Below are 113,255 nucleotides of genomic sequence, written 5' to 3'. Positions count from 1 at the left end.
AGCCATCGATTTTCTGCGCCACTTGAACGACGTGGTGGCGCTGGAGGCGCCGGGTGCCCTGGTGATCGCCGAGGAGTCCACCGCGTGGCCGGGGGTGAGCCAAAGCACCCAGCAAGGTGGCCTGGGCTTCAACTACAAATGGAACATGGGCTGGATGCACGACTCGCTGCATTACATCCAGCAAGACCCGGTGTACCGCGCCCATCACCACAACGAGCTGAGTTTCGGCCTGGTGTATGCCTGGTCCGAGCGGTTTATCCTGCCGATTTCCCACGACGAAGTGGTGCACGGCAAGCACTCGCTGATCGACAAGATGCCCGGCGACCGCTGGCAGAAATTCGCCAACCTGCGTGCCTACCTGAGTTTCATGTGGATGCACCCCGGCAAGAAGCTGCTGTTCATGGGCTGCGAGTTCGGCCAGTGGCGCGAGTGGAACCACGACCAGCAACTGGACTGGTACCTGTTGCAATACCCCGAGCACCGTGGGGTGCAAAAGCTGGTGGGCGACTTGAACCGCCTGTACCGCGAGGAACCGGCGCTGCACGAGCAGGATGACGCGCCCCAGGGCTTCCAGTGGCTGATTGGCGACGATGCGATCAACAGCGTCTATGCCTGGCTGCGCTGGAGCAAGGACAGCAAGCCAGTGCTGGTCGTCGCCAACTTCACCCCGGTGCCGCGTGAGGCCTATGCGGTCGGCGTACCCGTTGCCGGGCGCTGGAGCGAAGTGATCAACAGTGACGCCGACATGTATGCCGGGTCCAACTTCGGTAATGGCGGTGCGGTACAGACCGTGGATGAGCCCCGCCACGGGCAGCCGGTGTCGCTGTCGCTGAACCTGCCACCCTTGGGTGTGTTGATTCTGCGACCACAGGAGAGTTAAACGCGCCTGGCGCGACGGATGCGGTTGTCCGGGCTACTGGCAGGGTGCCACAATGGCACCTTTGTCGTAGCACTCAGACAGGCGAATCGCATGAATAGCCATGGGCTTGGGCAAGACCCGGACCGTGTTATCGAACAGCAGGTGCGCACCGACCGTTTGCACCAGCTGTTTCGCCAGTCCTTCCCGGCGCTGTTTGGCAGCTACCTGGCCGCTCTCATGCTGTGCTGGCTGTGCTGGGAGCGCTTCGACCAGCAGCTGATCCTGATATGGCTGGTGCTGCTGGCCGGTTCCTCACTGCTGCGCCTGCAATTATTCCTTGAATGGTTCCGCTGCCCCGACAGTGAGCGAACGCCGGCGCGGTGGGAGCGGCGTTACTGGGTGACACTGATGCTGTCGGCGGGCATCTGGGGGGGCGGGGCGCTGGCGGTGATGCCGGTGGATGACCGTGTGGCCCAGGTGCTGGTCATGCTGTTCGCCGTGGGCATGTCGGTCGGCGCGGTGTCCTGCTATTCGGCCTATCGCTACATGTCGCTGGGGTCCATGGGCCTGGTGCTGTTGCCTTGTACCCTGTGGTTGCTGTTTCAGCCATCGCCGATGCAGGTCGGCGTGGCGCTGGCGGTATTGGTGTTCTCGTCCTTTGTGGTGGCCGCCACGCACAAACTCTCCGACGCCCTGGAAAAAGCTTTTCGCCTGACCCGGCAAATGGAGCGCGCCCACACCATTTCAACCCACGCCTCCCAGACCGATGAGCTGACCGGGTTGATGAACCGTCGGGCCTTTTTCGAACAGGCCCAGGCGCTCTATGCCCAGTGCCGTCGTGAGCAGCAGCCGCTGTGTGTGCTGATGCTGGACATGGATCACTTCAAAACCATCAATGACACCTACGGTCACCAGGCCGGTGATCAGGTGTTGCGCCAGATTGGCAGTGTGATCAGTACCTCGTTTCGCCAGGTCGATGTGTACGGCCGCCTGGGGGGTGAAGAGTTCGCGATATTGCTGCCCAATACCTCCCTTGAGACCGCGCGCAGCATCGCCGAGCAACTGGTCCAGGCCATTGGCGATTTGCGGGCCGACCCGGTGCAGGGGTTGAGTGCCAGCCTGGGCTTGGCTTCGACCCATACCCAGGCGCTGGACTTGTATGGCTTGATGGACAGCGCCGACAAGGCGCTGTACCGGGCCAAGGCGCTGGGCCGTAATCAGGTGGCCGTGGCGGGTTGATCCTTGGCCATGGCTTTGGCCAACGCGCGCGCAACCTGTTCGGCGGAGTAGGGTTTGGCGAGGAATTCAAAGCCTTCATAGCCACTGTCCGCCAGTTCTTCGCTGTATCCGGAGACCAGCACCACCGGCAGGTCCGCCCGGCGCTGGCGCATCAGTTTGGCCATGGCGACGCCAGTCATCCCAGGCATCACCACATCCGAGAACACCGCGTCGAAGGCCCCGGCATCGTTGCCGGCCAGCGTCAGCGCCTGTTCGGCGTTGGTGGCCCAGGTGGTCTGGTAACCCAGATCCTTGAGGATCTGGCTGGCGAAGCGTCCCACCTCCAGGTTGTCCTCCACGATCAGTACATGCCGTTGGGCCAGGTCCAGCGGCGGTGGAAGGTCTTGCTCTGCGTCCTGCCGGGGCGCGGCTTCGCCTTCCACCTCGGGCAGGTACAGGGTGAACACCGTGCCTTGCCCCAGGGTGCTGGCCACATCGATATTGCCGCCCGATTGCTTGGCAAAGCCGAACACCTGCGACAAGCCCAGGCCGGTGCCCTTGCCGACGGCCTTGGTGGTGAAGAACGGCTCGAAAATGCGTTCGACGGTATCGCCGGCAATGCCCACGCCCGTGTCGGCCAGGGAAATAGCGATGTAGGGCAGGCGCGACTCGGCATCCCCGCGGATGCGCGGTAGCGGCTGCTGGGCGGCGACCTTGATGATCAGGCTGCCCTGGCCGTCCATGGCGTCGCGGGCATTGAGGGCGATGTTGATCAGGGCGGTTTCGAACTGGCTGGAATCGATGCGCGCATAGCAGGGCTGCTCGGGCAATTGCACCTGCACATGAATGCGTGCGCCGGTGACGCTCTCAAGCATGTCGCCAATGTTGCGCACCCGTTGGCTGACATCGAACACCTGCGGGTTCAACGGCTGGCGGCGGGCGAAGGCGAGCAGTTGGCTGGTGAGCTTGCTGGCCCGCTCGACGGTATCGGACACCGCGCCCATATAGCGTTGCCGGCGTTCTTCCGAGAGCCCCGGTTGGCGCAGGAAATCCACGGATGAACGAATGATCGTCAGCAGGTTATTGAAATCATGGGCGACGCCGCCAGTGAGTTGGCCGATGGCCTCGAGCTTTTGCGACTGGCGCAACGCGGCTTCGGCCTGGGCGAGGGCGCGGGTGCGTTCTTCGACGCGCTGTTCCAGGGTTGCATTGAGTTCGGTATAGGCCGCCAGGCCCTCACGCACCACAGCATCGGCGCGTACGCGCTCGATATGCGCCCAGGAACGTTCGGTGACTTCGCCCAACAGCGCCAGGTCATAGGAGGACCAGTGGCGGGGCTGTTTGTCGTGCACGGCCATCAGCGCGGTGAGGCGGCCGTCTTTGATCAACGGCATACAAATGGTCGCCGTTACACCGAGTGCCTGGAAGTTCGCGGCTTCATGGGCCGGCAACTCGAGCAGGTTATTGCCGATCACCAGGGGATCGCCGGCGCGCAGGCAGGTCACTGCGCGCTCGCCGAACGCGGCCAGGCTGTAATGGCCGATGATGCTCGGCGAGCCTTGGGCCGACCAGTCGCCGCGAATGGTAAAGCCGTCTTGGTCGTCTTCCATGTCGGCGTAGGCGCAAATCGACACTTGCAGGTGTTCGGCCAGCAGGCGGGTGGTCGACATCATGATCGCTTCGGGGTCGGTGGCCGTGGCAACGCTGTTGCCGATGGCGTCCAGCACGGCCAGGCGCCGGGTGAGGAAGACCGTGGCGGTGGTTTCGGTCACGGTATCGAGCAACCCCACTACCGCGCCTTTTGCATCACGGATCGGGCTGTAGCAAAAGGTGAAGTACGCTTGTTCAGGCGTGTCGTCACGCAGGATCAACAGCGGAAAGCTTTCGATATAGGTGGCCTGCCCGGCGAACGCGGTGTCGGCGATAGGGCGGATGTCATCCCATGCCTCGTGCCACACCTCGTTGAACGGACGGCCCAGGGCGTCGGGCTTGTTGCCCAGGATCGGCACGAATGCATCGTTGTGGAGCGTGATCAACTCAGGCCCCCAGACGATGGCTTGGGGAAAGCTGGAGGCGAAGCACAGCGCAACGGTTGTCTTCAACACGTCCGGCCAGTGTTCAACCGGCCCCAGGGGCGTACTGGCCCAATCATGCCGACGAACCCGCTCTGCCATTACGCTGCTGCCTTGCAGCCAATTCATCATTGGGTTCACACCTTGCTCGCTACGCGTTGTTAGGCTTTGAAGAGGTCAGACCACTTGCAACAGACCGGAATGACCTGGATCAGTTCAGCGCTATTATCTCCTAGGTGGCCCTTTGATTTCATTGCCCATTTGGCGGAACGAGTGGTCGCAGGGCTGGGCCGCCGCCCACCGTTATTGGGCGCCGAACAGCCCCGTCCAATAGATGCCCGCATCGCTTTTTGGGTCCATTGCATAGGCCGCGCCCAATTCACGAAATTGCGGGTTCATCAGGTTGGCGCAATGGCCGGGGCTGGCGAGCCAACCGTCGAGCACCTTGCGTGGGGTATCGAGGCCGGCGGCGATGTTTTCGCCGATGTTTTTTGCGATATACCCGGCCAGCTCGGCGCGATCGCCGGGGGTACGGCCGTCGTGGTCGAGATGATCGAAAAAGTTGCCGTTGGCCATGTTGCGGGTATGGCTGTTGGCGGCACCGGCCAGATCGTCGTTCCACGACAGCGGCGTGGTCGCGGTGAACGCCTGGGTGCCACACTGGCGCGGCTGGGCGCGGGCGGCGTTGATCAGGTCGAGCAGTTTGCGGCCTTCGGTCTGCCAGTCGCCCAGGCCGCTGGTCAGCAGCGGGCGGGCGAGCACGATGCGCCAGTCCTGGCCGCTGTTGCTCACGCCGATGTCGACGAATTGCGGGTCGAGTACCACGCGACAGAAGCTTTCACGCACCGCTTTCATGGCGGCCTCGGCATCCCTGGGCCCGGACAGGCTGATGGCCTGCACGTTGACCATGGGGTACGCGGCCCGCGCCAGCGACTGCTGCAAATCACCGACATTGGTGGCCGGCAGCACCAGCCGTGTATCGCTGTTGAGCGGCGGCAATTCCTGGGAACCCTGGTCGCCGCAGCGCTGCACCTGGCTGCGGTACTGGTTGATCTGTTGCACCAACTGACTTTCTTCATTCGCCATCGCGCTGGCGCAGAACACCGTACTGGCGGCCAGCGTCGTAAGACCCATCATCAATGACAGAACGCGCATGGACGTTACCCTTGAGCTTGAAAGTGCCCATGATGCGCGATCCAGGTGCGTGCATGCACCCGTTGGTCCGAACTTTTTTTGTTCAATGCTTGAGTGCCGGCTGTTGAGGGCCGAGGCTTCACGGCGTGCAACAGGTACAATCGCCACTGCCTTGACGTGAAACCCCAGGAATTTGCATGTTCAGCCTTACCCGCTACACCACGCCGTGCCCCGAATCGGTCAACAGCCAGATCCTGCAGCTGGTGGTCGACAACCTCACCGACATCAGCAGCGTGGCACTGGCGCCCAGCAACCTGCTCTACAACATTTACCAGTACGCCATCGGGTTTGAGGTGCACCTGTACCTGGAGGCGCTGGATGGATCGAAGGGCATCAGCGTTGAGCTGGTCGTGGCGCTGCAGGAGCAGACCGTCGTTGGTTTTTGCCTGTACCTCCCGGTGAAGGACGACCCTCAAGCCTGTGGCGTGGCCTTTATGGCCGTGCACTCGGCTTTCAGGCGCCAAGGCGTGGCCCGGGCCATGCTGGGTGACGTGTTGGCGCGCTATCCCCATGGGGAGCTGGCGTGCTCGGTGGAGAAGGTCCCGGCATTCGAAGCCCTGGGCTTCAAGGTGCGCGGCGCGCGTGGCACCCAAGTGCTGATGAATACGCGGGACTACGGCACCGATGGGTTGATGGGCGTGCTCGACGTGGCGGCTATCTACAGCTCATTGGAGGTGCGGCAAATCCATACCTACCTGCTGCAAAAGCATGGGAAGCGCGCGATGGTGGACGCGGAAAAGCAGCGCGACCGGCACCTGGATCAATTGACGCGCAAGGTGCAGCGGTTTGTAAACGAACGCTTGGGTTGAGAACCGGTGACACTGTGGGAGGGGGCTTGCTCCCGATGGCGGTGTGTCAGTCACCTATCAATCGACTGAACCACCGCTATCGGGAGCAAGCCCCCTCCCACATTGATCTGCTTTTAGCCGATGACCTTTCCAGCCTCAGGCGGCGCCGCGCTTGACCATTGCCAGGATGGTCGCCAGCAGTTCCTGCTGCGCTTCTTCGCGGCTGATTTCCGCGCTGGCCGCAGCATCGGACAAGGCTTCGGCCGCGCCCAGCATGGCGCGCAGGCCTGCTTGGGAAAGCGTGCCACCCGGCGCGAAGGGCGCCAGGGCATCGCGGCATTTATCGAGAAAGATGGCCTCGTACTTGCGCTTGAGCGCCTCCAGCTCCGGCGAGCCACTGAGCGCCGCCGTCACCCCTGGAATCTCGCGACCCTGCAGCAACACGCAATCCACATAGGACGAGGCAATCACCCACGCACGCGCTTCAAGTGTCGCGCTGCTGGCCTCGATGGCGTCGACAAACACCTGGTTCTGGCGCCCATCGAAATCCTCATACAGCGCGGCCAACAGGCCAGAGCGCGTGACGAAATGGTCGTACACCACCGGTTTGGTCACCCCGGCCAACTCGGCCAGGCGGCCCAGGGTCAGGGCGTCGGTGCCGTCCTCGCGCACCAGTTGCCAGGCGGTTTCCAATAACTGTTGCAGGCGTTCTTCGCGGGAAAGACGCCGACGCGGGGCAGGGGATTGTTCGCTTGACATGCTTATATACCAAAAGTAACTTAAATAAGGTAACTTACTAAAAGTAGCTTAAGCCTAAAAGGAGTCAATGTCATGCATGCACTCATCGTTGTGGCTCATCACGACAGCCAATCCCTTACCCATAGCGTGGCCGCGCAGGTGGGTGGCGGTTTGAGCGCCTCCGGGCACACCTTTGAAATCGCCGACATCGCGGCCGAAGGTTTCGACCCGCGCTACACCGCCGCCGACCACCGGGTACACCGCAGCCGGGCCACGCCGCCGGCGGATGTCCTCGCCGAACAGGCCCGCATCGAGCGCGCCGACGCGTTGGTCGTGGTGTTCCCGATTTACTGGTGGTCCATGCCGGCGTTGCTCAAGGGCTGGATCGACCGTGTCTTCGTCAACGGCTGGGCGATCGATTACGGCCCCGATACACCGGTGACCAAGAAGTTGCGGCACTTGCAGGTGCACCTGCTGGCCCTGGGGGCTGCCGATGCCGATGCCTTCGACCGGCACGGTTATGCCCAGGCCATGCGCACGCAGATCGACTACGGGATCTTCGACTACTGCGGAGCGCAGGTGCTGACCTCGCAGTTGCTGCTGGAGTCGGAAAGCGACAGTGCCCAGGCGCATCTGCGCAAGGCCAGGGAGACAGGGCAGACGCTGTTTGTGCGCGAGACGGTAGCGGGGTGATTCAAGCGTCGCGAAACAGGTCGTGGGCGTCCAGCAAGCGGTAGGCAATCTCCGGCTGCTTCTCCAGGCCACGACGGATCGCCGCTGGAATCGACTGGCGAGTCTTGCGACACAGGCCGGGCAGCTCGTCGATGACGATCTGGATGCCGCGCATGCTCTTGACCTCGGTGTGGCCCGGCGCGATATGCAGGCGGATGCCCAACTGTTCGAACATCCGCTGCTGCAGATGCTCGAGGTCCTGCAGGCTCTTGAGGTTCTCCAGGCGCTCGAGCAGGCGTTTTTCTTCCTGGCGTGTCAGGTTGAGAATGCGCAGGTCGGGCTCGGGCGCCTCCAGCAAACATTCGCGCTCGCAGTCACAGACGCCGGGCGGGCAGGGTTGGCGAATGGTCATGTGCGTGCCCTCCCTGAACCTGCGCTGTTGTCTTAGTAGCTTAGCGTTACGCCAAGGCTGCCCAGGGCTTTCCAGTACCCAGGGTAGGTCTTGGCCACGCAGTCCGGGTCCTGGATGCGAATGCCCGCGACTTTCAGCCCGGCCAGGGCAAAGCACATGGCGATGCGATGGTCGGCGTGGGTATCGATCAAGGCGTTGCAGGACGTGCCGGCCAGGGCTGGGTCAGCCGCAACCAGCAGATCGTCGCCCTCGATGGTCGCCAGGCCCGGCCGGATTGCGTTGAGGCCGTCGTGCAGCGCCTGCACGCGGTCACATTCCTTGACGCGCAGGTTGGCCAGTTCCGTGAAACGCACCGGGGTCTTGTTGAACGCGGCGAGCACCGCCAGGGTCGGGATGGCGTCCTGCATTTGCGAGCCCACCACCGTCGCCTGCATGTTCGGGAACTGGGCTATCACCGCCTGGGCCTTGGCGTCCGGCTGGGTGAACGCCTCGGCGGCGACACCGATGTCGATACGGCCGCCGGTCAATACCTCTGCGGCCCACAGGTAGGTGGCTGCGGAGGCGTCGGGTTCGATCAGGTAATCATGGGCGGTGTAGCCGGTCGGGGCCACGCGCCAGGTGGTGTCGTCGACGGCTTCCACCTGGGCGCCGAAGGCACGCATGCAATCCAGCGTCAGGTCCACATAGCCACGGGCGCCGATGTCCTTGCCGGTCAGGGCGACTTCAATCGGCGCTTCGCCGCATGCCGCGAGCATCAGCAGCGCCGAGACATACTGGCTGGACAGGCCGCCATCGATCTCGAAACGCTTGGCCTGGACTTTGCCCACGCCGTGCACGGTCACCGGTGGGCAGCCGGTCGGGCTGTCGACCTGGATGCCGTTCTGGCCGAGGGTGGCGAGCAGCGGCCCGATCGGGCGCTTTTGCATGTACTCGTCGCCGTCCAGCACCACGGTGCCGTGCACGGTTGCCACGGCAGCGGTGAGAAAGCGCATGGCGGTGCCGGCATTGCCGAGGAACAGCGGTTGTGGCGGCAATTGCAGTTTGCCCTGGCCGGTGACCACGAACGTAGTGTCGTCCGGCTCGTCGATGCTCACGCCCATCTGCCGCAGGGCCACCGACATGTGACGGGTGTCGTCGCTCTTCAGGGCGCCGCTCAAGCGGCTGGTGCCCTTGGCCAGGGCCGCCAGCAGCAGGGCGCGGTTGGTAATGGATTTGGAGCCGGGGGGCGCGACCTTGCCATTGAGAGGAAAGTTGGGCGGGGTAACGGTCACGGTTTTCTGCGAACTCAAGGGACAAGGCTCCTGATCAAGGCGAGGTGGCATGGAGTGGCCGACGGGGCGGACCCGAATAATCGGCCAAAGGTGCGGTGCTTGTCGAGATTTAGCGCTTGCTCAGCCAGTAATCGTGCAGCGCCCGCGCCGCCGGTTCGATTTCGCTGACCCGCTGCTGATGGGCCTGCACATCCAGGTCCGCCGGTAATTCGAAATTATCCTGCTCGGCGCACCAGGAGATTTTCTCGAACTGAGTGGCCAGTTCGGCGGGCAGCGGCGGCCAGTTGCCGATGGCCGCGCCACGGATATAGCCGAAGCACCATTCTTCGGCGAGGGTCACGGACTGGCCGTGGTGCTCTTTTTCATCGAACAGCGCCTTGAACGCCTTGGAGTTGCCGGCCAGCTGCGCCGCCAGCGTATTGAAGTGACGTACACACAGGTCCAGGACCTGCCCGGCCTCTTCGGGGCTTTCCCAGTCCGGGTTCTGCCCGCCCCAGATGGCCGGAAACCACTCGGCGATATCCACCTGTGCCGGGCTCGATACCAGCGCGGTGAAGTAGCCGTCGAGTTCGGCGACGTTGAGCACCGAATGGTCGTCGCCGTACTTGAGCAGGGTTTCTTCGATCTGGTCGAACTCGGCGGGGATGAGCGGCTGGGCGTGCATGGGGCATATCCTTCAAACGTCGAACGCCGCAGGGGCGGCTTAAAGCGCCAAGGATGGCGCCTGGCAAGGTTTTTTGCCAGTCCCGCTTTTGGCCGATGCGCCGTTGCCTGCCCTTGTTATAGTTCGGGCCTTATCACTCGCCAGTCAGGGATCACGGCCATGTCCGAATACCAAGCGTTCGTAGTGGAACTCAGCGGCAACGTTGCCCATGTGCAGATCAATCGCCCGGAAAAGATCAACGCGATGAACGCGGCGTTCTGGCGCGAAATCATCGAGATCTTCCAATGGGTCGACGACACCGATGCCGTGCGCGCCGTGGTGCTCAGTGGTGCCGGCAAGCACTTTTCTTCCGGCATCGACTTGATGCTGCTGGCCTCGGTGGCCAATGAGTTGGGCAAGGATGTGGGCCGCAATGCGCGTCTGCTGCGGCGCAAGATCCTCGGGCTGCAAGCCTCGTTCAATGCGGTCGACAACTGCCGCAAGCCGGTACTGGCCGCGATCCACGGCTACTGCATCGGCGGTGCCATTGACCTGATCAGCGCCTGCGACATGCGCTACGCCGCCGAGGACGCGCAGTTCTCGATCAAGGAAATCGACATGGGCATGGCCGCCGACGTCGGCACCTTGCAACGCCTGCCCCGCATCGTCGGCGACGGTATGTTGCGCGAACTGGCCTACACCGGTCGTCAGTTCGGAGCCGAGGAGGCGCGCAGCATCGGCCTGGTCAACCGCGTGTTTGCCGACCAGCAAAGCCTGTTGGCCGGCGTCATGGCCATTGCCCATGAAATCGCCGCCAAGTCGCCGATTGCCGTGGCCGGTACCAAGGCGATGATCAGCTATATGCGCGACCACACTGTCAATGACGGCCTGGAATACGTTGCCACCTGGAACTCGGCTATGTTGCAATCCAACGACCTGCGCGTGGCCATCGCCGCCCATATGAGCAAGCAGGCACCCGAATTCTTGGATTGATCGATATGACCCCAGGCTGGATTACCACAACGCTGCTGGACAATGACGCTGCCGGCGGCTGGGCCGTCGCCCGCAGCCGCGACGGCTTTTTGCAGGATGCCAACGGGCCTCTGTTCCCTCGGGAGTGGCTCAAGCGCCAGGACCTGTCGGTGTTTGCCGAACACGGCATCGGCCACCTCGATGGCGAGCCGGTGTACCTGCTGGAACTCGACAGCGCTGGCGAAGTACCGGGTTGCAGCTGGCAAGGCCTGCGCGGCTTTATGCTGCAAGGCGATCACACCCTGTACAAAGTGCTGGGCTATGCCGCGCAGATTGGCACCTGGGCGCGCGAGCATCGGTTCTGCGGCAGTTGCGGCCAGGCCATGGTGCAAGTGCCACGGGAGCGGGCGATGTACTGCCAACCCTGTGACCTGCGCAGCTATCCGCGGATTTCGCCGAGCATGATCGTGCTGGTGACCCGTGGCGATGAGGTTCTGCTGGCGCGTTCGCCACGCTTTGTCACCGGGGTCTACAGCACCCTGGCCGGCTTTGCCGAGCCGGGTGAGTCGGCCGAAGACTGCCTGATCCGCGAAGTGCGCGAGGAAGTGCAGCTCGAGGTGAAGAACCTGCAGTACATGGGCAGCCAGTGCTGGCCGTTCCCGCATTCGATGATGCTGGGTTTCCATGCCGAGTATGCCGGTGGCGACATCGTGCCCCAGGCCGACGAAATCGAAGACGCGCAGTGGTTCAACATCCACGACCTGCCGCCGCTGCCGGCGTCACGCTCGATTGCGCGTTACCTGATCGACCTGTATGTGGCCCGTCGCTTAGGCCACGCTGAACCAGTGCTGCCAGGCTAGGCGCACCGTCAGGCCGAGCACCACGGTGATAAATACCGGGCGAATGAACTTGGCGCCGCCGCTGATTGCGCTGCGCGCGCCAAAGAACGCGCCGCCCATTACCGAGACGCCCATCGCCAGGCCGACCACCCAGTCCACCGAGCCGTTGATGATAAACACCGTCAGCGCCGCCGCATTGCTAACGAAGTTCATGCTGCGCGCCACGCCGCTGGCCTTCACCAGGTCGATCGGGTGCAGCAGCATGGTGCTCACGGTCCAGAATGCACCGGTCCCGGGCCCGGCCACGCCGTCGTAGAAGCCCAGGCCGAAGCCCTGGGTCGCCTGCCATTTCTTCTTGATCGGCGCCTCGGCGTCCAGCGGTGCCTTGGGCGTGCCGCCGAACAGCAGGTACACCCCGCAGGCGAACACAATCACCGGCAGCATCTTGTTCAGGGTCTCGGCGGGCAAATAGTGCGCGACCACAGCGCCGGTCAGCGCGCCGATCAAGGTGCCGACGATGGCATGCACCCACTGGCGCGGGTGGAACAGCTTGCGGCGGTAGAAGGTGAAGCTGGCGGTGGCCGAGCCAAAGGTGGAACTGAGTTTATTGGTGCCCAGCACCAGATGCGGCGGCATGCCAGCGGTCAACAGGGCAGGGGTGGTAAGCAAGCCACCTCCGCCAGCGATGGCGTCGATGAAGCCGGCGATAAAAGCCACGACGGCGAGAATGGCGAGGGTAGTCAGGTCAACGCTGAGTTCGAAGGGCATGGGCAGGGCTTATTGTTGGGTGGGCACGCAGGCCCGCCATCTTACCTGCCGGATGTGCGCAGATCCAAATGAGTGAGCAGAACCCAATGTGGGAGGGGGCTTGCTCCCGATAGCGGTGGGTCAGCGAGCTTGAGTGCTACTGACACACCGTCATCGGGGGCAAGCCCCCTCCCACATTTTTAACAGTGTTCGCTTGGGTTATTTGTGGGTGCCCATCCACTCCAGCGCGGTGCGCCAGATGCAAATGCCCAGGAAGTACGCCGACATCAGCGACCATAACCCGAACGTCCACGGGTTGGTGTTCGGATAATCCACCACCATCAGGAAGCTGCACAGCAGCCAGATTGTGGTTACCGCGATATTGATCGGCATGAACCGCTTGACCCGGAACGGGTGCAGGAACTTCATCGGCGTCACGGTCAGCAGCGCCAGGCCGATTACAGTGAGCAAGGTGATCCAGGCGTCGGGCTGGATGATGTACACACACAAGGCCACCACGTTCCATGCCGCCGGGAAGCCGACGAAATAGTTGTCCTTGCTCTTCATGTTGACATTGCAGAAGCAAAACAGCGACGACACCAGGATCACCGACACCGCAAACAGGTGGGTGAAGTCCGGCAGGTCGATATAGCGGTAGATAAACAGCGCGGGGATGAATACGTAGGTGAGGTAATCGATCACCAGGTCCAATACCGAGCCGTCAAAGCTGGGCAATACCGTGCTGACATTGACCCGCCGCGCCAGGGAGCCGTCGACGCCGTCCACCACCAGTGCCAGGCCCAGCCACAGCAGGCAGGCCTTGGGGGAGTTTTCCAGCAGCGCCAGGGTGGCCAGGAATGCCAGTACCACACCGGTGGCGGTAAAGCCGTGGGCGCCCCAGGCTTTGATTCTGGCTACATGCAGGGTCGATATCACGGGCGGTTCTCCAAAGGGTCAAACGGGGCAGCCGACAGCGTAACGCTGTCGAGTCTGGCCGGGGAATGCAGGTATCGACCGGGAAGGCAGGGATAAGGTTCACCGCCCGGCGTATGGCTTAGCGTAGCAAGCGTAGGACTTTTCGGCATCAGCCTTGGCGAAACACCAGGGCCTTCAACCCGCTTTGCGGGTCGATATCCGGGAATTCCGGTGGGTTTGCCAGGCGTTCTACAAAGCGCAGGCCCGGTGCCTCGCGGGTGACGCCGTCGATCAGGAAGTCTTCGCCAAACGCCGGATCGTTCATGCACGCCAGCACCGTGCCCTGGGCCGTGAGCAAATCCGGCAGGCGGCGCAGTACGCGTTGGTAATCCTTGGTCAGCAGAAAGCTGCCCTTCTGGAAGGACGGCGGATCGATGATCACCAAGTCATAGGGGCCACTGTTGGTGACTTTGGCCCAAGACTTGAACAGGTCGTGGCCCAGGAAGCTTACCTTGCTCAAGTCGTGACCATTCAGGCGATGGTTGTCACGGCCACGGCTCAGGGCGCCACGGGCCATGTCCAGGTTCACCACGTGCTCGGCGCCGCCTTCGATCGCGGCCACGGAGAATCCGCAGGTGTAGGCAAACAGATTAAGCACGCGCTGGCCCCTGGCCTGCTCGCGCACCCAGTTGCGCCCGTAACGCATGTCGAGGAACAGGCCGCTGTTCTGCTTTTTACCCAGGTCGATCAGGTAACGCAGGCCGCCTTCGGTGATGGTCAGCTCATCGATTGCCTCGCCCACCAGCCACTCGGTGGTGCTTTGCGGCAGGTAGCGGTGTTGCAGCGCTACGGTATGGGCGCCGAAGCCGGCCCAGTCGACCTGCAACAACTGCTGCTTCAAGGCCTGCAGATGCTCGGTTTCCTTGAACAGCGCTACCAGCACCACACCTTGCAGCCAGTCCACCGTCACCTGCTCAAGGCCCGGCCAGCAGCGGCCACGGCCGTGAAACAGGCGCCGGGTTTCAGCCGGAGCGCTGGCCAGGGCGGTGAGCAGATGGGCGTGCAGGGTAGCGAGTGCGTCTGGGGTCATCGTTGAGCGTCAGTCGTTGAGCGGGCGGCATTTTAAACACAATTGCGCGTCAGAGCGTGGCGATCAGGGCTGGACCAAAGGAATCGCGCAGAAAAACCGGCGCGATATAGCGCTCGTAATGCGCCTCGGACAGCAGGAAAAACTCCCGGTCAATCGCATCGCGCAGGTCCGTGAGGCTACGTTCACGAAACTCCGGCAGCAACGCCAACCCATAGGCGTCCAGCTTCGACATCACCCGCGCACCCCGCGCAATCAGCTGGTATGCCCAGCAATACGGCGACTGTTGCGGCATGAAGCGAATCTTGCGGTCTTCCAGTTGTTGGCGCAGACGCTGCGGGTCGACCACTTCCAGCTTGCTGGCCATGACCTGCACCAGCAACTGCTCGAGGCGCAGCCACACCGCGTGTTTTTCCTCGGCGTTATAGCCGTTCCACTGGATCACTTCGTGGTGGTAACGCTTGCAGCCCCGGCAGACCAGGTCACCGTAGACGGTGGAACACAGGCCTACACAGGGCGTCTTGATGGTTTGGTTGGGCATAAAGGGCAATTTCGTTTCCAAGGTGGGAGGGGGCTTGCTCCCGATAGCAGTGGTTCAGTTAAAGCAGCTGTGACTGATACACCGCTATCGGGAGCAAGCCCCCTCCCACATGTTGGATCTGTGCTGTTAAATCAATCCCAGCTCAACGCGCCGCCGGTCTGATACTCGATCACACGGGTCTCAAAGAAATTCTTCTCTTTCTTCAAGTCCATGATCTCGCTCATCCACGGGAACGGGTTAGTCGTGCCTGGATACTCTTCCTTCAACCCAATCTGCGACAACCGACGATTCGCGATGAACTTCAGATAGTCCTCCATCATCGCCGCATTCATCCCCAGCACCCCACGTGGCATGGTATCGCGCGCATATTCGATCTCCAGCTGGGTCCCTTGCAGGATCATCTGGGTCGCTTCTTCCTTCATCTCGGCATCCCACAGGTGCGGGTTTTCGATTTTGATCTGGTTGATCACATCGATACCGAAGTTCAGGTGCATCGACTCATCGCGCAGGATGTACTGGAACTGCTCGGCCACGCCGGTCATTTTGTTGCGGCGGCCCATGGAGAGGATCTGGGTGAAGCCGCAATAGAAGAAGATGCCTTCCAGCACGCAGTAGTAGGCGACCAGGTTGCGCAGCAGTTCCTTGTCGGTGTCGACGGTGCCGGTTTCGAACTTCGGATCGGAGATCGAGCGGGTGTACTTCAGGCCCCAAGCGGCCTTTTTGGCGACCGATGGAATCTCGTGGTACATGTTGAAGATCTCGCCTTCATCCATGGCCAGCGATTCGATGCAGTACTGGTAAGCGTGAGTGTGGATCGCTTCTTCGAAGGCCTGGCGCAGGATGTACTGGCGGCACTCCGGGTTGGTGATCAGGCGGTACACGGCCAGCACCAGGTTGTTGGCGACCAACGAATCCGCCGTGGAGAAGAAGCCCAGGTTGCGCATGACGATGCGGCGTTCGTCGTCGGTCAGGCCTTCGGGGTCTTTCCACAGGGCGATGTCGGCGGTCATGTTGACCTCTTGCGGCATCCAGTGGTTGGCGCAGCCGTCGAGGTATTTCTGCCAGGCCCAGTCGTACTTGAAGGGCACGAGTTGGTTGAGGTCGGCGCGGCAGTTGATCATGCGCTTTTCGTCAACGGCGACGCGGGCGGAGGCGCCTTCGAGTTCGGCGAGGCCTTCGGCGACGTCGAGTTTGTCCAGGGCTGCCTTGGCGCGCACGATGGCCGCGGAGTCATTGGCGGTGACGGCGCGGGCTTCGATGGCGGCGGCAGCGCCGGCACCGTCAAGGCGGTCCATGTTGGCTTCGGTGGCGTGGCCGGCGTTGGCGCCTTTGATCACGGGGGCAACGCTGTCTTCGCTGTCGACTTCATCCCAACTCAGCATCGAAATACTCCTTCCTGATCTGTTTTGACGGTGCGTGGAACCGTCCAAAAAATATGCGGTTTGCAGGCTTCAAGGCATTGAAATACGGCGCATAGTGTGGTCGGAAATTACCGAGGCTGCACACTATATAGTGGTCCGTTCTGTTTGTGGGCACACTATATGGTGTGTGGCGGCGATGGTCAACGCGCAAGTCGGAGCCTGGGCGTTGACCGCTGGAAGGGAAAACTCAGATGACGTGGGCGTGTTGCAGCTCGGTCAGGCACAGCGCCTTGAGCCGAGCCAGCGACGGATCGCGCCGGTCTCGCGGGTGCGGCAAATCCACCGTCAGCACCTGGCGAATGCTGCTGGGCCGATTGCCCATCACCAATACCCGGTCGCTGAGGTACAGCGCCTCGTCCACATCATGGGTCACCAGCAGCAAGGCGATGGCATGGTGTTCGGCCAGTTGCAGCAGCAGGTCCTGCAGCTTCATGCGCGTGAACGCATCCACGGCGCTGAACGGTTCATCCAGCAGCAACACCTGCGGCCGTGAATACAGGCCCCGTGCGATCGCGACCCGTTGCGCCATGCCGCCGGACAACGCCTTAGGCAGCGCCTGGGCAAAACCCGTGAGGCCGACTTCTTCGATCAACTGCGTGACCCAGGCCTTGTCGTAGTGATTGTCCGCGCTGAATCCGATGTTTTGCTCCACCGTAAGCCAGGGCATCAATCGTGGTTCCTGGAACACGAAGGCCACCTCGCCGTTGGGGCTGCGCAGTTCGCCCTGGTAGTCGTTGTCCAGTCCCGCGACAATGCGCAACAAGGTGCTTTTGCCGCACCCGCTGGGCCCCAGCAGGCTCACGGCTTCGCGCGGTTGCAGGGCCAGGCGCACATTGTTCAAGACGGCGGCGCTGTCGAAGCTTTTGCGCACAACGTGAATGTCCAGCAGCGGTTGCACACTCATTGTCCGGCTCCCTGGAAGGTGTCGCGCCAGGCCAGGCAGCGCTTTTCCAGGGCCGCGAGCAGGCCATCGCTGACCTTGCCGAGCAGCGCCAGCACGATGATCGCCGCCAGCACGATATCCGGCCGCGAGGTTTCCCGCCCATCGCTGAGCAGGTAACCCAGCCCTTTGGTGGCCGCGATCAACTCGGCCGCCACCAGAAACATCCAGGCCAGGCTCAGGCCGCTGCGCAAGCCGGTAAACAGGCCGGGCAGGGCCGCCGGTAAGAGGATGCGACGTACCAGGCGGCGCCGATTGAACCCATACATTTGCCCGACTTCCACCAGCTTGCGATCGATATCGCGGATGGCCGCAACGCCATTGAGGTACACCGGGAAGAACGCGCCAATCGCGATCAGCACGATCTTGGAGGTCTCGTCGATGCCCAGCCACAGCAGCAGCAATGGCACCCAGGCCAGGCTCGGGATCGAGCGCAACCCGGCGAAGGTCGGCTCCAGATAGGCCTCGGCTTCGCGGCTCAAGCCCACCCAGGCGGCGAATACCAAGGCCAGGCTCGCACCAATGGCAAAACCCAGCAGTACCCGCACCAGGCTGGCGCTGATGTGTTTCCACAGGGAGCCTTCGGCGAGGTCCGCCAGGGTCATGGCGATCTCGCTGGGCGCCGGCATCTGGTACGACGGCAGCCAGCCCACGCGCACCACCGCCTCCAGCACCAGCAGAATCAGTACTGGCAACACCAGGCCCTTGAGCCGTTGCGGCCAGGCGCTACGCTTGATCTGCCGTGGCGGGGCGAGTGGCAGGGCTTGGGTTTTGCTGGTCATCACGCGCTCCTTAGCGGCCGAACGAGGTGTCGAGCAACTGGTCGATCACCTGGTCCACGTTCACCCCTTTGCGCACCAGCTCTTCGGACACCAGGATCGGCGCGGCGGCCTTGGAGGCGAGCACATCCTTGCTGCTCAAGAACGGCGTGCTCAGGTCGGTACGCGACAGCTGCAGCTTGGCCACTTCCAACGGCAGGCCGGATTCATCGGCGAGCAGCTTGGCGAACTCATCCGGGTACTTTATCGCCCAGTCCCGGGCTTTTTCATAGGCGCCCAGTACCGTGATGATGGTCTGCGGATGCGCCTTGGCGAACTGCTCGGTGACGCTGACCACGCCGTAGCTGTTGAAGTCCTTGTTGCGATACAGCAGGCGCGAACCGGCCTGGATCTGGCTGGCGGCCATATGCGGGTCGAGGCCGGCCCAGGCGTCAACGTCACCTTTTTCCAGGGCGGTGCGGCCGTCCGGATGCTGCAGGTGCACCAGTTCCACATCGTCCTTGTTCAGCCCGGCCTGTTGCAGGCTGCGCAGGGTGAACAGGTAGGGGTCGGTGCCTTTGGTAGCGGCGATTTTCTTGCCCTTGAGGTCGGTGACGCTGTTGAAGGGCGAATCTTTGCGCACCACCAGGGCCGTCCACTCGGCGCGGCTGTACACATACACCGATTTGATCGGGCTGCCGTTGGCCCGGCTCAGCACCGCGGACAAACTGGCGGAAGAGGCGAAATCCACGCCGCCGCTGTTGAGGTATTCCAGCGAACGGTTACTGCCCTGGCTCAATACCCAGCCTACCTTGGAATTCGGCAAGGCTTGTTCAAGCCAACCAAAATGCTTGAGCACCAGGCTGACGGGCGAGTAGTAGGCGTAGTCGAGATTGACTTTTGCGGGATCGGTGTCGGCGGCCTGGGCCAGCGGTTGCAGGCACAAGGCGAGGGCGCATGCGCCAAGTAAGCGTTGGGCGAAGGGTTTCATGGAACGGCTCCGGGCACGTGGGCGTTTAGAGAGGTTTTCTTATATTCAGAAAATTAGTTCGCATGTTCCATCATGCTTTTCAGGAATATGCAGTCTCTGTGCCATCTGTGTTGTCCCGTGTTTGCGCGTGTGTGCCGAGTGGAGGCTGTGGCGGATGCAGGCAGATTGTTGAAGTGCTGTTGGCTGGGCAACAGTTTGTATATATCCATTTCGAATAAATAAAGAGTTATATATTCCTTTTATTGTTCTTTCTGAAAGCGCATTTTGAGTGCCTGCGCATTCGTGCGGATTGACTCAACAGCCAAAAGGAAAGCCGACATGACCATTAAAGCGATCAATGTGCGCAACCAGTTTAAGGGCGTGATCAAGGAAATTCTGCTGGGTGAAGTGGTGTCGGAGATCGACGTGCAAACCGCGTCCGGCATCGTCACTTCGGTGATCACCACCCGCTCGGTGCGTGACCTGGAGTTGAAGGTGGGCAGTGAAGTGATTGCCTTTGTGAAATCCACCGAAGTGTCCATCGCCAAGCTTTAAAAAGCCTCAGGCGGGCGCTTTCAGTCGACGCGATCAAACACGCTGGCGACGTCTTCGTGACTGAGTACCCCTTTACCGGGTCCGTCGAGCAATTTGAAGGTGCCATCGGCATTGATTGTGATGCCGGCGGAACTGGCCAGAGTCACTGCCGCGCCTGAGCGGCCGCTGAGCAGGTCCCGTAGCGGCTGCTCGCCGTGCAGGGTTTGCCCGATGGTCGTTGCCATGCCTTGCAGGGAACTTGAATTCACCCCGGCTACCAGGATCACATGACTGTTCTTGTCCAGCGATGCCTGCAATCTGTGCATCAATGCTCGAGTATCGCTATTTCCCGGATTCAGGCCCAGTTCCAGATTGCTGCCGGTAAGATGCATCAAGGTGCGATTCTGGTAGGTGGATCCGTTCCAGCCGGTGAGCACTGCCAGCGCCGAGCAGTCCGACAACCCGCGGGTAGCGAGCGGGTCGTGGCCTCCATTCAAAGAGACTGACCGGCCCATTTCAACCTCCACAGTCTTGATGTCTGAACGCGTGCTGGGCGGGTTAGCCAGAGGATGTTTCAGCCCCACAAAGCGCATCAATTGATGCGATGCGGTGGAGGCAGCGGCCTTTAGAGCCGAGCCCGTTGGTGCAGGTTCGCGTGGTGACGGGTTCGGCTTGAATGATTCTGTGAATTGCACAGGGCCGTTGGTTGCAGGGCGTGTCGACAGCATAGGGCGCAAAGCTCCGGGAAAGGTTCAGCCGCACAAGGGGATTCCCTTGAGTGCTGAAAAAGCCTTTCGCGGTTCCAGCCCATTCAGCGGTTTTTCAGGCTGCGTTCCATGCGCTGCAGGCCTTCTTCCAGCATCGACCGTGGGCAGCCGAAGTTCAGGCGCACGAACTGCTGGCTGTCATCGCCGAACTCAATGCCGGCGCTCAACCCGACCTTGGCCTGTTCCAGGAAGAACTGCTGCGGGTCTCCCAGGCCCAGGGCGCTGCAATCGAGCCAGGCCAGGAATGTGCCTTGTGGCGCATGCATTACCACGCCGGGCAGGCGGGTGTGCACGGCATCGAGCAGGTAGTCACGGTTGGCTTGCAGGTAGTGCTTCAGCGCGTCGAGCCAGGCGCCGCATTGGCTGTAGGCGGCGCGGGTAGCTTCCAGGCCCAGGGGGCTGACGCTGTCGACCATGCCGCAACGGGCCTGGTTGAAACGCTCGCGGATCTCGGCATTCTGCACCACGGCGAAACAGGTCTTCAGGCCGGCCACGTTATAGGCCTTGCTCGCCGACATCAGGGTGATGGTGCGCTGGGCAATCTCTTCGCTGAGGCTGGCAATCGGGATATGCCGACGGCCGTCAAAGCACAGTTCGGCATGGATTTCATCGGAGATGATCAGCGCACCGCTTTCCAGGCAGGCGTTGGCCACGGCCAGCAGTTCTGCATGGGGAAAGACTTTGCCGATGGGGTTGTGCGGGTTGCTCAACAGCAGCGCACCGGCGCCGCTCAGTGCCTGGCGCAGCGCCGGCAGGGGCGTGCGGTATTCGCCCTCGATCCACTCGAACGGGAGTTCAATGCGCGGCAAATTCCAGTGAGCGGGCGCCAGGCGAATCGGCCGGTAGTTGGGGGTTTGCAGCACCACCGGCTGGCCTGGCTGGACAAACGCGTGCAAGGCCATATTGAAACCCGGCTCGACGCCCGGCAGGAACAGCAGTTCATCCGGTTGCACGCGCCAGGCGTACTTGGCCCACAGGTCGGCGATGATCGCCTCGCGCACATCCGGGCCGGCGACGCTGTAGCCGAGCACCTGCTGGTCGAGGCGCGCATGCAATGCCTGAAGGATGGCAGGTGGGGCGGCGATGTCCATGTCGGCGATCCACATCGGCAAGACGTCTTGCGGGTAGCGGTTCCACTTGGTGCTGCCGGTGCCGAGACGTGGGTGGATCGTGTCGAAATCAAAGCTCATGGAGGGGCTCGTATGAGGCGGCGAATAAAGAGTGGCGCTGATTCTAGCGCCATTAGATTTATAGGCCAGTGCTGATTGTTTCAGGTAGCCGTTCCATGACCGACAGCTTCTGTAACAAAAACGCCATCGCGCTGGGGATTGAATAAGGGAAGGGCTATTTTGGTGCATCTCAATAAATAGAGTAGCCATGGATGAAATACCAACCCTTCAGCCGCACCTTGATTGCCACTGCCCTGGTGTTGACGGTCAGTGGCGTGCACGCCGCTTCCCAGGCCCCGGTGGCCGGTGAAAATGGCATGGTGGTCACCGCCCAGCATCTGGCCACTCAGGTCGGCGTGGAGGTGCTCAAAGCCGGCGGAAATGCGGTGGATGCGGCGGTGGCCGTGGGCTACGCGCTGGCGGTGGTGTACCCGGCGGCGGGCAACCTGGGCGGCGGCGGTTTCATGACCGTGCAGCTGGCGGACGGGCGCAAGACCTTCCTCGACTTTCGCGAAAAAGCCCCGCTGGCGGCCACGGCCGATATGTACCTGGACAAAGACGGCAATGTCGTCGAAGGCCTGAGCGCCAAGGGCCACCTGGCCGTCGGTGTACCTGGCACTGTCTCGGGCATGGAGTTGGCGCTGAGCAAGTACGGCACCCTCAAGCGCGCCCAGGTGATCGCGCCGGCGATCAAACTGGCGGAGAACGGCTTTACCCTGGAGCAGGGCGATGTCGACCTGCTGCACACCGCCACTGGCGAATTCGAGAAAGACCAGGACCTGCGCGGGATCTTCCTGCATAACGGCCAACCGATGCAGGTCGGTCAAAAACTGGTGCAGAAGGACCTGGCCAGGACCCTCAGGGAAATTTCCGCCAAGGGCAACGATGGCTTCTACAAAGGCTGGGTCGCCAAGGCAGTGGTGGATTCCAGCCAGGCCGGCAAGGGCCTGATCACCCAGGCTGACCTGGACACCTACAAGACCCGCGAACTGGCGCCTATCGAGTGCGATTATCGTGGCTACCATGTGGTCTCGGCGCCGCCGCCAAGCTCCGGCGGCGTGGTGATCTGCCAGATCATGAACATCCTCGAAGGCTACCCGATGGCAGACCTGGGGTACCACTCGGCCCAGGGCTTGCACTACCAGATCGAAGCGATGCGCCACGCCTATGTAGACCGCAACAGCTACCTCGGCGACCCGGATTTCGTGAAGAACCCGATCGCCCATCTGCTGGATAAAAATTACGCGGCCAAATTGCGCGACGCGATCGAGCCACACAAGGCCGGGGATTCCCAGGCGATCAAGCCGGGCGTGTCGCCCCATGAAGGCAACAACACCACCCACTATTCCATCGTCGACACTTGGGGCAACGCCGTTTCCGTCACCTACACCCTCAATGACTGGTTTGGCGCGGGCGTGATGGCGAGCAAGACCGGGGTGATCCTCAACGATGAAATGGACGACTTCACCGTCAAGGTCGGCGTGCCGAACATGTACGGCCTGGTCCAGGGTGAAGCCAACGCCATTGCGCCGGGCAAGGCGCCGCTGTCGTCGATGAGCCCGACTATCGTGACCAAGGATGGCAAGACGGTGATGGTGGTGGGCACGCCAGGCGGCAGCCGCATTATTACCGCGACCTTGCTGACCATCCTCAATGTCATCGACTACAAGATGAACATTCAGGAGGCCGTGGACGCGCCGCGCTTCCACCAGCAGTGGATGCCGCAGACCACCAACCTTGAAACCTTCGCGGTGAGCCCGGACACCCAGAAGATCCTCGAGAGCTGGGGGCATACGTTCGCCGGTCCCCAGGACGCCAACCACCTGGCCGCGATCCTGGTGGGCGCGCCGGCGCTGGGTGGCAAGCCGGTGGGCAACAACCGCTTCTATGGTGCGAATGACCCGCGTCGCAACACCGGCCTGTCGTTGGGTTACTGAGGCCGACTCGCTCGCGCATGGAACATCTGCGGCATTTCGGGGCTCTATCCCAAGAGCCCCGAAAGGACCCCACCCCATGAAAGCGCTGAAAATCGCCACCTTCAACATCAACGGCATTCGTGCCCGTCTGCCCAACCTGCTGCAATGGCTGGCTCGCGAGCAGCCGGACATCGTCTGCCTGCAAGAACTCAAGGCGCCGGAAAGCCTGTTTCCCTATGCTGATTTCGAAGCGGCCGGCTACGGCGCGATCTGCCTGGGCCAGGCCTCATGGAACGGTGTGGCGATTCTGGCCAAGGACGCGCAACCGCTGGAAAGCCGGCGGGGCCTGCCCGGTGACGAGAGCGACCAGCAAAGCCGCTATATCGAGGCGGCTGTGCACGGCGTGCTGGTCGGCTGCCTGTACCTGCCCAACGGCAACCCGCAACCCGGGCCTAAATTCGACTACAAGCTGGCCTGGTTCGAACGCCTGATCGACTATGCCCAGGCGTTGCAAACCAGTGATCACCCGGTGGTGCTGGCCGGGGATTTCAATGTGGTGCCCACCGACCTGGACATCTACAACCCACGCTCCTGGCTCAAGGATGCGCTGTTGCAACCCGAGAGCCGCGCCTGCTATCAGCGCCTGCTTGACCAGGGCTGGACCGACTCAGTGCGTCATTTGTACCCCGAAGAGCGGGTGTATACGTTCTGGGACTATTTCCGCCAGCACTGGCAGAAAAATTCCGGCCTGCGCATCGACCACCTATTGCTCAACCCGGCGCTCAAGCCCTACCTCAAGGACGCGGGCGTCGATGCATGGGTGCGTAACGAGGCGCATGCCAGCGACCACGCGCCGACCTGGATTCAGCTCGGCACGCGCAAAAAGCGTTAACCGATCGTCGTCGCCCCGAGCAAGCGCTCGACCGCGGCAAACGCGGCGTCCCGGCGCGCTTGCCAGTCTCCCCGGATCACCACCACAGGCTGTTGGTGCGCATGCAGCCAGTCCAGGCTGGCCTGGAAGAACGCTCGGCGGTCGGCCAAGTCGGGTTGGCAGCGCTGGCCGTCGGCGCTCCATTCCACATCTTCGGGCGACAACAGCAGATGCAGGTCGTAGTGACGGGCCAGCAGTTCGCTGTCGAGCCAGCTGGGGCAGTCGCCGAATAGGGTCTGGCTCCAGAGTGTGTTGGTCAGCAGGTGGGTGTCGAGGATCAGCAAATCAGGCTGTGCTGCGCGGGCGGCGTCTTCCCAGGCCAACTGGCCCTGGGCAATCGCCGGGATATCCGCCAGGCAGGTATCGCGCTGGTGGTGGTCGATGAAATAGCGCACGTATTCACCCACCATCAGCCCGCCGAAGTGCGCGTGCAGCTCAGCCGCCAGCCAACTTTTGCCGCTGGATTCAGGGCCCGCCAGTACCACCACTTTCATGCGTGCAACGCCGGGTCGGCGCGCCATTCACGCCAGCCTTGCACAGCAATCACGGTGAAGAGCGCGTAGAGCGCGGCGGTGAGGTAGAGGCCTTTGTAGAGGAATAGCCCGACGAAAATCACATCCACCACGATCCACAGCGGCCAGCACTGCACGCGTTTTTGCGCCATCCACAACTGCGCTACCAGGCTGAAACCCGTCAGGGCCGCGTCGAGCCAGGGTTGGGCGGCGTCGGTCCAGTGGGCCATGGCGGCGCCGAGCAACAGGCTGAACACCGCGCCGACGACCAGGGCGGTCAAGATCGCCGGCCAGCTCAGGCTGCTGACCTGACGGCCTTGCTTGACCGCGCCGGCACGGGTCCATTGCCACCAGCCGTAGACTTGCAGCACGGCGTAGACCCCCTGCAGCAACATGTCGGAATACAGCTTCACGTCAAAGAACACCCAGGTATAGAGCAACACCATCACCAGGCCGATAGGCCAGCACCAGGGGTTCTGCTTGACCGTCAGCCACACAGCGATCACCCCCAGGGCGGCGGCGAACAGTTCAAGCCCGGACATGGCGGTTCCTTGGGAGAGTGGAAGAGGGCGCTGATTGTACCTACAGGTCATCCATCCTCAAACAGCGGAGGGCAAATGTGGCAATGGAGGGCACCCCCCCCCCCTCCCACAATTGATCTTCATTGTCTGTGAAAATCTTCATTCGCCACTTTCGCTTCCAGCTTCTACCCTGAGTGCAAGCCCTCAGGAGTAGGAGCGCCCATGTACAAAGACCTGAAGTTTCCCGTCCTTATCGTGCACCGCGACATCAAGGCCGACACCGTTGCCGGTGATCGGGTTCGAGGCATCGCCAGGGAGTTGGAGCAGGAGGGCTTCAGTATCTTTTCCGCCGTGGACTACGCCGAAGGGCGACTGGTGGCGGCCACCCACCACGGCCTTGCCTGCATGCTGATCGCCGCCGAGGGCGCCGGGGAAAATACTCATTTGCTGCAAAACATGGTCGAGCTGATCCGCCTGGCGCGGGTGAGGGCGCCCAACCTGCCGATCTTCGCGCTGGGCGAGCAAGTCACCCTGGAAAACGCCCCGGCGGATGCCATGAGCGAACTCAACCAGTTGCGCGGCATCCTGTATCTGTTCGAAGACACCGTACCGTTTCTCGCGCGCCAGGTCGCGCGTGCGGCGCGCGCCTACCTCGATGGTTTGTTGCCGCCGTTCTTCAAGGCCCTGGTGCAACACACCGCCGACTCCAATTACTCCTGGCACACCCCGGGCCACGGCGGTGGCGTGGCGTATCGCAAAAGCCCGGTGGGGCAGGCGTTTCACCAGTTCTTCGGGGAAAATACGTTGCGTTCGGACTTGTCTGTCTCGGTCCCCGAGCTGGGTTCGCTGCTCGATCACACCGGGCCGCTTGCGGAAGCCGAAGCCCGCGCGGCACGCAATTTTGGCGCTGACCACACGTTTTTCGTGATCAACGGCACCTCCACCGCCAACAAGATCGTCTGGCACTCCATGGTCGGTCGCGATGACCTGGTCCTGGTCGACCGCAATTGCCACAAGTCGGTACTGCATTCGATCATCATGACCGGCGCGATCCCCTTGTACCTGTGCCCGGAGCGCAATGAGCTGGGGATCATCGGCCCCATCCCCTTGAGCGAATTCAGTGCCGACTCGATCCGCGCCAAGATCGACGCCAGCCCGCTGACCCATGGCCGTCCGGCGAAGGTAAAGCTGGCGGTGGTCACCAACTCCACCTACGACGGCCTGTGCTACAACGCCGAGCTGATCAAGCAGCAACTGGGTAGCAGCGTCGAGGTGCTGCACTTCGATGAGGCCTGGTATGCCTACGCGGCGTTCCACGAGTTTTTCGCCGGGCGCTACGGCATGGGTACCTCGCGCACGCCGGACAGCCCGCTGGTGTTTACCACGCACTCCACCCACAAACTGCTGGCGGCCTTCAGCCAGGCGTCGATGATTCATGTGCAGGACGGCGGAGCGCGGCAACTGGACCGTGACCGCTTCAACGAAGCGTTCATGATGCATATTTCCACCTCGCCGCAATACAGCATCATCGCCTCTCTGGACGTGGCGTCAGCGATGATGGAAGGCCCGGCGGGTCGCTCGCTGTTGCAGGAAATGTTCGATGAGGCCCTGAGTTTCCGTCGTGCGCTGGCCAACCTGCGTCAGCATATCGCTGCTGATGACTGGTGGTTTTCGATCTGGCAGCCGCCGTCGGTGGCCGGTATCGACCGGGTCGTCACCGCGGACTGGCTGCTGCACCCTCAGGATGACTGGCATGGTTTTGGCGACGTGGCTGAAGATTATGTGCTGCTGGACCCGATCAAAGTCACCCTGGTAATGCCCGGCCTCACCGCCGGCGGCGCCTTGAGCGATCGCGGGATTCCCGCCGCCGTGGTCAGCAAGTTTCTCTGGGAGCGCGGCCTGGTGGTGGAAAAAACCGGGCTGTATTCTTTCCTCGTGCTGTTTTCCATGGGCATCACCAAAGGCAAATGGAGTACCTTGCTCACCGAGTTGCTGGAATTCAAACGCAGCTATGATGCCAATACCAGCCTGGCCAGTTGCCTGCCCTCGGTATATGCCCAGGGGCCGATACGTTATCAGGGCTTGGGGTTGCGCGACCTGTGCGACCAGTTGCACAGTTGTTATCGCAGTAACGCGACGGCCAGGCATCTGAAGCGCATGTATACGGTGTTGCCGGAGATTGCGATGAAGCCGGCCGATGCCTACGACCAGTTGGTCAGGGGCGAAGTGGAAGCGGTATCCATCGATGCCTTGCCAGGACGCATCGCAGCCGTGATGCTGGTGCCGTATCCGCCGGGTATTCCGCTGATCATGCCGGGGGAGCGCTTTACCGAGTCAACCCGTTCGATCATCGACTATCTGGCGTTTGCCCGGACGTTCGATAGCAGTTTTCCCGGTTTTGTCGCCGATGTGCATGGGTTGCAACACGAAGATGACGGCAGTGGTCGTTGTTACACCGTCGATTGCATCAAAGGTTAAGGAACGTTATGCAAGCTGTCATGAACCCGAAGTATCCAGGGCTCAGTGTGCGAGTCGCCGACGAAGGCTTCGACGCTTATGTATGGGGCAATGACTTCAGTTTTGAGGTCAGCGCCTATGGTGTGCCGCAGATGGGCAAGCGGGTCGATCAATGGCCGGTGGAGCGCATCCTGCCGTACCGCAAGTGTTACGGCATCGACCCTGAAGAATTCGCCAGCTTTCGCAATGCGGCCGACAGCGCGGTCTTCATGGCGTATCTGGATGATCGCGCGGTGGGCCACGTTGTGATCAGTACCAACTGGAACGGCTTTGCCCATGTCGACGAGTTGGCGGTGGCGCTGCCTGCGCGGCGTCACGGTGTCGCCAAGGCGCTGTTGGACGTGGCGCAGTTCTGGGCACGCAAGAAGAACCTGCCGGGCATGATGCTGGAAACCCAGAACAACAACCTCGGTGCCTGTCGCCTGTATGAACGTAGCGGGTACGTGATGGGGGGTATCGATCAACTGCGCTATCGCGGCATCGACCCGCAAACCCGCGAAGTGGCGATTTTCTGGTATCGGCTGTTCAAGAGCGAAGTCGAATCGATCTGAGACGGTGTAGCACGTCAGCTCGCGTCTACAGGGGCTTGGTATCGTTGGACAGCAGGTTTTCGGCCTTTTGCGTGACGATCTCCAGCAGTGCATTCAGGGCCGGTGAAGCGGCCCCGTCCTGCAGAGCCAATGCATACAGGTTGACGCTGATCGGGGGGGATATCGGGCACACATCCAGCCCCGCGTCCCGCGCACCGAAGGCGGTGAACGGGTCGACCACCGCCAGGCCTTCTCCCGCCTCGACCATGCTGCGCATCATCTGGTACGTCTGTACCCGCGTCTGCACCACCGGCAGCGGGCGCAGGGCCTGCAGCTTGGCGTCCAGCAGACGACTCAGCGGGTCGTGGCCTTCCAGGCCAATCATCGACTGTCCCGCCAGATCCTGCAGCGCAATGTACTTCTGCTTGGGTTTCAGCCAGCCATGGGGGGCGAGCAATTGGAGTTTGCCTTGGGCCAGCACGCGACTCTGAATGTGCGGGTGTTGCGGGTCATGCAGGCTCAGGCCCACATCGGTCTCATGCAGCAACAGGCGCCTGACGATCTCCCGGGTCGGCTGGCTCGACAGGTTGCACGGCGTATCCTGGAACCGTCGGCGCAGCAGGGCGATGCTCTGGGGCAGTAATTGGTTGGCCAGCGGCGGGGTGCACAGCACACGCAAGGTCGGCGCGTGATGGTGTTTCAAGCGGCTGGCCAGGCGCTGTATCGGCTCAAGCGCGTCGTACAGGGGGGCGATTTGCGCTTGCAGCTCCAGGGTTTCACGGGTGGCTTGCAGGCGCCCGCGGACACTGGCAAACAGCATGAAGCCCAATTGCAGTTCGGCATCCTTGAGCGTGGCGTCTACCTCGCCCACGGGGAGTTGCAACCACTCGGCGGCCGTGCCGAGGTGTCCGGTCTGCAAGATGGCCTGAATCACTTCGATATGACGTAAACGCATGGCCGGAGTCTATGTGCAGTGGGTTGGGGATTCAATGGCGCAGGTCCCCGTGCGCAAAAAAGACTGCACGGGTCGCCCCTGCCTATGGCGTTAAGCCAGGACCTCACTAGAATGAGGCGTCTGATCAGCAACGACCAATGCCGGGTACCCGGTACTTACAACAAAAACAGGTCTGGTCTCAAATGCCTCTACCCTCGACGCTTTTCGGGGTAACGGCCAAGCAACTCCTGGTCCTGGTGACCGTGGGGTGCCTGGCGGCTTACTTCTTCAATAATCACGATGAATACGCGCCGGAAAACCTCGCACTCGAAGCGTTTATCCGTTCCCAGGAACAGGTCGCCGAGCAGGTGGGCGCGGTGCTCGGTATGACGTTGATCAGGCAGGTGGAGGCGTATCCCGCTTACGATCGGTCGGGCTACAAGCGTTCGATGTATGCGGTGGAGGGAGAGAGGGGGCAGTTGCTGGTGACGCTCAAGCAAGGCGAGCAGGGCATTGAAGTAACGGAAATCCGCAGTCCGTAAGCATCCCCAGCCCAGTCGCCGGGACTGGGCAGGTGGACAGGGCGAAATCTTATGACACGCTGGTGGTTTTGGATTCGCGCACGATAATCGTGCCCGACTGGATCAATTTGAACTCATCACCTTCCAGTTTTTCTACACGGTCGCCAATGGCCAGCTTGTAGGAGGTGGTAGACGCCGAGCCAGCCAGGTCGCCGTGCGCCGGGTTGGATTCCTGGAACTCATGCACTGAATAGACGCGGCCTTCCGCGTCTCTGGCATGAAACTGTCCGACTAATACTGCTGCCATCTGTTTAGAACCTCTGGAGATAAACACTCGATTTGCGGTTCTGTAGACCGTCAGTGAGCGGGGTAGTTTACCTATAAGAAAAAAATACTATTCGTTTAAAGTTTCAGATGTTTCCTACGCGGGCGCGTGCGTGGCGACTTCTTGGGCATTCGCAAAAACACTCTGGTGCACGCGCCGCGAAGCCTTTATAACTATTCGCTCCTTTAGTCACACGTCGGGAAACCTCAATGAGCAAGGTCTACACGATTGCCGTCCTGGTTGGCAGCCTGAGAAAAGAGTCGATCAACCGCAAGGTCGCCCTGGCATTGGCCGAACTGGCACCCGCCAACCTCAAGTTGAATATTGTCGAGATCGGCGATCTGCCGCTCTACAACGAGGACATTGAAGGTGCAGCAGCGCCGGAAGCCTACAGTACTTTCCGCAAACAGGTGAGTTCATCCGACGCAGTGCTGTTCGTGACCCCGGAATACAACCGTTCCGTGCCCGCGCCGTTGAAGAATGCCATCGACGTAGGCTCTCGCCCTTATGGGCAGAGTGTCTGGGGCGCGAAGCCAGGGGCGATCATCAGCGTGTCGCCGGGCGCCATGGGTGGCTTTGGGGCCAACCATCACCTGCGCCAGTCTTTGGTGTTTCTGGATGTTTGGTGCATGCAAACGCCGGAAGCCTACCTGGGCGGCGCGGGCAGTGTGTTCGACGAGGCGGGCAAGCTGTCGGAGAAGACCAGGCCGTTCCTGCAAGCGTTTATCGATGCGTTCGGCCAGTGGGTCGAAAAACAAAAGGGCTGAATTGACAAGGCGTGCTGATGTGGGAGGGAGCAGGCTCCCTCCCACAGGGCATCACCGCAGCCAGTTGGTGCGTGCCAGTTCGATCACTTCATCGCCACGCCCGCTCATCACGGCCTTGAGCATATACAGGCTGAAGCCCTTGGCCTGTTCCAGCTTGATGCTCGGCGGCATCACCAGCTCTTGAGTCGCGGTAACCACATCCACCAGCACCGGGCCGTCGTGGGCCAGGGCGCGGCGCAGGGCCGGCTCCAGGTCTTCGGATTGCTCCACACGGATCCCCAGGATGCCCATGGCGTTGGACATGGCCGCGAAGTCCGGGTTTTTCAGCTCGGTTCCGGTGTCCAGGTAGCCTGCGGCCTTCATCTCCATCGCGACGAACCCGAGTGACGCGTTATTGAACACGACCAGTTTCACTGGCAGGTTCAATTGCGCCAGAGAAATGAAATCCCCCATCAACATGGTGAAACCGCCGTCGCCAGACATCGAGATCACCTGGCGCCCAGGGAATGCCGCCTGTGCGCCGATGGCCTGGGGCATGGCGTTGGCCATCGAACCGTGGTTGAACGAGCCGATCAGCCGGCGCTTGCCGTTCATTTTCAAATAGCGCGCGGCCCATACGGTCGGTGAGCCGACATCGGCGGTGAAGATCGCGTCGTCATCGGCCAGCTCGCTGAGCAGGCGTGCCACGTATTGGGGGTGGATCGGCCGATCCGCCTTGGACGGTTGCGCCAGGTCATCCAGACCCTGACGGGCTTTTTCGTAATGCTTCAACGAGGTTTCGAGAAAGCTGCGATCCGTCTTGCGGGTCAGGCGTGGCAGCAACGCATCGAGGGTTTCACTGACATCGGCGGCGATGCCCAGGTCCAGGGTCGTGCGTCGTCCCAGGGCCTGGGGGTCGCGGTCGACCTGAACGATCGTCGCGTCGGTCGGGTAGAACTGGCGGTAGGGGAAGTCGGTGCCGAGCATGATCAGGGTGTCGCAATCGAGCATGGCGTGGTAACCGGAGCTGAACCCGATCAGGCCGGTCATGCCGACGTCGAACGGGTTATCCCACTCCACATGCTCCTTGCCGCGCAGCGCGTGCACCACCGGCGCGCCGAGGGCATCGGCCAGCGCGACCACTTGGTCATGGGCGCCGGCGCAACCGCTGCCGCACAGCATGGTGACTTTTTCACTGCGTTGGAGGATCTCGCTCAGCCGCTGCAGATCGGCCTCTGCCGGCAAGGTGCGCGGTGCATGCAGTGCCGGCCAGGGCTTGAGCTTGTCCTCCACTTCCAGCAGCGAGACATCCCCTGGGATCACCACCACCGCCACGCCCCGATTGAGGATCGCTGAACGCATGGCACGATGCAGCACCTGGGGCATCTGCTCGGGGTTGCTCACCAGCTCGATAAAGTGGCTGCACTCCTTGAACAACTCCTGGGGATGGGTTTCCTGGAAGTAGTTCAGGCCGATCTCCGAGGACGGAATTTGCGCGGCAATCGCCAGTACCGGCACATGGTTGCGATGGCAATCGAACAGCCCATTGATCAAGTGCAGGTTACCCGGCCCGCAACTGCCGGCGCACACCGTCAGCTCACCGGTGGCAGCGGCTTCGGCACCGGCGGCGAACGCGGCCACTTCTTCGTGGCGCACATGCATCCACTCGATGCTGTCCATGCTGCGCAGGGCGTCGGTGAGGCCATTGAGGCTGTCGCCGGTCAGGCCCCAGATGCGCTTGATACCTGCCTGTTCAAGGGTGGTTGCCAACTGCTGGGCCAGGTTGATTTTCGCCATGAAGAACTCCAATCGTCAGTGAGATGAATAACTGCTGATCAGTAGAGGACAGTTCGATCACGGCGAATGCTCCGCCTCTAATGTGAAGATTGCGTCATGGCCGCGCGGTATTGGCGCGTGCGTCGAGCGAGGAACCATTGGTCACGCACCAGCGCCCACCAGGGAATGACGTTGAGGCTGGGCAGGCGGCCGCGGCTCAGGCGGCGCATCTGGTGGCGCACCACAGCTACCAGCGCAAGGGCCGCCAGTGTCTTGCGCTGCCAAGTGATCGGTTTGAGCTGCGGATTGAGCTCGCGACCGTCGCGCCAGTGTTTGATCAGTTGCGGTTCCAGGGTCAGGGCGGTGGCGATGCCGGCCATGGCGATGCCGCTGTCCAGTACGTGCTGCACGATGGCCAGGCGACGGATGCCGCCGGTGACCATTACCGGCATCCGGGCGATGGTTGCCAGGTCTTTGGCGAATTCCAGGAAGTAGGCTTCGCGGGCCAGTGTGCGGCCATCGCGAGCGTCGCCTTGCATCGCGGGTGCCTCGTAGCTGCCGCCGGATAATTCGAGCAAGTCGATCGGCAATGCGTTGAGCATCTCGACCACCGCACGCGCATCGGCTTCATCGAAGCCGCCGCGCTGGAAGTCGGCCGAATTGAGTTTGACCGCCACGCAAAATGCCGGGCTGACGCTGGCGCGCACGGCGCGGATCACTTCCAGCAGCAGGCGCGCGCGGTTTTCTAGTGGGCCGCCCCAGCGGTCGGTGCGTTGGTTAGTCAAGGGCGACAGAAATTGGCTGAGCAAGTAACCATGGGCGCCATGGACCTGCACACCGGTAAATCCTGCTTTCTCGGCCAGGCGGGCACTGGTGGCGAAGCGTTTGATTACGTCTTGAATGTCGTCTTCGGTCATGGCCCTGGGTTGGGCGAACAGCTTCGAAAAGCCGCCGAGGTCCAAGGCGATGGCCGAGGGTGCCAGCGCTTGCTGGCCCAGGTTGGCCATGGTCTGGCGTCCTGGGTGGCTGAGCTGCATCCAGAAGTGCACAGCCTTGCTCCGTGCCACATCGGCCCACTCGCGAAAGCTGTCCAGGTGCTGCTCGTCCTCCAGGGCAACACCGCCTGGGCCGGTCAGGGCACGGCGGTCGATCATGACGTTACCGGTGAGCAGCAAGCCGGGTTCACCCTCGGCCCAGGTCGTGTACAGCTGCTTCAGTTCACGGGAGGGGGCCTGATTGAAATCGGCCATGTTTTCTTCCATCGCTGCCTTGGCAATGCGGTTGGAAATAACCTGGCCGTTGGGCAGTTGCAAGGCTTCAAAGGATGACATGGATTGACTCCTGAGCGGGGGAGGCCTCAGGCTAAGCTTAAAGTTAACTTTAATGTCAAGCGGGCGTTTCGATGAATATTGGTGAGCTGGCAAAACAGAGCGGGTTGGCGGCGTCGCGTATCCGCTTTTACGAGGCCGAGGGCTTGATCAGCCAGGTGGGACGCCAAGCCAATGGGTATCGGCGTTATGCACCCGAGGCGCTGCAGACGCTGCAATTGATCCAGAGCGCGCAACAGGCCGGGTTTACCCTGCAGGAACTCAAGGCGTTGATGCCGGCGCCGGGGGAGCACAGGCGCGATGAGTTGATCGAGGCGTTGGAGCGCAAAGTGGCCCAGATCGAGGTGATGCAGGCGCAGTTGGCCCACAGCAAGGCGCAATTATCAGGCGTGATCGATGCGGTGCGGGCGCAGCCAGACGATGTACCGTGCTCCATGGGGCAGAAGCAAGTGCTGGCGTCGATTAAACTGCAATCTTGAAGTCGCTGAATAGCCAAGGTGGGAGGGGGCTTGCCTCCGATGACGGTGTGTCAGTCCCGCCTAAGCTGGCTGACCCACCGCAATCGGGGGCAAGCCCCCTCCCACATGTTTAACCGTGTTTCGGCTGGCTATTTGTAGGGTTCCCATCTACTTCAACGCTGTGCGCAGATGCAAAATCTGCCGGATGTACGCAGATCCAAATGTGGGAGGGGGCTTGCTCCCGATGACGGTGTGTCAGTCCCGCCTAAGCTGGCTGATCCACCGCCATCGGGGGCAAGCCCCCTCCCACATTTTTTACTCAGCGGCGTCGGAATAGCGGTAGCGGCTCATCCGTTGCAGCCTGGTACGTCACCGAAAAGTCTTTAAGGCTTTCCAGCGCTTCGTACGGGTCTTTGTCGGGGCGCAAGGCGAAGGCATCGAAGCCGCAGCGGCGCAGGTAGAACAGTTGGTCGCGCAGCACGTCGCCAATCGCCCGCAGTTCGCCCTTGTAGCCATAGCGCTCACGCAGCAGGCGGGCGTTGGAGTAGTTGCGTCCGTCGGTGAAGGCCGGGAAGTTCAGGGCGATGACTTGGAAATGTTCCACGTCATCACCGATCTCCTCGGCTTCTTCATCGGCGTCCAGCCACACGCCCAGGCCGCCGTCGCGGGCCTTGAGGGCGTGGCCGTGTTCGCGCCACAGGGCCAATGGGACGATCAGGTCGTCGCAGTTGGAAATGCCGTCGAAGCTCGCATCCTTGGGCAGCAGGTGCCAGGTTTCGTCGACGACTTCGTTGTGCTTAATGATTCGCTGCATAGACGCGCTCCTTGAACAGGTCAATGCCGATGCGCTGGTAGGTGTCGATGAAACGCTCATCTTCGGTGCGCTGTTCGATGTACACGTCGATCAGCTTGCCGATCACCTCGGGCATGGCTTCCTGGGCGAAGGACGGGCCGAGGATCTTGCCCAGGCTCGCCTCGCGGCTGGCGCTGCCACCCAGGGACACTTGATAGAATTCTTCTCCTTTCTTGTCCACGCCCAGGATGCCGATGTGGCCGACGTGGTGGTGGCCGCAGGCGTTCATGCACCCGGAGATGTTCAGGTCCAGCTCGCCGATGTCGAACAGGTAGTCCAGGTCGTCGAAACGGCGCTGGATCGATTCGGCGATCGGGATCGACTTGGCGTTGGCCAGGGAGCAGAAGTCGCCGCCCGGGCAGCAGATAATGTCGGTCAACAGGCCGATGTTCGGCGTGGCAAAACCGCCTTCGCGCAGTTCGCCCCACAGGGTGAACAGTTGGCTCTGCTCGACGTCCGCGAGAATGATGTTCTGCTCGTGGGAGGTGCGCAGCTGGCCGAAGCTGTAGCGGTCGGCCAGGTCGGCGACGGCGTCCAGCTGCTTGTCGGTGATGTCGCCCGGTGCCACGCCGGTGGGTTTGAGCGACAGGGTCACCGCCACATAGCCCGGTTGTTTATGCGCCAGGGTATTACGCGTGCGCCAGCGGGCGAAGCCCGGATGCTGCTGGTCGAGTGCCGCGAGCTCGGCGTCCTGATTTGTCAGGGCCTTGTACTCGGGATCAACGAAGTGCTTGGCCACGCGCTGCACTTCGGCTTCGGTCAAGGTCGTCTGGCCGCCGCGCAGGTGTTCCATCTCTGCGTCGACTTTCTGCGCGAACACCTCAGGGGTCAGCGCCTTGACCAGGATCTTGATCCGGGCCTTGTACTTGTTGTCGCGGCGACCATAACGGTTGTAAACCCGCAGGATCGCGTCGAGGTAGCTCAGCAGGTCCTGCCACGGCAGGAACTCGTTGATAAAGGCGCCGACCACCGGGGTACGCCCCAGGCCGCCACCCACCAATACCCGGAAACCCAGCTCGCCGGCGGCGTTGTGCACCGGCTCCAGGCCGATGTCGTGGACTTCGATGGCGGCGCGGTCCGACGTCGAGCCATTGATGGCGATCTTGAACTTGCGCGGCAGGTAGGCAAATTCGGGATGGAAGGTGGTCCATTGACGCACGATTTCACACCAGGGACGCGGATCGATCACTTCATCGAAGGCGACGCCGGCGAATTGGTCGGTGGTCACGTTGCGCAGGCAGTTACCGCTGGTCTGAATGGCGTGCATCTGCACGGTCGCCAGTTCAGCGAGGATGTCCGGCACGTCCTCCAGGGCCGGCCAGTTGAACTGCACGTTCTGGCGGGTACTGATGTGGGCGTAGCCTTTGTCGAAGTCGCGGGCGATCTTGGCCATCATGCGCGTCTGCCGCGAGGTCAGCTGGCCATAGGGCACAGCCACCCGCAGCATCGGCGCAAAGCGCTGAACATAAAGGCCATTTTGCAGGCGCAGAGGGCGGAACTCTTCTTCGCTCAGTTCACCTGCTAAGTAGCGTCGGGTCTGATCACGGAACTGCTTGACGCGGTCCTCGATGATGCGCTGATCGTATTCGTCGTATACGTACATATAGGTCCTGTTCTCGGCAAATCTGCGCGCACGGCCGCGCACTCCCAACGGAGCCGGCGCACGATACCAGTTTGCGTTTATGCGCAAAAGTGATGTTTGAGTATATGCAAATAACCAAAATGACTAATGGGAAGGGTTATTGCGATATCCACATTTGTCATAGGGGCAAGTCTGGTCTTTACTGGTGTCGAGTCTTAGGGCAATCACCTATAAAACCGACAAGAGGCGATGCGATGAGCAATTCGACAAAAATACGTAAACCCGACAGCACCGTGGATGCCTGGGCGATTCTGTTCCTGATCATCCTTGTAGTGGGCACCGCTGTGTTCTGGGTCAGCCACCAGTAAGTCATCCCTTCAGCTTGCAGTCCTTGCCGCCTCGGCCGGCTTCATACCCCGGCCAGGTGCAGCACCAGCTTGACAATGCCAAACAGCGTCAGCGCAAACACTGCCGTGAATACAATACCCATTATCACGAAGTGGCTCGGCTTGCCGTGAGTGAAGTCGCGGGCGCGGTTCTTGCCGCTTTGCACGCCAAAGGCGGCGGCCAAGACGCTGTGGAGCATCTGCCAGAACGTGGGCGGTTTGTGCTGTGGGTCGTCCATGGATTCCTCGCAATGAGGTGCGACTGAGTGAGGTACGACAAAGCATAGCCGAGCCCCCGCGCCATGGCGGCCCATATAGCTAACCACCACCCATACGATTACCGGTGCTTACCCGTTTGGGTTGTAGACCGCAACGCCCGTGCAGGGGCTCGGCAAGCCCCTGCACGGGCGCAAGAGCCTATCAGTTGTCGTAGCCCAGGTTCGGCGCCAGCCAGCGCTCGGTCACGCTCAGGTCCTGGCCCTTGCGCGCGGTGTAGCTCAGCACCTGGTCCTTGTCGACCTTACCCACGGCAAAGTACTGCGCCTGCGGGTGGGCGAAGTACCAGCCGCTGACGGCTGCCGCTGGGAACATCGCATAGTGCTCCGTAAGGAACACACCGCTGCGGCCGGCCTGCATTTCCCGGGCCTCGGGGTCGAGCAGTTGGAACAACTGGGCTTTCTCGGTGTGGTCCGGGCACGCCGGGTAACCTGGGGCAGGGCGGATGCCGCTGTATTGCTCCTTGATCAGCGCATCGTTGTCCAGCTGTTCGTCCTTGGCGTAGCCCCAGTGTTCTTTACGCACTTGCTGGTGCAACCACTCGGCGCAGGCTTCGGCCAGGCGGTCGGCGAGGGCCTTGACCATGATCGAGTTGTAGTCGTCGCCGGCGTCCTGATAGGCCTTGGCGACCTCTTCGGCGCCGATGCCGGCGGTGGTGATGAAGCCACCGATGTAGTCGGTCACGCCGCTGTCCTTGGGCGCGACAAAGTCGGCCAGGGAGAAATTCGGCTTGCCGTCGGTCTTGATGATCTGCTGGCGCAGGTGGTGCAGCCGGGCGATCGGCTGGCCGTCTTCGCCATAGACTTCCAGGTCATCGTCCTGCACCTGGTTGGTCGGCCAGAAGCCGAACACCGCACGGGCGCTGATGAGTTTTTCGTCGATCAACTTCCTGAGCATTTCCCGGGCGTCGGCATACAGCGCGGTGGCCGCTTCACCCACCACTTCATCGGTGAGGATGCGTGGGAATTTGCCGGCCAGGTCCCAGGAAATGAAGAACGGCGTCCAGTCGATGTACTCGGCCAGCACGTTGAGGTCGATATTCTCCAGCACCCTGGTGCCGGTAAAGGTCGGCTTGACCGGGGCGTACGTGCTCCAGTCGAACTGCGGCTTCTTGGCAATCGCCGCCGGGTAGCTCAGGCGTTCGGTGCGGGCGCTGCGGTTGGCGGTGCGCTCGCGTACGTCGATGTATTCCAGGCGGGTTTTCTCGACGAAACCGGCTTTCAATTCCTTGGACAGCAACTGCGTGGCCACGCCCACGGCACGCGAGGCGTCGGTCACGTAGATCACCGCGTCATTGCTGTACTTGGGCTCGATCTTCACCGCCGTGTGCGCCTTGGAGGTGGTTGCGCCACCGATCATCAGCGGCAGGTGGAAATCCTGGCGCTGCATCTCGCGGGCCACGTGCACCATCTCGTCCAGGGACGGGGTGATCAAGCCGGACAGGCCGATGATGTCGCACTTCTGTTCCTTGGCCACCTGCAGGATCTTTTCCGCCGGGACCATCACGCCCAGGTCGACGATGTCATAGCCGTTGCACCCCAGCACCACGCCGACGATGTTCTTGCCGATGTCGTGCACGTCGCCCTTGACCGTGGCCATCAGGATCTTGCCCTTGGCCTCCGGCTTGTCGCCCTTTTCCAACTCGATAAAGGGAATCAGATGGGCCACGGCCTGCTTCATCACACGGGCGGACTTGACCACCTGGGGCAGGAACATTTTGCCGGCGCCGAACAGGTCACCGACGATGTTCATCCCGGACATCAGCGGGCCTTCGATCACCTCGATCGGGCGCGCGAACGACATTCGCGATTCTTCAGTGTCCTCGACGATATGGGTAGTAATGCCCTTGACCAGCGCGTGTTCCAGGCGCTTGTTCACCGGCCAGCCACGCCACTCTTCGGTCTCGGCTTCCTTGACGCTGCCGTCGCCCTTGTACTTGTCGGCGATGGCGAGCAGGGCGTCGGTGCCGTCCGGGGTGCGGTTGAGCACCACGTCTTCCACCGCATCGCGCAGCTCGGCTGGGATCTGGTCGTAGATCTCCAGCTGGCCGGCGTTGACGATACCCATGGTCAGCCCGTTGCGGATCGCATACAGCAGGAACACCGAGTGGATCGCCTCGCGCACCGGGTTGTTGCCACGAAACGAAAACGACACGTTGGAAACGCCACCGGAGGTCAGCGCGTAGGGCAACTCGTCGCGGATGTAGGCGCAGGCATTGATGAAGTCGACGGCGTAGTTGTTGTGCTCTTCGATGCCGGTGGCGACCGCGAAGATGTTCGGGTCGAAGATGATGTCTTCCGGCGGGAAGCCCACTTCATTGACCAGGATGTCATAGGAGCGTTTGCAGATTTCCTTCTTGCGCGCTTCGGTGTCGGCCTGGCCGGCTTCGTCGAACGCCATCACCACCACGGCTGCGCCATAGCGCTTGCACAGCTTGGCGTGGTGAATGAACTGCTCCACGCCTTCCTTCATGCTGATGGAGTTGACGATGCCCTTGCCCTGGATGCACTTGAGGCCGGCTTCGATCACTTCCCACTTGGAGGAGTCGATCATGATCGGCACGCGGGAGATGTCCGGTTCGCCGGCGATCAGATTGAGGAAGGTCACCATGGCCTTCTTCGAATCGAGCATGCCCTCGTCCATGTTGATGTCGATCACCTGGGCGCCGGCTTCCACCTGCTGCAGGGCGACTTCCAGGGCTTCGGTGTAGTTGTCTTCACGGATCAGCCGGGCGAACTTGGCGGAACCGGTGATGTTGGTGCGCTCGCCGACGTTGACGAACAACGAGCTGCGATCGATGGTGAACGGCTCCAGGCCGGACAGGCGGCAGGCCTTGGGAATGTCCGGGATCGAGCGCGGCGCATAACCGGCCACGGCCTTGGCGATGGCTTCGATATGCCCCGGCGTGGTACCGCAGCAGCCACCGACGATATTGAGGAAGCCGCTCTGGGCGAAGTCTTCGATGACCTTGGCCGTTTCCGAGGGCAGTTCGTCGTACTCGCCGAACTCGTTGGGCAGGCCGGCGTTAGGGTGCGCGGAAACGTGGGTATTGGCCTTGTTCGACAACTCTTCCAGGTACGGGCGCAGTTCGCTGGCGCCGAGCGCGCAGTTCAAGCCGACCGAAATCGGCTTGGCGTGGGCTACGGAGTTCCAGAACGCTTCGGTGGTCTGGCCGGACAACGTGCGCCCGGAGGCATCGGTGATGGTGCCGGAAATCATGATCGGCAGCTCTACGCCCAGTTCCTCGAACACGCCTTGCACCGCGAAGATCGCGGCTTTGGCGTTAAGGGTGTCGAAGATCGTTTCGATCAGGATCAGGTCGGCGCCGCCTTCGATCAGGCCGTTGGTGGCCTCGGTGTAGTTTTCCACCAATTGATCGAAGGTCACGTTGCGGTAGCCGGGGTTGTTCACGTCCGGCGACAGCGAGCAGGTGCGGCTGGTGGGGCCGAGAACGCCGGCGACGAAGCGCGGCTTGGCCGGGTTCTCGAGGGTCTTGGCGTCGGCCACTTTACGGGCCAGGCGCGCGCCTTCCACGTTTAACTCGTAAGCCAGCTCTTCCATGCCGTAGTCGGCCATGGAAATGCGCGTGGCGTTGAAGGTGTTGGTTTCAAGGATGTCGGCACCGGCATCCAGGTAGGCCTTTTCAATTCCACCAATCACGTCAGGGCGGGTGAGCACCAGCAAGTCATTATTGCCCTTGACGTCGCTTGGCCAGTCGGCGAAGCGTTTGCCACGGTAGTCCTGCTCCTCAAGCTTATAGCTCTGGATCATCGTGCCCATGCCACCGTCAAGGATCAGGATGCGTTCCTTGAGGGCGTGGTGAAGGGCTTGCAGACGAGCGCTACGATCGGACATGGGACTACTCTAAGTCAGGCATTACGAAGGGTATCGATCATACCAAACCTGTGCGAATTTTAAGCGTGTCGGGATTAACATGAATGTCACTCATGTTGGCGAAGGCGCTGGCCGTTGGGATCGCCGCCACTTAATAGAGCGCATACATTGAACCCGGACCGGGTACCTATACGCTTGGTGTAATCGTCAGCGCCGTCCTGGTGCTGGAGAAGGAAAGGAAACCTATCGCTCGCTCAAGCGTTGGCTAGGCGTGGAGGATCGGGTAATTATTTCCCGACAAAAATACTAGGACTTTGTACCTCTGTAATGATTTGGCGTAAACTGCCGGCAAGCCTGTGAGGAGTTTCCATGACTGCCATAACCATTACCGACGCCGCCCACGATTACCTGGCTGACCTGCTGTCCAAGCAGAACACCCCAGGCATCGGCATCCGCGTCTTTATCACCCAGCCCGGCACCCAGTACGCCGAGACGTGCATTGCCTACTGCAAGCCTGGGGAAGAGAAACCTGAAGACACCGCTCTGGGGCTGAAAAGCTTCACCGCGTATATCGACAACTTCAGCGAAGCCTTCCTCGACGACGCCGTAGTCGACTACGCCACCGACCGTATGGGCGGCCAGTTGACCATCAAGGCGCCGAACGCCAAGGTGCCGAACGTCAACGCCGACAGCCCGGTCAACGAGCGCATCAACTATTACCTGCAGACCGAGATCAACCCGGGGCTGGCCAGCCACGGCGGTCAGGTCAGCTTGATCGATGTGGTTGAGGACGGCATCGCCGTATTGAAATTCGGCGGCGGCTGCCAGGGCTGTGGCCAAGCGGATGTGACCCTGCGCGAAGGCATCGAGCGCACCCTGCTGGAGCGTATTCCAGAGCTCAAGGGCGTACGCGACGTGACTGACCACACGCAGAAAGAAAACGCCTACTACTGAGTAAGGTGTTCACTGCGAGCATAAAAACGGCGCCCCGTGAGCGCCGTTTTTTTATTGTTTTTTTTCAAGTAGTTGCGCGACATTGATGACGCAGAACATTAACTGTGGGAGCAAGCCCCCCTCCCACAGTTCTGGCGGTGTTTATCCGGGGCGATAGAGATGGGCATGGCCGGCACGGTAAAGCGATGACTCGCTGAAGCTGTCATTGGTTAGCACGCGGCCCACCAGGATCAGCGCGGTACGCCGGAAACCTTTTGCCTCAACCTTGGCCACAATATCCTCAAGCGTGCCAACTGCCCAATCTTGATCTGGCCACGTCGCCCGATGCACCACGGCAATCGGGCAGTCCGCGCCGTAATGCGGCAACAGTTCCGCGACGATCTTTTCCAGGTGGTTGACCCCCAGGTGAATCGCCATGGTCGTGCCGTGTCGCGCCATGCTGTCGAAGTCTTCGCCCGCCGGCATGTTGGTTTTATCGGCGTAGCGCGTCAGGATTACGCTTTGGGCGATGTCCGGCAGGGTCAGCTCGGCCTCAAGCAGCGCTGCACACGCCGCTACTGCGGTGACGCCAGGAATGATCTGGAACGGTATGCCCAGCTCGCGCAAGTAACGAATCTGCTCGCCAATCGCGCCGTACAGGCTCGGATCGCCGGAGTGCACGCGTGCCACATCCTGGCCATTGGCATGGGCGACCTTGATCAAATCAATGATCTGCTCCAAGTGCAGTTCAGCGCTGTTGACCACGTGTTCAGCGTTATGACCTTCCAGCACCGCCGTTGGCACCAGCGAGCCCGCGTAAATGATCACCGGGCAACTGCGAATCAGTCGCTGGCCTTTGACGGTAATCAGTTCCGGATCGCCGGGGCCGGCGCCGATGAAGTAGACGGTCATGGGGGATTCCTGTGGAAAAACGGGCGAGCATGAAGACTGCTCATGATCGGAAGGGACGATTATCGAGGTTTTAACCGGCGCAGGCCAATGCAAAGGTGGCCTGGGCGGTTTTTTTGCGAGTGATCAGCAGGCGTGCGGGGGCGTTGGCAAGATGTTCGGCGAGGGCCAGGGCAGCGCTTTCGGCGACCCCATGGCAGCCGGTATGCGTAAAGGCAACGGCCGATTTATGGCTCAGCCGATCTTCATAGACGGCCAGTTGTTCAGCGCTGAAACACTGCAACGGCAAGCCCAGCAATCGAGACAGGGCGAGCAGCCCCGGTTCCTCGCGCTTGAGGTCGATACTTGCCAGTGCGGTAATGCTGTGGCGTTCAATCCCGCCCTCGGCGAGGGCGGTGTCAAAGAGGCTCAGCAGGGTGGGAAGATCACAACCGCGCTGGCAGCCCAGGCCGACCACCAGGGTCATGCCGAGTATTGATCGTCGCGGTTGCGGCGGAACAGCCAGGCGCTGATCAGGCCCAGTGCCAGCCAGAACGCCACGTTGGTCAGCTGCGACGCGATCTTGAACTGGGCCTCCAGGGCTTCTGGCGCGAGCATCGAATGCACCTCCGGTTGCGGCGCACCCACCACATGCGGCACGGCCAGGATCGCCACGCCCAGCACTTTGAGCAGCCAGTTGCGGCCGAATACGATCAGCGCAATACCGGCGGCGGTAGAGGCGGCAGTACCGATCCACCAGATCTGGCGTTGGGCCAGGTCAGCGGCAGCGGTGCCCGGCAGCTCTGGCGGCAGGCCCAGGGTCGGCGCCAGCACGAAGGTCGCGTAACCGGCCAGACCCCACAGCAGGCCTTGGGCCGTGCGGGTCGGTGCGCGTAGCGTGTAGAGGCCGGCCAGCATCAGGGCGAACCCGACGGCAACTACCAGATTGCCACCGGTGGTGGACAGCACGCGCTGCCAGCCGTCTTCCGGTTGCCAGGCTTCGGCATCGTGGGTGTGGGCGGCGGCGCCTGCGGCATGTTCATGCGCTGGTTCGGTGGCTGCCGGGGCGTTTTCAAAGGTTTCCGCCTGCAGAATCAGCGGGGCGACCCAGAAGCTTTGCAGCAGGGTCAGCAGCAGGGCGGCCAGCAGGCCTGTGAAACCTGCGGTTTGGGCAATACGCTTGATCATGTCGGCAGGTCTCAGTGGCACGGGAACGCGGCGCTGTGGCGGGTATCGTGAGCAGCGTTGTGCACGGCTTCGATGTGTGAGAAACCCGCGAAATACACCAGGCACGCGCCGAGGATCGACGCCCCGATAGCGGCGGTCAGGCGTTGGCCCAGGGTGGCGGAGTTGCTGGCGGTGTGCGAGGTGCTGCTGATGATCGACATGGCGCGTCCCTTCTGGGTGTCAGGGTGAAACGAGCGCATGAAAACCCCGCGAGCCGGGCACGCAGGGTTCTGAACAGCGCCCGCCCACCGCGGGTTTGTTATCTGAATTTTTCGGGCCGGTCTCCGGGCTTGCGAGGGGCGCTTGGCCTATCAAGCATCTCCTTCCCATGCACAGCACAGTGGATTTGACGCTTCGCTCGCTTACCGTTGCGGGGGCAGCACCGGACTTGCCATAGCTCTATGGCGCACCGGTTTCCCGTTTCACCCTGTGAAGGGCACCCGAAACAAGTTGCATAGGAAAACACGGGCGAGACCTGGGCGTCAATTGAGGTGGGGGCGGGCGCTGGATGGGGAGGGCGTGAGCAGCTGATGAGTAATATCTTTAATTGGTTTGTGTGGGTGTCGCGCTTTATTTTGAATGTTTCTTGTTGGAAGCTGGGCGCCTTGAATGTTGATGTGTCATTTATGAGGCTTAGTTCACGATGAGTGTATCTCGCGCCAAGTTTAATCCGGGTAATGTTTGCGCACATACGGATCAACCGCACAAGTTGCCCGAGTCCCAGCAAGCATTCTCAAGCGTTAACGCCCCTGCGCATGGAGATCGCTCCCAGCGCACCGATGATCCGTATTCCCGCGCAAGCTTCAATAAACCTGTGTGGTCGTTGAGCGATATGGCGCACCAGATCGATCGTAAGGGGCGTAGATTGAATGACAGTAATGGCGACCACACAGTGCAACTCTCTTATACGTTTAATGAAGTTGCAAAAAATGAAAGTAAGTTTAATGAAACACAAAAAAATCAGGCCCGACGCTCAATGCAGTCCTGGGCGGATGTTGCGAAGGTTACTTTTAAAGAAGATGCCATTGAATCCGAAGGCCGGTTACGGTTTGTCAACGACAAGGCGCCCACAGTCGCCGACGCTTTGTTCTCACATTATCAGGGCCGGGTGCGTGTGAACCCCGGCTATGCGGATAACCGTGCACCGCAGGTCAACGGCTTCGGGCGCCAAACGCTCACGCACGAGATCGGCCACATCCTGGGCGCCGCACATACAGGCGATTATGACGCTACTCGTGGCCCCGCCACCTACCACGCGCAGGCCGCCTATGCACAAGACAGTCGGGCCTACTCAGTCATGAGCTATTTTGACGTGAGCCATACTCATCAGGATTTCAAGGGGCAACACGCCTCCTCGCCATTGATGGCCGACATCGCCTGGGCTCAGAGGGTGTTTGGTGCCAACCATCAGACGCGCAATACAGATACTACCTACGGGTTCAACTCCAATACCCAGCGAGACGATCTGTCCTTGAATTCGTCTCGCGACGGTGCTGTGTTTTGCGTCTGGGACGGCGGCGGCAACGATACGTTGGACTTCTCTGGATATCATCAGGACCAGGTGATCAACCTGCGCGCCCAGTCTTTTTCCGATGTAGGAGGAATGAAGGGCAATGTCTCCATCGCCAAGGGCGTTACCCTGGAAAACGCCATCGGTGGTTCAGGTAAAGACGTGCTGATCGGAAATGACGCTGACAACCGCCTCACCGGCGGCGCCGGCGCGGACCACATGCGAGGAGGCGCGGGCAGCGATACGTTCATCTACCAGTATGCCAGTGATTCGACGTTATACGCCCCGGACCAGTTGATGGACTTTGTCAGTGGGCAGGACAGCATCGATATTTCCCCGCTGTTGCGCAGGCATGGCCTTGGCTCGCTGATTTTTGTCAGCCAGTTCACTGGGCGGGCAGGCGAGGTGGGCGTGGGTTACGATCCGCAGACGGACGAGTCATGGGTTGTACTCGACCTGACCGGCAACGGCGAAATTGATTTCTATCTCCAAAGCCACGGGCAGATACGGCATACCGACATTGTTGGCGATGTGCCTGTCAGCTTTCATCACGCGTGAACCCTGCCTCCCGGGTAGGGGACATTGACCGCCGACCCTGCACTGCGTAGCCTTGCTCGCTCGAGGTTCTTCGGCCCAGGCCGAAGCTAAGAAGGGAACGCGGTTCAAGCCGCGGCTGCCCCCGCAACTGTGAAGGGTTCTACTGACTGCCACGCCACTGCCGATCCGGCGGGAAGGCGCAGTCAGCGCCGGTCGCAAGACCCGCAAGCCCCAAGCCAGGAGACCTGCCTCGCAATCGATTTTTCAATTCAACCGGGCGGGGTGATCCGGTGACGAAATCCGCTGCTGCGCGCCGTCGCAGGGCCTATCGTCCCGTATGCCCGCCCCAAAGGGCATCCGATGAAAACACTGGCCAAACTCCCCGTCACCATCGTTACCGGTTTCCTCGGCTCGGGAAAGACCACCTTGCTGCGCCATATGCTCGACAACGCCCAGGGCCGTCGCATTGCGGTGATCGTCAATGAATTCGGCGAGCTGGGCATTGACGGGGACATCCTCAAGCAGTGCTCCATCGGTTGCACCGAAGAAGAAGCCAACGGCCGCGTGTACGAGCTGGCCAATGGCTGCCTGTGCTGCACCGTGCAGGAAGAGTTCTTCCCGGTGATGCGCGAACTGGTGGCCCGGCGTGGCGACCTCGACCATATCCTCATTGAAACCTCGGGCCTGGCCCTGCCCAAGCCGCTGGTCCAGGCCTTCCAATGGCCGGAAATCCGCAATGCCTGCACCGTGGACGCGGTGATCACCGTGGTCGACAGCCCGGCCGTGGCCGCTGGCACCTTCGCCGCGTTCCCGGACCAGGTCGACGCCCAGCGCAAGCTCGACCCGAACCTGGACCACGAATCGCCCCTGCACGAACTGTTCGCCGACCAACTGGCCAGTGCCGACCTGGTGATCCTCAACAAGGCCGACCTGATCAGCGCCGAAGACCTGGCCCGCGTGCGCCTGGAAGTGGCCGAGGAGTTGCCGCCGGCGGTGAAAGTCATCGAAGCCAGCAGCGGTCGCGTACCACTGGACGTGTTGATCGGTCTGGGTGCCGGCTCCGAGGAACATATCGACGCGCGCCATAGCCATCACGACCATCACCATGACGGTGAAGACGATCACGACCACGACGCGTTCGACTCCATCTCCATCGACCTGCCGCCAGCCGACGAAGCCCTGCTGCTTGACGCCCTGACGCAATTGGTGGTGCAGCACGGCATCCTGCGCGTCAAGGGCTTCGCCGCCATTCCGAACAAACCGATGCGCCTGTTGATCCAGGGCGTGGGCACACGTTTCGACAAGCATTTCGACCGTGCCTGGGGCGCCGATGAGGCACGTACCACGCGCCTGGTGCTGATCGGCCAGGCGCTTGACGCGGCAGGCCTTGAAGCGCAACTGCGCGCCGCCATCAGCGCCTGACCCATGCACCTGCTCAGGACCCAGCCCGGTGGCTTCGTCGCGGACGACAACATCGCCGACCTTGGGCAAACCCCCGCCGAGCTGGTGATCCTGTGCAGCGGCGATTCCAGCCTGGCGCTGCTTGCCGAGGCGGCCCGGCAGTTGCCCGAGGATTACCCCAGCCTGCGCCTGGCCAACCCGATGCAGGTGCAAAACCATGCCTCGGTCGACCTGTACGTCGATGAAGTGCTGCGCCACGCCAAGGTCATCCTGATTTCGCTGCATGGCGGCATCGGCTACTGGCGTTATGGCGTCGAGCGCCTGGTGGCGTTGGCGGAGCGCGGCGTCACGCTGATCCTGGTACCGGGGGATGATCGGCCAGACCCGGAGCTCAGCGGCTTGAGCACCGTGGAGGCGCCCGAGCGTGACCGGTTGTGGCAGTTCCTGCGCCAGGGTGGCCTGGGTAACGCGCTGGATTTCTATCGCTGCCTGGCCGCCGGCTATCTGGGGCGCGACTATGCCTGGGCAGAGCCGCAAAGCTTGCCGCGCACCTCGATCTACCACCCGCATACCGCCAACGCCCACCTGGCTGATTGGCAGGCGCAGTGGCAGGCTGATTTTCCGGTGGCGGCGGTGCTGTTCTACCGCTCGCATTTGCAGGCCGCCAATACCGGGTTTATCGATGTGTTCTGCCAGCGCCTGCAGGCGGCGGGCCTTAACCCCTTACCGATCGCAGTCGCCAGTTTGAAAGAGCCCGGTTGCCTGGCGGTGGTCGAAGACCTGTTGGATGAGGTGCAGGCGGCGGTGATCCTCAACACCACCGGCTTTGCTCAATCGAGCCCCGAAGCGCCGCATCTGCGCCCGTTTCGCCGCAATATCCCGGTGATCCAGGCGATCTGCGCCCAGGACAATCAGCCCGGCTGGCAGGCCAGCGAACAAGGCCTGGGCCCTCGCGACCTGGCGATGCACATCGCCTTGCCGGAGTTGGACGGGCGCATCATCAGCCGGCCGATCAGCTTCAAAGACCTGGCCTGGCGCAGTGAGCGCAGCCAGTCGGACGTGGTGTGCTACCGCGCCGCGCCCGAACGCATGGACTTTGTCGCCGAACTGGCGCGCCGCTGGGTCGAGCTGGCGCGGGTGCCGAATGAGCACAAGCGCGTGGCCTTGATCCTGGCCAATTATCCAACCCGCGACGGCCGTATCGGCAATGGCGTGGGCCTGGATACGCCGGCGGCGGCGCTGAATATCCTGCGCGCGCTGCACGCCGAAGGGTATCCGGTGCCTGCCACCTTGCCGGACAGCGGCACGGCCTTGATCCATGCGTTGCTGGGCGGCGTCACCAACGACCTCGACAGCCTCGACCTGCGCCCGTGTCATCAGAGCCTTGCGCTGGACGACTACGCGGCGATGTTTCAACGCCTGCCCGAAGCCAATCGCCAGGCCGTGCTGGAGCGCTGGGGCGCGCCCCATCAGGACCCGATGTGCCGCGACGGTCGCCTGATGATCGCCGGCCTGCGCCTGGATCAAACCTTTGTGGGCATCCAGCCGGCGCGCGGTTACCAGGTCGACCCGAGTGCGGTGTATCACGACCCCGACCTGGTGCCGCCCCACGGCTATCTGGCGTTCTATTTCTGGCTGCGCCATACCTACGGCGCCCATGCGCTGATTCACGTTGGCAAGCACGGCAACCTCGAATGGCTGCCGGGCAAGGGCGTGGGCCTGTCGGAGAACTGCTGGCCGGACGTGCTGCTCGGCCCGCTGCCGAATATCTACCCCTTTATCGTCAACGATCCCGGCGAAGGCGCCCAGGCCAAGCGGCGCACCCAGGCGGTGATCATCGACCATTTGATGCCGCCCCTGACCCGCGCCGAAACCTACGGCCCGCTGCGCAACCTGGAGCTGCTGGCCGACGAATATTATGAAGCGCAGTTGCTCGACCCACGACGCGCGCTGGAACTGCAGAAAGACATTCTCAAGCTGGTGCGCGAAACCCATATCGACCAGGAGCTTGAGCTGGACGGCAATGCCGATGCCGACAGTTGGTTACCGCGCCTGGATACCTACCTGTGTGACTTGAAGGAATCCCAGATCCGCGACGGCCTGCATATCTTTGGCGAGTCGCCGGCGGGGCGCTTGCGCATCGATACCTTGCTGGCCTTGTTGCGCATCCCTCGGGGCGATGGCCGTGGCGCGCAATCGAGCCTGTTGCGGGTGCTGGCCAAGGCGTTCGACCTGGGCTTCGACCCCCTGGACTGCGCGCTCGCCGAGCCGTGGACCGGGCGTCGGCCCGAGGTGTTGCGCGACCTTGACGCGCAGCTGTGGCGCACCGCCGGCGACACCCGCGAGCGTCTGGAGCTGTACGCGGCGCGCTTGATCGAGCAGGCGCTGGAAGGGCCGCTGGAAGAGTTGGAGGAACCTGGCTGGGAGGACGTGAAGGCCGTTGTCGAAAGCCTGCGCGTGGTCGTGGCGCCGCGTCTGGATGCCTGCGGCCCGGCAGAAATGCGCGGCCTGCTGGACGCCTTGAGCGGTCGCTTCGTGCCGGCCGGCCCCAGCGGCGCGCCGAGCCGCGGCCGCCTGGATGTGCTGCCCACCGGGCGCAATTTCTTCACGGTGGATGTGCGCAACCTGCCGACCACCACGGCCTGGCGCATTGGGTTCCAGTCGGCCAACCTGCTGCTCGAACGGCATCTGCAGGACCACGGCGATCATCTGCGCCAGATGGGCCTGTCGGTGTGGGGCACGGCCACCATGCGCACCGGCGGCGACGATATCGCCCAGGCCATGGCGCTGATGGGCGTGCGGCCGGTCTGGGCCACCGGCAGCCAGCGCGTGGATGACTTCGAGATCCTGCCGATCAGCCTGTTGGATCGTCCCCGCGTCGACGTGACGTTGCGCGTGTCCGGCTTCTTCCGCGACGCGTTCGCCAACCTGATCCGCCTGTTCGATGCGGCGGTACAAGCGGTCGCTGCCCTGGACGAGCCGGACGACATGAACCCGCTGGCCGCCAAGGTGCGCAGTGAGCGCCAGGCCTTGCGCGAATCGGGCCTGGATGAAGAGGCTGCGGCGAAACAGGCCGGTTGGCGCATTTTCGGCGCCAAGCCGGGGGCCTATGGCGCGGGCGTGCAGGGCGCGATTGACGGCCGCCTGTGGCAAAGCCGCGAAGACTTGGCCGAGGTCTACCTGAACTGGGGCGGCTACGCCTATGGCGGCGCTGACGAAGGCACCGCCGCCCGCGAGCAGTTCGCCCAGCGCTTGGGCCAGGTGCAGGCGGTGTTGCAGAACCAGGACAACCGCGAACACGATGTGCTCGACTCCAACGATTACTATCAATTCCAGGGCGGCATGCTCGCCGCTGTGGAAACCCTGAGCGGCGCCAAGGCCGCCAGCTACCATGGCGACCACAGCCAGCCGGACCTGCCGAAGATCCGCACCTTGAAGGAAGAGCTCAACCGAGTCATTCGCTCCCGCGCGGCCAACCCCAAGTGGATCGACGGCGTGAAGCGTCACGGCTACAAAGGTGCGTTTGAAATGGCCGCGACCGTGGACAACCTGTTCGCCTTCGACGCCACCACGGCACTGATCGACGACCACCAATACGCGTTGCTCGCCGACGCCTATCTGCTCGACCCAGACACCCGCGCCTTTGTGCAACAACACAACCCCGACGCCCTGCGCGACATGGCCGAGCGCCTGCTCGAAGCCCAGCAGCGCGGCCTGTGGCAAGCGCCGGGCGCCTACCGCGAAGCGTTGGAAAACCTGTTGCTGGATATAGAAGAAGACCGCTGATGACCGATATTCCGCATTTTCCGCTGGCCGCCGTGGTCGGTGCCGACGCGCTGAAACTGGCGCTGTGCCTGACCGCGATCGATCCTCAAATCGGCGGTGTGCTGATCGAAGGCCCGCGCGGCATGGCCAAGTCCACCCTGGCCCGTGGCCTGGCGGACCTGCTCGCCAGCGGGCAGTTTGTCACCTTGCCCCTGGGCGCTACCGAGGAGCGGCTGGTGGGTACCCTGGATTTGGACGCCGCGCTCGGCGAGGGCCGCGCACAGTTTTCCCCCGGCGTGCTGGCCAAGGCCGATGGCGGCGTGTTGTACGTGGATGAAGTCAACCTGTTGCCCGATCACTTGGTCGATCTGTTGTTGGACGTGGCCGCCAGCGGCACCAACCTGATCGAGCGTGACGGCATCTCCCATCGGCATTCGGCGCGGTTTGTGCTGATCGGCACGATGAACCCGGAGGAGGGGGAGTTGCGTCCACAGCTCCTCGACCGCTTTGGTTTCAACGTGGCGTTGAGCGGGCAAACGCTGCCCGCCGAGCGTGGGCAGATTATTCGTCGTCGCCTGGATTTCGACCGTGATCCCGCTGCGTTCTGTCAGCAGTGGCATGAGCCGCAGGCGGCGCTGCGCGAGCGTTGCACCCAGGCGCGGGCGCGGCTGGACGGTATTGAGCTGGATGATCACGCCTTGGCGCAGATTACCGAACGCTGCTTTGCCGCAGGCGTCGACGGTTTGCGCGCCGACCTGGTCTGGCTGCGGGGCGCCCGCGCCCATGCCGCGTGGCGGGGCGCTGACAGGATTGCCGAAGAAGACATTGAAGCGGTTGCGGAATTTGCCTTGCGTCACCGGCGCCAGGAACAGTCGCCACCGGCCAGCCCGCCGAATCCAGGGCAGTCGCCGCAACCCTCGGATACCTCGCCGGGCCAAGGCCAATGGGGCGACATGCCTGCGCCGGCCCTGGCCACCGGTTCCCGTCGCGATGTGCCCACCTGGCCAAAAAAGCCCTAGGCATTCGCCCCCGACCTGACGCGGGGGCGGATGCCCGGCCCAAGGCGGGGCGACTGGACAATGGCAAGCAGGGCAAGGCGCGCAGCGCAGGGCAGGGCCAGATCGATTGGCCGGGCACCTTGCTCGGCGGCAGGCCGCAGCGTCGTGAAGATTTGCGCTGGCAGGTGCGCAACCGTTCGGCCCATGAGCTGTGGCTGGTGATTGTCGACGCCTCGGCCTCCACCCGACGGCACCGGGCATTGAGCGATGCCAAGGGCCTGTTGGCGCAGCTGTTTGATGACGCCTACCGGCAACGGGCGCGCCTGGCGTTGTTGACCGCCAGCGGGCAGTCGCCGCAGTGGCAGGTGCAGGGTTTGAAGGCCTCGAAAGGCTTGGCGGATTGGCTGGAACAGCTAGGCGCCGGTGGCGGTACGCCGTTGCTGGCAGCCTTGAGCGAGGCGGCCCATTGGTTGGTGGCGCGGCGTAAGCGTTACCCGGCGGAGCAGCAACGGGTGCTGGTGATGACCGATGGGCGGCTCAAGACGATCGATGGGTTGGCGCAGTTGGCGTGTCCGGGGTTACTGGTGGACATCGAGCGCGGGCCGATCAGGCTGGGGCGGGCGCAGGAGTTGGCTGCCGGGTTGCAGCTGGAGTATCGGCATATCGACCAGTTATAGCGCCTGAGCCAATGCAATCGGGAGCAAGCCCCCTCCCACATTTGGAATGCATTCCCCTGTGGGAGGGGGCTTGCTCTCGATAGAGGTCTCCAATTCAGCACAGATTTATCAGAATGCCCCCGGCACATTCGGCCAAAGATCCGCCACTAGAAACAGCCGCTCGGCTTCCTCCCAATCCTCATCCTTCTGCACCAGCCGCACCAGTAACTGCGCGGGCGCCATCGGGTCCAGGTCTGCCAGCCAGCCCTGCATCTGTTCTTCGCTCCACACCTCGCTTGCCGGGTAATGCGCCGGCGCCAACCAGGCATGCCGGGGCAAGGGTTGCCAGCGGCCTGCGGCGCTCGCGCTGACAAAGTCCGGCCAATCCCGCTGATGCAACCAACGCCCACGCAAATGCTGCGGATGGGCGCCATGGGGTGATTCGGCCTGGCCCGGCCACGGATACAGCAGATACCCACCCAGCCACAGGTGTGCATCGAACTGCTGGATATCCAGCGCCGCCAACGCTTCACGGCTTTCCGCGCGCGCCGAAATCGGCAGTTGATGCTGGGCCAGGTGCGCGAGTTTGCGGTCGAGCCGGTCATGGCAGCCCGGGCCCAGCCACTGCGCCGTGTCGCGGCCGTTGCCAGCCTGCGGGCCCAGATACAGCTTGATCGCCAGTTCCAAGTGATGCACGCCATCGCAGTCGCGCAGCAGCATGTCCAGCTCACCCAGGGTGTGCCCGGCGCGGCGGATCGGCAGGTTGGCCGCCAGCAGCTCCACGCCCGGCGCATGTTGCACGGCAAACTGCCACAGGCGCTCATAATAAAGGCCCAGGCGCCGGGTGCGCGCCAGGCTCAGCCAATGCTGCAGCGCGCTGCTGTCCTGATCGAGCGCACGCAGCCAGGCTTCGAGCAACTGCGGCGCCTGTACCCAGTCGCTGCCCGCCAGCGGATGGCGTTGCGGCCATGGCGTGTGTGCGAGCATCGGTGGCGCCAGCATCACCCACGCCAGGTCGCGCACTTCGGGGTGTCGCAGTTGGCGGGGCAGGGCGTGCAAGTCGGGGAACAGAGTCATGGTGCGAGCATAGCCTCTTACGTTGCGTGCAGGTGCTGAGAGCCGCCTGAGAACCATTGTCATCAAGGCTGGGCGGCGACAAAGGATTTTGCCTGAGCCGGCCTTTCGCCCATAATCCTTTCTTTTTGCCACACCCCTATGCCCGCAGGAGCCCCATGGAGCAATTTCGCAATATCGGCATTATCGGTCGCCTGGGCAGTACCCAGGTGCTGGACACCGTCCGCCGGCTGAAAAAATTCCTGCTGGAACGCCACCTGCATGTGATCCTCGAAGACACCATCGGCGAAATCCTGCCGGGCCACGGCCTGCAGACTTCTTCACGCAAGATGCTCGGCGAAGTGTGCGACATGGTCATCGTGGTCGGCGGCGACGGCAGCCTGCTCGGCGCAGCACGGGCGCTGGCGCGGCATAACGTGCCGGTGCTGGGGATCAACCGTGGCAGCCTGGGGTTTCTTACCGATATCCGTCCGGATGAGCTGGAAGTCGAAGTGGCCAAGGTGCTCGACGGCCATTACCTGGTGGAAAACCGCTTCCTGCTGCAGGCCGAAGTGCGCCGCCACGGCGAAGCCATCGGCCAGGGCGATGCCCTCAATGACGTGGTGCTGCATCCGGGCAAATCCACGCGGATGATCGAGTTCGAGCTGTATATCGACGGCCAGTTCGTGTGCAGCCAGAAGGCCGACGGCCTGATCGTCGCCACGCCGACCGGCTCGACCGCGTACGCGCTGTCAGCCGGTGGCCCGATCATGCACCCCAAGCTCGATGCCATTGTGATCGTGCCGATGTACCCCCATATGTTGTCGAGTCGGCCGATTGTGGTCGATGGCAACAGTGAGCTGAAGATCGTGGTGTCCAAAGATATGCAAATCTACCCACAAGTGTCCTGCGACGGGCAGAACCATTTCACCTGCGCTCCCGGCGACACCATCACCGTGAGCAAGAAGGCACAGAAGTTGCGCTTGATCCACCCGCTGGACCACAACTACTACGAAGTGTGCCGCACCAAGCTGGGCTGGGGCAGCCGCTTGGGGGGCGGAGGCGACTGATGCTCGATCCCGCGCGTAGCTACGACCTGATTGGTGACGTGCACGGTTGCGCCCACACGCTGGAGCACTTGCTCGACCAGATGGGTTACCACAAGCAGGGCGGCACCTGGCGGCACCCGTCGCGCATGGCGGTGTTTCTCGGCGATATCATCGACCGTGGCCCGCGCATCCGCGAAGCGCTGCATATCGTCCACGACATGACCGAGGCCGGTCAGGCGCTGTGCATCATGGGCAACCATGAGTTCAATGCGCTGGGTTGGACCACGCCGGCACCGCCGGGCAGTGGCAAGCAGTTCGTGCGCGAGCACACCCCACGCCATGGGCGGCTGATCCAGGAAACCCTGACTCAGTTCGAGCAGCACCCGGCCGACTGGCACGACTTCCTCGGCTGGTTCTACGACATGCCGCTGTTTGTCGACGCCGGGCGTTTCCGGGTGGTGCATGCGTGTTGGGATGAAGGTTTCATCCAGCCGCTGCGCGCCACGTTCCCGGACGGCTGCATCGATCAGCATTTCCTGCAGGCCGCCGCCGTACCGGGCAGTTTCGCCTGTAACGCGTTCGATCGCCTGTTGCGCGGCACCGACATGCGCTTGCCCCACGGGCTCACCCTGACCGGTGGTGATGGCCTGACGCGCTCGTTCTTTCGTACCAAATTCTGGGAAGACGACCCGAAAACCTACGGCGACATCGTGTTCCAGCCCGATGCCCTGCCCGAGCCGGTGGCGCGCACGCCATTGTCCTCCACTGAAAAAAATTCCCTGCTGCGCTATGGCGTCGACGAGCCGCTGTTGTTCGTCGGCCATTACTGGCGCAGCGGCAAACCGGCACCGATCCGCCCGAACCTGGCCTGCCTGGACTACAGCGCGGTGCTGTACGGCAAGCTGGTGGCGTATCGCCTGGACCAGGAAACCCAACTGGATCCGCATAAATTCGTCTGGGTCGACGTTGAGCGACCTGAGGTTAGTCAATGAGTACCGTGGCTGTATTGCGCCTGCCCCTGAGCGTCGACCTGGGCGGTTTCGTCAAGTTGCTGCAACGCATGCAGGTGCCTCATCGCGTCAGCGAGGAAGCCGGCGAACAAGTGCTGTGGGTGCCCGAGAGCATCAGCGACGATGTGCGCGTGTTGTACCAACGCTTTCCCGCCGGTGATCCGGACCAGCAACTGGACATTCCCGAACAGGCGCCCGTGGCGCGGCCAGGGTTTGTCCAGCAGGTCCGCCATAGCCCGGTCACGGCGCTGGTGCTGCTGGCCAGCCTCATCGTCGGCGCGGTGACGCTGCTCGGCGAAAACCTGCAGACCATGGCCTGGCTGACCTTCCTGCCGTTCCGGGTGCTGGGCGAATACATCCAGTTCACGCCGCTGGCCGATAGCCTGGCGTCCGGGCAGTGGTGGCGGTTGGTCACGCCAATGCTGATTCACTTCGGCATCCTGCACCTGGCCATGAATGGCATGTGGTACTGGGAGCTGGGCCGGCGCATCGAAGCGCGCCAGGGCAGCATCAACCTGCTGGGCCTGACCCTGTTGTTCAGCCTGGTCTCCAATTACGCGCAGTATGCGTACGGCGGCCCGGGCCTGTTTGGCGGTTTGTCCGGCGTGTTGTATGGCCTGCTGGGGCATTGCTGGATCTTTCAACTACTCTCGCCCAACCCGGCGTATCGCTTGCCCCGTGGGGTGCTGGCGATGATGCTGGTGTGGCTGGTGCTCTGCCTGTCGGGGCTGGTCTCGATGATCGGCTTCGGCGAAATCGCCAACGCGGCCCATGTGGGCGGCTTGGTTATCGGTTGCCTGACCGGTTTGCTGGGCGGGCTGTACAACCGTCGCAAATCGTCTATTTGATAAGGAAGAGCCTTATGTCCTCTTTTGCTGAAATGATCGAAAACATCACCCCGGACATCTACGAGAGCCTCAAGCTCGCCGTGGAAATCGGCAAGTGGTCCGACGGCCGCAAGCTCACCGCCGAACAGCGCGAGCTGTCGCTGCAAGCGGTGATTGCCTGGGAACTGCAGAACCTGCCCGAAGACCAGCGCACCGGCTATATGGGCCCGCAGGAATGCGCGTCGAAATCGGCACCGGTGCCGAACATCCTGTTCAAGTCGGATGCGATCCATTGATTGAAATCGGTCGCGGTGCAGTCAGCAAAATGTCGGCGAAACTCGGTGAGCCGACCGTTCAATACGCGTTTCGTCTTGGCGACACCGAGGTTGCGGTCAACCCGTTGATCGGCACCCATATTCGCCTGGAATACCTGGGTGCCATTCATTGCAGCCATTGCGGGCGCAAGACCAAAAACAGCTTCAGCCAGGGTTATTGCTACCCATGCATGACCAAGCTGGCCCAGTGTGACCTGTGCATCATGAGTCCCGAGCGCTGCCATTACGACGCTGGCACCTGCCGCGATCCGGGCTGGGGTGAAACCTTCTGCATGACCGACCACGTGGTGTACCTGGCCAACTCGTCGGGGATCAAGGTCGGCATCACTCGCGCCACGCAGTTGCCGACCCGCTGGCTCGACCAGGGCGCCAGCCAGGCGCTGCCGATCATGCGCGTGGCCACCCGCCAGCAATCGGGCTTTGTCGAGGATCTGTTTCGTAGCCAGGTGGCCGACAAAACCAACTGGCGCGCGCTGCTCAAAGGCGATGCGCAATCGGTGGACCTCAAGCAGGTACGCGACGAGTTGTTCGCCTCCTGCGCCGAAGGCTTGCTGGGGTTGCAGGAACGCTTTGGCCTACAGGCCATCCAAACCATTGCCGACATCGAACCGATCGAGATCCGTTACCCGGTGCAGCAGTACCCGGCCAAGATCGTCAGCTTCAACCTGGACAAGAATCCGATTGCCGAAGGCACGCTGCTGGGGATCAAGGGCCAATACCTGATCTTCGACACCGGCGTGATCAATATTCGTAAATACACGGCCTACCAGCTCGCCGTGCATCAGTAGAAGGATGCCTCCCATGCGCACCGAACAACCGAAGATGATTTACCTGAAGGACTATCAGGCGCCGGACTACCTGATCGACGAGACGCACCTGACCTTCGAGTTGTTCGAGGACCACAGCCTGGTCCACGCGCAGCTGGTGATGCGCCGCAACCCCGAGCGCGGCGCCGGGCTGCCGCCGTTGGTGCTGGACGGCCAGCAACTGGAGCTGCTGAGCGTGAACCTCGCCGATCAGGCGCTGACGGCTGCTGACTACCAGTTGACCGACAGCCACCTGACGCTGCAGCCACAGAGCGAAACCTTCACCCTCGACACCACGGTCAAGATTCACCCAGAAACCAACACCGCCCTCGAAGGCCTGTACAAATCCGGTGGCATGTTCTGCACCCAGTGCGAGGCCGAAGGCTTCCGCAAGATCACTTATTACCTCGACCGTCCAGACGTGATGAGCGTGTTCACCACCACGGTGATCGCCGAGCAGCATCGCTACCCGGTGCTGCTGTCCAACGGTAACCCGATTGCCAGCGGCCCCGGCGAAGACGGTCGGCACTGGGCGACCTGGGAAGACCCGTTCAAGAAACCGGCCTACCTGTTTGCCCTGGTGGCCGGTGACCTGTGGTGTGTCGAAGACAGCTTCACCACCATGACCCAGCGCGAAGTCGCGCTGCGCATCTACGTCGAGCCGGAAAACATCGACAAGTGCCAGCACGCCATGACAAGCCTGAAAAAATCCATGCGCTGGGATGAACAGACCTATGGCCGCGAGTACGACCTCGACATCTTCATGATCGTGGCGGTCAACGACTTCAACATGGGCGCCATGGAGAACAAGGGCCTCAATATCTTCAACTCCAGCGCCGTGCTGGCCCGCGCCGAAACCGCCACCGATGCCGCCCACCAGCGTGTCGAAGCCATCGTCGCCCACGAATACTTCCACAACTGGTCGGGCAACCGCGTGACCTGCCGCGACTGGTTCCAGCTGTCGCTCAAGGAAGGCTTCACCGTGTTCCGTGACTCGGGCTTTTCCGCCGACATGAACTCGGCCACGGTCAAGCGCATCCAGGATGTGGCGTACCTGCGTACCCACCAGTTCGCCGAAGACGCCGGCCCCATGGCCCACGCGGTACGCCCGGACAGCTTTATCGAAATCTCCAATTTCTACACCCTGACCGTGTACGAAAAGGGTTCGGAAGTCGTCGGTATGCTCCACACCTTGCTTGGCGCCGAAGGCTTTCGCAAAGGCAGCGACCTGTATTTCGATCGCCACGACGGCCAGGCCGTGACCTGCGATGACTTCATCAAGGCCATGGAAGACGCCAACGGCGTCGACCTCAGCCAATTCAAGCGCTGGTACAGCCAGGCCGGCACGCCGCGTCTGGCGGTGAGCGAGTCCTTTGATGCGGCGGCCAAGACCTACAGCCTGACCTTCCGCCAGAGCTGCCCGCCAACCCCGGACAAGGTGGAAAAACTGCCGTTCGTGATCCCGGTTGAGCTGGGTCTGCTGGACGGCAACGGCGCCGCTATCGCCTTGCGTCTGGACGGTGAAGCCACGGCCGGCGCTACCTCCCGCGTGATCTCGGTCACCGAAGCCGAGCAGACCTTCACCTTTGTTGACGTCGCGCAAAAACCCTTGCCTTCACTGCTGCGTGGCTTCTCGGCACCGGTGAAACTGAGCTTCCCGTATGACCGCGACCAATTGATGTTCCTGATGCAGCACGACAGCGACGGCTTCAACCGCTGGGACGCCGGCCAGCAGTTGTCGGTGCAGGTGTTGCAGGAACTGATCGGCCAGCATCAGGCGGGGCAGCCGCTGAAGCTCGATCAACGCCTGATCGACGCGTTGCGCACGGTATTGAGCGACGAACGCCTGGACCAGGCCATGGTCGCCGAGATGCTCTCGTTGCCGAGCGAAGCCTACCTGGCCGAAATCAGTGAAGTGGCGGATGTCGATGCGATCCACGCCGCCCGCGAATTTGCCCGCAAGCAGTTGGCCGACAACCTGTTTGAAGGGCTGTGGCTGCGCTATCAGGCCAACCGTGACCTGTCCCGGAAAACGCCCTACGTGGCAGAGGCCGAGCACTTTGCCCGGCGTGCCCTGCAAAACATCGCGCTGTCCTACCTGATGCTCAGCGGCAAGCCAGAAGTGCTGGCGGCGACCCTGGACCAATTCGACACCAGCGACAACATGACCGAGCGCCTGACGGCCCTGGCCGTGTTGGTGAACTCGCCGTTCGAAGCGGAAAAAGCCCAGGCGCTGGCGGTGTTTGCCGAGAACTTCAAGGACAACCCGCTGGTCATGGACCAATGGTTCAGCGTACAGGCCGGCAGCACCCTGCCGGGCGGGCTGGCGCGGGTCAAGGCGTTGATGGAACACCCGGCGTTCACCATCAAGAACCCGAACAAAGTGCGCGCCCTGATTGGCGCATTTGCCGGGCAGAACCTGATCAACTTCCACGCGGCGGATGGTTCGGGCTACCGTTTCCTGGCGGACCTGGTGATCCAGCTCAACACGCTGAACCCACAGATTGCGTCGCGCCAGTTGGCACCGCTGACGCGCTGGCGTAAATACGACGCCGCACGGCAGGCGCTGATGAAGGCGGAACTGGAACGCATTCTGGGCTCGGGCGAGCTGTCCAGCGATGTGTTCGAGGTGGTCAGCAAGAGCCTTGCCTGACACGCGAAGGCTGAATCTCACCATTCGAAATGTGGGAGGGGCTTGCTCCCCGATAACGGTGCATCAGTTGGCTTATTCAGCAACTGACACGCAGCCATCGGTAACCACGATGCGAAGCGAGCCGCTCTTGATTTTGCTTTTGATCTAGGCGCCCCGTTAAACCACGCTGGCCGGAATTCGATATTGATTTGGGGGGTAAACCGGCAGGGATGCCGGTTTAGCCGCCCCGCGCCATGGATGGCGCGTGGCGGCGGCCCCCCAAATCAATGTCGGATTACGGGCACACCGAGCCTAGGCGAGGTGCCGAGTGGTGGGGCAAGAGCCCTTTGGTTACTTTGGGGCTCTTTTCCAAAGTGACCCGCCGTCAGGGCGAACCCTAAGTCGCCGTTACCGCAGCAACGGATATGTACTCGCCCTGATCCGACATCCTGGTCGGCTGTCAGGCCGCCATCGGGGGCAAGCCCTAATGCCAGTCAGTTAAGGCTTTTTGTAGGAGCGAGCTTGCTCGCGAAGAACTCAGGGCCTCCGCGTTTATTCAGAATGAACGCGTTGCCTAGGCGTTTTTCGCGAGCAAGCTCACTCCTACAGTGGACCACTTTCGCTTAACTGACTGGCATTAGGGCAAGCCCCCTCCCACATTTGGATCGCGCGGCATCAGTCAGTTAGCTATAGGCCTCCAGGTCGCCACGGGAGCAAGCTCCCTCGCCACAGGTTCAGGGCTACGCCAAAGGTGTGTAGATACCTATGGCCATCGGGGGCAAGCCCCCTACCACATTTTTTATTCCGAGGCGGCTTGGTGGGCAAGCGGCGCCAGCACCTCGGCCTTGTCGTCCAGCACCATCACCACCAGCAGCCTGGCAGGCTGGGTCTGGCTGGCGTTGCTCGATTCGAAGTGCCGCGAACCGGCGGGCTCGTAGAACGACTCGCCGGCCTTGTAGGTCACGGCTTTCTCATCGTTGACCCGTGAAGTGACTGCACCTTCCAGCACATAAGCCACGGCAGTGCCGGTATGGCTGTGGGGCACGGTGGCCTGGCCGGGGGCGTAGTCCACGGTGAGCATGATGGTTTTCTTGCCGGGCACGTTGGTCAAGGCGTGCTCCTGTAGCACCTTGAGGGTTTCCTGGTTGTACACCGGCTCGTGGCCGTAGGCCGTGAGCGAGGTGAGTATCGCAGCGGTGGCGAGCAGTCGTTTCATGATGGGGTTCCACGGGGTTGGAGACCTGTTCACCCTACGCCCGGGGGCAGGATCGACCAATGACCAATCCGCCGGAAAACCCCCTAGCCAATCCGCAACAGGATGTCGCGCACCCTATCCAGCGCCGGGTCGATATCGAGGGTTTCGATGGCACCGAAGCCGAGAATCAGCCCCGGCCGTGGCGCAACGTCGTGGAAAAAACCATCCAGGGGGTACAAACCCACCTCCACCTCGCGCGCCAGCTGCATCAACAGCGGGATGTCCACCGGCACTTTGCACAGTGCCGCCAGGTGGAACCCGGCCACCGTCGGCACCGCCTCGAACCAGGGCGACAGGTCGCCCGCCAGGCGCTGCAGGATCCGTTCGCGCCGCCCCGCATACACGTTGTGGCAGCGGCGAATATGTTTGAGCAGGTAGCCTTCGCTGATGAACTTGGCCAGCGCCCATTGCGGCAGGGTAGAGCTGTGCTGGTCGGTCAATTGCTTGGCCTTGAGCACCGCGCCATGGATCGCCGGCGGCAGCACCGCGTAGCCCAGGCGCAACTCGGGTAGCAGGGTTTTCGAAAAGGTCCCGACGTAGGTCACCACGCCTCGCGTGTCCAGGCTTTGCAGGGAGTCGGTGGGGCGGCCCTGGTAGCGGAACTCACTGTCGTAGTCGTCTTCGATGATGATCGCGCCGAGTTCGATCGCGCGGTCCAGCAAGGCTTTGCGCCGCGCCAGGCTCATGGGCATGCCGAGGGGAAACTGGTGGGACGGCGTCACGTAGACGAGCCGCGTGCCCTCGGGGATCTGGTCGACCTGAATGCCCTGTGCATCGACCGGAACGCTGGCGACCTTCGCCCCCATCGCCAAGAACAACTGGCGCGCCGGGCTGTAGCCAGGGTCTTCCATGGCGACGATGCTGCCTGGCTCGAGGACCACGCGGGCGATCAGGTCCAGCGCCTGCTGCGCGCCATTGGTCACCACGATGTCACTGGCGCGGCATTTCACCCCGCGTGAAAACGCGATATGCCCGGCGATGGCCTCGCGCAGTGCCGGCAAGCCCTCCGGTTGGCTATAGAAACCGCTGTTCTTGGCGATACGGCGTAACGCATCCTGGGTGCAGCGCCGCCATTCTTCCTGGGGGAACTGACTGCGCGTGGTTGCCCCGCCGATGAATTCGTAGCGCAGGATGTCGCCGCTGGCGGGGTGGTGCATAGGCGAGGGCAGTGCCGCCCATTTGCTCAGGTTGGCGGCGCAAGCCAGGTCGGTGGCGGTCTGTACACGGTCGGGCTGCGGTGCCCACGCATTGACGAAAGTGCCTCGGCCAATCCTGCCGACCAGCAGGCCTTCATACGTCAAGGTGGCGTAGGTATCCGAGACCGTTTTGCGCGATACGCCCAATTGCTCGGCGAGCAGCCGGCTGGGCGGCAATTGCGCGCCGGCTGCCAGCCGCCCGGTGGCGATGGCTTCGCGCAGTTGCTGGTAAAGCTGGGCCGCCAGGTCCTTGCGGCCATTGATGACGAGGTGCAGTTCCATGTTTCATCCTGGGGCAGATCGATCTGCGCCAAGGTTACGCGCAAATCGATCGGAAGAAACCCGGCGGCCTCAGGACAGGAAACCACCGTCCACATTCAACGACACACCGGTGGTGTAGCTCGACGCATCGCTGGCCAGGAACAGCACCGCGCCGGCCATTTCGCTGGGGTCGGCCACGCGCTTGAGCGGTATCTGCGCCAGGGCCATCTTCAGGATCGCGTCGTTCTTGACCAGCGCCGAGGCGAACTTGGTGTCGGTCAGGCCTGGCAGCAGCGCGTTGCAACGAATGCCGAATTCGGCGCATTCCTTGGCGAACACTTTGGTCATGTTGATCACGGCGGCCTTGGTCACCGAATAGATGCCCTGGAACACGCCAGGGGAAATGCCGTTGATCGAGGCGACGTTGATGATGCTGCCACCGCCGTTGTCACGCATCAGCTTGCCGGCTTCCACCGACATGAAGAAGTAGCCGCGGATGTTCACGTCGACGGTTTTCTGGAACGCGCCGAGGTCAGTGTCCAGCACGTTGCAGAACTGTGGGTTGGTCGCGGCGTTGTTGACCAGGATGTCCAGGCGGCCGAACTGTTCACGGATACCGGCGAACACCTGGGTGATCTGCTCCATTTCACCGATATGGCAGGCCACTGCAGTGGCCTTGCCGCCGTCGGCGATGATCGCGTCGGCAACGTGCTGGCAGCCTTCGAGTTTGCGGCTGGAGACAATCACATGGGCGCCTTGCTGGGCCAGCAGCTTGGCGATGGCCTCGCCGATGCCACGGCTGGCGCCGGAAACGAAAGCGATCTTGCCGTCGAGGTCGAACAGGTGGGTCTTGGACATGAAGGGTTCCTTGTGATTGTTATCAGAGGGCGGATTTGCCGATGACCGCCAGGCTCATCTGTTCCAGCAGCTTGTTCATGTGGATGAACTGGGCAAAACGTTTGTCCTGGGTCTGGCCATGGAAGAAGCGGTAATAGATCTGCTGCACGATGCCGGCCAGGCGGAACAGGCCGTAGGTGTAGTAGAAGTCGAAATTGTCGATCTGGATGCCCGAGCGTTCGGCGTAGTAGTCGACGAACTGGCGGCGGGTGAGCATGCCGGGCGCATTGCTTGGCTGGCGACGCATCGACTGCACGGGCGCGGGGTCAGCGGCTTCGATCCAGTAGGCGAGGGTGTTGCCCAGGTCCATCAACGGGTCGCCGAGGGTGGTCAGCTCCCAGTCGAGCACGCCGATGATCTGCATCGGGTTGCGCGGGTCGAGAATCACATTGTCGAAGCGATAGTCGTTGTGCACGATGCTGGAGGTCGGGTGGTCGGCCGGCATTTTATCGTTGAGCCAGGCGCGCACGGTTTCCCAGCGCGGTGCATCGGGGGTCAGGGCTTTTTCGTAGCGCTCGCTCCAGCCGCGGATCTGGCGTTCCACGTAGCCTTGGGGCTTGCCCAGGTCGGCCAGGCCGCAGGCGGTGTAGTCGACCTGATGCAGTTCGACGAATTTGTCGATAAAGCTTTTGCACAACGCTTCGGTTCGGCTCGCGTCCAGGCCCAGTTCGGCCGGCAGGTCGGAGCGCAAAATAATCCCATTGACCCGTTCCATGACATAGAACTCGGCGCCGATCACCGTTTCATCGGTGCAGTGCACGTAGGCCTTGGGGCAATACGGAAAGCCATCCTTGAGCTGGTTGAGAATGCGGTATTCACGCCCCATGTCGTGGGCAGACTTGGCCTTGTGGCCGAATGGCGGGCGACGCAACACGAATTCCTGGTCCGGGTATTCCAGCAGATAGGTCAGGTTGGAGGCACCGCCGGGAAACTGGCTGATCTTGAGCGTGCCGTGCAGGCCGGGAATATGGGCCTTGAGGTAGGGATCGATCAGGCCGGCATCAAGTTCTTCGCCGGGGCGAATCTGGGTCGATTGGTCGTTAAGCGCCATGCTTATCCCTTCTGCTTATTTTAAAGGCCTTGGACTATTGGCTAATCTAATGCGCGTCACCGCCCAGCGACAAGGTCGGGGCGGCTTAATAGGTTAGCGTGTTGGGGAATGATCAGCGGGCCTGATCCACGCAAATCACCAGGGCGGCACGGCCCCGGCGCGGGTATTCGCTACGGGTTGCGCGACGGGAGTGTCACGGGGGTCAGTACAGGGCGACCGGCAAAGTATTCCACCAGATTGTCGGCGACCCGCTGCACGGTGTCGTGGGTGGCTTCGGGCGACAGGCCGGCTACATGGGAAGTCAGCACGGTATTGTTCAGGCGCTTGAGCGCATCGGGCACCTTGGGTTCGTCGTCGAAGACGTCCAGCGCGGCGCCGCCGATACGTCGCTGTTCCAGCGCAGCCACCAGGTCGGCGGTGACCACCACGCTGCCACGACCGATATTGACCAGATAACCGTTCGGCCCCAGGGCGTCGAGGGCGTGGCGATCGATCAGGTGGCGAGTGCCGGCGCCACCGGGCGTGGCCAGGATCAGGAAATCCGAGGTGCGCGCCAGCTCCACGGCGGTTGAGCAGTAGGTGTAATCCACGTCATCGCGTGGTTGGCGGTTGTGGTAGCTGACCTCCATGCCAAACCCCAGGGACGCGCGCTTGGCGATCTCCAGGCCCACGGCGCCCAGCCCGAGAATCCCCAATTGCTTGCCGCCCAGGGAAGGGCGCATCACCTTCGGCCATTCACTGCGGCGCACGGCGGCGTCAGTCTGGGGGATACCGCGCACCAGCGACAGCAGCAAGGCCATGGCATGGTCAGCCACCGACGGCGCATTCACCCCGGCGCCGTTAGTCACCACAATCCCACGGTTGGCGGCGGCCTGCAGGTCTACATGTTCGTAGCCGGCACCAATCACGCAGATGATCTCCAGCAACGGCAGCGCGGCGATTTCCTCGGCATACAGCCCCAGCGGGCCACGGGTGAGCACAGCCTTGATCTGCCCGCCATGGGCCTTGATCGCCTGGGCACGTTCGACAGGCGTCGGTGCCAGGATCACATGGAAATCATTGCTCTCGATGATTTGCAGGTATTCGTTGATGGTCTCAACCAGGACCAGAACAGTGGTAGTCATGCAAGGTTCTTCCTGAAGTGCTTGAGCGCATGAGTATGCGGGATTTGTAAGACGGAACGTAGGTTGCTGTAGGAGCGAGCTTGCTCTCGAACGAAGTTGAGTGCGCTACGCATTACCGTGCAGCCGGCTCCACCACCGAACCATTCCTCAGCTAACTCTTTGCTTATGCACGAGAATCCCGGACAATCGCGTCCCTGTTGAGGTCGGGGCGCTGCCTGTCAGGTTTTTCTGACTCGTCCCGGCCGTGTGAATGCGGAGATCCGACCGGATGAATGATCAGGCCAATAGCGTCGATGAACGCTATGCAACGACACCTGCAATGCTCACAAGCTGGAGCCGCCAGGACACCACCTGGATGCTTGGGCTGTTCGGCACCGCCATCGGCGCCGGTACTTTGTTCTTGCCGATCAACGCGGGCCTGGGGGGCTTCTGGCCGCTGGTGATCCTGGCGCTGCTGGCCTTCCCAATGACGTTCTTTGCCCACCGTGGGCTGACGCGTTTCGTACTCTCCGGCCGGGAAGGCTCCGACATCACCGATGTGGTCGAAGAGCATTTCGGCATTAAAGCCGGCGCATTGATCACCTTGCTGTACTTCTTTGCGATCTTCCCGATCCTGCTGATCTACAGCGTGGCCCTGACCAACACCGTCAGCAGCTTCATGGAACACCAACTGCACATCATGCCGCCGCCTCGGGCAGTCCTGGCGTTTGTGCTGATCCTGGGCTTGCTGGCGGTGGTGCGTTGCGGCGAAAAGGTGATCGTCAAGGCCATGAGCCTGATGGTGTATCCGTTTATCGTTGCCTTGCTGTTCCTCGCCGTGTACCTGGTGCCGCATTGGACGGGCGGCATCCTGAGTACCGCCCGTGAGATTCCGGCGCCGTCGGCCTTGCTTAACACCTTGTGGCTGGCGATTCCGGTGATGGTGTTCTCGTTCAACCACTCGCCGATCATCTCGGCCTTCGCGGTGGACCAGAAACGTCAGTATGGCGCACACGCCGACGAGCGCAGCTCGCAGATCCTGTCCCGCGCGCACCTGTTGATGGTGGTGATGGTGCTGTTCTTCGTGTTCAGCTGCGTGCTGACCCTGTCACCGGCGCAGTTGGCCGAGGCGAAAGCGCAGAACCTGTCGATCCTGTCGTACCTGGCCAACCACTTTGACAACCCGACCATCGAGTTCGCCGCGCCGTTGATTGCATTCGTGGCAATTGCCAAGTCGTTCCTGGGCCACTACATCGGTGCCAGCGAGGGCCTCAAGGGCCTGGTGCTGAAGACCGGCCGCCGTCCGGCAGCCAAGTCCCTGGACCGCATGACGGCTGCCTTCATGCTGGTGGTGTGCTGGATTGTCGCCACGCTTAACCCGAGCATCCTCCGCATGATCGAGACCCTGGGCGGGCCGGTGATTGCATCGATCCTGTTCCTGATGCCGATGTACGCCATCCGCAAAGTGCCGGCCATGGCCAAGTATCGGGGGCAGGCGTCGAATGTGTTTGTCACGGCGGTGGGGTTGGTGGCGATTACTGCATTGGTGTATTCGCTGATGGCTTAAAGTCTGAAGCAGCCTCCAAAGCTGTCCGAGATCCAAATGTGGGAGGGGGCTTGCTCCCGATGACGGTGTATCAGTCAACGATGAATTGACTGAACCACTGCTATCGGGAGCAAGCCCCCTCCCACATGTGTTTGGTGGTGTTGCTGAAATTGTATTCCAGGCATAAAAATGCTGTGTATCTCCAGGTGTCGATCACTGCTCTGGTTGACTCGCTGATTGCTTAAGGTCTGAAGCAGCCTGCAAGGACTCCAAAGATCCAAATGTGGGAGGGGGCCTGCCCCCGATGGCGGTGTATCAGTCACCTATGAATTGACTGAACCACTGCTATCGGGAGCAAGCCCCCTCCCACATTTGTTTGTATTCCAGGCATAAAAAACGCCGCGTACCTTGCGATACGCGGCGCCTGTCACATCAACACACCGTTAAGCTTGAATCACCGGGATGTTGGCGCTTGCCGCGATCTTGCGGAACTCGGCGATCTGGTCGAAGTTCAGGTAGCGGTAGACGTCACTGGCCATGGTGTCCAGTTTCGCCGCGTAGCCCATGTACTCTTCGACGGTCGGCAGGCGACCCAGGGTAGAGGCAACTGCCGCCAGCTCGGCCGAGGCCAGGTAGACGTTGGCGCCATCGCCCAGACGGTTCGGGAAGTTACGGGTCGAGGTCGACACCACGGTCGAATTCGGCTCTACACGCGCCTGGTTACCCATGCACAGCGAGCAGCCCGGCATTTCCATGCGCGCGCCAGCCTTGCCGTAGATGCCGTAGTAGCCTTCTTCGGTCAGCTGGTGGGCGTCCATCTTGGTCGGCGGCGACAGCCACAGACGGGTTGGCAACTGGCCCTTGACCTGCTCCAGCAGCTTACCGGCAGCGCGGAAGTGACCGATGTTGGTCATGCACGAACCGATGAACACTTCGTCGATCTTCTCACCGGCAACGCTCGACAGCAGACGGGCATCGTCCGGGTCGTTCGGTGCGCAGAGGATCGGCTCGTTGATTTCCGACAGGTCGATCTCGATGATTTCGGCGTATTCGGCGTCGGCATCGGCTTCCATCAGCTCCGGGTTGGCAACCCAGGCTTCCATCGCTTGGGCGCGACGTTCCAGGGTGCGTGGATCGCCGTAGCCTTCGCCGATCATCCAGCGCAGCAAGGTGATGTTGGAGTTCAGGTACTCGGTGACGGAGTCCTTGGACAGCTTGATGGTGCAACCGGCAGCCGAACGTTCAGCCGAGGCGTCGGACAGCTCGAAAGCCTGTTCCAGCGTCAGATCGTTCAGGCCTTCGATTTCCAAGATGCGGCCGGAGAAGGCGTTTTTCTTGCCTTTCTTCTCTACGGTCAGCAGGCCAGCCTGGATCGCGTAGTAAGGAATGGCATGCACCAGGTCACGCAGGGTGATGCCAGGCTTCATCTTGCCTTTGAAGCGCACCAGGATCGATTCCGGCATATCCAGCGGCATCACGCCGGTGGCAGCGGCGAACGCGACCAGACCGGAGCCGGCCGGGAACGAGATGCCCATCGGGAAGCGGGTGTGAGAGTCACCACCGGTACCGACGGTGTCCGGCAGCAGCATGCGGTTCAGCCAGCTGTGGATAATGCCGTCGCCTGGACGCAGCGATACACCGCCACGGGTCATGATGAAGTCAGGCAGGGTGTGGTGGGTGGTCACGTCGATCGGCTTTGGATAAGCCGCGGTGTGGCAGAACGACTGCATCACCAGGTCGGTCGAGAAGCCCAGGCACGCCAGGTCTTTGAGTTCATCACGGGTCATCGGACCGGTGGTGTCCTGGGAACCGACGGTGGTCATCTTCGGTTCGCAGTAGGTGCCAGGGCGCACGCCTTTGCCTTCCGGCAGGCCGCACGCCTTGCCGACCATTTTCTGCGCCAGGGTGAAGCCCTTGCCGGTGTCGACAGGCGCTTCAGGCAGCTTGAACAGGTCGGTAGGGCCCAGGCCCAGTTCGGCACGGGCCTTGTCAGTCAGGCCACGACCGATGATCAGCGGAATACGGCCGCCGGCGCGTACTTCGTCCAACAGCACCGGGGTCTTCATTTCGAAGGTGGTGATGACTTCATCGGTGCCGTGTTTGCAGACTTTGCCAGCATGCGGGTACAGGTCGATCACGTCGCCCATGTGCATGTTGGTGACGTCGAACTCGATCGGCAGTGCGCCCGCATCTTCCATGGTGTTGTAGAAGATCGGAGCGATTTTGCTGCCGAAGCAGAAACCGCCGGCGCGCTTGTTCGGAACAAAGGGAACGTCATCGCCGAAGAACCACAGCACGGAGTTGGTTGCCGATTTACGCGACGAACCGGTACCGACCACGTCGCCGACGTAAGCGATCGGGAAGCCTTGGCCGCGCATTTCTTCGATCTGCTTCATCGGGCCGGTCTTGCCTTGCTCGTCCGGTACGATGCCTTCACGGGCCATTTTCAGCATGGCCAGGGCGTGCAGCGGGATGTCAGGGCGCGACCAGGCGTCCGGGGCAGGGGACAGGTCGTCGGTGTTGGTTTCGCCGGTGACCTTGAATACGCGCAGGCTGATCTTGTCAGCCAGGGTCGGACGGTTGCGGAACCATTCGCCGTCGGCCCAGGACTGGATCACGCCTTTGGCGTGTTCGTTGCCATTGCGGGCTTTTTCCGCCACGTCGTGGAACGCATCGAACATCAGCAGGGTGTGCTTGAGTTGGGCGGCCGCGACAGGCGCAAGGGTGGCGTCGTCCAGCAGCTCGACCAACGTCACGATGTTGTAGCCGCCTTGCATGGTGCCAAGCAGTTCAACAGCGCGCTTTTTGTCGATCAGGGGGGAGGTGGCTTCGCCCTTGGCCAGGGCGGACAGGAAACCGGCCTTGACGTAGGCAGCTTCGTCAACGCCCGGTGGAATGCGGTTGGTGATCAGGTCAACGAGGAATTCTTCTTCGCCAGCCGGAGGATTTTTCAGCAGCTCGACCAGGCCTGCGGTTTGTTCGGCGTTAAGCGGCTGGGGCACGATACCCAGGGCGGCACGCTCTTCGATATGTTTGCGGTAGGCTTCAAGCACAGTTATTACCCTCATCAGTGGTCCCACGGGACGCTCATCCAGGAATGACCGGCACGCGTGCGCTCGGGGGCTTTTTGGGCCGCAAAGCCAGCGCTGCCGACCGTCCTTACAGAAGCTGCTTTCAAAGTTTTACGCCTGCAGAACGGAGCTGATGAGGGTTGGCGCAAGTGTTGACCTACCGGGGTCAAACCTGCGCCAACACCGTTCTGAAGGAACGACTGTGCTCGTGACGCTTTGAAAACAGCTTCCAGCGGATTATTGGCGCCTTACAAGGCCGGGTGATTCTACGGCAAAAAAAATCTAAAGGTAAGTTGCGTCACCAAGTTTGCAGGGTGATCAACCTTAGACAAAGGGCTAACATGGCGCACTGTTTCGCTGATCTGCGTGTTTTCGCCCATGTCCAACCAAACCATCAAGACCCCCTGCGTCGGCCTGTGCTCCACGGTCTACGGCGATCTCGTGTGTCGCGGCTGCAAGCGCTTTCACCACGAAGTGATCCAGTGGAATGGCTATAACGAAGAAGAAAAGCGTGCGGTCTGGCTCAGGCTCGAGCAATTGCTGGTGCAGGTGATGGCCGGCAAAGTCGAGGTTTTCGACCCCAAGACCCTGCGCGGGCAACTGGAACAGCGCAAGATTCGCTTCGTGCCGCACCAGTCCGAGTATTGCTGGGCCTATCAGTTGATTGCGCGTGGGGCGCGGGTGATCAATAACCTGGAGGCCTACGGCATGGTGCTGCTGCCGGAGTTTCGCGAGTGGCCCTTGCCAGACCTGCGCGATGCGATTGATCGGGAATTCTTTATCTTGTCCGAGGCGCATTACCAGCGTTATATCGCACCGGGATTCCTTAAAGATGCGCTATCTACCTGACGGTAAAGATCAAAATGTGGGAGGGGGCTTGCTCCCGATGGCGGTGTGTCAGTCACTTTTGAATCGACTGACCCACCGCCATCGGGAGCAAGCCCCCTCCCACATTTGATCCTCATTGCTTCAGGCTTGGGTGGCCAGTTCTTCAAGATGGTCCATCAGCGTCTGCGGCTTGAGCACCAACACATCGCCTTCCACCGCATCCAGCACCACCTCCGCTGTATTGCCGATCAACGCCCCGGAAATTCCGGTGCGCGCCACGGTGCCGATAATCGTCAGTGCCGCCTGCAACTGGTGGGCGAGATGCGGAATCAGCACATCCGCCGGGCCCTCCTTGATATGCAGGTGCGCGTCATCCACATCGAATTCGGCCTGGAAGGCCTGGCACTGCTCGCGATAACGCGCCTCGATAGTTTCCCGCAGTTGAAACGTCGGGTCCGCCGCGGAGAGCATCGGCGAGGGATGCGCGCTGATCACATGCAACTGCGCCTTGGCCAGGCTGGCGATATCAAAGCCGTGGTCGATGATGGAGTTATGCAGCGAGCGGTGTTCGCTGTCGGTATTGCCTACGTCGACGGCCGCCAGAATCACGCCGCCGGCCCAGGGCGTGGCGGTCTTGACCAGCAGCACGGGCGTCGGGCAATAGCGCAGCAGTTTCCAGTCTGCTGGGGTCAGCAGGGCTTTTTTCAGTGGGCTGTCGGCAAAGTGCTGCTTGATCACCAGGCCGCAGCCCTCGGCCTGCTGCACGTCGATGATGGTTTCATGCAGGCTGTCGTTCCACGCCTGTTCGGTCGTGACGCTGTACCCGTCCTCCTGCAGGCCGGATTTGAGCAGGCTCAGCAGCGCCGAATGCTCATGCTTTCTGTCACAGACCAGCAAATGCAGGTGCGCGTCGGTGACCCCGGCGATCAGCTTCGCGCGCTTGAGGGCCAGGCTTTCGGGATGCTCGGGCTCGATGACCACCAGGATGCTGCGGATGGCTTGCATGGTCGGTTCTCCAGGAGTGGGCCTGCAACAACTATAGTTGCTGCACGCGTGCCGTCATCTTGATGTACATCAAGGCCCATGGCTGGTGGTCTGCGGCGTGGTCGGTATAATCGGCGCCCTTTTGTGATCCTTTGCCCGTGAGCCCGATGATCCTGCCCGAAATCCACGAATTCCTCGGTTGCCGCACCCCCGACGCCTGGGTCCAGGCCGCGCTGGCCGACCAGGACACCCTGCTGATCGACCACAAGAACTGCGAATTCAAAGCCGCCAGCACCGCCCTGAGCCTGATCGCCAAGTATCACGGCCACCTCGACCTGATCAATATGATGTCGCGCCTGGCCCGTGAAGAGCTGGTGCACCACGAGCAGGTCATGCGCCTGATGAAAAAACGCAAGATTGAACTGCGCCAATTGTCCGCCGGCCGCTACGCCTCGGGTTTGCGCAAGGTGGTGCGTAACCATGAGCCGGTCAAACTGGTGGATACCCTGGTGGTGGGGGCCTTTATCGAAGCGCGCAGTTGCGAGCGTTTCGAGGCGCTGGTGCCACATTTGGACGAAGAACTCGGCAAGTTCTACTTCGGCTTGCTCAAAAGCGAGGCGCGGCACTTCCAGGGTTACTTGAAACTGGCCTACCAGTACGGTGACGCCAAGGACATCGCCCAGGTGATCGAGCGGGTGAGGGCGGCCGAGCAGGCGTTGATCGAGTCAGCCGACGTCGAGTTCCGCTTTCACAGTGGCGTGCCAGCCTGAGGCCACGGCTACGCCGATCAAGGCGCTGATCCCGGTCAGCAGCAGGATCACCATTTGCGTGCCAAGCGGCGCTGCCAGCACCGCAATCAGCAAGCCCGCCAAGGGCTGGGCGAGGTTGTTGAGCAGGGTGATCACTCCCACCGTTTTGCCGAAATCCTGCACCGGAATCACCCGCTGACGAGTGCTGCGCATGTACACGTTGAACATCTTGTCGAAACCGCTCACCAGCAGGAAGCCCACGGCGTACACCCACACGCCGGGGCTGAGGGCGGTGATCAGCGCGCCCACGGCGATCATCGAATACGACAGCCCGCCGAGCACCTTCAGCGCCAGGCTCGAACGCGCGAGGTAAAACAGAATTACCAGGGTGACCACCGCGCCAGCGCCTTGCAGCAGGGCGTAGGCGTCCTTGTCCGCCGCGTATTGCCCGGTGACCAGGGCCGCCGACGTGGCCAGCGTCACGCCGACGATCAGGTTCACACCAATGGCCAGGGTAATGATGCGCTTCAACTCCACCCGGTTGCGGATGTGACCCAAAGCGGTGCGCAGCGGCTGCAGCCAGAGACCCGGGTGCTGCGGCTCATGGGGCTGCAGGTGCACGCGGGTGTTGCGCTGCCAGGCCAGCATCGCCAGGTCCGCCAGCACAAACAGTGCGGCGATGCCCAGAACTACCCAAGGCCACGCCCAGACTTCCAGCATCAGCGCCGCCACCAACGGGCCGAGTACCAGGCCGCTCTGGTCGGCGATCTGCGAATAAGACAAGGTCTTGGTATAGGTGTAATGCTGGAAAATATGCGGCATCAGCACTTCCCGCGCCATGATGCCCTGGGTGGTCAATACCCCGCACAACGCCGACAGGATCACCAGCCATTGGATACCATCAAACAGCCCGTACAGCGCCACCGCTACCACGCAGGCCAAGGCCCGATACACTTGGCTGACATGCAGGATGCGTACGGGTGAAAACCTGTCGCACAACGCCCCGCACACCGGAAAGGCCAGGTAGCGCGGCAGTGACTCGACAAAGAACGCCAGGCCCGCCCACGACACGCTCTGGGTGGTTTGGAACACAATCAGCGGCACGATGAACAGCAGAATCTGGTCCGCCAGTCGCGACAGGAACAGTGAAACGAAGAACGCCAGGTAATCCTTGCGCATATAACTCCCTGTGAATGGCGTAAAAGAGTGCAGGCTATTTGTTAAAAACTCTTAAAAGCATGAAGCTTGCTGGCACCCTGCATGCGGCGGCTCCCGTTGGGCAGCTTGCCACCTATACTGCCAGCCTTTCAATCGGCGTTCCTACACTGAGAACTTATGGAAAACCTGGGTCTGGGCAAAGTCCTGCTCGTCGAGGACGATGAGAAGCTGGCAGGGCTGATCGCGCATTTTCTGTCGCAACATGGTTTCGAGGTGCAGGCGGTGCACCGGGGCGATTTGGCCTTGGCGGCATTCCTGGCGTTCAAACCGAAAATGGTCGTGCTCGACTTGATGTTGCCGGGCCAGAGCGGCCTGCATGTGTGTCGCGAGATCCGCGCGGTGTCCGACACACCGATTGTGATCCTCACCGCCAAGGAAGATGACCTGGACCATATCCTGGGCCTGGAGTCCGGTGCCGATGACTATGTGATCAAACCCATCAAGCCGCCGGTATTGCTGGCGCGTCTGCGGGCGCTGCAACGTCGGCAAGTGCCCGAGACGACGGTACGCGATTACCTGGAATTCGGCCGGTTGTCGATCAACCGCAGTTGCCGGGTGGTCAGCCTGGGCGATGAAAAAATCGACCTCACCACCATGGAGTTCGAATTGCTCTGGCTACTGGCGAGCAGCTCGGGAACCATCCTTTCGCGCGACGACATCCTCAACCGCATGCGCGGCATTGCGTTCGATGGCCTGAACCGCAGCGTCGATGTGTACATCAGCAAACTGCGCGGCAAGCTCAATGACAACCCGCGCGAGCCGGTGTGCATCAAGACCATCTGGGGCAAGGGCTACCTGTTCAATCCTTTCGCCTGGGAGCTGTAGATGCTGCGCCTGTATCTGCGCTTGTACCTGATCCTCGCGCTTGGCTTGGCCGGTGCGATCTGGTTGGTCAACTATGGCCTGGACGCGTACATGCCAGAGTCCAATGAAACCTATAATCGCGAGGCCCTGCGCGGCCCAGCGTGGGCCCTGGTGGAACAACTGCGGCCGGTGCAGGGCGAGGCGCGCCAGGCGCGTCTGGATCAGTTGCAACCGCATTACGGCCTGCGCCTGCAACTGGTGCAGCGCGACAGCCAGCACCTGAGCGCGCGCGAACAGGCACTGCTGGCGGCCGGCCAAGTAGTGGTGCGCGAGGACTTCATGAAGTTCCTCGCGCCCATCGATGACGGCCCGCAATTGCTCGAAATCCAACTGCCGGAAGAACCGAAATGGTTGTACCTGTGGGCCTATGGCCTCCTGGGCGGGAGCCTGGCCGTTGTGTTGTACTTCTGGGTGCGCCCGCACTGGCGCGATCTTGAGCACATCCGCCTGGCGGCGCAGCGCTTTGGCGACAACGACCTCGGTTCGCGCATCCTGTTGCCGCGTCGCTCCACCGTGCGTGCGCTGGCCGGGCACTTCAACCAGATGGCCGAGCGCATCGAAAGCCTGATCGCCAACCAGCGCGAACTGACCAACGCAGTGTCCCACGAGCTGCGCACGCCGATTGCGCGCTTGTCCTTCGAGCTTGACCAACTCAAGCAACAGGCCGATCCGCGCCAAAGCCGCGAACTGATCGCCGATATGTACGCCGACCTTGGCGAGCTGGAAGAAATGGTCTCCGAGCTGTTGACCTACGCCAGCCTGGAGCGCGGCGCGACCCAGGTTACCCGCGAAAGCATCGAGGCCCACAGTTGGCTGGACAGCGTGATCGGCAGCGTGGCGCTGGAGGCCGAGGCCGCAGGTGTGCAGTTGTCGCTGCGTACCTGTGAGGTCGATGTGATTCGCATCGAGCCACGATTCATGGCGCGCGCTGTGATCAACCTGCTGCGCAACGCCATTCGCTATGCCGATCGGCGGGTTGAAGTGTCGTTGATCAAGTTCGGCAGCGGTTACGAACTGCAGGTCAGCGACGATGGTCCCGGTATTCCGGTCGAGGGCCGCGCCAAGATCTTTGAACCCTTCATGCGCCTGGATTCAAGCCGCGACCGCCGTACCGGCGGCTTCGGCCTGGGCCTGGCGCTGGTCCAGCGGGTCAGCCAATGGCATGGCGGACAGGTGCAGGTGCTGGACTCAGAGTGGGGTGGCGCGTCGTTTCGGATGACCTGGGCGTATGCCGAGTAAGTATCCGTAAACAACGACAAGCCAATGTGGGAGAGGGCTTGCCCTCATGCCAGTCAGTTAGGGCTTTTTGTAGGAGCGAGCTTGCTCGCGAAGCATTCAGGCCCCCCGCGTTTATCCAGAATGAACGCGTTGCCTGGGCGTTTTTCGCGAGCAAGCTCGCTCCTACAGTGAGCCCAGATTGCTCGCCCAGGTTAAAAATTCAACGTGTCGAGGGGCGAGTGCAGACGTTTGAAGGCGTAGCCCGAAGCGCTCAGGCCATTGACCTGGCGGCTGACGGTATCGCCCAGGCCATAGCCGCTGCCGGCTACGACCGCGTGGGCGTTATCGACGGGCAGCAGGATGTAGTCGGTCAGGGGCTCATCATGCAGTTGGCCGCGAATCACCAGGAAGCCTTCCTCCAGGCGCACGCTGACGCCGCTCAGCGGCGCATCGGGTTCGTGGGTATTGAGCACCTGGTAAGTGCCGACGGTGTCCGCCCACGCCAGGGGCAGCGGCGGCGGCTCGATGCGTTCGCCCACGGCAACGCGTTGGCCGTGGCTGCGGGCGGTGAGGATCTGCCGGCCCTGTACCCTCACCACGTCCAATTGCACGCGGCCCAGTTCGCCAAGGTCCTTGAGCCAGAAGCCGAGGATTCTTTTCTGCGCGCGCAGCCAGCCTTGATCGTCGCGCATCAGCTCGAAATCGCACCCGCCCAGTTCGCCGGATAAGCGCCCGTGATCATCCTTGAGACGCAACACGCCCCATGATGTCGCGTAGAACCCGGCCAGGCGCTTGCGGTCGATTGCGGCCGGCACTTGGCGCAGCTTGAGGCCGTGGTTTGGGGCCTGGCAGTCGTCGGCACAGACCGCCTTGCCGGTCTGCGCCTGGAGCATCAGGCGCAGGGTGTCGGTGGACAGCGACACCACCAACTGTTCGGCATTGCTGTCATTGGCCATGATGATCACGGCCAGTTGCTGATCCGGGAGGATGCTCAACTGCGCGGCGAAATCATCGCCGCCGCCACTGTGCTGATAGGCCCGTATGCCAGGGCCGACCGGTTCATCCCCGCACGGCGCCAGAAACCAGCCGAGGCCCATTTGGCAATCGAAATCCAAGGCATTGCCGGTGTTCTGCTGGGTGAACATCTCATCGATCGAAGCGCTGCCCAGTACCCGGTTGCCCTTGTAGACCCCTTTGGCGAACAGCATGCGTACGTAATGGCTGAGGTCTTTGGGGCTGGCCCACAGGCTGGCGGCGGCGAGGTCGCGGACCTGCGCGTCGTTGCTGGCCTTGCCCTCTTCGTAGCCCAAAGCGCGGTAGCTCAATTGGGTGCCGATGCCGACGAAACTTGACTGGTTCATTTCCAGAGGCCTGAGCAGGCTGCCTTGCAGTTGCGCCTCGAAGCTTTTACCGGTGCTGCGCTCAATGGCCGCCCCCACCAGGGCGTAGCCCAGATTGGAATACGCCACCTGGGAGCCCGGCGGGCTGCTCAGCCACACGCCCGAAACGCGTTGCGGCATCTGGCCCATGGCGTAGTTACTGCGCAGGTCGCGCAAATGCTCGCTGGGCAAGCCGGATTGATGGCTGAGCAAGCGGCGCAAGGTAATCGCTTGATCCGCCTCGGCCTGGTCGCTGTGAAACCGCGAGCGTACGTGGAACTCGCGCAAGGTTTGCTGAAGCGGCGCATCCAGCCCTAGGCGCTGTTGTTCCACCAGTTGCAAGGCCGCCGTGGCGGTGAGCAACGTGGAGATGCCCCCGGCGCGAAATGCCGTGTTAGGGGTGACCGGCACCCCTCGGGCCTTGTCTGCCAGGCCGAAGCCACGGGCCCAGATCAGTTCCTGGCCACTGACCAGGGCAATCGACAAGCCCGCCACATTGTCCCGCGCCATCTCACGGGGAATGCGATTTTGCAGGTAGCGGATGATCGCGCCGTAATCGCCTTTTTGAATCGACGGCGGGGCGGGCGGTTGCCCCTGGCAACCGAGCGTGCCCAACAGGCAACCGAGCAGCGGGATACCGCGTAACGTGCGAAACATGAAGAGCACCCGGATGGTGGTTTGGATGCTCGAATGCTAGGGCCGTGGCGGCACGCAATCTTTGAGTGCTTTGTCGGGAAACTGTCAAAGACTGTTAACGCCGGCCTCGACCATAGGGTTATGTGTCAAGTCAGTTATCCAGGGCAGTCAAGATCCCATGCGCCACTTTCACCCGTTCGGCATTCGGGTAGTTCCTGTTGGCCAGGATCACCACGCCTATATCCCTGCTCGGTACATACGCCACGTAGGCGCCGAAACCATTGGTTGAGCCGGTTTTGTTGTAGAGCACATTGGCCGGTTGGGCCTGCGCCGGTTGCAGCCACTTGACGGTGTGCGACTCCAGCGCCATCGGTGTGGAGTTGCCCTCTATCAAGGCCTGCTGGGTGATCGGGTAGGGGTAGTATTCCCAACCCAGGCCCTGGGTCATGCCGTCGACGCTGTAGTAACCGCTGTGTGTGGTGGCGATCGCCTGTTGCAGCGGCGCGCTCAAGGTCTCGGGGTGCAGGTTGAGCATCACGTAGCGCGCCAGGTCCTGGGTGCTGGTCTTGATGCCGTAGGCTTCGCTGTCGAGTGCGCCTGGGCCCACGCGCACGGGTTTGTCCTGCTTATCGTAGCCTTGGGCGTAGCGGCCCAGCTTGTCGGCGGGCACGTTGAGGTAGGTGCTCTTCAAGCCCAGCGCCGGCAGCAAGGTCTGTTCCATGGCGACATTGAACGGCTGGCCCAGGCTTTTCGCCGCGAGGTAGCCGAACAGTCCGATGCTCGGGTTGGAGTAGAGGCGTCGCGTACCGGGGGTGTCGGTGGGTTGCCAGTGCCTGTAGTAATCGAGCATGGTCGCGGCGCTGTCGGCCGCACCTGGGAACTGCAACGGCAGGCCGCCTGCGGTGTAGGTCGCCAGTTGCAACAGGCTGATGTGATCGAACGCACTGCCGGCCAGTTCGGCCCAGTGCTGGCTGGCGCGGTCCGACAGTTTCAACTTGCCGCTGGCCTGGGCATAGCCACCGAGGGTTGAAGTGAAGGTCTTGGACACTGAGCCGACTTCGAACAGGGTGTCTTGCGTGACGGGCTGCTTGCCTTCCCTGGACGCCACGCCGTAGTTAAAGTATTGCGCGTGGCCATCCTTCACCACGGCCACCGACAGCCCGACGATGCCCTGTTGCTGCATCAGCGGTTTGACGCGACTGTCCACCACTTCGCGCAGGTCGGTCGCAGCCATGCACGGAGCAGCAACCAGCAGAGACGCTGAAATCAGCAGGCTTCGTAGACTAAAACGGGATTTTTCTTGCATGTTATTTTCGCTTCCCTGTAACGGATTGACTAAGGCTGAGGGCCTGCGCGGGCGCCGCCAATCTAGGCGTTAACAGTCGACGATACAAACGATGATATCTTGCACGAGCCATTAGTAAATCTAGGGTCAAGCATGCTGCGTTCCCATCTGCCCCTCAATGCCCTGCGCGCTTTCGAGGCTTCCGCCCGGCACCTGAGCTTCACCCGCGCGGCCATCGAGTTATGCGTGACCCAGGCGGCCGTCAGCCATCAGGTAAAAAGCCTGGAGGCGCAACTCAATGTCACACTGTTCAAACGCCTGCCACGCGGGTTGATGCTCACCCGAGAGGGCGAAACGCTGTTGCCAGTGCTGCGCGATTCGTTCGACCGGATTGCCCAGACCCTCGGCCAGTTCGAGGCCGGGCATTACCGCGAAGTGTTGACGGTAGGCGCGGTGGGTACCTTTGCCGTGGGCTGGCTGCTGCCGCGCTTGGCGGACTTCCAGAGCCGCTACCCGTTTATCGACCTGCGCCTGTCCACTCACAACAACCGCGTCGATGTAGCCGCCGAAGGCCTGGATTACGCGATCCGTTTTGGTGCCGGCGCCTGGCACGGCACCGAGGCCTGCCAACTGCTGGAAGCCCCGCTCAGCGTGCTCTGCGTGCCGCACCTGGCCGAACAGCTGCACACGCCGGCCGACCTGTTGAAACACACCTTGCTGCGCTCTTACCGCGCCGATGAATGGAGCCTGTGGTTCCAGGCCGCCGGGCTGCCGGCCGACACCCTGGTACCGCGCAGCATCGTGTTCGATTCGTCGCTGGCGATGATGGAAGCGGCGCTGCAGGGCGTTGGCGTGGCACTGGCGCCGGCGATGATGTTTTCGCGGCAATTGGAGAGTGATGTGATTCGCCAGCCGTTCGCGGTGGGGATAACCACCGGCAGTTACTGGCTGACGCGCTTGCAGTCGCGGGCCGAGACGCCAGCGATGCTGGCGTTCAAGGGGTGGTTGCAAGCCAGTGCTGGCTAATGTGGGAGGGGGCTTGCTCCCGATTGCGGTGTGTCAGTTATAGATGATGTGACTGAGCCACCGCCATCGGGGGCAAGCCCCCTCCCACAGTTGGACTGAGTCTAGGCGAGGTATTTGCGGAACCATCCCAGGGTGCGCTCCCAGGCCAGGTTTGCCGCTGACTCGTCATAACGCGGCGTCGAATCGTTGTGAAAGCCGTGGTTGGCTCCCGGGTAGATAAATGCCTCATACGTTGTACCGGCGGCTTTCAGCGCATTCTCGTAGGCCGGCCAACCTTCGTTGATGCGCGCATCCAGCTCCCCGTAATGCAGCATGATCGGCGCCTTGATGCGGGGTACGTCCTTGGCCTCGGGTTGACGCCCGTAGAACGATACTGCCGCCGCCAGTTCCGGGTAGGCCACCGCCGCCGCATTGGTCACGCCACCGCCATAGCAGAAACCGGTGATGCCGACTTTGCCGGTGCTGCTGTCGTGGTGCATCAGCCATTCAATGGCAGCGAAAAAGTCGTTCATCAGTTTGGTGGGGTCGACGGTCTGCTGCAGGGCCACGCCTTTTTCATCGTTGCCGGGGTAGCCGCCCACCGAGGTCAGGCCATCGGGCGCCAGGGCGATAAAGCCGGCTTTGGCCAGGCGCCGCGCCACGTCTTCGATATACGGGTTCAGGCCACGGTTCTCATGCACGACCGCCACCGCAGGCAGTTTGCCCACGGCCTTCGCCGGGCGCACCAGGTAGCCGCGCACCGTGCCGTTACCCTTGGGTGACGGGTAGGTGATGTAGTCGGCAACGATAGCGGGGTCGGTGAATTTCACCTGTTCGGCGAGTGCGTAGTTGGGGCTCAGGGCGGCGAGCAGGGCCGAGGCGGTCAGGCCGCCGAAGGTAAACAGCGCGGCGCGGTCGAGAAATTCGCGGCGGTTCAGCGTGCCGTGGGCGTAGCCATCGTAGAGTTCCAGCAGTTCGGGAGCGAAGTCTTTGGCGGTGAGACGAGTCATCGGTGCAGTCCTCGATTAGCGGTTGCCGTCAAATGTAGACCAGGATCAACCCGTGCGGCCACGGGCGCGGACGCCATTTCTGTTTAGCAGCCCCTGGCCCCTAGCGCGAAGCGCTTCGCGCCGGCCACGCAGCCGATCACCGCCACCGTGACCAGCAGCATGCCCTGGCTGACCTGTTCATGCAGCAGGCCCGCCGCCAGCGCCAGGCCAAAGAACGGTTGCAGCAACTGCAACTGGCCGACCGCCGCGATGCCACCCTGGGCCAGGCCGCGATACCAGAACACAAAGCCGATCAACATGCTGAACACTGCGACGTAACCCAGGCTCAGCCAGGCCGGCAGGCTGATGCCGGTGAACGACGCGGGCGCCAGCAGCCAGCTCAAAGGCGCGACGACGGGCAGCGACATTACCAGGGCCCAGCAAATCACCTGCCAGCCACCCAGGCTGCGCGACAGCTTGGCGCCTTCGGCATAGCCCAGGCCGCAGACCAGCACCGCCAATAGCATCAGCAAGTCCCCGGCGGGCGCGGCGCTCAGGCCCTGGGCGAAGGCGTAAGCCATCACCAGCGCACTGCCCAGCCCCGAAAACAACCAGAATACCGGCCGTGGTCGCTCGCCGCCGCGCAGCACGCCGAAGATCGCCGTCGCCAGCGGCAGCAGGCCGATAAACACAATGGAGTGCGCGGAGGTCACGTATTGCAGCGCCAGCGCCGTCAGCAGCGGGAAACCGATCACCACGCCGAACGCGACGATAGCCAAGGGCGCCCATTGCGGGCGGGTGGGGCGTTTTTCGCGGAACAACCGCAAAAGGCACAGCCCCAGGATGGCCGCAAGCGTCGCGCGGATCATGGTCAGGAACACCGGCTCGAATTCCATCACCGCCAGGCGCGTGGCCGGCAACGAACCGCTGAAGATCACCACGCCAATAAAACCGTTGATCCAGCCTTGGGTGCTGCTGTCCAGGGTGCCGAAAGGCAAGGTGCGTTCCATAGGGGTATGTCCGAAAAGGGAAGTTGCGTACTCGGCATCCTAGGGCTGAAGATTAAGGCAATCAAAAAATTGTCATGGATACATCGCCAATGCCGCGCGCCCGCTACAAGTCGCTGGTCGATACCTTCGCCGAGGCCATTCGTGCGGGCAAAATGCCGCCCGGCACGCGCCTTCCCACCCACCGCCAACTCGCCGCCGAGCATGGCCTGGCGCTGGTTACCGCGAGCCGCGTGTACGCCGAGCTGGAGGCGATGGGGCTGGTCAGTGGTGAAACCGGGCGTGGCACTTTTGTACGCGAACTGGCGTTACCGCCGGGCCAGGGCAGTGGGCAGATGCCCGTCGCGGCGGGCATGCTCGACTTGAATTTCAACTACCCGTCATTGCCCGGCCAGGCCGACCTTTTGCGTGGCGCACTGCGCCAGTTGGCGTTATCCGGCGACCTGGAAGCGCTGTTGCGTTACCAACCCCATGCCGGCCGCCTGCATGAACGCGCGGCGGTCGCGCAGCACCTGTTGCAGCGCGGGCTGGCGGTGCAGGCCGAACAGATATTGCTGGTCAGCGGTGCACAGCACGGCTTGGCGGTAACCCTGATGGCGCTGCTCAAACCTGGCGATGTGATCGCCGTCGATGCATTGACCTATTCGGGCTTCAAAGTATTGGCCGAGACCCTGCACCTGGAGATCGTCGCGATCCCGTCCACTGCCACCGGCCCGGACCTCGATCACCTGCAGGCCCTGTGCCGCAAGCGGCCGGTGCGCGCGGTCTACAGCATGCCTACTCTGCATAACCCGCTGGGCTGGGTGATGAGCCTGGCGCAGCGCGAGCGCCTGGTGGCGATTGCGCGCGAGCACGACTTGATGATCATCGAGGACGCCGCCTACGCCTTCCTGGCCGAACACGCACCGCCGCCGCTGGCGGCGTTGGCGCCTGAATGCACAATTTACGTCGGTGGGTTTTCCAAGAGTGTCGCCACCGGCTTGCGCGTCGGTTTTATCGCCGCGCCCCTGGCTTGGGTCAAGGTATTGGAACGCACCGTCATGGCCACCACCTGGAACGTGCCGGGGGTGATGAGTGCGATCGCCGTGGCCTGGATCGAAGATGGCACCGTCGCGCAGTTGGAGGCGCAAAAACGCGCAGATGCCCAGGCACGGCAAGCTTTGGCCGCGCAAGTGCTGGCGGGGCTGAGCTATATCAGCCATCCATCATCGTATTTTTTGTGGCTGCCGCTGGCCGAAGATGCCCGCGCCGATCAGGTGGCCATGACCTTACAGCGCGAGGGTATTGGCGTTTCCACCGCCGAGCCGTTTGCCGTCTCGGCCCATGTGCCCCACGCGCTGCGCCTGGCGTTGGGGTCGGTGTCGATGACGGCGCTGCGTGAGGCGTTGCTCAAGGTGCGCAAAGTAGTGCAATGGTGAGCCGTGGCTGAGCGGCTCACCGGCAAGGGTCAGTATTTGTAGGCCTGGCGACCGATCAACAGCCATTGGCCTTTCTGCTTCTGCCAGACCTGGAAGTTATCGATATCGGTCGGCACTTCGACGCCACTGTTCACCGCCAGGGCATGAAAGTGGTTGCGCACCAGAGCGGTATCGCCATTGAGGGTGATGCTCTGGTTTTGCATTTCCAGGGTCTTGAACGCGCTCTTGTGAGTTTCCAGGTCTTCGATGAACTGCGCTTTGTTCTGCACCTTGCCGCTGGAATGGCCGTAGGTGAGGGTGTCTGCGGTCAGCGCATGCAGTTGCTTGAGGTCCAGGTGCAACATAGCCTGGGTCAGTTGGTCGACCGCCTGGGCTACTTCCTTCTCGGCGGGCGCCGGTGCGGCCGCGACGTAGCCGGAGAACAGGCACAGGAAAGCGATCAGCATTTTGAGATTTTGCATGGGGAGTCCTTATTGTTGTGGGGGAGCGACATGATGAGGTCTGTCGTCGTACAACCATGCAATAAATTGGCAGGGGAAGGAAAGGGGGGGCTTGAAATATTCTGAAATTACTTATCTACCGACGTGGAACTCGGCTGAACCTGTGGGAGGGGGCAAGCCCTAATGCCAGTGAGTTAAGGCGACACCGAACCTGTGGCGAGGGAGCTTGCTCCCGCTGGACTGCGCAGCAGTCCCATTGTTTGGGGCCGCTTCGCGCCCCAGCGGGAGCAAGCTCCCTCGCCACAAGTTAGTTCTCGCTCCTGCTACTTCTTAACTGCCCGGCATTAGGGCAAGCTCGCTCCTACAGGGGGCCGTAATCAGCGTGCTGACAACGGCGGTGTACGCGGTGGAATCATGCGTTTGCTGCCGGTGGCTTCGTACGCCGACGCAAAGCGCAGCAGCGCCGAATCGTCATACGCCCGCCCGGCAAATGTCAGCCCGACCGGCATGCCGATGTCCGCCATCACGCCCATCGGCACGGTGACCGTAGGCACGCCAAGGTGGCGAATGGCGAGGTTGCCGTTGGCCACCCACACGCCATTGCTCCAGGCGATATCCGCGGAGGCTTCGTTGACATCGGCATCGGCCGGGCCAACGTCGGCCACGGTGGGGAACAGCACCGCGTCGAGCCCCAGGCGGTCCATCCAGTCTTCCAGGTCCAGCCGGCGGGTTTGCTCGAGGCCGCGCAAGCCGTCGGGCAAGCTGCTGATCTCGTTCCACGGCGTGATGCCGCGCTGGGCCATGCGCACGTATTCGTCCATGCCGGCGGCCAGGTCGTCTTCGCGGTTGGGCAGGGTGCCGGGGTCGTGGGGGAAGATCTTCGGTCCATCGACATCTGCCAGGCGGTTCAACGCCGGGTCGCCGTTGGCACGCAAAAAGTCATCGAACGCCCAGGCCGACAATTCCCACAGTTCATCGTGGAGGAATTGCCGGGACACCAGGCCACGGTTGAACACTGTGGGCGCGCCGGGGCGGTCGCCTTCGCAATTGGACACCAGTGGGAAATCCACTTCGATGACCTCGGCGCCTGCGGCTTCCAGGGCGTGGCGTGCGGCTTGCCACAGCTCGATCACTGAGGCGCGGGTGTGGATTTTCTGCCCGGTCGGTCCGCCAATCCCGGGTTTCTCACTGGTGCCGGCCTCAGGGTCGGCGTTGATGTACATGCGCGGCACGCCGAAGCGTTTGCCGGCCAGGGCCGCGCTGCCCACCGCCAGTTCGGCGTAGGACGCCGGGCGCACCGAACTGACGCTGGGGATCGGCACCCAGGGTTGCAGGCGCCACAGGTCGCCACGGGTGTGCGGGTCTTCGGCGACCACCACGTCGAGTACTTCCAGCAGGTCAGCCATGGTGCGCGCATAGGGCACCACCACGTCCATGGTCGGGGTCAGCGGCCAGTTGCCGCGTACTGAAATCACCCCACGAGAAGGCGTGTACGCACACAAGCCGTTATTGGAGGCCGGGCCGCGACCGCTCGACCAGGTTTCTTCGGCCAGGCCAAACGCGGCGAAACTTGCCGCCGTGGCCGTGCCGGCGCCGTTGGACGAACCCGAGGCGAACGGTGCGGTGAGGTAATCGGCGTTGTACGGGCTTTCAGCGCGGCCATAGACGCCGCGTTGCATGCCGCCGTTAGCCATGGGCGGCATATTGGTCTTGCCCAGGCAGATGGCCCCGCCAGCACGCAAACGCTCGATGGTAAAGGCATCACGCTGGGCGACCAGCTTGGCGAACGCCGGGCTGCCGGACGCGGCGGTGAGGCCCTTGACCAGGTAACTGTCCTTGGCCGTATAGGGAATGCCATCCAGCGGCCCCAGCGTCTGGCCTTTTGCCCGGCGTGCATCGGACGCCTCGGCTTCCTGCAAGGCCTCGGGGTTGCGCACCACCACGGCGTTCAGTGCGGTGGCGGTCTGCGGGCCGTCATAGGCGTCGATCCGCGCCAGGTAGGCCTGCACCAGTTCAACGGCGCTGGTCTGGCCGGATTCAAGCGCAGCGCGCAATTGGGCAATGGAGACTTCGGTAACTTGCATCAGGTTTTTTTCGCCGCCTTCAAGTGGAGGTATGGCGGCAGTCTACGTACAGATATTTCCCAGTGCCAGCTTGCTGCTAAGGTAAGCGGCTTGATGATCCATATTGCACTCCAAGGAGGAGAACATGCCAAGACCCTATATCGCCCTGGCCGGTTTGCTCGGGTTTTCGCTGTATACCGTGGCGACCATGATGTCGGCCGAGCAATCGCTCATTGCGTTTGGGCAGGAGTTGATGTCGCGGCCAGATACGGCGCAGGTGGTGATTGACCTGTACCTGATGGCAATACTGGCGTGTGTGTGGATGTACCGGGATGCGCGGGGGCGGGGGCGCTCCGTGGCGTCGTTGATCCCCTATTTCCTGCTGACGGCGGTGTTCGTGTCGGTAGGGCCGCTGCTGTATATCGTCGTCAATGGTTTCACGCGACGCACGGAACGCTAGAAATCCAATGTGGGAGGGGGCTTGCTCCCGATGGCGGTGGTTCAGTCACATCCTCTATAACTGACATACCGCCATCGGGAGCAAGCCCCCTCCCACATTGTTTAAGCGTCTCCCGCCTGGATAGCGGCAGGCCTACACGCCTTTTGTCGACGGCAACAATATCGTCAGGATGCCCGCCAACGGCAGGAACGAGCAGAGCTTGTAGACGTATTCGATACCGTGGCTATCGGCGAGCAAACCCAACAGTGCCGCGCCGATCCCGCTGAAGCCGAACATCAGGCCGAAAAAGATCCCGGCGATCATGCCGACATTGCCCGGCACCAGTTCCTGGGCGAACACCACGATGGCGGAGAACGCCGAGGCGATGATAAAGCCGATGATCACGCTGAGTACGGCAGTCCAGAACAGGTCGACATAGGGCAGGGCGAGGGTGAACGGTGCGGCGCCAAGAATCGAAAACCAGATGACTGTCTTGCGCCCGATCTTGTCGCCGATCGGCCCGCCGGCGAAGGTGCCCACGGCCACCGCGCCGAGGAACAGGAACAGGTACATCTGGGAGTTGGCGACCGACAGCTGGAATTTTTCGATCAGGTAGAACGTGAAGTAGCTGGTCAGGCTGGTCATGTACCAATATTTGGAGAACACCAGCAGCGCCAGCACCACCAGGGCAAAGGTCACCCGGCCTTTGGACAGGCCATGGGTCGGCTTGCCGCCTTGCTTGAGCTTGAACAGGTTGAGGTGGTGGCGGTACCAGCGGCTCAAGCCGTACAGCACCAGGATCGCGAACACCGCGAACAGGCCGAACCAGGCGATATGGCTCTGGCCGTAGGGAATAATGATGGCCGCTGCCAGCAGTGGGCCGAAGGCGCTGCCGGTGTTGCCGCCGACCTGGAACGTCGATTGCGCCAGGCCATAGCGGCCGCCGGAGGCCAGGCGTGCCACGCGGGACGTTTCCGGGTGGAACGTTGACGAGCCGACACCCACCAGCGCCGCCGCCAGCAAAATCAGCGGGAAGCTGCCGACAAACGCCAGCATCAGAATACCGATCAAGGTGCAGACCATGCCCGCCGGCAGCAGCCAGGGCTTGGGATGACGGTCGGTGTGGTAGCCGATCCAGGGCTGCAGCAGCGATGCGGTGAGTTGGAAGGTCAGGGTGATCAGGCCGACCTGGGTAAACGTCAGGCCGTAGTTGGCCTTGAGCATTGGGTAGATCGACGGCAGCACGGCCTGGATCAGGTCGTTGATCAGATGCGCCAGGGCGCAGGCGCCGAGCACGCGCATGACCAAAGGGCTGACCTGAGGCGTCGCGGTGGCAGCGGCGGGTGTCGCGGTGAGGGTCGACATGCAGGCATTCCATACAAGGCAGCGAACAGGGGCCGACACTACTTGAGCGGGCGGCCCATTTCTAATTATTTCGGGAGCCATGCTAGAGTCGACGCAAATGCCTGTCTCGCGCAATTCGGGCGTAATTCATCGCAAAAAGGGCGAAATCATCAAATCCCTCGACAAATTCCTCCAGGAGATCGATGAAGGCGATTGGGCCGTCATCAGCTCGGCCACTGACTACCCGGAAAACTGGGTGATTCCCGAGCACAGCCACAACAAGCATCAACTGCTCTACGCCATTGGCGGCGTGATGGTGGTGTATTCGGCGTTGAACCAGTGGACGGTGCCGCCCAATCGCGGGTTCTGGATGCCCTGTGGCCAGGTGCATGCGCTGCGTTGCGTAGGCACCTTGAAAATGCGCAGCGTATTCGTGCGCCCGGACAGCTTTCCGGACCTGCCGACCGAGCCGAAGACGGTGACGGTGTCGCCGCTGCTGAGTGAATTGATCAAAGTCTCGGTCAGCTTGAAACCGCCCTTTGCCGAGGATTCGCGCGACGCCAGGATCATGCGCCTGATCCTCGATGAGCTGGCTATCCTGCCCGCGTTGCCGTTGTCACTTCCTCAGCCCGCCGACCCGCGCATCAATCACATCTGCCTGACGCTGCAGCAAGACCCGGGCGATGCGTCCACCGTCGCCGATTGGAGCCAGCGCCTGGACCTGGATCAAAAAACCATTCAACGCCTGTTCCGCCGCGAAACCGGGATGACCTTCGGCCAGTGGCGCCAACAGGCCCGTTTGCTGTTGGCGCTGGAGCGCATCGCGGTGGGCGAGAAAATTATCGATGTGGCCCTTGAGTTGGGTTACGAAAGCCCCAGCGCCTTTACCAGCATGTTCAAAAAACAGTTCGGCAAGACGCCGAGTCAGTTTTTCAGCTAGCGCTGCTGATGACGCGGGCAGGCCGCGGGCGGCGTGACGCCAGGTAGGCCAGCACGGTGGCGACCACCAGCAAGGCCGCGCTCAGTTCGAAGGTCGCCTGGTAACCGCTCAGGTCAAACGCCACGCCGCCGACCGTGGCGCCTGCGGCAATCGCCAATTGAATGATGGCGACCATCAAGCCACCGCCGGCCTCGGCGTTGTCAGGCGTGGTTCTCGACAACCACGTCCACCAGCCCACCGGCGCGGCGGTCGCCACCAGGCCCCAGCTGCCCAGCAACACGCTGGTCATGAGGGTGGAACTGCCGAACGCCACCAGTGCAAGGGCGATGCCTGCCATTATCAGCGGGATGGCAATCAGCGTCGGGTACAGGTGGTGCTTCAGGAAGCGTTCAATCAGGAACGTCCCGGCCAGGCCCGCCAGGCCGAGCACCAGCAGCATCAACGACAGCGTGGAGACGTCAACTCGGGTCACGCTTTCCAGGAACGGCCGCAGGTAGGTGAACAGCATGAACTGGCCCATGAAGAACACGCTGACGGCCACCATCCCCAGGGCTACGGTGGGGTTTTTCATCAGGCTCAGGACATTGCCGGCTTTCGCCTCGGCCTTGTTCTTCAGCGCAGGCAGGCTCACCAGCAGCCACACCAGTGCAATCACGGCCACCGGCACCACACAGAAAAACGCGCCACGCCAGCCGATGATGCCGCCCAGAAAGCTGCCCAGTGGCGCCGCGATCACCGTCGCCAGTGCATTGCCACCGTTGACGATGGCCAGGGCACGCGGCACCTGGGCTTGCGGCACCAGGCGCATCGCCGTGGCCGCCGACAGTGACCAGAAGCCGCCAATCGCCACGCCGATCAATGCACGACCGAGCATGAACACCAGGTAGTTCGGGGCGAACGCCACCACGCTGCCGGAGACGATCATCAGCAGTGTCAGCGCCATCAGCAGGCGCTTGCGATCCACCCGCGCGGCGATCGAGGCGATCACCAGGCTGGTGAGCAGGGCAAACACCCCGGACACCGAAATGCCCTGGCCGGCCTGGCCTTCGGTGATGTGCAGGTCGGCGGCCAGGGGTGTCAGCAGGCTCACCGGCATGAATTCGGAAGCAACCAGCGCGAACGCCGCCAGCGACATGGCCAGCACAGCGCCCCAGCGTTGGGTTTGGGATGTAGCAGACATCACTTCAAATAGCTCTGGAAGAAGGTGGTGAGTTTGGCGAACGGGATCAGGTTGACCCGGTCGTAGAGATCGACGTGCCCCGCGTTCGGGATGATCAGCAATTGCTTGGGCTCGGCGGCGCGCTGGAAGGCGTCTTCGCTGAATTCACGGGAGTGCGCGTCGGCCCCGGCAATCAGCAGCAGCGGGCGTGGGGAGATCGTCTCGATGTCGTTGAACGGGTAGAAGTTCATGAACTTCACGTTGCTGGTCAACGTCGGCCGGGTGGTGGTCAGCTTGGAGGCGCCTGGCGGCGTGACTTCGCCGCGCGGGGTGCGGTAGAAATCGTAGAACTCATCGCCCACCGCGTCGCCGGTGAGGGTCTGCGGCGTGCCGCCGGTGTAGACGGTCTCGCCGCCCTGGAACTCGACGTAGCGCTGGTTGGCCGCCTGGCGCAACACCTGCTGGCGCTGTTGCAGCGTCACGCCGTGCTTGAGGCCGTTGCGGTTGGCGGCGCCCATGTCGTACATGCTGACGGTCGCTATCGCCTTGATGCGCGGATCGATCTTCGCCGCGCTGATCACGAAGCTGCCGCTGCCACACACGCCGATGGCACCGATGCGTTCACGATCGACCTGGGGGCGGGTGCCGAGGAAGTCCACGGCGGCGCTGAAGTCTTCGGTGTAGAGGTCGGGCAGCACCGCGTTGCGCGGCGTGCCGGCGCTTTCGCCCCAGAACGACAGGTCCAGGGAAAGGGTAACGAAACCCTGTTCGGCCATTTTGGTGGCATAGAGGTTGGCGCTTTGTTGCCTGACGGCGCCCATGGGATGGCCGACGACAATGGCGGCGCTTTTGGATCCGGCGGCGAGGTTTTTAGGCGTGAACAACGTGCCCGCAACCTGCATGCCGTATTGATTGTTGAAGGTGACGTTCTCGGCCGTCACCGTGTCGCTGGTGTAGAAGTTATCAGCACCGTTGGACATATCGGCTCCTAATGAGGAAAGGGAGGTCACCAGCAAACCCAGCGCGAGCAAGAGGCGTTTCATAGGGATGTTCCTTGCGAAGTGTCCGAGCATTTTCCCGATGGCGGCCCGGCTTCTGTAGTGCATTTGAGTGGATTACTTGCCTGATCCTCTGAGTTTCACGGTTTGGCGGCGACGCCTGGGGCTGGCGCGGGTAAAGTCCTGCCAAGACAGTCAGTGAAGCAGTGGAAGGGCCCTATGACGATCCATCAATCGCCGCTGGACGCGCTGATCCAGGCCATCGGCTCGCGCATTCCGGCGCCCGGCGACTACCCGATGCCGATCCCGGGCCTGGGGTTCTATCGGCGTGAACAGCCGGCCGCGCCGGTGGTGTGCATGGTCGAACCGAGCATCGTGCTGGTGGTACAGGGCGAGAAGCGGTTGTGGGTCGGCGGTGAGGGCTATCCCTATGACACCTCGCGATTTCTGGTGACCTCGCTGGATATTCCGGCCAACTCCGAAGTGCTGGTCGCCAGCCCCGAGCAACCGTGCCTGGGGCTGATGTTCAAGCTGGACCTGCGCATGCTGGCCGAGCTGATCGCCCAGGGCGGCCTGCCGCCAACCCGTGAGCGCGCGATGATGAAGGGGGTTGGCATCGGCCGGGTGACGGACGGCATGCTGGCAGCATTCGCGCGCCTGGTGGCATTGCTGGATGAACCTGACGCCATCCCGGTACTGGCACCGTTGATCCAACGCGAGATTCACTACCGGTTATTGAAGAGCGACCAGGCCGGCCGACTGCGCCAGATCTGTTCAGTGGACGGGCAGGGGTATCGGATCGCCAAGGCCATCGATTGGCTGAAATTGAATTTCGACAGCGCGCTACGCGTGGAAGAGCTGGCCGCGCGCGTGCAAATGAGCGCGGCAACCTTTCACCATCACTTCCGCCAACTGACCTCGATGAGTCCGCTGCAGTATCAGAAATGGCTGCGCTTGAACGAGGCCAGGCGCTTGATGTTGAACGAGCACCAGGATGTGTCCAGTGCCGCGTTCAAAGTCGGTTATGAGAGCCCATCGCAGTTCAGCCGTGAGTACAGCCGTCTGTTCGGCGTACCGCCCAAGCGCGACATGGCCGCGCTGCGGGGCAGGGCAGGTGTTACTGATCTGACGGAGTCAAGTTAGCGTAAAAGATGCACCCGATCAGTCGTGCGAACAGGCTCAGGGTTTCCGGCAGGTTGGGGTCGTCGAACAGCATGGCGCGCGAATCCAGCGCGCACAGTGCACCGAACAGGCGCCCGTCGGGCAGGAAGATCGGCGCGCCGGCATAGCTTTCGATGGCGTATTGCTTGACCACCGGGCGTGCGGCAAAGCGGCCGTCGAGGCTGATCTGCGGGACGAACAAGGCTTGGGGATCGACGCAGAACTCACTGCACAGGGTGGTTTCCAGGTCGAGCACGTCATCGACATGGATGCCCATCTGCATGGGGTCGTAGGCCGAGCAGACTATCCATTCCAGGTCAGTGAATTTGGCGATGCCGGCGAAGCGCATGCCGGTCAGGCGGGTGACCAGTTTAAGGATGTTGGTGGTCGCTTCGATTTCTGCGATGGCAGCGCGTTCGTCGGCGCTCAGCAGCGATTGGGCAGAGGTGACGCTTGGAATCATGTGAACGCTCCAAAGGCGTGGCCGCAGACAGCGACCACGCACAGCCAGGTCTTAATTGATCCTTGGGTGCTGCTGCACCAAGTTTTCGCGCTTGGCCTGGAGCGCCGCAATCTCAGCATCGATGTCCTCGATCTTCTGCTCGATATTGTCATGGTGCTCCTGCAACAATTCCTTGGCTTCTTCCATGTCGGAGGCCGCCGGGGCCGCCCCTCGCAATGGTTTATTGGCAGTTTCCTTCATGGTCAGGCCCGTGACCAGACCGACCACGGCGAACACCATCAGGTAGTAGGCCGGCATGTACAGGTCGTTGGTGCTTTCTACCAGCCAGGCCACTGCAGTGGGCGTGATACCGGCGATCAATACCGAGACGTTGAAGGCACTCGCCAGCGCGCTGTAGCGCAGGTGAGTGGGGAACATCGCCGGCAGCGTCGATGCCATCACGCCGATAAAGAAGTTAAGCACAATTGCCAGAATCAGCAGGCCGCTGAAGATCAGCCCGGTCTTGCCGCTGGTAATCAGCATGAACGCCGGGATCGACAGGAACAGCAGGCCGATGCTGCCGGCGATGATGAAGGGCTTGCGGCCGATCTTGTCGCTGACAAAGCCAATGAACGGCTGCACGAACAACATGCCGACCATGATCGCGATGATGATCAGCACACCGCTGTTTTCGGCGTAATGCAGGTTGTGCGACAGGTAGCTGGGCATGTAGGTGAGCAGCATGTAGTAGGTCACGTTGGTGGCCGCGACGATACCAATGCAGGTCAGCAGGCTGCGCCAATGCTTGGTGGCGATCTCCTTGAAGGACACCTTGGGGCCATGGCTGAGGCCTTCGCGGTCACCCTGCTCGAGTTTTTCGACGTGTTGCTGGAACGCCGGAGTCTCTTCCAGCGCGTGGCGCAGGTACAGGCCGATGATGCCCAAAGGCAGGGCCAGGAAGAACGGCAGGCGCCAGCCCCAGGCCTCGAAATCCGCCTCGCCGAGCACAGTGGAAATCAACACCACCAGGCCGGCGCCCAGCACGAAGCCGGCAATCGAGCCGAAGTCCAACCAACTGCCGAGGAACCCGCGCTTGCGGTCCGGGGCGTATTCGGCGACGAAAATCGACGCGCCGGTGTATTCGCCGCCCACCGAGAAACCCTGGGCCATTTTGCACAACAGCAACAGGATCGGTGCCCAGATGCCAATGGACGCGTACCCCGGAATCAAGCCGATGGCGAAGGTGCTCAGGGACATGATCACGATGGTGGCGGCGAGGACTTTCTGTCGTCCGTACTTGTCACCCAGAGCGCCGAAGAACAGACCGCCCAGTGGGCGGATCAGGAAGGGCACCGAGAAGGTGGCCAGCGCCGCGATCATTTGTACGCTGGGGGACGCGTCTGGGAAGAACACCTTGCCCAGCACATAAGCGACAAACCCATAGACGCCAAAGTCGAACCATTCCATGGCGTTGCCCAGTGCGGCGGCGGTGATTGCCTTGCGCATCTTGTTGTCGTCGACAATGGTGATGTCGTTCAAACCGATGGGTTTGACGCGTTTCTTACGTAATATCATGCGGGCCACTCTAGAAGCTGAACGGGAGGCGCCATCGCCGCGATGGCACCGCTCTGTCACTTCAGATACAAGCGGACACTAAATAATTCACCCATTGGGCTACTTTTTCTCGAATTAGCCAAAATGTCGTGATCCATGCCACCCGGCAGTGCGCGTATCCAAGCGTCAGCGAAACTCTAATGTGGGAGGGGGCTTGCCCCCGATGAGGGGCTGTCAATGAATGCATCTGCTGCTGACCCACCGCCATCGGGGGCAAGCCCCCTCCCACATTGTCCAGCTGTGTGCCTACCGAGGCGTGTACCTGCTGGTTAAACTGGGCTCGCAGCGTTATGCCGCCAATAGGGACGTCATTTGTATGCCAAACAACCATTCACGCCTCATCTACCGCCAACCACGGCCAACGGATGTTCAGCGACTATTCGCCATCTACAGCGACCCCCAGACCAACCTGTTCAACCCTGCCGGCCCCATGGCCAGTGTCGATGATGCGCAGCGCCTGCTGCAGCGCTGGCTCGACCAATGGTCTGCCCTGGGCTACGGCTGGTGGGCGGTTGCACGGCGTGAGGCCCCCGAACACATCATCGGCTTCGGCGGCATTGCGCCGCTCAACTACCTGACAGTGCCGCGCATCAACCTCGGCTATCGCTTCGCCGTCGAAGCCTGGGGGCAGGGCTATGCCACCGAGGTGGGGCGCGATGCCTTAGTGCTGGCATTCGAAACGCTGGGCTTGCCGGAGGTTTTCGGGTTGGTGCGACCGGAGCACGCCGCGTCGATCCGGGTGTTGGAGAAGATCGGCATGCAGCCATTCGGCCTGCTCGATGATGTGCCCGGCCAAGCACCCAGCCGAGTGATGCGCGTTTGTCATCCTACAACTGCTTCAGCCTGACAGTTTTCACACCCCTGTAAATCCTCGTTCACAGCAATCTTTCAGATTGACACTGCCCAGACAGCCCGATATAAAAGCCACAGTTGTACGACGACATATGACGTTGCATATGTCCTACCTAACAAAAATAAAAAGTGATGCCATGAATCTGAACGAGCCCATCAGTGCCCATCGTGTCGGCCAGGCGGTCGGCAGCTATCGCTGGACGATCTGCGCGATGCTGTTTTTCGCCACTACCGTCAACTACCTCGACCGCCAGGTGCTCAGCCTGCTGGCGCCGCAGTTGTCCACGCAATTTGGCTGGAGCAACACCGATTACGCCAACATCGCGGCGGTGTTCCAATTCGTCTATGCGATTTCCATGCTGTTTGCCGGGCGGTTTGTCGACAAGATCGGCACCAAGGCCGCCTACGTCGTGGCGATTGGCATCTGGTCCACCGGCGCGATCATGCATGCCTTCTCGGTGCAAATGGGCGAGGGCCTTGCGGCGGTCAGCACTGCCGTCGGCCTGGCGGTGATCCCGGTGTCGATTGCCGGTTTCATGCTGTCACGCGCGGTGCTGGCGATTGGCGAGGCGGGCAACTTTCCCATCGCGATCAAGGCCACGGCCGAGTACTTCCCCAAGAAAGAGCGTTCGTTCGCCACCGGGATCTTCAATTCGGGCGCCAACGTAGGCGCGATTTTGGCGCCCATCTGTGTGCCATTGATCGCCGGGATGTGGGGCTGGGAAGCGGCTTTCATGGTCATCGGCATGCTGGGCTTCGTGTGGGTGGCCGTGTGGGCCGCCGTGTACGAAAAACCTGAGCAGCAAAAACGCCTGTCGGCCGAAGAACTGGCCTACATTCGCAGCGACCAGACCGTACAACCCTTCACGCCATTGGCTGCGGGCGCAACACCGAAAAAAGTCTCGTGGTTCAAATTGCTGACCTATCGCCAGACCTGGGCCTTTGCCTTCGGCAAGTTCATGACGGACGGCGTCTGGTGGTTTTTCCTGTTCTGGCTGCCGACTTACCTGTCGGCGCAATACGGCATGAAGGGCGCCGATATCGTGATGCCGCTGGCCGTGCTGTACAGCATGACCATGGTTGGCAGTATCGGGGGTGGCTGGTTTCCCAGTTACTTCATGGCACGGGGCGACGCGCCCTATGATGGCCGCATGAAAGCCATGCTGGTGATCGCGCTGTTCCCGCTGGTGGTGCTGCTGGCCCAGCCGTTGGGCTACATCAGCTTCTGGGTCCCGGTATTGCTGATCGGCGTGGGCGCCTCGGCACACCAGGCGTGGTCGTGCAATATCTTCACCACAGTATCGGACATGTTCCCGCAGAAAACCGTCGCTTCGGTGGTCGGTATCGGCGGCATGGCGGGAGGCTTGGGCGGAGTGGTGATGACCAAGATCGGCGGCTGGGTGTTTGACTACTACAAATCCATCAACGACATCCACACCGGCTACATGATCATGTTCGCGATCTGTGCCCTGGCGTACCTGGTGGCGTGGAGCGTGATGAAGACGCTGGTGCCGCGCCATAAGGAAATCACCGACCTCTGAGTGAGAGTGCCGGAGCGGGCAAGCCGCTCCGGCAGTGTCGGTTCATCGATTACGCGTTACCCGCCATACCGTGTTGGCCAAGTCATCGGCAATGATCAGCGCACCTTTCGGGTCCACCGTCACACCGACCGGGCGACCACGGGTCTTGCCATCCTCCCCGCGAAAACCGGTGGCGAAGTCCACAGGCTCGCCAGCCGGTTTGCCGTTGCTGAACGGTACGAAGATCACCTTGTAACCCACCGGATTATCGCGGTTCCAACTGCCGTGTTCGCCAACGAACACGCCGTCGGCGAATTTTTCGCCCATGGCCGGGATGGAGAAATCCACACCGAGTGCCGCAACGTGCGAGCCCAGGCTGTAATCGGGCTTGATCGCCGCAGCCACTTTGGCCGGGTTCTGCGGTTGCGCACGCGGGTCGACGTTCTGGCCCCAGTAACTATAAGGCCAGCCGTAGAAGGCGCCTTCACGCACCGAGCTGAGGTAATCCGGCACCAGGTCCGGGCCCAGTTCATCGCGCTCGTTGACCACCGTCCACAGCTGCCCCGAACCCGGTTGGATAGTCAGCGCCGTCGGGTTGCGCAGGCCGGTTGCGTAGGGCTTGTGCGCACCGGTCGCGGCATCGATCTGCCAGACCATCGCCCGGTCGATTTCCACTTCCATGCCGCGCTCGGTGATGTTGCTGTTGGAGCCGATCCCGACATAGAGCTGGCGCCCGTCCTCGCTCACCGCCAGGGATTTGGTCCAGTGGTGATTGATCTGCGCCGGCAGGTCGGTGACCTTGGTCGGGGCGCCGCTGGCCTTGGTCTGGCCGTCGGCATAGTCGAAGCGCACCAGCGCGTCCTGGTTGGCCACGTAGATTTTCCCATCGGCGTACGCCAGGCCATAGGGCGCGTTGAGGTTGTCGGCGAACACGGTCTTGAGTTCATAAGTGCCGTCACCATCGGCATCGCGCAACAGCGTGATGCGGTTGCCGCTCTTGACCTTGGTATTACCTTCGGCCTTGATCAGGCTGGCGATCACATCCTTGGGCTTGAGCTTGGCCGCACTGCCGCCACGGCCTTCGGCGACGAGGATATCGCCGTTGGGCAGTACCAGGGTCTGACGCGGGATGGCGAGGTCGGTGGCGATCGCCGTGATGCTGTAGCCCTCGGGTACCTTGGGTTTCTGGTCACCCCAGGCGACGGGCTCGGCGATCTTCATGCTCGGCAGCAGGCTGCTTTGTTGGGCCGGTAACTTGGGGTCGGGGCCGTGGACCTGAGTCTTGTCGCCTTCGCCGCCGCACGCGGCCAGCAGCAACGCTGCGCTTAACAGGGTCAAGGTGTGGGTGGTTTTCATTGGTCAGCTCCCGAACGCAGGTTAGTCAGGCCGATCCACGTCGCCACCATCGCCAGCAGTGTGACGATCACTGACAGCACCAGGCCGGTCGGCATCATGGCGTAGGCATCCTTGGCGTGCTGGAAGGCGTTGATCAGCCCCAACACCCAAGCGGCCAGCAACAGCAGAAAGTAGGCGGCAGGGCGCCCGGCCTTGCGTTCGGCGCGCAGCAGGTTGACCAGGGCGAATAACAGGGCGAACCCACTGAACACCAACGCACCGGCAATCAGCCAGGAGGCGAAATTGGCCCACTGAATCTGGTAGGTCTGGCCGTAGGCAATGTCACTGAGCGTAGCGCCGAGGAACAGCGGCACACTGCCGGCGAGCAAGGTCGCATGCAGCGGGCCTGGCGTGCAGCGGTAGGCGGGAAGGGTAGTCATGGGGGATGCAGCTCCTTATCGTTCGGCACACCTGGCTAGGCGTGCGATGACTTTGCATAGGCTTTGCACATAGGCTTTGCATAGGAAAGGAGCGCGCTGTTTGTGAGAAAGTTCACCGAAGGTTCGTGTCCGGATGTTTTTCGAACCCTTGGCCGCCGGATTCACCTAAGCCTCTAACCTTCATTGCTTATTACAGGCGTTCCCATGACCCACCCGCGCATCGGCTTTGCATGCCAGTACAAGCATTCCGAACGACTGCCTTCGGCCAGTGCCTTGAAGCTGATCGAAGGCCCGTTCAACCCGCGTACCACCACATTGCGCTGGATGAACAGCGTCGAGCCCAAGGTGGCGCGGGATAAACTGGTCGAAGTGGTCACCCATAACCTCGCCGCTCAATTGCGCCTGCTGGCCTACGTTGCCGAGCTGCCGCCGACCTTGCGCATGCTGCGCCTGAGCAGTGACCTGTTGCCGTTCTACAGCCACCCCGACGTTGCCGCTGTGTATCAGGACCCGGCGATCCAGCGCCAATTGCAGGAAGGGTTTGCCACCATCGGCGAGCTGGCGCGGGCGTCGGATATCCGCCTGTCGTTTCATCCCGGCCAGTACTGTGTGCTGGCCTCGGAAAACCCCGGCGTGGTGGAGAACAGCCTGGCCGAATTCGAATACCACGCCGACATGATCCGCATGATGGGTTACGGCCGCCGCTTCCAGGACCTCAAGTGCAACGTGCACATCGCCGGGCGCCTGGGTGTGGAGGGCACGCGGGCGGTGTGGCCGCGCCTGTCCGAAGTGGCGCGCAATTGCATCACCTTTGAGAATGACGAGAAAACCTACGGCCTGGACCATTGCCTGCAAGTCGCCGACCTGGCGCCGGTGGTACTGGACATTCACCATTGCTGGATCAACGAAGACCACTACATCGACCCCGACTCCCCACGCGTCGCCCAAGTCATCGACAGCTGGCGTGGCGTGCGGCCCACGATGCATTACTCCCAGCCCCCGGAAAGCCTGCAGGCACTGGGCTTTGATGCCGAGCACAAACTGGATATGGCGGCCTTGCTGAAGGTGGTGTCCAAGCGCGACCTCTACGCCCACAGCGCGCAGATGTGGAACCGCTGGACCAACGACTATGCCCTGCAGTTTCTGGATCGCTTCGACATCATGCTCGAAGCCAAGGACAAGAACATCGCCGCCCTGGCGTTCTATACGTATTGGCAGCACCGATCCGCCTGAAACATGGCATGCTTTGCGGCCCCACAAAGGAACCGTCCCATGGCTACCCTGCATCTGCTTTGCGGCAAGATTGCGTCCGGCAAGTCTACGCTCGCCAGCAGTCTTGCCACCGATCACGCTGCCATCTTGCTCAGCGAAGACCATTGGCTCGCCACGCTGTACCCCGGTCAGATCAAGACGATTGCCGATTACCTGGCCTGTGCCCGGCAGATCCGCGGTGTCGTGGAGCCGCTGGTGATCGATCTGCTGAAGTCGGGCGTCAATGTGGTGCTGGATTTTCCGGCCAACACCCTGGCCAATCGCGAATGGCTGCTCACCCTGGCGCAGGCCGCCCGGGCACCGCATTGCCTGCATTACCTGGAGCTGGATGACGCCACCTGCCGGACTCGACTGCACGCACGCAACGCCAGCGGCGAGCATGATTTCGCCGCCACCGATGCCGAATTCGACCTGATTACCCGCCACTTTCGTGTGCCGAGCGAAGAGGAAGGCCTGGTGATCGAGGTGCATAGCTTATGAGTGCTGAACCACCTGTCGGTGTTGACGCCAACGGCTATGTTGTCACCGTGGGCGCCGCGCCTGTGCAGTCTGAGTTCGAACCTTTGCTGGCGGATGCGGTGGCGACGCTTTCACAGCCAGCATTCGGGCTGGATGGCATCTACCTTTACGGCAGTGTCGCCCGAGGCGATGCCAGTGTCGAAGCGTCTGACCTGGACCTCACCCTGATCCTGCGCGATGCCCCCGACGAGTGCCTGCTCAAGCAGCTTGAGCTGGCACGGCTGGCGCTGGAGCCGCGGCATCCCTGTGTCACGAAGGTCGATTTCGACATCGGCCACCGCGCACAGGTATTGGCACCGCAGAACCATAATCGCTGGGGGTTCTGGCTCAAGCACCATTGCCGGTGCCTGTGGGGCGATGACCTTGGGTTGCGGTTCGAGCCATTCCGGCCAAGCCGCGATATCGCCCTGGCACTCAACGATGATTTTGTGGAAGTGCTGAGCCGCTATCGCGCAGACATCGTGCAGGCCGCGAACACACCGCAACGCCTGCGTTTGCAGCGCGAAGCCGCGCGCAAGTTGATCCGTTCCACGCATACGCTGCGGTCAGCAGAAGCTGCGATGTGGCCGCAGACGCTGGAGGAGCATGTGGCGCTGTTCCGGCAGCGTTACCCGACCATGATCACCCAAATCGCCTACTTCCTGTTTGAGGCCAGAAATCCAAGCGCCGAGGGTGAAGCGTTCCTGCTGCGTCTTGATGCATTCCTTGACTGGATGGCCTCGCAGCGGCAATAAACCCATAACCTGTGGCGAGGGAGCTTGCTCCCGCTGGGGCGCGAAGCGGCCCCGCTCTTCGCTTTAAAAGAATGGGCCTGCTGCGCAGTCCAGCGGGAGCAAGCTCCCTCGCCACAGTGACCGTTGTGATCGGAAAGGAATCAATCAAATGCGCGTCCGAACAAGCGCTCAGCCCAGCAGCGCTTGGGTCTCAACTACCCTCGCATAGTCCATCGCCAGGTTACTCAACGACAACGCATGCACGTCTTCCGCAGGCCATAGCCGGCCCGACAGATCAGTCTGGTCGAAGGTGAAGCAGGCGTCCGCAACCACGATCACGTCAAAGCCCAGATTGCCAGCCGAGCGGGCCGTGGACTCCACCGAGTTGTTGGTGATGACCCCGGCGATCACCACTTGCCTGATCGAGCGCGTGTGCAGCCAGCGCTCAAGCCCCGTAGCGGTGAACGCATCCGGAACGTTTTTTTCCATCACTTGTTCATGGGCGAGGGGCTGCAGCGCGACCTGGAATTCGCAGCCGGGTTGACCAGGCCAGAACACCGAGCCAGGGGAACGAGAGATATGTCGCACATGAATAATTGGACGTTGCGCCTGTCGCCACGCGGTAAGAAGCTGCTGCATGCGTAGTTCGGCGTCTGGGTTGTTGCGTCGACCAAGGGTGGGGTCGCCCATACCTTTTTGCATGTCGATGATCACCAGCGCCGCATTTATCGCTAACGGTTCCATGAGCTGTCCTTTTGCGTGTGAGGCGTGAAACATAGCAGCCACGGCAGGGCGGCGAACAGTGAGCTGAGCGCAATGTGCGTGACCCTCAACCCGTCACACCGGCAGCAACCCGGCCTCCTGATAACTCGCCACCAGTTCATCATACAAACCGATATCCGCACGCGTGCGAGCAATCAATTGCGCGCCGGCGACAGCGGTGTAAATCGCACGGGCGCGGCGCTGGCAGCTGTCTGCATCGCCCAGCTTGAGCTCCGTGAGCCGTGCGGCCAGCCAAGCGACGTTGATATCAGCGAACGCAATCACCTCTTTTTTGACCGGTTCGGGCAAGTCCTGGTATTCCGCCGCCATGAAGCTGGACAGGCACAGGCGATTGCCGTTTTCAAGTGATGTTCGAAAAATGCTCGGGTAGCGCCGCAGGCAGTCGCGCGGGTCAGGCGTTTCGCGGTGGAGGGCGTCGAGCACGTTGGCGGTGTCTTCCCAATAGCGTTTTGCGACCGCCGCGCCGAGGTCGGCCTTGCTGGGGAAGTGGTAGTAGATACTGGCGTTCTTGATCCCCACCGTTTCGCCGATGCTGCGAAAGTTGATGCCGCTGTAGCCGAAATGCTGCGCCGCGATCCGGGCGGCTTCCAGAATGGCTTCTCGGGCGTTTTCGCTCACGTATAGAGTCCTCGGTGGTTGGGTGAAAGTGCGAAGTCTACACCTGAGAAAATCTACCTGCCAACTGACAGGTAGTGGTTGACAGTCCCAAATGAAGGCCTCAATCTCTACCTACCACTTGACAGGTAGTCGGACAGAATCATGACTTTTCAGCAAACCCATTCCAATGCTTCCACTCACCCAATGATGAAAATCTACGACTGGTATAACGGGCCTTACCCGGCACGTGTTCGAATCGCCCTGGCAGAAAAGGAGCTGCTCCCTCGCACTGAATTCGTGTCGATCAACCTCTGGGAGGGCAAGCACAAGCAACCTGCTTTCCTGGCCCTGAATTACTCCGGAACACTGCCCGTGCTGGAGTTGCAGGACGGCACCCTGATCGCCGAATGCACGGCTATCACCCAGTACCTGGATGTGCTGGATGGCAACCCGCTGCTCACCGGCAAAACGCCGACCGAGCAAGGCCTGATTCATATGATGACGCGGCGCGCGGAAATCGAATTGATGGATGCGGTCAGCGTTTACTTTCACCACGCCACTCCTGGGCTGGGGCCTGAAGTCGAGCTCTATCAGAATGCTGAATGGGGTCAGCGCATGGGCGACAAAGCCGTAAGAGGTATGCGCCACTTCGACGCCATCCTCAAAACCCGGCCCTATGTGGCGGGCGAGGCGTTTTCGATGGCCGACATCGCCTTGCTGGGCGGGCTGATTTTCGCGTCGTTGGTCAAGCTGCCCGTGCCCGAGGAATGCCAGGCGCTGCTGGCTTGGCATGCCAGGATGAACGAGCGCGCCAGCGTCAAGATCTGGCAGGCGATGGTGCAAGAGGGCGATCAAGCCAACTGAAAGCCCGTATGTGCACGTGATCGGCAGCTCGGGCAACGCCATGGGTCCAGCTAAAATACCCAGGTGATTGCCCACCTGCTGCCTGAACCGTTACCCTCGGTCCACATCCCCACCCACCGACCGTAACAGTGAGTCACGGTCTGCATTGAATCAGGACGATGAACGATTATTCTCTGAAACTCGCCAACTACTGGCGCACCTCGCTGGCCGACGCGGAAAACGGCAATGGTGCGTTATCCCCGAACCACGTCAAAACCTACGCTGCCGTGCCCCTGGCTGCATTAGCCGCCGGTTGTTTGCCGGTTGAGCAAGTGGAGAGCCTATTCGCCGGCGAGCCGGCCCAACTGCTCCAGGTGGAGGTCACGCTACGCCCGTTCGTGTACGCCTCACGCCAGGAGCACCGCCAGGCGCGCAACGGGCTGCCGGCGTTCATCACGCCGATCATTTGCCGTGTGTCGGTCACCCGCGACGGGCTGATCTATCCGACCGGGCCCACGCTGGTGCCGCGCGATATTCTGGAGCCGTTGGATCGCGACAACTTCACCATCGGCGCCCAGCATGACCTGGATACGTTTCTAACCGCACAAGATGCGCCGCAGTTCGAGCCGCCACCCGCCGGCACAGAGGTGCAGCCGGAGCACTACCGCGAGCAGTGGATCACCTACCTGCGCTATTGCAAGACGATGTTCCAGACGGTCTGCAACGCCTGGAACGGCGTGGACGACGGTTTTGATCCGGTCAACTATTGCTATGTGTTCAAGGAACAGAAGGCCGAAGGTTTCAGCCGCAATATCGTGGCGCTGTACGATCATTTGCGCCTTGGCAAACCGGATGCGCCGTTGTTCGAGCGGTTCGCACAACGCGAGCGTATGCCCGATGAGCCGTGCCTGGCCGCCAACAGCCTGTTCGCCGGGCGAGGAGGGCATGCCGGCGACGAATACGCGCTGGCGCCTGCCCAACGCGACAGCCTCGCGCACCTGCTGGCGGGTAACGCCGGGGATATCCTGGCGGTCAACGGGCCGCCGGGTACCGGTAAGACCACGTTGCTCTTGTCGGTCGTCGCCTCGCTCTGGGCCAAGGCCGCTGCCGAGGGCGGCGAACCGCCGGTGATTGTCGCCAGTTCTACGAACAATCAGGCGGTCACCAACATCATCAAGGCATTTGGCAAGGACTTCTCGGCAGGCACCGGCCCCTTTGCTGGGCGCTGGCTTCCGGATATCAACAGCTTTGGCGCTTACTTTCCAAAGGCTGCTGCGGAAGCGGAGATGGCCCGCACCTACCAGACCAAAAGCTTTTACCTGGAGCTGGAGACACAGGCCTATCTGGATAAAGCGCAGCAGGCGTATCTGGAGCATGCCGCCATCGCCTTTCCCGGGCCGTCGCAGCCCACGCTCAAGGGCACCGTCGACAAGCTGCAGGCCCTGATTCAACTGCGCCAGCAGCAACTGGGCGATATCGAGAAGGGCTGGGCAAGATTGAACGCGGCGCGCGACGCCATGAAGGCCTTGCTCGGCGATAATCCATACACGGCAATTGCGGCGCTTGAAGGGCAATGTCGGGCGCAGTCCGATCAGTTGGCAAGCGCCAAGGCACGCCTGAAAGATTTCAAGCATTACCTGGCCCATGAGTCATTGATTTACACGCTGTTCGGCTGGTTCGGCCCGATTGCCGCCAAGCGCCTGCGCTTGGCCAAACTGCACATCGATGAAACTGATGCACAGCTGCAGAGCGCCAACGATGTGCATGAGATAGAGCGCCTGCTGACGGCCGCCGTGGCGCACACCGCTCAAAGCCTGAAAATCCTTGAAACCCAGCGTGAGCGTGTGGAGCACTTGCGGCGCGATGAGCAGCGTGAGCTGTTGAACTGGCAGGCGGTGATTGGTCGGTTACCCAATGCCGTCGGCAAGCCCGCCGCCGAGGTGACGCTGGAGGACTGCGACCGTTGGGCGGACACCTCGCTGCGCTTCGAGACGTTCCTGCTGACCACGCATTATTGGGAGGGCCGCTGGCTGTTGGAAGTCGCCGATGAGCTGCCACTGATTCTTAAAAGCCGCAAAAAAAACGGCCGCAAGACCCTGGAAAAAAACTGGCGGCGCTGGATGAAGCTCACGCCTTGCGTGGTGGCGACGTTCTACCGCTTGCCGGCCGAGCTGTCGTGCAGCCGCCGTGACGGCAATGGTTATGTCGCCGATTACGCGCTGAACTTCATCGACCTGCTGATTGTAGACGAGGCGGGCCAGGTGCTGCCCGAGGTGGCGGCGCCGTCTTTCGCCCTGGCGCGGCAGGCGTTGGTGATTGGCGACACGCAACAAATCGAACCCATTTGGTCGGTGCCGCCGTCGGTGGATATCGGCAACCTGCTCGCTGCCGGCCTGCTGTCGCGCAGCCGCGTGGACGATGAGTACGAGGCCTTCTGTGACAGCGGGCGCAGTGCCGCCAGTGGCAGCGTCATGGCGATTGCGCAGTCCACCAGCCGCTATCACTACGACCGCGACCTGGCCCGCGGCCTTTACCTGTATGAACACCGCCGTTGCTATGACTCGATCATCGATTACTGCAATGCGCTCTGCTACAAAGGCAAGCTGCAACCGCGACGCGGCGCCAAACCGCAGGGTGGCTTGCCGGGCCTGGGTTACCTGCATATCGACGGGCTGTGCCAGCAGAAGCAGGGCGGCAGCCGCCATAACCTGCTGGAAGCACAGACCATCGCTGCCTGGATCAAGGCCAATGAACAGCAGCTGACCCAGCGCTATAACAAGGAACTCTGGGAAATTCTCGGGGTGATCACCCCCTTTGGCGCGCAGACCCAGGCCATTACCGAGGCGTGCGCCGCCCTGGGCATTCGTACCGGCAAAGGCGACGGTGAAATGACCGTTGGCACCGTGCACTCCTTCCAGGGCGCCGAACGCCCGGTGGTGATTTTTTCTGCGGTGTATTCCAAGCATGCCGACGGTGCGTTTATCGACCGTAGGGACAGCATGTTGAACGTGGCGGTTTCCCGCGCCAAAGACAGTTTTCTGGTGTTCGGCGATATGGACCTGTTTAGCCAGATCCCCGCCAGCAAGCCGCGTGGCCGGTTGGCGCAGTACTTGTTGAACAGCGCGGACAATGCGCTCACGTTTGATTTCCAGCCTCGGGCGGATTTGCTGACGGCGCGCACCGGGTTGAGCCACCTGCATGAGTTTGCCGAACATGATCAGTTCCTGTTGCAGACCCTGGAGACGGCGCAGCAGCAGGTACAGATCGTGACGCCCTGGGTGCGCCTGAGGGGGATGCGTGAAAGCGGCGCCCTTGAAGCCATGTGCGGCACCGTGCAGCGCGGGGTGCCGGTCACGGTGTATACCGATTTGCACTTCAACACTGGCATCGGCCGCAGCAAGTCCGACGGTGACCCCGGCAAAGTCGCCGAATTCAAGGATGCGCTGGCCACTTTGAAGCACCACGCGGTGCAGGTGCGTGTGGTCAACAAGGTGCACAGCAAGCTGGTGATGGCCGATGAAGCACTGTTGTGCGTGGGCTCGTTCAATTGGCTGAGCGCGGCGCGTTCGGGCGATTACGTGCACCATGAGACGTCCATGGTCTATCGCGGGCCGGACGTCAGCAGCGAGTTGGCGATCAATCGAACCAGCCTGGCGCAACGCCTGATTTCGCGCGAACTCTGACCGGCCATCACGTTATGCCAGCGGCTCAAGCGCTGCTGGCATAGCGATACCGATCAGCAGCCCACACGCAAAACCCTGAGACTTCCCGGCGAAAATCTTCATAATGGCGGCCATTTTGTTTAGCCCGTTATTCTGGTGTGCCCGCATGGAAATTAAGGTCAACTTTCTCGACAACCTTCGGCTTGAAGCCAAGTTCGATGATTTCACGGTGATTGCCGACCAGCCGATTCGCTACAAAGGCGACGGTTCGGCGCCGGGGCCATTCGATTACTTCCTGGCTTCATCGGCGTTGTGTGCGGCGTACTTTGTGAAGTTGTACTGCGCCACGCGCAATATTCCCACGGAGAATATTCGCCTGTCGCAGAACAACATCGTCGACCCGGAAAACCGCTACAACCAGATCTTCAAGATCCAGGTCGAGCTGCCGGCGGACATCTCGGACAAAGACCGCCAAGGCATCCTGCGCTCCATCGACCGTTGCACCGTAAAAAAAGTCGTGCAGGCCGGGCCGGAGTTCGTGATCGAGGAAGTCGACAACCTCGACGCCGACGCCCAGGCGCTGTTGATGCCCAGATCGACGTCGGAAGCAGGCACCTACATCGCCGGCAAGGACCTGCCGCTGGAGCAGACCATCGCCAACATGTCCGCGATCCTGGCGGGCCTGGGCATGAAGATCGAGATCGCCTCGTGGCGCAATATCGTGCCCAACGTCTGGTCGCTGCATATCCGCGATGCTCACTCGCCGATGTGTTTTACCAACGGCAAGGGCGCGACCAAGGAGGGCGCGCTGGCGTCGGCGTTGGGTGAGTTCATCGAGCGGCTCAACTGCAACTTCTTCTACAACGACCAGTTCTGGGGTGAGGAACTGGCCAACGCGCCCTTCGTGCATTATCCGGATGAGCGCTGGTTCCAGCCGGGCCCGGACGATGAGTTGCCGCGTGAAATCCTCGACGCCTACTGCCTGAAGGTCTACAACCGCGACGGCGAGCTGCGCGGTTCGCACCTGTTCGACACCAACTCGGGCAACGAAGCGCGGGGCATCGTCTCGCTGCCGTTCGTGCGCCAGTCCGATGGCGAGGTGGTGTATTTCCCCTCCAACCTGATCGAAAACCTTTACCTGAGCAACGGCATGAGCGCCGGCAACACCCTGGCCGAAGCCCAGGTGCAGTGCCTGTCGGAGATTTTCGAGCGGGCGGTGAAGCGCGAAATCATCGAAGGCGAATTTGCGCTGCCGGATGTACCGGCTGAGGTGCTGGCCAAATACCCCGGCATTCTGGCCGGTATCGAAGGCCTGGAAGCCCAGGGCTTTCCGGTGCTGGTCAAGGACGCGTCCCTGGGCGGTGAATTCCCGGTGATGTGCGTGACCCTGATGAACCCGCGCACCGGCGGCGTATTCGCCTCGTTCGGCGCGCACCCAAGCATGGAAGTGGCGCTGGAGCGCAGCCTCACCGAACTGCTGCAAGGCCGCAGTTTCGAGGGTTTGAACGACTTGCCGCAGCCGACCTTCGAAGCCCAGGCGGTGACCGAGCCAAACAACTTCGTCGAGCACTTTATCGACTCCAGCGGTGTGGTGTCGTGGCGCTTCTTCAGCGCCCAGTCCGATCATGAATTCGTCGAATGGGACTTTTCCGGCCACGGCGACGACTCCAACGTCCAGGAAGCCGCGACGCTGTTCGGTATTCTGGAAGGCATGGGCAAAGAGTCGTACATGGCGGTTTACGAGCACCTGGGCGCCACCGCCTGCCGCATCCTGGTGCCGGACTACTCGGAAATCTACCCGGTGGACGACCTGATCTGGGACAACACCAACAAAGCGCTGTTTTTCCGTGAAGACATCCTCAACCTGCACCGCCTGGACGAAGCGCAGTTGCAAGCGCTGGTGGAGCGTTTGATCGAAAGCGAGCTGGACGACTACACCGACATCACTACGCTGATCGGCATCGAGTTCGACGACAACACCGCCTGGGGCCAACTGACCATTCTGGAGCTGAAGCTGCTGATCTTCCTCGCGCTGCAGCAGCACGAGGAGGCCAAGGAATGCGTGGAAATGTTCCTGCAGTACAACGACAACACCGTCGAACGCGGGCTGTTCTACCAAGCGTTGAACGCGGTGCTGGAAATGGAACTGGACGACGACTTGCAGCTGGCCGACTACGAAGCCAACTTCCGCCGCATGTTCGGTAACGAACGCATGGACGCGGTGATTGGCTCGGTCAACGGCAGCGTGCGGTTTTATGGGCTGACGCCGACCAGCATGAAGCTGGAAGGGCTGGACCGGCATTTGCGCCTGATCGACAGCTACAAGAAACTGCATGCGGCAAGGGCAAACGCTACCTCGGCACATTGATGGCTATCTGATGCATGAGGGGCAAAATGTGGGAGGGGGCTTGCCCTAATGCCAGTCAGTTAAGAAGTAGAAAGGGTAAAAAGTAACCTGTGGCGAGGGAGCTTGCTCCCGCTGGACTGCGCAGCAGTCCCATTTTTGGGGCCGCTTCGCGGCCCAGCGGGAGCAAGCTCCCTCGCCACAGGTACAGTGTTCGTCCTTAACTGACTGGCATTAGGGCTTGCCCCCGATAGCGGTGGTTCAGTCACCTGACCCAGTGGCTGACAGACTGCTATCGGGGGCAAGCCCCCTCCCACATTTGATCGATTTCTGACTTTAGATGCGGGCCAGGGCTTGGGCCAGGTCCGCGCGCAAGTCCTCCACATCTTCAACCCCCACCGACAACCGCACCAACCCATCCCCAATCCCCAACTGCGCGCGCGTCGCCGCCGGGATGCTGGCGTGGGTCATGATTGCCGGATGCTCGATCAGGCTCTCCACGCCACCCAGGCTCTCGGCCAGGGCGAAGATCTTCACGCTTTCCAGGAAGCGCGTGGCGCCTGCCAGGTCGCTATTCAAGTCCACTGAAATCATCCCGCCAAACCCGCGCATCTGCCGTTGGGCCAGTTCATGCTGTGGGTGGGATTTCAGGCCCGGGTAATACACCCGCGACACCTGCGGTTGCTGCTCCAGCCAGGTCGCCAGTTCCAGCGCGTTGCGGCAATGGCGCTCCATGCGCAGGGCCAGGGTTTTCACGCCGCGCAGGGTCAGGAACGCATCGAAGGGCCCGGCGATGGCGCCCACCGAGTTCTGCAGGAAGCCCAGGCGCTCAGCCAAATCAGGGTTGTCGCCGACGATGGCGATGCCGCCGATCACGTCCGAGTGGCCGTTCAGGTACTTGGTGGTGGAGTGCACCACGATGTCGCACCCCAGCTCCAACGGGCGTTGGATCCACGGGCTGGCGAAGGTGTTGTCGGCCACGCAGAGGATGCCGCGGGCGCGGCAGAGGCGGGCGATGGCGCTGAGGTCGGTCAGGCTCAGCAACGGGTTACTGGGCGTTTCGACCCAGACCATGCGCGTGTCGTCCCGCAACGCCGCTTCAAACGCCGATACATCACTCAAGTCCACATAGCTGAACGTATGCCCGGCGCTGCGCTGACGCACCTTGTCGAACAGACGGAAGGTGCCGCCGTACAGGTCATTGCCGGAAACGATATGCGCACCGGCATCGAGCAATTCGAGCACCGTGGAAATCGCCGCCAGCCCCGAGGCAAACGCGAAGGCCCGAGTGCCGCCTTCAAGGTCGGCAACGCAACGTTCCAGGGCAAAGCGCGTGGGGTTATGGGAGCGGCCGTAGTCAAAGCCCTTGTGCACGCCGGGGCTATCTTGCAGGTAGGTGGAGTTGGCGTAGATCGGCGGCATCAGCGCGCCCGTGGCCGGGTCGGGCGACTGTCCGGCATGGATCACACGGGTGGCGAAGGCGCTTTTATCGGGCTGGCTCATGCAAGGGATCTCCGTAGGTGGTTGAGCAGGTCGACGCGGGTGATCAGGCCATGGAAGCCCGAGGCGTCGGCAATGATGGCGACCAGGCCGCGATCCAGCTCCGCCTGCAGTTCGGCCAGGCTGGCGCTGGGGGCCAGGGTGTGCAGGGTGCGGGTCATGGCGCTGGCCACGCTCATGGAAAAATGCGTGGCGTCCTGGTGCAGGCCCAGCAGCAGGTCGGACTCATCGATAACGCCCGCCAGTTGCTTGCCGTCCACCAGCACCGGCAGTTGCGAGACATCCGCCAGGCGCATGCGCTGGAAGGCGGTGAGCAGGGTGTCGTCGGGGCTCACGCTGATTACCCGGCCATCTTCGAAGCGACGGGCGATCAGGTCGCGCAGGTCGCCGTAGTGCTTGTACTGCAACAGGCCGGCGTCGTTCATCCATTGGTCGTTGTAGACCTTGGACAGGTAGCGCGTGCCGGTGTCGCACACGAAGGTGACCACGCGTTTGGGCTCGGTCTGCTCGCGGCAATAGCGCAACGCGGCGGCGAGCAGGGTGCCGGTGGACGAGCCGCCAAGAATGCCTTCGGCCTTGAGCAACTGGCGGGCATGGTCGAAGCTTTCTTCATCGCTGATGGAGTAGGCCTGGCGCACGCTGGACAGGTCGGCAATCGACGGGATGAAATCTTCGCCGATGCCTTCCACCGCCCAGGAACCAGGGGTTTCAAGCCGACCGCTGCGGCTGTACTCGGCCATCACCGAACCCACCGGATCGGCCAACACCATGGCCAGCTCGGGCTGCACGCGCTTGAAGAAACGGGTCAAGCCGGTGAGGGTGCCGGCCGAGCCGACGCCTACCACAATCGCATCCACATCATGCTGGGTCTGCGCCCAGATCTCCGGTGCGGTGCTGGTTTCATGGGCCAGGGGGTTGGCCGGGTTGTTGAACTGGTCGGCGAAGAACGAACCCGGAATGTCCTTGGCCAGGCGCGCGGCCACGTCCTGGTAATACTCGGGGTGGCCCTTGCCCACATCGGAGCGAGTGATATGCACCTCAGCGCCCATGGCCTTGAGGTGCAGCACTTTTTCCGTGGACATCTTGTCCGGTACCACCAGCACCACCCGGTAGCCTTTGGCCCGGCCGACCAGTGCCAGGCCCAGGCCAGTGTTGCCGGCGGTGGCCTCGATAATCGTGCCGCCGGGACGCAGGCGACCGTCACGCTCGGCGGCG

The 113,255-nt window shown here is 62.0% G+C and carries 100 protein-coding genes and 2 riboswitches (2 of these 102 cut by a window edge); of the genes, 44 read left to right on the top strand and 56 right to left on the bottom strand.

Translation table 11 applies throughout. From position 1 onward, the window contains the following. Positions 1 to 880: the end of a 1,4-alpha-glucan branching protein GlgB gene (gene glgB, locus C4J86_RS14865; RefSeq protein ID WP_124370961.1), read on the top strand. Its footprint begins 1,358 nt before the window's first position; only the last 880 of its 2,238 coding nucleotides appear in the window; its start codon lies off the left edge, out of view; its stop codon occupies positions 878 to 880. Positions 881 to 970: 90 nt separating this feature from the next. Further along, positions 971 to 2,098 (top strand): diguanylate cyclase, encoded by a 1,128-nt coding sequence (locus tag C4J86_RS14860; RefSeq protein WP_124370960.1) that lies wholly within the window; start codon positions 971 to 973, stop codon positions 2,096 to 2,098. Here the strand turns inward: C4J86_RS14860 and C4J86_RS14855 are convergent. Together C4J86_RS14855 and C4J86_RS14850 are read right to left on the bottom strand one after the other, a co-directional pair. Continuing rightward, a complete protein-coding gene (locus C4J86_RS14855; protein WP_124370959.1) occupies positions 2,077 to 4,281 on the bottom strand; it encodes a GAF domain-containing protein in 2,205 nt (734 codons plus the stop codon). The genes C4J86_RS14860 and C4J86_RS14855 overlap by 22 nt on opposite strands. Before the next feature lie 171 nt (positions 4,282 to 4,452). Next, positions 4,453 to 5,304 (bottom strand): CAP domain-containing protein, encoded by an 852-nt coding sequence (locus tag C4J86_RS14850; RefSeq protein ID WP_124363163.1) that lies wholly within the window; start codon positions 5,302 to 5,304, stop codon positions 4,453 to 4,455. Positions 5,305 to 5,480: 176 nt separating this feature from the next. On the opposite strand from C4J86_RS14850, the gene C4J86_RS14845 reads away from it, so the two are divergent. Next, on the top strand, positions 5,481 to 6,152 hold the full coding sequence (locus C4J86_RS14845; protein WP_124370958.1) for a GNAT family N-acetyltransferase: 672 nt from the start codon (positions 5,481 to 5,483) through the stop codon (positions 6,150 to 6,152). Between the two features lie 135 nt (positions 6,153 to 6,287). Here the strand turns inward: C4J86_RS14845 and C4J86_RS14840 are convergent, their stop codons facing one another. Then, a complete protein-coding gene (locus C4J86_RS14840) occupies positions 6,288 to 6,890 on the bottom strand; it encodes a TetR/AcrR family transcriptional regulator (RefSeq protein ID WP_124370957.1) in 603 nt (200 codons plus the stop codon). Positions 6,891 to 6,962: 72 nt separating this feature from the next. On the opposite strand from C4J86_RS14840, the gene C4J86_RS14835 reads away from it, so the two are divergent. Next, complete coding sequence (locus tag C4J86_RS14835) at positions 6,963 to 7,562, top strand: NAD(P)H-dependent oxidoreductase (protein WP_124370956.1); 600 nt, start codon at positions 6,963 to 6,965, stop codon at positions 7,560 to 7,562. Between the two features lies 1 nt (position 7,563). On the opposite strand, the gene C4J86_RS14830 is transcribed toward C4J86_RS14835, so the two are convergent. The 3 genes from C4J86_RS14830 to C4J86_RS14820 form a co-directional block, all read right to left on the bottom strand. Further along, a complete protein-coding gene (locus C4J86_RS14830; RefSeq protein ID WP_124370955.1) occupies positions 7,564 to 7,953 on the bottom strand; it encodes a hypothetical protein in 390 nt (129 codons plus the stop codon). 32 nt (positions 7,954 to 7,985) lie between these two features. Next, on the bottom strand, positions 7,986 to 9,242 hold the full coding sequence (locus C4J86_RS14825) for a 3-phosphoshikimate 1-carboxyvinyltransferase (protein WP_124370954.1): 1,257 nt from the start codon (positions 9,240 to 9,242) through the stop codon (positions 7,986 to 7,988). A 91-nt stretch (positions 9,243 to 9,333) separates the two neighbouring features. Then, positions 9,334 to 9,888 (bottom strand): UPF0149 family protein, encoded by a 555-nt coding sequence (locus C4J86_RS14820; RefSeq protein WP_124370953.1) that lies wholly within the window; start codon positions 9,886 to 9,888, stop codon positions 9,334 to 9,336. A gap of 159 nt (positions 9,889 to 10,047) precedes the next feature. On the opposite strand from C4J86_RS14820, the gene C4J86_RS14815 reads away from it, so the two are divergent. After that, positions 10,048 to 10,860: a crotonase/enoyl-CoA hydratase family protein gene (locus tag C4J86_RS14815; RefSeq protein WP_124370952.1), complete on the top strand. Its 813-nt coding sequence runs from the start codon at positions 10,048 to 10,050 to the stop codon at positions 10,858 to 10,860. A gap of 5 nt (positions 10,861 to 10,865) precedes the next feature. Continuing rightward, the gene (gene nudC, locus C4J86_RS14810) at positions 10,866 to 11,699 is read left to right on the top strand and encodes an NAD(+) diphosphatase (protein WP_124370951.1); all 834 of its coding nucleotides are present in this window, start codon (positions 10,866 to 10,868) and stop codon (positions 11,697 to 11,699) included. Here nudC and C4J86_RS14805 read toward each other — a convergent pair. The 8 genes from C4J86_RS14805 to C4J86_RS14770 form a co-directional block, all read right to left on the bottom strand. Beyond that, on the bottom strand, positions 11,667 to 12,446 hold the full coding sequence (locus C4J86_RS14805) for a TSUP family transporter (protein WP_124370950.1): 780 nt from the start codon (positions 12,444 to 12,446) through the stop codon (positions 11,667 to 11,669). The genes nudC and C4J86_RS14805 overlap by 33 nt on opposite strands. A 198-nt stretch (positions 12,447 to 12,644) precedes the next feature. After that, complete coding sequence (pcsA, locus tag C4J86_RS14800; RefSeq protein ID WP_124363153.1) at positions 12,645 to 13,361, bottom strand: phosphatidylcholine synthase; 717 nt, start codon at positions 13,359 to 13,361, stop codon at positions 12,645 to 12,647. A gap of 148 nt (positions 13,362 to 13,509) precedes the next feature. Then, the gene (locus tag C4J86_RS14795; protein ID WP_124370949.1) at positions 13,510 to 14,430 is read right to left on the bottom strand and encodes a class I SAM-dependent methyltransferase; all 921 of its coding nucleotides are present in this window, start codon (positions 14,428 to 14,430) and stop codon (positions 13,510 to 13,512) included. A 49-nt stretch (positions 14,431 to 14,479) separates the two neighbouring features. Then, on the bottom strand, positions 14,480 to 14,968 hold the full coding sequence (locus C4J86_RS14790) for a DUF1289 domain-containing protein (protein WP_124370948.1): 489 nt from the start codon (positions 14,966 to 14,968) through the stop codon (positions 14,480 to 14,482). Positions 14,969 to 15,099: 131 nt separating this feature from the next. Then, a complete protein-coding gene (locus C4J86_RS14785) occupies positions 15,100 to 16,350 on the bottom strand; it encodes a ribonucleotide-diphosphate reductase subunit beta (protein ID WP_124367292.1) in 1,251 nt (416 codons plus the stop codon). Between the two features lie 226 nt (positions 16,351 to 16,576). Continuing rightward, the gene (locus C4J86_RS14780) at positions 16,577 to 17,293 is read right to left on the bottom strand and encodes an ABC transporter ATP-binding protein (RefSeq protein WP_124370947.1); all 717 of its coding nucleotides are present in this window, start codon (positions 17,291 to 17,293) and stop codon (positions 16,577 to 16,579) included. After that, positions 17,290 to 18,111 carry an ABC transporter permease gene (locus tag C4J86_RS14775; protein WP_124370946.1) on the bottom strand — a complete coding sequence of 274 codons (822 nt, stop codon included), beginning with the start codon at positions 18,109 to 18,111 and terminating at the stop codon, positions 17,290 to 17,292. Before C4J86_RS14775 ends, C4J86_RS14780 begins: the two co-directional genes overlap by 4 nt. A gap of 10 nt (positions 18,112 to 18,121) precedes the next feature. Further along, positions 18,122 to 19,078 carry an aliphatic sulfonate ABC transporter substrate-binding protein gene (locus C4J86_RS14770; RefSeq protein ID WP_124370945.1) on the bottom strand — a complete coding sequence of 319 codons (957 nt, stop codon included), beginning with the start codon at positions 19,076 to 19,078 and terminating at the stop codon, positions 18,122 to 18,124. Positions 19,079 to 19,396: 318 nt separating this feature from the next. Here C4J86_RS14770 and C4J86_RS14765 point away from each other — a divergent pair, with 318 nt between their 5' ends. Then, the gene (locus tag C4J86_RS14765; RefSeq protein ID WP_003173733.1) at positions 19,397 to 19,612 is read left to right on the top strand and encodes a molybdopterin-binding protein; all 216 of its coding nucleotides are present in this window, start codon (positions 19,397 to 19,399) and stop codon (positions 19,610 to 19,612) included. 20 nt (positions 19,613 to 19,632) lie between these two features. On the opposite strand, the gene C4J86_RS14760 is transcribed toward C4J86_RS14765, so the two are convergent. Together C4J86_RS14760 and C4J86_RS14755 are read right to left on the bottom strand one after the other, a co-directional pair. Then, the gene (locus tag C4J86_RS14760) at positions 19,633 to 20,106 is read right to left on the bottom strand and encodes a hypothetical protein (protein WP_124370944.1); all 474 of its coding nucleotides are present in this window, start codon (positions 20,104 to 20,106) and stop codon (positions 19,633 to 19,635) included. A gap of 296 nt (positions 20,107 to 20,402) precedes the next feature. Then, positions 20,403 to 21,548 carry a MalY/PatB family protein gene (locus C4J86_RS14755; protein ID WP_124370943.1) on the bottom strand — a complete coding sequence of 382 codons (1,146 nt, stop codon included), beginning with the start codon at positions 21,546 to 21,548 and terminating at the stop codon, positions 20,403 to 20,405. 191 nt (positions 21,549 to 21,739) lie between these two features. On the opposite strand from C4J86_RS14755, the gene ggt reads away from it, so the two are divergent. Then, positions 21,740 to 23,464: a gamma-glutamyltransferase gene (ggt, locus tag C4J86_RS14750; protein ID WP_124370942.1), complete on the top strand. Its 1,725-nt coding sequence runs from the start codon at positions 21,740 to 21,742 to the stop codon at positions 23,462 to 23,464. Between the two features lie 76 nt (positions 23,465 to 23,540). Then, complete coding sequence (gene xth / locus C4J86_RS14745) at positions 23,541 to 24,335, top strand: exodeoxyribonuclease III (RefSeq protein WP_124370941.1); 795 nt, start codon at positions 23,541 to 23,543, stop codon at positions 24,333 to 24,335. On the opposite strand, the gene C4J86_RS14740 is transcribed toward xth, so the two are convergent. Next, positions 24,332 to 24,868 carry an AAA family ATPase gene (locus tag C4J86_RS14740; RefSeq protein ID WP_124372437.1) on the bottom strand — a complete coding sequence of 179 codons (537 nt, stop codon included), beginning with the start codon at positions 24,866 to 24,868 and terminating at the stop codon, positions 24,332 to 24,334. The genes xth and C4J86_RS14740 overlap by 4 nt on opposite strands. Further along, complete coding sequence (pnuC, locus tag C4J86_RS14735) at positions 24,865 to 25,428, bottom strand: nicotinamide riboside transporter PnuC (RefSeq protein ID WP_124370940.1); 564 nt, start codon at positions 25,426 to 25,428, stop codon at positions 24,865 to 24,867. The genes C4J86_RS14740 and pnuC overlap by 4 nt, the downstream gene beginning before the upstream one ends. A gap of 201 nt (positions 25,429 to 25,629) precedes the next feature. On the opposite strand from pnuC, the gene C4J86_RS14730 reads away from it, so the two are divergent. After that, complete coding sequence (locus C4J86_RS14730) at positions 25,630 to 27,885, top strand: Orn/Lys/Arg decarboxylase N-terminal domain-containing protein (protein WP_124370939.1); 2,256 nt, start codon at positions 25,630 to 25,632, stop codon at positions 27,883 to 27,885. An 8-nt stretch (positions 27,886 to 27,893) separates the two neighbouring features. Next, on the top strand, positions 27,894 to 28,475 hold the full coding sequence (locus C4J86_RS14725) for a GNAT family N-acetyltransferase (RefSeq protein ID WP_124370938.1): 582 nt from the start codon (positions 27,894 to 27,896) through the stop codon (positions 28,473 to 28,475). Positions 28,476 to 28,500: 25 nt separating this feature from the next. Here the strand turns inward: C4J86_RS14725 and C4J86_RS14720 are convergent, their stop codons facing one another. Further along, a complete protein-coding gene (locus C4J86_RS14720) occupies positions 28,501 to 29,409 on the bottom strand; it encodes a LysR substrate-binding domain-containing protein (RefSeq protein WP_124370937.1) in 909 nt (302 codons plus the stop codon). A gap of 182 nt (positions 29,410 to 29,591) precedes the next feature. Between C4J86_RS14720 and C4J86_RS14715 the strand changes: the two genes are divergently transcribed. Beyond that, the gene (locus tag C4J86_RS14715) at positions 29,592 to 29,930 is read left to right on the top strand and encodes a hypothetical protein (RefSeq protein WP_124370936.1); all 339 of its coding nucleotides are present in this window, start codon (positions 29,592 to 29,594) and stop codon (positions 29,928 to 29,930) included. A 49-nt stretch (positions 29,931 to 29,979) separates the two neighbouring features. Here the strand turns inward: C4J86_RS14715 and C4J86_RS14710 are convergent, their stop codons facing one another. Then, positions 29,980 to 30,216 carry a hypothetical protein gene (locus tag C4J86_RS14710; RefSeq protein WP_124370935.1) on the bottom strand — a complete coding sequence of 79 codons (237 nt, stop codon included), beginning with the start codon at positions 30,214 to 30,216 and terminating at the stop codon, positions 29,980 to 29,982. Between the two features lie 227 nt (positions 30,217 to 30,443). Here C4J86_RS14710 and C4J86_RS14705 point away from each other — a divergent pair, with 227 nt between their 5' ends. Beyond that, positions 30,444 to 31,001 carry an NADPH-dependent FMN reductase gene (locus C4J86_RS14705; RefSeq protein WP_124363126.1) on the top strand — a complete coding sequence of 186 codons (558 nt, stop codon included), beginning with the start codon at positions 30,444 to 30,446 and terminating at the stop codon, positions 30,999 to 31,001. 51 nt (positions 31,002 to 31,052) lie between these two features. Here C4J86_RS14705 and poxB read toward each other — a convergent pair whose 3' ends face one another. Then, the gene (poxB, locus tag C4J86_RS14700) at positions 31,053 to 32,777 is read right to left on the bottom strand and encodes a ubiquinone-dependent pyruvate dehydrogenase (RefSeq protein WP_124370934.1); all 1,725 of its coding nucleotides are present in this window, start codon (positions 32,775 to 32,777) and stop codon (positions 31,053 to 31,055) included. Positions 32,778 to 32,854: 77 nt separating this feature from the next. Continuing rightward, entirely contained in the window at positions 32,855 to 34,087 is a 1,233-nt protein-coding gene (locus tag C4J86_RS14695) for an NADH:flavin oxidoreductase/NADH oxidase family protein (RefSeq protein WP_124370933.1), read from the bottom strand. Between the two features lie 71 nt (positions 34,088 to 34,158). Between C4J86_RS14695 and C4J86_RS14690 the strand changes: the two genes are divergently transcribed. Continuing rightward, a complete protein-coding gene (locus tag C4J86_RS14690) occupies positions 34,159 to 34,563 on the top strand; it encodes a MerR family transcriptional regulator (RefSeq protein ID WP_124370932.1) in 405 nt (134 codons plus the stop codon). Positions 34,564 to 34,861: 298 nt separating this feature from the next. On the opposite strand, the gene C4J86_RS14685 is transcribed toward C4J86_RS14690, so the two are convergent. From C4J86_RS14685 to metH, 4 genes are all read right to left on the bottom strand, one after another. After that, a complete protein-coding gene (locus C4J86_RS14685; RefSeq protein ID WP_124370931.1) occupies positions 34,862 to 35,356 on the bottom strand; it encodes a DUF934 domain-containing protein in 495 nt (164 codons plus the stop codon). Then, entirely contained in the window at positions 35,340 to 36,998 is a 1,659-nt protein-coding gene (locus C4J86_RS14680; protein ID WP_124370930.1) for a nitrite/sulfite reductase, read from the bottom strand. Before C4J86_RS14680 ends, C4J86_RS14685 begins: the two co-directional genes overlap by 17 nt. A gap of 388 nt (positions 36,999 to 37,386) precedes the next feature. Beyond that, positions 37,387 to 37,602 (bottom strand): DUF2970 domain-containing protein, encoded by a 216-nt coding sequence (locus C4J86_RS14675; RefSeq protein ID WP_124363120.1) that lies wholly within the window; start codon positions 37,600 to 37,602, stop codon positions 37,387 to 37,389. Between the two features lie 181 nt (positions 37,603 to 37,783). Beyond that, a complete protein-coding gene (metH, locus tag C4J86_RS14670; protein WP_124370929.1) occupies positions 37,784 to 41,494 on the bottom strand; it encodes a methionine synthase in 3,711 nt (1,236 codons plus the stop codon). 348 nt (positions 41,495 to 41,842) lie between these two features. Here metH and nfuA point away from each other — a divergent pair, with 348 nt between their 5' ends. Continuing rightward, entirely contained in the window at positions 41,843 to 42,427 is a 585-nt protein-coding gene (nfuA, locus tag C4J86_RS14665) for a Fe-S biogenesis protein NfuA (protein ID WP_017136914.1), read from the top strand. Between the two features lie 141 nt (positions 42,428 to 42,568). Here nfuA and cobM read toward each other — a convergent pair whose 3' ends face one another. From cobM to C4J86_RS14645, 4 genes are all read right to left on the bottom strand, one after another. After that, positions 42,569 to 43,318, bottom strand: a complete 750-nt coding sequence (gene cobM, locus C4J86_RS14660) for a precorrin-4 C(11)-methyltransferase (RefSeq protein WP_124370928.1) — start codon at positions 43,316 to 43,318, stop codon at positions 42,569 to 42,571. Positions 43,319 to 43,388: 70 nt separating this feature from the next. Further along, positions 43,389 to 43,781: a cobalamin biosynthesis protein gene (locus tag C4J86_RS14655; protein ID WP_124370927.1), complete on the bottom strand. Its 393-nt coding sequence runs from the start codon at positions 43,779 to 43,781 to the stop codon at positions 43,389 to 43,391. Then, positions 43,778 to 44,482 (bottom strand): CbtA family protein, encoded by a 705-nt coding sequence (locus C4J86_RS14650; protein WP_124370926.1) that lies wholly within the window; start codon positions 44,480 to 44,482, stop codon positions 43,778 to 43,780. Before C4J86_RS14650 ends, C4J86_RS14655 begins: the two co-directional genes overlap by 4 nt. 11 nt (positions 44,483 to 44,493) lie before the next feature. Beyond that, a complete protein-coding gene (locus tag C4J86_RS14645; RefSeq protein WP_124363113.1) occupies positions 44,494 to 44,682 on the bottom strand; it encodes a CbtB domain-containing protein in 189 nt (62 codons plus the stop codon). A gap of 96 nt (positions 44,683 to 44,778) precedes the next feature. Next, a riboswitch (cobalamin riboswitch) is annotated at positions 44,779 to 44,980 on the bottom strand. Between the two features lie 184 nt (positions 44,981 to 45,164). Here C4J86_RS14645 and C4J86_RS14640 point away from each other — a divergent pair. From C4J86_RS14640 to C4J86_RS14620, 5 genes are all read left to right on the top strand, one after another. Next, the gene (locus tag C4J86_RS14640; RefSeq protein ID WP_164487777.1) at positions 45,165 to 46,589 is read left to right on the top strand and encodes a M10 family metallopeptidase C-terminal domain-containing protein; all 1,425 of its coding nucleotides are present in this window, start codon (positions 45,165 to 45,167) and stop codon (positions 46,587 to 46,589) included. 46 nt (positions 46,590 to 46,635) lie between these two features. Beyond that, positions 46,636 to 46,836, top strand: a riboswitch (cobalamin riboswitch). Between the two features lie 92 nt (positions 46,837 to 46,928). Continuing rightward, positions 46,929 to 47,990, top strand: a complete 1,062-nt coding sequence (gene cobW, locus C4J86_RS14635; protein ID WP_124370925.1) for a cobalamin biosynthesis protein CobW — start codon at positions 46,929 to 46,931, stop codon at positions 47,988 to 47,990. A gap of 3 nt (positions 47,991 to 47,993) precedes the next feature. Further along, positions 47,994 to 51,755: a cobaltochelatase subunit CobN gene (gene cobN, locus C4J86_RS14630; RefSeq protein WP_124370924.1), complete on the top strand. Its 3,762-nt coding sequence runs from the start codon at positions 47,994 to 47,996 to the stop codon at positions 51,753 to 51,755. Beyond that, positions 51,755 to 52,753, top strand: coding sequence for an ATP-binding protein (locus C4J86_RS14625; RefSeq protein WP_124370923.1), 999 nt, complete (start codon positions 51,755 to 51,757; stop codon positions 52,751 to 52,753). Before cobN ends, C4J86_RS14625 begins: the two co-directional genes overlap by 1 nt. A 53-nt stretch (positions 52,754 to 52,806) precedes the next feature. Continuing rightward, entirely contained in the window at positions 52,807 to 53,409 is a 603-nt protein-coding gene (locus C4J86_RS14620) for a VWA domain-containing protein (protein WP_124372435.1), read from the top strand. Positions 53,410 to 53,517: 108 nt separating this feature from the next. On the opposite strand, the gene C4J86_RS14615 is transcribed toward C4J86_RS14620, so the two are convergent. Further along, the gene (locus C4J86_RS14615; protein ID WP_124370922.1) at positions 53,518 to 54,465 is read right to left on the bottom strand and encodes a DUF1853 family protein; all 948 of its coding nucleotides are present in this window, start codon (positions 54,463 to 54,465) and stop codon (positions 53,518 to 53,520) included. Positions 54,466 to 54,620: 155 nt separating this feature from the next. Between C4J86_RS14615 and C4J86_RS14610 the strand changes: the two genes are divergently transcribed. From C4J86_RS14610 to pepN, 6 genes are read left to right on the top strand one after another with little or no spacing between them, the layout of a single operon-like run. Then, positions 54,621 to 55,511 carry an NAD(+) kinase gene (locus C4J86_RS14610; RefSeq protein ID WP_057725186.1) on the top strand — a complete coding sequence of 297 codons (891 nt, stop codon included), beginning with the start codon at positions 54,621 to 54,623 and terminating at the stop codon, positions 55,509 to 55,511. Further along, entirely contained in the window at positions 55,511 to 56,482 is a 972-nt protein-coding gene (locus C4J86_RS14605) for a metallophosphoesterase (RefSeq protein WP_124367265.1), read from the top strand. The genes C4J86_RS14610 and C4J86_RS14605 overlap by 1 nt, the downstream gene beginning before the upstream one ends. Beyond that, a complete protein-coding gene (locus tag C4J86_RS14600) occupies positions 56,479 to 57,348 on the top strand; it encodes a rhomboid family intramembrane serine protease (RefSeq protein ID WP_124370921.1) in 870 nt (289 codons plus the stop codon). The genes C4J86_RS14605 and C4J86_RS14600 overlap by 4 nt, the downstream gene beginning before the upstream one ends. Positions 57,349 to 57,362: 14 nt before the next feature. Further along, on the top strand, positions 57,363 to 57,623 hold the full coding sequence (locus C4J86_RS14595; RefSeq protein WP_124367263.1) for a YeaC family protein: 261 nt from the start codon (positions 57,363 to 57,365) through the stop codon (positions 57,621 to 57,623). Next, positions 57,620 to 58,450 (top strand): DUF2797 domain-containing protein, encoded by an 831-nt coding sequence (locus tag C4J86_RS14590; RefSeq protein ID WP_164487684.1) that lies wholly within the window; start codon positions 57,620 to 57,622, stop codon positions 58,448 to 58,450. The genes C4J86_RS14595 and C4J86_RS14590 overlap by 4 nt, the downstream gene beginning before the upstream one ends. 13 nt (positions 58,451 to 58,463) lie before the next feature. Beyond that, positions 58,464 to 61,121, top strand: coding sequence for an aminopeptidase N (pepN, locus tag C4J86_RS14585; protein ID WP_124370920.1), 2,658 nt, complete (start codon positions 58,464 to 58,466; stop codon positions 61,119 to 61,121). 778 nt (positions 61,122 to 61,899) lie between these two features. Here the strand turns inward: pepN and C4J86_RS14580 are convergent. The 5 genes from C4J86_RS14580 to C4J86_RS14560 all read right to left on the bottom strand — a co-directional run bounded on the left by C4J86_RS14580 (position 61,900) and on the right by C4J86_RS14560 (position 66,884). After that, positions 61,900 to 62,316, bottom strand: coding sequence for a cupin domain-containing protein (locus C4J86_RS14580; protein WP_124370919.1), 417 nt, complete (start codon positions 62,314 to 62,316; stop codon positions 61,900 to 61,902). A gap of 83 nt (positions 62,317 to 62,399) precedes the next feature. Then, positions 62,400 to 63,833 carry a PLP-dependent aminotransferase family protein gene (locus tag C4J86_RS14575; protein ID WP_124370918.1) on the bottom strand — a complete coding sequence of 478 codons (1,434 nt, stop codon included), beginning with the start codon at positions 63,831 to 63,833 and terminating at the stop codon, positions 62,400 to 62,402. 69 nt (positions 63,834 to 63,902) lie between these two features. Beyond that, the gene (locus tag C4J86_RS14570) at positions 63,903 to 64,670 is read right to left on the bottom strand and encodes an SDR family oxidoreductase (protein WP_124363102.1); all 768 of its coding nucleotides are present in this window, start codon (positions 64,668 to 64,670) and stop codon (positions 63,903 to 63,905) included. Positions 64,671 to 64,692: 22 nt separating this feature from the next. Continuing rightward, entirely contained in the window at positions 64,693 to 65,760 is a 1,068-nt protein-coding gene (locus C4J86_RS14565; protein WP_124370917.1) for a phosphotransferase family protein, read from the bottom strand. Positions 65,761 to 65,930: 170 nt separating this feature from the next. Further along, positions 65,931 to 66,884, bottom strand: a complete 954-nt coding sequence (locus C4J86_RS14560; RefSeq protein ID WP_124370916.1) for a 2-hydroxyacid dehydrogenase — start codon at positions 66,882 to 66,884, stop codon at positions 65,931 to 65,933. A 268-nt stretch (positions 66,885 to 67,152) separates the two neighbouring features. On the opposite strand from C4J86_RS14560, the gene C4J86_RS14555 reads away from it, so the two are divergent. Next, a complete protein-coding gene (locus C4J86_RS14555) occupies positions 67,153 to 68,430 on the top strand; it encodes a serine/threonine transporter (protein ID WP_124370915.1) in 1,278 nt (425 codons plus the stop codon). Positions 68,431 to 68,852: 422 nt separating this feature from the next. Here the strand turns inward: C4J86_RS14555 and acnB are convergent, their stop codons facing one another. Continuing rightward, complete coding sequence (gene acnB, locus C4J86_RS14550; protein WP_124372434.1) at positions 68,853 to 71,462, bottom strand: bifunctional aconitate hydratase 2/2-methylisocitrate dehydratase; 2,610 nt, start codon at positions 71,460 to 71,462, stop codon at positions 68,853 to 68,855. Between the two features lie 396 nt (positions 71,463 to 71,858). Between acnB and C4J86_RS14545 the strand changes: the two genes are divergently transcribed. Then, entirely contained in the window at positions 71,859 to 72,329 is a 471-nt protein-coding gene (locus tag C4J86_RS14545) for a DUF1289 domain-containing protein (protein WP_124370914.1), read from the top strand. A gap of 120 nt (positions 72,330 to 72,449) precedes the next feature. Here C4J86_RS14545 and C4J86_RS14540 read toward each other — a convergent pair whose 3' ends face one another. Then, on the bottom strand, positions 72,450 to 73,313 hold the full coding sequence (locus C4J86_RS14540; protein WP_124370913.1) for a universal stress protein: 864 nt from the start codon (positions 73,311 to 73,313) through the stop codon (positions 72,450 to 72,452). Positions 73,314 to 73,459: 146 nt separating this feature from the next. Here C4J86_RS14540 and C4J86_RS14535 point away from each other — a divergent pair, with 146 nt between their 5' ends. After that, positions 73,460 to 74,062: a tRNA-(ms[2]io[6]A)-hydroxylase gene (locus C4J86_RS14535; RefSeq protein WP_124370912.1), complete on the top strand. Its 603-nt coding sequence runs from the start codon at positions 73,460 to 73,462 to the stop codon at positions 74,060 to 74,062. Here C4J86_RS14535 and C4J86_RS14530 read toward each other — a convergent pair. Next, the gene (locus C4J86_RS14530; RefSeq protein ID WP_124370911.1) at positions 74,018 to 75,220 is read right to left on the bottom strand and encodes an MFS transporter; all 1,203 of its coding nucleotides are present in this window, start codon (positions 75,218 to 75,220) and stop codon (positions 74,018 to 74,020) included. The two genes, C4J86_RS14535 and C4J86_RS14530, sit on opposite strands and share 45 nt — an antisense overlap. A gap of 156 nt (positions 75,221 to 75,376) precedes the next feature. Here C4J86_RS14530 and C4J86_RS14525 point away from each other — a divergent pair, with 156 nt between their 5' ends. Further along, a complete protein-coding gene (locus C4J86_RS14525; protein ID WP_124370910.1) occupies positions 75,377 to 76,084 on the top strand; it encodes a response regulator in 708 nt (235 codons plus the stop codon). After that, positions 76,085 to 77,362, top strand: coding sequence for an ATP-binding protein (locus tag C4J86_RS14520; protein WP_124370909.1), 1,278 nt, complete (start codon positions 76,085 to 76,087; stop codon positions 77,360 to 77,362). It abuts the gene before it with no gap. Positions 77,363 to 77,553: 191 nt separating this feature from the next. On the opposite strand, the gene C4J86_RS14515 is transcribed toward C4J86_RS14520, so the two are convergent. Continuing rightward, the gene (locus C4J86_RS14515; RefSeq protein ID WP_124370908.1) at positions 77,554 to 79,377 is read right to left on the bottom strand and encodes a serine hydrolase; all 1,824 of its coding nucleotides are present in this window, start codon (positions 79,375 to 79,377) and stop codon (positions 77,554 to 77,556) included. 130 nt (positions 79,378 to 79,507) lie between these two features. Next, entirely contained in the window at positions 79,508 to 80,662 is a 1,155-nt protein-coding gene (gene ampC, locus C4J86_RS14510; RefSeq protein WP_124370907.1) for a class C beta-lactamase, read from the bottom strand. 132 nt (positions 80,663 to 80,794) lie between these two features. Between ampC and C4J86_RS14505 the strand changes: the two genes are divergently transcribed. After that, positions 80,795 to 81,667, top strand: a complete 873-nt coding sequence (locus C4J86_RS14505; RefSeq protein ID WP_124370906.1) for a LysR family transcriptional regulator — start codon at positions 80,795 to 80,797, stop codon at positions 81,665 to 81,667. 101 nt (positions 81,668 to 81,768) lie between these two features. Here the strand turns inward: C4J86_RS14505 and yghX are convergent, their stop codons facing one another. Together yghX and C4J86_RS14495 are read right to left on the bottom strand one after the other, a co-directional pair. Then, positions 81,769 to 82,656, bottom strand: coding sequence for a YghX family hydrolase (gene yghX, locus C4J86_RS14500; RefSeq protein ID WP_124370905.1), 888 nt, complete (start codon positions 82,654 to 82,656; stop codon positions 81,769 to 81,771). Positions 82,657 to 82,739: 83 nt separating this feature from the next. Continuing rightward, positions 82,740 to 83,645, bottom strand: a complete 906-nt coding sequence (locus C4J86_RS14495) for a DMT family transporter (protein ID WP_124370904.1) — start codon at positions 83,643 to 83,645, stop codon at positions 82,740 to 82,742. Positions 83,646 to 83,734: 89 nt separating this feature from the next. On the opposite strand from C4J86_RS14495, the gene C4J86_RS14490 reads away from it, so the two are divergent. After that, positions 83,735 to 85,060, top strand: coding sequence for a PLP-dependent aminotransferase family protein (locus tag C4J86_RS14490; RefSeq protein WP_124370903.1), 1,326 nt, complete (start codon positions 83,735 to 83,737; stop codon positions 85,058 to 85,060). A 29-nt stretch (positions 85,061 to 85,089) separates the two neighbouring features. Here the strand turns inward: C4J86_RS14490 and C4J86_RS14485 are convergent, their stop codons facing one another. Both C4J86_RS14485 and C4J86_RS14480 read right to left on the bottom strand, forming a co-directional pair. Next, positions 85,090 to 85,521: a nuclear transport factor 2 family protein gene (locus C4J86_RS14485; RefSeq protein WP_124370902.1), complete on the bottom strand. Its 432-nt coding sequence runs from the start codon at positions 85,519 to 85,521 to the stop codon at positions 85,090 to 85,092. Between the two features lie 356 nt (positions 85,522 to 85,877). After that, the gene (locus C4J86_RS14480) at positions 85,878 to 87,587 is read right to left on the bottom strand and encodes an amidase (RefSeq protein ID WP_124370901.1); all 1,710 of its coding nucleotides are present in this window, start codon (positions 87,585 to 87,587) and stop codon (positions 85,878 to 85,880) included. A 121-nt stretch (positions 87,588 to 87,708) separates the two neighbouring features. Between C4J86_RS14480 and C4J86_RS14475 the strand changes: the two genes are divergently transcribed. Further along, on the top strand, positions 87,709 to 88,023 hold the full coding sequence (locus tag C4J86_RS14475; protein ID WP_124370900.1) for a DUF2834 domain-containing protein: 315 nt from the start codon (positions 87,709 to 87,711) through the stop codon (positions 88,021 to 88,023). Positions 88,024 to 88,155: 132 nt separating this feature from the next. On the opposite strand, the gene C4J86_RS14470 is transcribed toward C4J86_RS14475, so the two are convergent. Continuing rightward, entirely contained in the window at positions 88,156 to 89,367 is a 1,212-nt protein-coding gene (locus tag C4J86_RS14470) for an MFS transporter (protein ID WP_124370899.1), read from the bottom strand. 97 nt (positions 89,368 to 89,464) lie between these two features. Between C4J86_RS14470 and C4J86_RS14465 the strand changes: the two genes are divergently transcribed. Beyond that, complete coding sequence (locus C4J86_RS14465) at positions 89,465 to 90,286, top strand: helix-turn-helix domain-containing protein (RefSeq protein ID WP_124363083.1); 822 nt, start codon at positions 89,465 to 89,467, stop codon at positions 90,284 to 90,286. On the opposite strand, the gene C4J86_RS14460 is transcribed toward C4J86_RS14465, so the two are convergent. Continuing rightward, entirely contained in the window at positions 90,279 to 91,466 is a 1,188-nt protein-coding gene (locus tag C4J86_RS14460) for an MFS transporter (protein WP_124370898.1), read from the bottom strand. The two genes, C4J86_RS14465 and C4J86_RS14460, sit on opposite strands and share 8 nt — an antisense overlap. Further along, entirely contained in the window at positions 91,466 to 92,488 is a 1,023-nt protein-coding gene (locus tag C4J86_RS14455) for an alpha/beta hydrolase (RefSeq protein ID WP_124370897.1), read from the bottom strand. Before C4J86_RS14455 ends, C4J86_RS14460 begins: the two co-directional genes overlap by 1 nt. 174 nt (positions 92,489 to 92,662) lie before the next feature. Between C4J86_RS14455 and C4J86_RS14450 the strand changes: the two genes are divergently transcribed. Beyond that, positions 92,663 to 93,586 (top strand): AraC family transcriptional regulator, encoded by a 924-nt coding sequence (locus C4J86_RS14450; protein WP_124370896.1) that lies wholly within the window; start codon positions 92,663 to 92,665, stop codon positions 93,584 to 93,586. On the opposite strand, the gene C4J86_RS14445 is transcribed toward C4J86_RS14450, so the two are convergent. Together C4J86_RS14445 and proP are read right to left on the bottom strand one after the other, a co-directional pair. Further along, the gene (locus C4J86_RS14445) at positions 93,561 to 94,067 is read right to left on the bottom strand and encodes a GAF domain-containing protein (protein WP_124370895.1); all 507 of its coding nucleotides are present in this window, start codon (positions 94,065 to 94,067) and stop codon (positions 93,561 to 93,563) included. The two genes, C4J86_RS14450 and C4J86_RS14445, sit on opposite strands and share 26 nt — an antisense overlap. Before the next feature lie 51 nt (positions 94,068 to 94,118). Continuing rightward, a complete protein-coding gene (gene proP / locus C4J86_RS14440) occupies positions 94,119 to 95,621 on the bottom strand; it encodes a glycine betaine/L-proline transporter ProP (RefSeq protein WP_124370894.1) in 1,503 nt (500 codons plus the stop codon). A 355-nt stretch (positions 95,622 to 95,976) separates the two neighbouring features. Between proP and C4J86_RS14435 the strand changes: the two genes are divergently transcribed. Further along, positions 95,977 to 96,507, top strand: coding sequence for a GNAT family N-acetyltransferase (locus C4J86_RS14435; RefSeq protein WP_124370893.1), 531 nt, complete (start codon positions 95,977 to 95,979; stop codon positions 96,505 to 96,507). 142 nt (positions 96,508 to 96,649) lie between these two features. After that, positions 96,650 to 98,053: an MFS transporter gene (locus C4J86_RS14430; RefSeq protein ID WP_124363076.1), complete on the top strand. Its 1,404-nt coding sequence runs from the start codon at positions 96,650 to 96,652 to the stop codon at positions 98,051 to 98,053. Positions 98,054 to 98,095: 42 nt separating this feature from the next. On the opposite strand, the gene C4J86_RS14425 is transcribed toward C4J86_RS14430, so the two are convergent. Continuing rightward, positions 98,096 to 99,388 carry a sorbosone dehydrogenase family protein gene (locus C4J86_RS14425; RefSeq protein ID WP_124370892.1) on the bottom strand — a complete coding sequence of 431 codons (1,293 nt, stop codon included), beginning with the start codon at positions 99,386 to 99,388 and terminating at the stop codon, positions 98,096 to 98,098. Beyond that, positions 99,385 to 99,807: a DUF2231 domain-containing protein gene (locus C4J86_RS14420; RefSeq protein ID WP_124367232.1), complete on the bottom strand. Its 423-nt coding sequence runs from the start codon at positions 99,805 to 99,807 to the stop codon at positions 99,385 to 99,387. The genes C4J86_RS14425 and C4J86_RS14420 overlap by 4 nt, the downstream gene beginning before the upstream one ends. Before the next feature lie 204 nt (positions 99,808 to 100,011). On the opposite strand from C4J86_RS14420, the gene C4J86_RS14415 reads away from it, so the two are divergent. From C4J86_RS14415 to C4J86_RS14405, 3 genes are read left to right on the top strand one after another with little or no spacing between them, the layout of a single operon-like run. Further along, positions 100,012 to 101,040: a UV damage endonuclease UvsE gene (locus tag C4J86_RS14415; protein WP_124370891.1), complete on the top strand. Its 1,029-nt coding sequence runs from the start codon at positions 100,012 to 100,014 to the stop codon at positions 101,038 to 101,040. A 39-nt stretch (positions 101,041 to 101,079) separates the two neighbouring features. Next, a complete protein-coding gene (locus C4J86_RS14410) occupies positions 101,080 to 101,559 on the top strand; it encodes an ATP-binding protein (RefSeq protein ID WP_124370890.1) in 480 nt (159 codons plus the stop codon). Beyond that, the gene (locus tag C4J86_RS14405) at positions 101,556 to 102,332 is read left to right on the top strand and encodes a nucleotidyltransferase domain-containing protein (RefSeq protein WP_124370889.1); all 777 of its coding nucleotides are present in this window, start codon (positions 101,556 to 101,558) and stop codon (positions 102,330 to 102,332) included. Before C4J86_RS14410 ends, C4J86_RS14405 begins: the two co-directional genes overlap by 4 nt. Positions 102,333 to 102,500: 168 nt before the next feature. On the opposite strand, the gene C4J86_RS14395 is transcribed toward C4J86_RS14405, so the two are convergent. Next, positions 102,501 to 103,055 (bottom strand): cysteine hydrolase family protein, encoded by a 555-nt coding sequence (locus tag C4J86_RS14395; RefSeq protein WP_124370888.1) that lies wholly within the window; start codon positions 103,053 to 103,055, stop codon positions 102,501 to 102,503. A 93-nt stretch (positions 103,056 to 103,148) separates the two neighbouring features. Further along, positions 103,149 to 103,712 carry a TetR/AcrR family transcriptional regulator gene (locus C4J86_RS14390; RefSeq protein ID WP_124370887.1) on the bottom strand — a complete coding sequence of 188 codons (564 nt, stop codon included), beginning with the start codon at positions 103,710 to 103,712 and terminating at the stop codon, positions 103,149 to 103,151. A gap of 141 nt (positions 103,713 to 103,853) precedes the next feature. Between C4J86_RS14390 and C4J86_RS14385 the strand changes: the two genes are divergently transcribed. The 3 genes from C4J86_RS14385 to C4J86_RS14375 all read left to right on the top strand — a co-directional run bounded on the left by C4J86_RS14385 (position 103,854) and on the right by C4J86_RS14375 (position 110,564). Next, the gene (locus C4J86_RS14385; RefSeq protein ID WP_124370886.1) at positions 103,854 to 104,555 is read left to right on the top strand and encodes a glutathione S-transferase; all 702 of its coding nucleotides are present in this window, start codon (positions 103,854 to 103,856) and stop codon (positions 104,553 to 104,555) included. Between the two features lie 158 nt (positions 104,556 to 104,713). Then, entirely contained in the window at positions 104,714 to 108,217 is a 3,504-nt protein-coding gene (locus tag C4J86_RS14380; RefSeq protein ID WP_124370885.1) for an AAA domain-containing protein, read from the top strand. 145 nt (positions 108,218 to 108,362) lie between these two features. Further along, on the top strand, positions 108,363 to 110,564 hold the full coding sequence (locus tag C4J86_RS14375; protein ID WP_124370884.1) for an OsmC domain/YcaO domain-containing protein: 2,202 nt from the start codon (positions 108,363 to 108,365) through the stop codon (positions 110,562 to 110,564). Positions 110,565 to 110,876: 312 nt separating this feature from the next. Here the strand turns inward: C4J86_RS14375 and C4J86_RS14365 are convergent, their stop codons facing one another. Together C4J86_RS14365 and C4J86_RS14360 are read right to left on the bottom strand one after the other, a co-directional pair. Continuing rightward, positions 110,877 to 112,043, bottom strand: a complete 1,167-nt coding sequence (locus C4J86_RS14365; protein WP_124370883.1) for a cystathionine gamma-synthase — start codon at positions 112,041 to 112,043, stop codon at positions 110,877 to 110,879. After that, a protein-coding gene (locus C4J86_RS14360; RefSeq protein ID WP_124367223.1) for a cystathionine beta-synthase crosses the window boundary here: on the bottom strand, positions 112,040 to 113,255 show its 3' portion. It continues 161 nt past the right edge of the window; 1,216 of the gene's 1,377 nt are visible here — the last part of the coding sequence; the start codon falls outside the window, past its right edge; its stop codon occupies positions 112,040 to 112,042. Before C4J86_RS14360 ends, C4J86_RS14365 begins: the two co-directional genes overlap by 4 nt.

The organism is Pseudomonas sp. R2-7-07 (genome assembly GCF_003852355.1).
GTDB lineage: Bacteria > Pseudomonadota > Gammaproteobacteria > Pseudomonadales > Pseudomonadaceae > Aquipseudomonas.
This window is presented reverse-complemented; position numbering and strand designations above follow the sequence as displayed.

What these genes read in the sequence shown, in the direction of transcription:
- C4J86_RS14860 (WP_124370960.1), top strand. Translation starts at nt 971, where the DNA reads ATGAATAGCCATGGGCTTGGGCAAGACCCGGACCGTGTTATCGAACAG.
- C4J86_RS14855 (WP_124370959.1), bottom strand. Translation starts at nt 4,281, where the DNA reads ATGATGAATTGGCTGCAAGGCAGCAGCGTAATGGCAGAGCGGGTTCGT.
- C4J86_RS14850 (WP_124363163.1), bottom strand. Translation starts at nt 5,304, where the DNA reads ATGCGCGTTCTGTCATTGATGATGGGTCTTACGACGCTGGCCGCCAGT.
- C4J86_RS14845 (WP_124370958.1), top strand. Translation starts at nt 5,481, where the DNA reads ATGTTCAGCCTTACCCGCTACACCACGCCGTGCCCCGAATCGGTCAAC.
- C4J86_RS14840 (WP_124370957.1), bottom strand. Translation starts at nt 6,890, where the DNA reads ATGTCAAGCGAACAATCCCCTGCCCCGCGTCGGCGTCTTTCCCGCGAA.
- C4J86_RS14835 (WP_124370956.1), top strand. Translation starts at nt 6,963, where the DNA reads ATGCATGCACTCATCGTTGTGGCTCATCACGACAGCCAATCCCTTACC.
- C4J86_RS14830 (WP_124370955.1), bottom strand. Translation starts at nt 7,953, where the DNA reads ATGACCATTCGCCAACCCTGCCCGCCCGGCGTCTGTGACTGCGAGCGC.
- C4J86_RS14820 (WP_124370953.1), bottom strand. Translation starts at nt 9,888, where the DNA reads ATGCACGCCCAGCCGCTCATCCCCGCCGAGTTCGACCAGATCGAAGAA.
- C4J86_RS14815 (WP_124370952.1), top strand. Translation starts at nt 10,048, where the DNA reads ATGTCCGAATACCAAGCGTTCGTAGTGGAACTCAGCGGCAACGTTGCC.
- nudC (WP_124370951.1), top strand. Translation starts at nt 10,866, where the DNA reads ATGACCCCAGGCTGGATTACCACAACGCTGCTGGACAATGACGCTGCC.
- C4J86_RS14805 (WP_124370950.1), bottom strand. Translation starts at nt 12,446, where the DNA reads ATGCCCTTCGAACTCAGCGTTGACCTGACTACCCTCGCCATTCTCGCC.
- C4J86_RS14795 (WP_124370949.1), bottom strand. Translation starts at nt 14,430, where the DNA reads ATGACCCCAGACGCACTCGCTACCCTGCACGCCCATCTGCTCACCGCC.
- C4J86_RS14790 (WP_124370948.1), bottom strand. Translation starts at nt 14,968, where the DNA reads ATGCCCAACCAAACCATCAAGACGCCCTGTGTAGGCCTGTGTTCCACC.
- C4J86_RS14785 (WP_124367292.1), bottom strand. Translation starts at nt 16,350, where the DNA reads ATGCTGAGTTGGGATGAAGTCGACAGCGAAGACAGCGTTGCCCCCGTG.
- C4J86_RS14780 (WP_124370947.1), bottom strand. Translation starts at nt 17,293, where the DNA reads ATGAGTGTGCAACCGCTGCTGGACATTCACGTTGTGCGCAAAAGCTTC.
- C4J86_RS14775 (WP_124370946.1), bottom strand. Translation starts at nt 18,111, where the DNA reads ATGACCAGCAAAACCCAAGCCCTGCCACTCGCCCCGCCACGGCAGATC.
- C4J86_RS14770 (WP_124370945.1), bottom strand. Translation starts at nt 19,078, where the DNA reads ATGAAACCCTTCGCCCAACGCTTACTTGGCGCATGCGCCCTCGCCTTG.
- C4J86_RS14765 (WP_003173733.1), top strand. Translation starts at nt 19,397, where the DNA reads ATGACCATTAAAGCGATCAATGTGCGCAACCAGTTTAAGGGCGTGATC.
- C4J86_RS14760 (WP_124370944.1), bottom strand. Translation starts at nt 20,106, where the DNA reads ATGGGCCGGTCAGTCTCTTTGAATGGAGGCCACGACCCGCTCGCTACC.
- C4J86_RS14755 (WP_124370943.1), bottom strand. Translation starts at nt 21,548, where the DNA reads ATGAGCTTTGATTTCGACACGATCCACCCACGTCTCGGCACCGGCAGC.
- ggt (WP_124370942.1), top strand. Translation starts at nt 21,740, where the DNA reads ATGAAATACCAACCCTTCAGCCGCACCTTGATTGCCACTGCCCTGGTG.
- xth (WP_124370941.1), top strand. Translation starts at nt 23,541, where the DNA reads ATGAAAGCGCTGAAAATCGCCACCTTCAACATCAACGGCATTCGTGCC.
- C4J86_RS14740 (WP_124372437.1), bottom strand. Translation starts at nt 24,868, where the DNA reads ATGAAAGTGGTGGTACTGGCGGGCCCTGAATCCAGCGGCAAAAGTTGG.
- pnuC (WP_124370940.1), bottom strand. Translation starts at nt 25,428, where the DNA reads ATGTCCGGGCTTGAACTGTTCGCCGCCGCCCTGGGGGTGATCGCTGTG.
- C4J86_RS14730 (WP_124370939.1), top strand. Translation starts at nt 25,630, where the DNA reads ATGTACAAAGACCTGAAGTTTCCCGTCCTTATCGTGCACCGCGACATC.
- C4J86_RS14725 (WP_124370938.1), top strand. Translation starts at nt 27,894, where the DNA reads ATGCAAGCTGTCATGAACCCGAAGTATCCAGGGCTCAGTGTGCGAGTC.
- C4J86_RS14720 (WP_124370937.1), bottom strand. Translation starts at nt 29,409, where the DNA reads ATGCGTTTACGTCATATCGAAGTGATTCAGGCCATCTTGCAGACCGGA.
- C4J86_RS14715 (WP_124370936.1), top strand. Translation starts at nt 29,592, where the DNA reads ATGCCTCTACCCTCGACGCTTTTCGGGGTAACGGCCAAGCAACTCCTG.
- C4J86_RS14710 (WP_124370935.1), bottom strand. Translation starts at nt 30,216, where the DNA reads ATGGCAGCAGTATTAGTCGGACAGTTTCATGCCAGAGACGCGGAAGGC.
- C4J86_RS14705 (WP_124363126.1), top strand. Translation starts at nt 30,444, where the DNA reads ATGAGCAAGGTCTACACGATTGCCGTCCTGGTTGGCAGCCTGAGAAAA.
- poxB (WP_124370934.1), bottom strand. Translation starts at nt 32,777, where the DNA reads ATGGCGAAAATCAACCTGGCCCAGCAGTTGGCAACCACCCTTGAACAG.
- C4J86_RS14695 (WP_124370933.1), bottom strand. Translation starts at nt 34,087, where the DNA reads ATGTCATCCTTTGAAGCCTTGCAACTGCCCAACGGCCAGGTTATTTCC.
- C4J86_RS14690 (WP_124370932.1), top strand. Translation starts at nt 34,159, where the DNA reads ATGAATATTGGTGAGCTGGCAAAACAGAGCGGGTTGGCGGCGTCGCGT.
- C4J86_RS14685 (WP_124370931.1), bottom strand. Translation starts at nt 35,356, where the DNA reads ATGCAGCGAATCATTAAGCACAACGAAGTCGTCGACGAAACCTGGCAC.
- C4J86_RS14680 (WP_124370930.1), bottom strand. Translation starts at nt 36,998, where the DNA reads ATGTACGTATACGACGAATACGATCAGCGCATCATCGAGGACCGCGTC.
- C4J86_RS14675 (WP_124363120.1), bottom strand. Translation starts at nt 37,602, where the DNA reads ATGGACGACCCACAGCACAAACCGCCCACGTTCTGGCAGATGCTCCAC.
- metH (WP_124370929.1), bottom strand. Translation starts at nt 41,494, where the DNA reads ATGTCCGATCGTAGCGCTCGTCTGCAAGCCCTTCACCACGCCCTCAAG.
- nfuA (WP_017136914.1), top strand. Translation starts at nt 41,843, where the DNA reads ATGACTGCCATAACCATTACCGACGCCGCCCACGATTACCTGGCTGAC.
- cobM (WP_124370928.1), bottom strand. Translation starts at nt 43,318, where the DNA reads ATGACCGTCTACTTCATCGGCGCCGGCCCCGGCGATCCGGAACTGATT.
- C4J86_RS14655 (WP_124370927.1), bottom strand. Translation starts at nt 43,781, where the DNA reads ATGACCCTGGTGGTCGGCCTGGGCTGCCAGCGCGGTTGTGATCTTCCC.
- C4J86_RS14650 (WP_124370926.1), bottom strand. Translation starts at nt 44,482, where the DNA reads ATGATCAAGCGTATTGCCCAAACCGCAGGTTTCACAGGCCTGCTGGCC.
- C4J86_RS14645 (WP_124363113.1), bottom strand. Translation starts at nt 44,682, where the DNA reads ATGTCGATCATCAGCAGCACCTCGCACACCGCCAGCAACTCCGCCACC.
- C4J86_RS14640 (WP_164487777.1), top strand. Translation starts at nt 45,165, where the DNA reads ATGAGTGTATCTCGCGCCAAGTTTAATCCGGGTAATGTTTGCGCACAT.
- cobW (WP_124370925.1), top strand. Translation starts at nt 46,929, where the DNA reads ATGAAAACACTGGCCAAACTCCCCGTCACCATCGTTACCGGTTTCCTC.
- cobN (WP_124370924.1), top strand. Translation starts at nt 47,994, where the DNA reads ATGCACCTGCTCAGGACCCAGCCCGGTGGCTTCGTCGCGGACGACAAC.
- C4J86_RS14625 (WP_124370923.1), top strand. Translation starts at nt 51,755, where the DNA reads ATGACCGATATTCCGCATTTTCCGCTGGCCGCCGTGGTCGGTGCCGAC.
- C4J86_RS14615 (WP_124370922.1), bottom strand. Translation starts at nt 54,465, where the DNA reads ATGACTCTGTTCCCCGACTTGCACGCCCTGCCCCGCCAACTGCGACAC.
- C4J86_RS14610 (WP_057725186.1), top strand. Translation starts at nt 54,621, where the DNA reads ATGGAGCAATTTCGCAATATCGGCATTATCGGTCGCCTGGGCAGTACC.
- C4J86_RS14605 (WP_124367265.1), top strand. Translation starts at nt 55,511, where the DNA reads ATGCTCGATCCCGCGCGTAGCTACGACCTGATTGGTGACGTGCACGGT.
- C4J86_RS14600 (WP_124370921.1), top strand. Translation starts at nt 56,479, where the DNA reads ATGAGTACCGTGGCTGTATTGCGCCTGCCCCTGAGCGTCGACCTGGGC.
- C4J86_RS14595 (WP_124367263.1), top strand. Translation starts at nt 57,363, where the DNA reads ATGTCCTCTTTTGCTGAAATGATCGAAAACATCACCCCGGACATCTAC.
- pepN (WP_124370920.1), top strand. Translation starts at nt 58,464, where the DNA reads ATGCGCACCGAACAACCGAAGATGATTTACCTGAAGGACTATCAGGCG.
- C4J86_RS14580 (WP_124370919.1), bottom strand. Translation starts at nt 62,316, where the DNA reads ATGAAACGACTGCTCGCCACCGCTGCGATACTCACCTCGCTCACGGCC.
- C4J86_RS14575 (WP_124370918.1), bottom strand. Translation starts at nt 63,833, where the DNA reads ATGGAACTGCACCTCGTCATCAATGGCCGCAAGGACCTGGCGGCCCAG.
- C4J86_RS14570 (WP_124363102.1), bottom strand. Translation starts at nt 64,670, where the DNA reads ATGTCCAAGACCCACCTGTTCGACCTCGACGGCAAGATCGCTTTCGTT.
- C4J86_RS14565 (WP_124370917.1), bottom strand. Translation starts at nt 65,760, where the DNA reads ATGGCGCTTAACGACCAATCGACCCAGATTCGCCCCGGCGAAGAACTT.
- C4J86_RS14560 (WP_124370916.1), bottom strand. Translation starts at nt 66,884, where the DNA reads ATGACTACCACTGTTCTGGTCCTGGTTGAGACCATCAACGAATACCTG.
- C4J86_RS14555 (WP_124370915.1), top strand. Translation starts at nt 67,153, where the DNA reads ATGAATGATCAGGCCAATAGCGTCGATGAACGCTATGCAACGACACCT.
- C4J86_RS14545 (WP_124370914.1), top strand. Translation starts at nt 71,859, where the DNA reads ATGTCCAACCAAACCATCAAGACCCCCTGCGTCGGCCTGTGCTCCACG.
- C4J86_RS14540 (WP_124370913.1), bottom strand. Translation starts at nt 73,313, where the DNA reads ATGCAAGCCATCCGCAGCATCCTGGTGGTCATCGAGCCCGAGCATCCC.
- C4J86_RS14535 (WP_124370912.1), top strand. Translation starts at nt 73,460, where the DNA reads ATGATCCTGCCCGAAATCCACGAATTCCTCGGTTGCCGCACCCCCGAC.
- C4J86_RS14530 (WP_124370911.1), bottom strand. Translation starts at nt 75,220, where the DNA reads ATGCGCAAGGATTACCTGGCGTTCTTCGTTTCACTGTTCCTGTCGCGA.
- C4J86_RS14525 (WP_124370910.1), top strand. Translation starts at nt 75,377, where the DNA reads ATGGAAAACCTGGGTCTGGGCAAAGTCCTGCTCGTCGAGGACGATGAG.
- C4J86_RS14520 (WP_124370909.1), top strand. Translation starts at nt 76,085, where the DNA reads ATGCTGCGCCTGTATCTGCGCTTGTACCTGATCCTCGCGCTTGGCTTG.
- C4J86_RS14515 (WP_124370908.1), bottom strand. Translation starts at nt 79,377, where the DNA reads ATGTTTCGCACGTTACGCGGTATCCCGCTGCTCGGTTGCCTGTTGGGC.
- ampC (WP_124370907.1), bottom strand. Translation starts at nt 80,662, where the DNA reads ATGCAAGAAAAATCCCGTTTTAGTCTACGAAGCCTGCTGATTTCAGCG.
- C4J86_RS14505 (WP_124370906.1), top strand. Translation starts at nt 80,795, where the DNA reads ATGCTGCGTTCCCATCTGCCCCTCAATGCCCTGCGCGCTTTCGAGGCT.
- yghX (WP_124370905.1), bottom strand. Translation starts at nt 82,656, where the DNA reads ATGACTCGTCTCACCGCCAAAGACTTCGCTCCCGAACTGCTGGAACTC.
- C4J86_RS14495 (WP_124370904.1), bottom strand. Translation starts at nt 83,645, where the DNA reads ATGGAACGCACCTTGCCTTTCGGCACCCTGGACAGCAGCACCCAAGGC.
- C4J86_RS14490 (WP_124370903.1), top strand. Translation starts at nt 83,735, where the DNA reads ATGCCGCGCGCCCGCTACAAGTCGCTGGTCGATACCTTCGCCGAGGCC.
- C4J86_RS14485 (WP_124370902.1), bottom strand. Translation starts at nt 85,521, where the DNA reads ATGCAAAATCTCAAAATGCTGATCGCTTTCCTGTGCCTGTTCTCCGGC.
- C4J86_RS14475 (WP_124370900.1), top strand. Translation starts at nt 87,709, where the DNA reads ATGCCAAGACCCTATATCGCCCTGGCCGGTTTGCTCGGGTTTTCGCTG.
- C4J86_RS14470 (WP_124370899.1), bottom strand. Translation starts at nt 89,367, where the DNA reads ATGTCGACCCTCACCGCGACACCCGCCGCTGCCACCGCGACGCCTCAG.
- C4J86_RS14465 (WP_124363083.1), top strand. Translation starts at nt 89,465, where the DNA reads ATGCCTGTCTCGCGCAATTCGGGCGTAATTCATCGCAAAAAGGGCGAA.
- C4J86_RS14460 (WP_124370898.1), bottom strand. Translation starts at nt 91,466, where the DNA reads ATGTCTGCTACATCCCAAACCCAACGCTGGGGCGCTGTGCTGGCCATG.
- C4J86_RS14455 (WP_124370897.1), bottom strand. Translation starts at nt 92,488, where the DNA reads ATGAAACGCCTCTTGCTCGCGCTGGGTTTGCTGGTGACCTCCCTTTCC.
- C4J86_RS14450 (WP_124370896.1), top strand. Translation starts at nt 92,663, where the DNA reads ATGACGATCCATCAATCGCCGCTGGACGCGCTGATCCAGGCCATCGGC.
- C4J86_RS14445 (WP_124370895.1), bottom strand. Translation starts at nt 94,067, where the DNA reads ATGATTCCAAGCGTCACCTCTGCCCAATCGCTGCTGAGCGCCGACGAA.
- proP (WP_124370894.1), bottom strand. Translation starts at nt 95,621, where the DNA reads ATGATATTACGTAAGAAACGCGTCAAACCCATCGGTTTGAACGACATC.
- C4J86_RS14435 (WP_124370893.1), top strand. Translation starts at nt 95,977, where the DNA reads ATGCCAAACAACCATTCACGCCTCATCTACCGCCAACCACGGCCAACG.
- C4J86_RS14430 (WP_124363076.1), top strand. Translation starts at nt 96,650, where the DNA reads ATGAATCTGAACGAGCCCATCAGTGCCCATCGTGTCGGCCAGGCGGTC.
- C4J86_RS14425 (WP_124370892.1), bottom strand. Translation starts at nt 99,388, where the DNA reads ATGAAAACCACCCACACCTTGACCCTGTTAAGCGCAGCGTTGCTGCTG.
- C4J86_RS14420 (WP_124367232.1), bottom strand. Translation starts at nt 99,807, where the DNA reads ATGACTACCCTTCCCGCCTACCGCTGCACGCCAGGCCCGCTGCATGCG.
- C4J86_RS14415 (WP_124370891.1), top strand. Translation starts at nt 100,012, where the DNA reads ATGACCCACCCGCGCATCGGCTTTGCATGCCAGTACAAGCATTCCGAA.
- C4J86_RS14410 (WP_124370890.1), top strand. Translation starts at nt 101,080, where the DNA reads ATGGCTACCCTGCATCTGCTTTGCGGCAAGATTGCGTCCGGCAAGTCT.
- C4J86_RS14405 (WP_124370889.1), top strand. Translation starts at nt 101,556, where the DNA reads ATGAGTGCTGAACCACCTGTCGGTGTTGACGCCAACGGCTATGTTGTC.
- C4J86_RS14395 (WP_124370888.1), bottom strand. Translation starts at nt 103,055, where the DNA reads ATGGAACCGTTAGCGATAAATGCGGCGCTGGTGATCATCGACATGCAA.
- C4J86_RS14385 (WP_124370886.1), top strand. Translation starts at nt 103,854, where the DNA reads ATGACTTTTCAGCAAACCCATTCCAATGCTTCCACTCACCCAATGATG.
- C4J86_RS14380 (WP_124370885.1), top strand. Translation starts at nt 104,714, where the DNA reads ATGAACGATTATTCTCTGAAACTCGCCAACTACTGGCGCACCTCGCTG.
- C4J86_RS14375 (WP_124370884.1), top strand. Translation starts at nt 108,363, where the DNA reads ATGGAAATTAAGGTCAACTTTCTCGACAACCTTCGGCTTGAAGCCAAG.
- C4J86_RS14365 (WP_124370883.1), bottom strand. Translation starts at nt 112,043, where the DNA reads ATGAGCCAGCCCGATAAAAGCGCCTTCGCCACCCGTGTGATCCATGCC.